Here is an 85378-nt window from a genome sequence, read left to right as displayed (position 1 = left end):
TCCACGGGCTTTCGCCCACAACGACCTCAACGTTGCGCGTCTACCAATTCCGCCATGACCGCACTGCCCTGACAGGTAGGAGCGGGCCCCTAGCAAATGGCTTTGGGCGACGCAACCGCAATTGCACGATAATATCTGCCACATGACCTGTACCGTTCCGGGGCGGTTTGCCTCTCCAAAAGTCTAAATCGCCAATTAACCATGTTGCCGACCGCTATTAACCCTCTTTGCAGCTTGCCCCTGAAGGTTAACAGATCGTTAAAGCTGCTGGATGTCGATGTGGTTACTCGCTCTTTCATCTGCCGCCAGCACCCCGGCCCTGCCGCCCGCCCGCGCGCAGACTGTAGGAACCGCAACGGTAACCATAGTGCAACTGGAACGTATCGATATTTCGAAGCCTGCAAACCGCAGAGAGGAAGTCTCCGCCCGCCAGTCAGGAACGCGCGATGGCGCGCCGCACATCGATTTCTACTGAAAGCTGGTTTAGCTGCCCAACGCCCAGCCAACGCTGATACGTGACGCGGCAAGCGGGACGTCACGGCGCAGCTGGCTGAAATCGGATTTTGCCCCTGGTGCCAAGGTGCGCACTGGTGCCTTCATCGTCCAGCTATAGACTGGCCGCCCGCTTGCATCTTTAAGCGTTACCAGCATTTCTGGAACCTTCTGCGTTTGCGCTGTCGGGTTCACAATCGAACCGCTGGCAATGAAGTAGGGTGAGCCATCGGCATCACGACCCAATTCGAGATTGTCGTGTAGGACGATTTTCAGATCAGGCTCGGCAACCGCCGCACCGAAACTGTTGTCCAGCCAGCCATAGTGCCAGGTGGCAGCCCCCAATGCGGCTATCAAGATGGCAAAGCCAACGGCCGCATAGGTCCACAGCTTTGCAGGATTACGGCGCGGCCGGAATGGGGGCTCATGCGCAAACTGGCTGCGCGATCCTGAAATTGGAGCCGGATCGGCATAGACAGCGGGCTCGGGTATCGACGGTGTCACACTGGACTCGAACCGGGGTGGCAGATCGGGCTTTTCCATGACCTGCTCTTCGTCAACCGCCTCGCTTTGTATGTCTTCATCGAAGGCAGCAAAGCCGGGGGCCACAGGCTCATCCAAAGGCTCCTGACGGGCCACTGAAACCTCCGGAGCAGGTCGGCGCTCCACTGGCGCGGGCGCTTCCGGTGGTGCTACTATAGCTGGAGCTGGGGGCGCCGGCGGCAAGCTGATCCCGTCCTGATACCAGCTGTGCCGGCAATTGGCGCAGCGTACCTGGCGGCCATTGGCACCGATCGCACTGTCGGGAACGACATAGCGGGTGCGGCATTCGGGGCAGACAAGCAGCATGTGCCAGTCATAGACACCAGCGATTCGCGTATGCAAGCATATCCGGCGATTATACTGTGGACGGAGCACGTTTTATCGTCGTGCACGGGCATCCTGCCGTGCAACAAGCCTTTGCGAAGCCGTGGGTAATGTGCAATGCGGTTGCGCGATGCAAAGCGTTGCCGAATTCGACAATGTAGGCCTGCGATATGGCACCGGCGCGGAAACGCTGACCGATGTCAGTTTCAAGCTGTTTCCGGGGAGTTTCTACTTCCTCACCGGCGCTTCTGGCGCGGGTAAAACTTCATTGCTCAAGCTGCTTTATCTCGCGCACCGGCCTAGTCGCGGCGCGATCCGCATGTTTGGCGAAGATCTGGTCAACATGCCTCGCAGCCGCCTGCCTGGGTTCCGTCGCCGCATCGGCGTGGTGTTTCAGGATTTCCGGCTGGTGTCGCATCTGAGCGCCTTCGACAATATCGCCCTTCCCTTGCGCATCGCCGGGATTTCGGAACGCGACCTTGCCGGACCGGTCAATGAAATGCTCGACTGGATCGGTTTGACCGAGCGCGCGTCTGCCCGCCCGGCAACACTTTCGGGCGGAGAGCAGCAGCGCGTCGCCATAGCGCGCGCGGTAATCGGCAGGCCGGAAATGCTGGTTGCAGACGAGCCCACGGGCAATGTCGATCCCGATATGGCGCTTCGTTTGCTGAAGCTGTTCGCCGCGCTGAATCGTTTGGGCACTACCGTGGTCGTCGCCACCCACGATATCCACTTGCTGCAGGAAATTGACGGCGCGCAGATGATGCGGCTCGACAAAGGCAAGCTGTCGGACCCCACCGGTTCGCTGAAGCATCCGCCGCAACCGCTTGTGCTCCGAAACTAGGTGGCAGACATGCAACTGCCCTTCACCGCCAATCCGCACGAACGCCAATTAATTCCCGACGGACGCTTTACCGGGCCGATGCCTTGGGTGATGGCAATCATGCTGTTCCTGTCGCTGCTCGCGGCGGCAGCAGCCTTGGCGCTGGTACACGCCGCGAGCCAAGGTAGCGAATCGCTTTCGCGGCAAGCGACTGTTCAGATATTGGAAAATGACCCAGGCGCTCGCCTTTCACAGCAGCAGCAAGTTGCCGCGCGCTTGCGGGACCAGCCCGGCATAAGCGCCGTGACGATTGTCCCCGAAAGTGAGGCGCGAGCGCTTCTGGAGCCTTGGCTGGGCGATGTCGCCGAGGACAGCGACATCCCCGTACCGGCATTGATTGACCTTGAATTCAGCGCCACGCCAAACGCCACCCGCCTTGCATCCTTGCGCAAGGACGCTGCCCGGATCGCACCTTCGGTTCGTATTGACAGCAATGCCCAATGGCTCAAGCCCTGGTTTGATCTGGTCTATTCGATGCTGTGGGTGGCACTGGCAATCGTGCTGCTCCTTCTGTTTGCAACTGCCGCCACCGTTGCCTTGGCAGTACGCGGCGCGCTCAACACGCATAAGGGTACAATCGAGATCATGCATATGATGGGCGGAACCGACCTGCAGGTCGCCCGTCTGTTCCAGCGTCGGGTTGCGCTGGATGCGCTGTTTGGTGGTGCTTTAGGGCTGGTGTTGGCGGTTGTCGTGATCCTGCTGCTCGGCGAGAGATTGGCTGCGCTCGAACCCGGATTGCTCTCGGGGGCATCGGTGCCGCTTTATGGTTGGCCGCTCTTGCTGTTAATACCTCTGGCGGTTACTGCATTGTCGATGGCGATGGCCCGTTGGACGGTGCTGTCGACGCTCAAGAAAATGCTATGATAAGACGCCTCCTCTCTTCGATCCTGCTCATATGGATGCTTGGCTTCATGTGGTTTGCGATCTTTCTGCCACAACCGGCCGGGCTGGAGGCGACAGACGGTGTGGTGGTTTTGACCGGCGGCCCAAAACGAATAGACCGCGGACTTGAAATTATCGAGAAGAAGCAAGCACGCCGGATGCTGATTTCTGGCGTCGATCTGGACGTCAAACCGGCAGAGCTAGCCGCCGAATATAAGCGCCCGATGAAGCTGTTCAATTGCTGCATCGACCTTGGCTTCCGCGCGGTCGACACGCGGTCCAACGCGCTGGAAACTGCCCGCTGGGTCGCGCGCAACAAGGTTAAGACACTGCGCGTGGTAACCCACGACTGGCACATGCGCAGGGGGTTGCTGGAATTGAAGATCGCCTTGCCGGACGATGTCGAAATTCTGGCAGATGCCGTTCCGACAAAGCCTAGTTTTTACGTGCTGTTCCGCGAATATAACAAATATTGGCTGAGAGGCGCTGCTGCGCTGATCGGTGTTTGATCCCATGTTCCTGCTGCGATCCCTGCTTTTCGGCATAATATTCTATATCGGCTCGGTCCCCTATGTCCTTGCAGCGCTGCTGGGTGCCCATATCTCCCAGCCATTGTTGCGGGCATCCGTCCATGGCTGGAGCCGCTTCCACTACGACTGCGCAAAATGGCTGCTCGGTATTAAAGTGGTCGTGGACGGCAAATTGTCAGAAGAGCCTGTGCTTTACGCAATCAAGCATGAAGCAATGTTCGAGACGATCGATATGCCGCGCCTGTTCCATCTGCCTGCGGTAATCACCAAACGCGAATTGTTCGATATTCCGGGATGGGGTCCCGCAGCGAAAGCCTATGGCATGATTCCTGTCGACCGAGAGGCCGGCGCCAGCGCGCTGCGTGCAATGATCACGCTCGCGCGTAAGATGCAAGCCGATGGCCGCCCTATCGTCATCTTTCCCGAGGGCACCCGAGTACCGCATGGGGAGAGACCACCGCTGCAGTCAGGCTTTGCCGGGCTCTACAAGCTACTCGGCCTGCCCGTGGTGCCGATAGCTGTGAACAGCGGCGTGCTGACGCCCAAAGGCAAGCCCTGGTGGCATAGCGGAACGATGACGTACAAGGTGGGCGAAACCATCCCGCCCGGCCTTCCGCGTGATGAAGTCGAGGCGCGGGTGCATGCGGCCATTAACGCTTTGAACGACCCAGCTTAGTGCTTGCGCCCGAAGTCGGGTGCATCATCATCCTGACCCTGTTCAACGATCGAACGGCGAATGTCGCGGGTGCGGGCAAACAGCGCCTCCAGATCATCACCCTTGCCATAGCGGATGGCGCGTTGCAGCGCGGTCAGGTCTTCGCTGAACCGCTGGAGCATTTCGAGCACCGCGTCCTTATTGTTCAGAAAGACATCGCGCCACATCACCGGATCGGAGGCTGCGATGCGGGTGAAATCGCGGAAACCGCCCGCCGAATATTTGATGACCTCGCTTTGCGTGACTTCCTCCAGATCATCGGCGGTGCCGACAATCGTATAGGCGATAAGGTGCGGTAAATGGCTGGTGACGGCGAGCACCAGATCGTGATGCCGTGCATCCATGATCTCGACATCGGCGCCCAACCGCTGCCAGAAGCTGGACAATGCCTCAACCGCCGCTTCGGGCGCGTCCGCAGGCGGGGTGAGGATACACCAGCGGCCTTTGAACAGCGTCGCAAAGCCCGCATCGGGGCCGCTCTTTTCGGTGCCCGCCACCGGATGGGCGGGAATGATTGTCGCCTGCGGAAGAGCCGCTGCCAATGCTTCAGCAACGCTCTGTTTGCAGCTGCCAACATCGCTGACAATGGCATCGGAAGGTAAGTCCGCTGCCATCAATTCGGCCACCGGACCCATCGCTCCTACCGGAACGCAGAGAATGACCAGCCCCGCATCTATCACAGCCGTTCCGGCCGTGTCGGCAACATCGTCGCAAAAGCCCAAATCGCGTGCGCGGTCGCGCACTTCAGGGTCAGCGTCAAAACCCGTAACCCGCACCTCGGGCATGTTGGCCTTGACCGCGCGCGCTACCGAAGAGCCGATAAGGCCCAGTCCGATAATCGAGACACGCGCAAAGGGCAGCATCAGTTGTGCGCTTCCAGAATCTTGCGCAGTGCGGCCATAACCCCAAGATTTTCCTCTTCACTGCCGATGGTGATGCGCAGGCCATTGGCCAGTCCCTGCCCGGGCAACCAGCGGACGATATAGCCTTCGTCCATAAGGTCTTTGTAAACCGTCTCGGCGCTCGTCTTGCCTTCGAAAATGACCATCAGGAAGTTGGCCCAGCTGGGGATCGCCTTCAGGCCGTGATTGGACAGCGAAGCGATTTCGCCCGCCATCCACTCACGCCATTCGAGGTTATGTTTGCGGCTGTGCGCGACAAATTCGGTGTCAGCAAGCGCGGCAATCGCAGCTGCTTGCCCCGCGCTGGTGACATTGAACGGCGCGCGGATGCGGTTCAGCGTCGCGATCAACCCCGGCTGGCCATAGGCCCAGCCGATGCGTTCCGCAGCCAACCCGTAAATCTTCGAAAAGGTGCGGGTGATGAGGACATTGGCATGCTTGCGCGCCAGATCGAACGCCGCCGGGCCGTCATCCTCCAGATATTCGCCATAGGCCTGATCGAGTACGAGCACGCAATCGGTAGGCAATCCGGCATGCAGCTGCGCGATTTCTGCATCGGCGCTAAAGGTGCCTGTGGGATTGTTCGGGTTGGCGATGAAAACCACCCGGGTCTTTTCATTCACCAGCGCCAGCAGCGCATCAACATCGGTACCATAATCCTTGTCTGGCGCGACAACCACGGTCGCAGCACATTTGCGCGCGGCAATATCGTAAACCGAAAAGCCGTAGCGGACGTAGATGATCTCATCCCCCGCCCCGGCATAGCCCATCGCGATAAGGTTCAGCAGTTCGTCCGAGCCGGTACCGCAAACGATCTGGTCGGCTTCCAGATCATAGGCGTTGCCCAGCGCTTCGCGCAGCGCGTTCGATGCCGGATCGGGATAGCGTGCCAGCGTAGCGCGCGCCTCGACCAGCGCCGCCGTCGCCTGCTCGCTGCACCCCAGCGGATTCTCGTTCGCCGACAATTTGATCAGCACGCGCCCGTCATCGCTCTTCGCCTTGCCGGGCGTATAGGCGTGAATGGCGTTGATCCAGGGCTTGGCTTCAGGCTGTGTCATGCAGCGCGCCATAGCGGCGGGGGGGATAGTGTGCAACTGGACCATTACGCATGCCCGCTCTGACGGTGCCATGATATTTCACGCGAAGAACACGAAGATTTTGAAGAGGGTAGTTCTCGGAGAATTCGCCTTTCGCGCGGCGACATTGATCATTTTACGCGCTGTGCGCGGTCGGTTTGAATTGCTACTGACCTCTTGAAAATCTTCGTGTTCTTCGCGTGAAACAAAAAATATCGGCGCTTGCCTCGCATGAAGAGGCTGATATGTCGCAAAGCCATGAGCGAAGACGGTCGATTTGGCCTCGACAGGCGGACGAAACTGCTGGGGCCGGTAAGGCTCGACAGCGGGGTGCAATTTGCGCCCGTCGAATTCGCCTATGAAACCTATGGCGAGCTGAACGCCGACAAGTCGAACGCGATCCTGATCTGCCACGCCCTGACCGGCGACCAATATGTCGCGTCGACCCATCCGCGTACCGGCAAGCCCGGATGGTGGACAAGACTGGTGGGTGAAGGAAAGCCTGTCGATCCCGCGCGCCACTGCATCATCTGCATCAATGTGCTCGGCAGTTGCATGGGTTCATCAGGCCCTGCAAGTTTCGACCCCGGTACGGGCGAGCCCTATGCCATGGACTTCCCCGTGATAACCATCGCCGACATGGTGCGTGCACAGGCGATCCTGCTCGATCACCTGGGGATCGAACGCCTCGCTTGCGTCATCGGCGGATCGATGGGGGGGATGCAGGCGCTGACCTGGGCGTCGCTTTTCCCTGACCGCGTCCAATCCGCCATCGTGATCGCCTCGACCGCGCGGCACAGCGCGCAGAATATCGCCTTCCACGAAGTCGGGCGGCAGGCGATTATGGCCGATCCCCATTGGCAAGGCGGCAATTATTATGGTTCCGTCGACCTGCCCGATGCCGGCTTAGCAGTCGCGCGGATGGCGGCACATATCACTTACCTTTCCGAAGAAGGCCTGACGCAGAAATTCGGGCGGCAGTTGCAAGACCGCGAAACCAAGACCTTCGGTTTCGACGCCGATTTCCAAGTTGAAAGCTATTTGCGGCATCAGGGACTGAGTTTCGTCGAACGGTTCGACGCCAATAGCTATCTCTATATCACCCGCGCGATGGACTATTATGACCTCGCCGAAGAGCATAGCGGCGTTCTCGCCAAGGCCTTTTCGGGAACCCGCACCCGTTTCTGCCTGGTCAGCTTCGACAGCGACTGGTTGTACCCAACCATCGAATCAAAGCGCGTCGTGCAGGCGCTCAATGCCGCCGGGGCTGCAGCAAGCTTCGTCGAACTGTCGAGCCCCTTCGGCCATGACGCCTTCCTGCTAGACGCACCCGAGATGAACCGGATTATCGACGGATTCCTGAAAGCAGGCGGACTATGATCGACCTTGGCAATGGCTACCACCTTTCAACCGATCCGGAAGCGATGCAGCTTGATGCCATTCACGCCTATCTGACACGCAGCTATTGGTCGACGGGGATTCCGCTCGCCACCGTCCGCACAGCTGTTGCAAACTCGATCAGCGTTGGTGTTTTTCAACAGGGGGCACAGGTCGGCTTTGGCCGTGTCACGACCGACCGGGCAACATTTGCCTATCTGGCCGATGTCTATGTCCTGGAAGAGCATCAGGGGCAGGGTCTGGCGCAAGCGATGGTCAAAGCCCTACACGATCATCCCGATCTGCAAGGGCTGCGCCGCTGGATGCTGGCGACAAGCGACGCGCACGGCGTCTATGCCCGACTGGGGTGGATGCAAGTTACCGATCCCGCCCCATTCATGCAACGCCATTTTCCGGATGTGTATAAATGAACGGATTACGCCCCGATCTTGCCGCCATCGCTGCGCATGTTCGGGAAGGTGCGCGCGTGCTTGATGTCGGCTGCGGTGACGGTGCGCTGATGGCGGCGTTGCGCGACGAAAAAGGGATCGATGCGCGGGGCATGGAGCTGGACGCGACCAATGTCGCCAATGCCGTGACGCGCGGGCTGGCAGTGGTTCAAGGCGATGCCGATACCGACTTGGCCGACTATCCGGACAATTCGTTCGACTATGCCATATTGAGCCAGACCTTGCAGACTACAAGGCGCCCCGATCTGGTGCTCGACCAGTTGCTGCGCATCGGCAAGCAGGCCTTTGTCTCATTCCCCAATTTCGCCCAGTGGAAAATCCGGTTCGCGCATATGTTTGGCGGGCGGATGCCCGTGACCAAGCAATTGCCGCACCGCTGGTACGACACGCCCAATATCCACCATGTCACCATCGACGATTTCAAAAGCTTCGTGAAAGAACGCGGCTACACGATCGAGGGCGAGTGGTATCTGACGGGCGAGAAGCAACGTGGGCCCGGAATGGCCAACTTGCTTGCCGAACATGCAGTATTTTTGCTGAGGCGATGAAGCCTCAGTTGAGCGTCATCCGGTCGCCTTCGATCTGCACATTATCGACCCGCGACAGGAAGGACTGACCAAGCAGCGAAACGTCAAGGCCTTCCGGAATGATCACTGCCTCAACATTGTCTGCCTGAAGGTCGCCGACCGTCACGCTGTCGAGCATTACGGGCTTCCCCATCACGTCCCCATTCACCCCGCGACCGACATGCTGCAGCTCGCTCAGGCTCCAGTCGAAACCGAGCGTGCGTGCATCGGCGGCACTGAGCGCGATCATGCTCGCGCCAGTATCAACCATCAGGCGGATCGGCGTACCATCGACATCGGCTGCGGCATAAAAATGCCCGTCGGGCTGGCGTTCAAGTTCAACCGCGTCAAAACTGCCAGAGCCGACATTCCGGGTGCCAGACTTTTCCTCAATGACATAATGATGCGCTGTGTCCGCTGGCTCCGCCGCCGGCAGCACAAGGTTACGCGGAAAGGACCAGCCAATCGCGACGGCAAGCACAACAACAGGAGCAAGCAGCTTCCACATAGCGCTTGTCTAATCGAACAGGTTTAAGCGGGGGTAAATTCCGCAAAATAGCGGTAAACATCGTCCTCGTCCCGGCTCGCGGCGTTGCGCCAGCTGGCGGCGTCTTTCTTGCTGTTGAGCAGTTTGCCTTGGGGAGAAACGACCAGCAGCGTAGGGGTTCCCTTGATCTTTTTGATGCCAAAACGTTTGGCAATATCGAGATTGCGGCCATTGCCCGTTTGCGGGACGCCGACATCGACAAACAATACCTCATATTTCTGCGTAATCATCCCAACGAAGCGGGGGGAGTCGATCAGATTGGCCAGTGCCGCACTGTCGTGACACCAGTTGCCACCCATGATGATGAGCAGATTTTTGCCAGAAGTCGCAACGTCTTTGAGCCTGAATTCAAGTTCCGACGCCGCATCTTCGGTCGGATCATAGGCGATGGTGGAAAAGCGGTCTTCGGGAGAGGCTTCGCGTATAGGTGGCGGCACGGGTTCAGGTGTTGGGACCGCTCCAGGAGCGGGCGCCAAAAGCGCCAAGGCAAACAACAGATCGTGCATCAACCGCCCTTTGCCAGATCGATCAGGGCAGCCCCGTCGGCACGGTAGATGGTCCATTCGTCCATCGGCTTCGCGCCCAAGGATTTGTAGAACTGGATCGCTGGGTCATTCCAGTCGAGCACCGACCATTCGAGCCGCGCGCAATCGCGCTCAACCGCCAACGCGGCGAGCCGCTTGAGCAGCGCCTTGCCAAGGCCCGATCCGCGCGCCTCTGGCCGGACGAACAGATCCTCCAGATAAATCCCCGGCTTTCCCTCAAAAGTCGAGAAATTGTGGAAGAAGAGCGCAAAGCCCTGGGGGGCACCGTCAATTTCACCGATCAACACCTCGGCATAGGGGCGCGGGCCAAACAGCTTGGCCTCCAGCACCGCCTCATCAAAGCGCACCTCATGCGCGAGGCGTTCATACTCCGCCAGATCGCGGATGAATTGCGCTATCAGAGACAGATCGGCCAAGGTTGCAAAACGGATGGAAAGGGACATTTTAGCGATCTTCTCTGTCTGGCCGCACATAACGCCCGCGCGGGATGAGATCGGGCAGCAAATCCGGGCCATCAATACGTAACCGCATATATGTAAAGGGCGGTCGATACAGACCCGAAGAGGGGATCAGCACATTTTGTACGCCTGCCTCCATCGACGGCATCGGCAGGACGACATCGTCGCCCTCCGGCAGCCAGTCGGCCGAAATACGGACTTCATCCGCAAGCCTTCCGGCACGGTAAGGAAACACCGCTGAGGCATCTTCATCGGTAATGGCGTTGTCCTCGCTGCCATCGGCATAACGCAGCGTGATTTTGACATAGCGGTAGCGGGCATTTTCGTCGGGATCGGTCAGCTTTATCGCAATGCCCTTTTGCCATTGGCTTTCTATCTCTGCCGCCTCGTCGGGCTTTTGCGGCCATTGGCAAACCATGGGTAGCGCGGGTCCTGCCATCTTATTGGCACCGAGACCCGCTTCCTCCACTAACTGTGAAAGATTCCAATTTTCTTCATTCCATTTCATCATCGCATCGATTGCTGCGTCATCAAGCGCCAGGTCATTGGGCGCTTGCGAAGCAGCGAGCGCCATTGCAATTTCCGCTTTCTTGCGGGCGTCTGCAGCGGCGCCGGTCGCGGCCTCAATTTGTGAAGGAGAGATGTTGGGTTTAGGCGTTTCCGTGCCCGCTAAAAACGGCACTGCCGGGGTCGCTGCAATGTCAACGACGTTGAAAAGCGCATAAGGGCAGCGCTCTTCGGCGCGAACCCTTGCCTGCCATTGCAGATGGGCCATCAATCTGCGCTCGGCATCGAGATCCCAAGGTCGCCTTTCGGCAAGACTGGCTATCGGTGCATTGGAGATTTGCGTGGGCACATGGAGCAACAGGAAATCACCGTCGCGAACCCACTGTCCATCCGCTGTCTGGTCCAGCGCGCCGACAGCAAGATACCAGATAAAACTGCCATCCTTTTTCAGCAGCAATTCCGATCCGGTTTCCATCACGCCATGAAGATAGTAATGGCCCGCAAATTTTTGATCGACCACGCCTGCTGCCAACGCAGCGCTGTTGCGTTCGGCTTCCAGACCGGGATCGTCATCGCGGGGAAATGAAGACACTTCCACAGAGCCAGCACCCTCCTGGCCAACAGCGCCAGTCGCGCAGGCTCCGGCAACCAATAAAAGTGACAGAAAGGTCCTCAAGCAGCCTTCCCGTGCAGCGTATCCATGCTGACTGCGGTACCGGCTTCGATCTCGGCCGCCTTGGCCTCGACCAGCTTGACGATATGGCCGATCATGTCGGCATCTTCGACATGGTGGTCGGTGACGCCGGAGAGATAGACCATATGCTTGCCATTGCCGCCGCCGGTGATGCCGATATCGGTCTCGCGCGCTTCGCCCGGGCCATTGACGACACAGCCGAGCACCGAAAGCGACATCGGCGTCTTGATATGCTGGAGCGCGTCTTCGAGTTTCTGCACGGTGCGGATCACATCAAAGCCCTGCCGTGCGCAGCTGGGGCAGCTGACCACGCGGACACCGCGGGTGCGCAGGCCCAACGTCTTCAGGATTTCATAGCCAACTCGGACTTCCTCTTCGGGTTCTGCCGACAACGAGACGCGGATGGTGTCGCCGATCCCCGCCCAGAGCAGATTGCCGATACCGAGCGCCGACTTCACCGTACCGCCGATCAGACCGCCCGCCTCGGTAATGCCGAGGTGCAGCGGACAATCGACGGCATCGGCAAGGCCCATATAGGCCGATACCGCGAGGAACACGTCGGATGCTTTCACCGCGACCTTATATTCGTGGAAATCCCGATCCTGCAGCAGCTTGATATGGTCGAGCGCGGATTCGATCAGCGCCTCGGGGCAAGGCTCGCCATATTTTTCGAGAAGGTCTTTTTCGAGGCTGCCCGCATTGACGCCGATGCGGATCGCGCAACCATTGGCCTTCGCCGCATTGACCACCTCATTCACCCGCTCTGCACTGCCGATATTGCCGGGGTTGATACGCAGGCACGCTGCCCCCGCATCCGCCGCCTCAAGCGCGCGCTTATAGTGGAAATGGATGTCGGCGACGACCGGCACATGTGCCGCGCGGACAATCTGCTTGAGCGCTGTGGTGCTCTCGACATCGGGGCAGGAGACGCGGATGATATCGACGCCCGCATCTTCGCAGCGGCGGATCTGGTCGATCGTCGCCTTGGCATCGCTGGTCAAAGTGTTGGTCATCGTCTGCACCGCAATCGGCGCATCACCGCCAATGGGGACCGAACCGACCATGATTTGGCGGGATTGACGACGCGCGATATCGCGCCAGGGGCGTATGGAAGACATGGGGGGTGATATAGGGTTGCTTGGCGTGCGGGGCAATCTTTGCAATCACACCACGCGAAACAGCCTTCTCGCGCCCTGCCTTTCGGCATAGACCATTGTTAATAGGGAATATTTACATTTGACTCTCGGTTACAAGAGGCGCAGCCTCCGCGCTCCTTGTCCTCAACCGGATATCTGGGTCGCCCGAACTGGCGGCAAGGTGGGGTGCTCCACAAACTGGAGCCGATAAGAGGAGGAAAGTCATGCGTAAGTCTATGCTTGCGGCGTTGCTCGCCGTGCCCTTTCTGCTGTCTGTTACAACACCCGCAGCCGGGCAAAACTCACCCTTTACGCCGGGGGACTATGAAGATGTCGGTATGATCGACGTCAGCGATGGTGGCGGATATGAATATGCGATGTTCCTGGCCAATACATGGCGCAAGAATCAGGAGTTTGCCAAGTCCAAGGGCTGGATTACCGGCTATCAGGTGCTGGCCAATGTGAACGCGCGTCCGGGCGAACCGGACCTGTATCTTGTCACATCCTATTCGACGATGCCAGACGCTGCCGAGGAAGAAAAGCGGGCAGCGGCCTATCGTGAGTTCATGAAGCAGACCGATGCGCAAATGGAAGCTGCATCAGGCGACCGCGCCAAATACCGCACGGTGATGGGATCCTTCCTGCTCCGCCAACTCAAGTTCAAATGATGTAGATTGGCGGGCGCGCTTGCAGCGCCCGCCTTTTACCAGCTATGCGAATCGCATGAGCTGGAAGAGAGAGATCGAGCATCTGCGGGCACGTGAAGCGCTGGCGGAGAAAATGGGAGGCGAGGAAAAGCTCGCACGGCAGCACGGGCAGGGAAAGCTCGATGCGCGCGAACGGTTGAAGCGCCTGCTCGATCCGGACAGTTTCCGCGAGATCGGAAAGATTGCAGGGCGCGGCACCTATGACGAGGCGGGCGAACTCACCGACTTCGCGCCATCCAATTTCATCTTTGGACGCGGCCAGATCGATGGTCGCCCGGTGGTGGCCTCAGCTGATGACTTCACCGTACGCGGCGGGGCAGCCGATGCCGCGCTGCATCGCAAGTTCGTCCAATGCGAGAAGATGGCGCACACCATGGGCCTGCCGCTGATCCGCATGATCGACGGCACCGGTGGCGGGGGCTCGGTCAAGACGCTGGAAGATACCGGCTACACCTATGTGCCCGTCACCCCCAGCTGGGAAGATATCATCAAGAATCTGGAGACGGTGCCGGTGGTAGCCCTGGCACTCGGTCCGACAGCGGGGATGGGCGCAGCACGCACCGTTGCCAGCCACTATTCGATCATGGTCAAGGGGCTCAGTCAGCTGTTCGCTGCCGGCCCTGTGGTGGCCGCCCAGATTGGTGACGAGCTATCGAAGGAGCAACTCGGCGGCAGCGAGATCCATGCGCGCAACGGCGTGGTCGACGAAGAGGTGGCGAGCGAAGACGAAGCTTTTGCCTATGCCCGGCGCTTCCTATCCTATCTCCCCCCTTCAGTAGGCAAACTAGCCGCACGCACCGCCTGCACCGATCCTGTCGACCGGCGCGACGAGAAATTGCTGTCGATTGTCCCGCGTGAAGACAAGCAGGTCTATTCGATGCGCGCGGTGATGACCTCGGTTTTCGACAAGGGATCGGTGTTTGAAATGGGCAAGCGCTGGGGCCGAGCGGCGATCACCGCCTTTGCGCGGCTCGATGGCTGGCCGGTCGCGGTGCTCGCCAGCGACCCGACCTTTCTGGGCGGATCGTGGGAGGCGTTGACCAGCCAGAAGGTGAAGCGCTTTGTCGAATTTGCCGAGCAGTTCAAACTGCCCGTCGTGCATCTGGTCGACAATCCCGGCTTCATGGTCGGGCTGGAGGCCGAACGCACCGGCACGATTCGTTACGGGGTCGAGGCTATGAACGCAGTGTACAAGGCGACCGTACCCTGGGCCTCAGTGATCGTGCGCCGTGCCTATGGCATCGCCGGCAGCGCGATGTCGAATGGCGAACGTTTCCAGTATCGCTTTGCCTGGCCGTCGGGTGATTGGGGCAGCCTGCCGATCGCGGGCGGGCTGGAGGCTGCGTATAAATCGGAGATCGCGGCAGCCGACGATCCGGCGGCGAAGCTGGAGGAGATCAAGGCGCGATTGAACGCCGTCACTTCCCCCTTCCGCACTGCCGAGAAGTTCAATGTCGAGGACATCATCGACCCACGCGATACGCGACCGTTGCTGTGCGAATATGCCAATCTGGCATGGGCGAAACTGGGCGCGGCTTAGCTACCCCAGCGCCACTTCCATCCGCCCTCGGTGCGCGCAGCATAAATCGGCAGTGGAGCAATGCCTGCGAGCAGGATCAATGGGAAGGCCAGCGCAGGGCGGTCTCCGAGGCCAATTGCCAGCCCGATGATCAGCGCCATATGCGACACCAGAAACACCCAGCCCTGCCATTTGAAGGGCAACCCGGCGCCATAGCCATAGCGCTTGGCCCGGAACCAGGGGCCTTTATCGAAAAACAGATGCAACATGGATTTTCTCCTTTGTTGTACTTTCAGACTTATTCGCACCCAGAACCTTCTTTGGCAGGCGGACGACCACGGCGCGGTCCTTCGGTTACGCCAACCTTCACGCCGCGCCGCTCGAGCGCCTCGCGGAGCAAAACCTCCACCTGCGCATTCACACTGCGAAAGTCGCACGCCGCCGCCCGCTCGATCGCGGCATAAAGCGCCGGATCGAGACGGAGTGGAAAGGCTTTTTTGGCAGGCGGCGGCATCGTCAGGTTATTGGTAAAGCGAGCCTGTATTGACGACCGGCTGGGTATCCCGTTCGCCGCACAGCACAACCATCAGGTTCGAGACCATCGCTGCCTTGCGTTCGTCATCCAGATGCACCACATCCTTTTCCGAAAGCTGGTGCAGTGCCATTTCAACCATGGTGACAGCACCTTCGACCAGTTTCTTGCGTGCGGCGATGACGGCTTCGGCCTGCTGGCGACGCAGCATGGCACCGGCAATTTCCTGCGCATAAGCAAGGTGGGTGAAGCCGCATTCGTCAACGGTGATGCCAGCAACGGCGAGCCGTTCCATCAGCACGGTTCGCAATTCGGCACCCACTTCATCATGGTTGCCGCGCAGCGTGACTTCCTTGTGCTCGATATCGTCATAGGGATAGCGCGAGCCGATGGTGCGGACCGCAGCCTCGATCTGCGCGAGGACAAACGCTTTGTAATCATCGACATCAAACAGCGCCTGTGCGGTATCGGTGACCCTCCAGACAACCTGTGCTGCAATCTCGATCGGGTTGCCGCGCAAGTCGTTCACCTTGATCTTTTCCGAAATCAGGTTGTTTGCGCGAACCGAAATCTTGGTCGAGGTCATCCACGGCCAGACCCAGCGCAGGCCTTCCTTACGGTCAGTGCCTTGATAGGAACCGAACATCGTGATCGACGCAGCCTGGTTGGGCTGCAACATATAGAAGCCTGAAGAGGCGATGGTAAAGGCAACGAACCAGCCAATGCTCGCTCCGATGCGACCCATACCACCCTGCATTTCGATGGCGTTGAAGATCGACCAGATAAAAACACCCAGAAGAAGCATGGCCACCGCAAACATCAGATAGCCGCTATATGTGCGTGCGCCGCGTTCCTTGCTGGCGTTCAATGAAACCGAATCAGACATGATGCCCTCCAATAAATTATGATATCATATTTATATCAATCGCAGCGGGACGCAAGCCAAATCGGATTTGAGCGGTGACGGTTTTCACATCGCTTGTTTTCCACGCCGTCCAACGGCACAGTCGCACCCGAGAAAGGGGCACTACCATGCAAGATTTGAAGACAACGACCACCCGTCGGGGCTTGATTCGCGGAGGCGCAATGCTGACAGGCGGGGCGATGCTAATGCGGCCCACCACTGTGCTTGCTGCCGATTCAAATATGGATGCGATTCGCAAAGCCGCTGAGGCAGGGCGCGATGCCTCGCTGAAACGCATCCGTGACTGGATTGCGCTGCCGTCCATAGCGGCCGAGAACCGCAACATGAAGGAGGGGGCCGAATATATGGCCGAACTCGCGCGCGATGCCGGATTCCAGCATGTCGAGATTGTGCCGACCGATGGCCACCCCGGCGTGTTCGCCACGCTAGATACCGGGTCGAAGCGCACGCTCGGCATCTATTTCATGTACGACGTAAAGCAATATGACCCAGCCGAATGGAGCTCGCCACCGCTCGAAAGCCGGATGGTCGACAAGCCCGGCCTTGGTAAGGCGATTGTCGGGCGCGGGGCGGTGAACCAGAAAGGGCCGGAGGCGACTTTCCTTGCGGCGCTCCATGCCATCCGTGCGGCGGGACGCAAATTGCCGGTAAACATCGTCCTTATTTGTGAGGGCGAGGAAGAAGTAGGCTCGCCGCATTTCAAACAAGTCGCAACCAAGCCCAATGTCCTTGCTGCCTTGCGGAAATGCGAAGGCATCTTCATCCCGGCCAGTTGGCAGGACGGGCAGGGCAATGTGCAGGTCAATCTGGGCTCCAAAGGCATCATCGAGCTCGAGCTGGTCGCCTCGGGCGAGAAATGGGGCAAGGGGCCAAAGGGCGATATCCATAGCAGCCTGAAGGCCATGGTCGATTCGCCGAGCTGGCGGCTGGTGCAGGCATTGCAAACGCTGGTGACGCCTGATGGCAACACCCCCGTTATCGAAGGCTGGTTCGAAAATGTCCGTCCGCTGACCGAGCGCGAAAAGGCGCTGATCGGCGAGATCGCTCGATCAGCCGATGAAGCCCAGCAGAAGAAGCTGCTTGGCGTTACCCATTGGATCGATGGCCTGCCTTACGACAAGGCACTGATGCGCTTGGCGCAGGAGCCTACGGTCAATATCGAAGGGCTGGTTGCCGGCTATACCGGCCCGGGCGGAAAGACCGTGCTGCCGGGCAAGGCCGTTGCCAAACTCGACTTGCGACTGGTGCCCAACCAGACCCGGGCCGAAGCCGAGCGCAAATTACGCGCGCATCTCGACAAGCACGGTTTTCCCGATGTCGAGGTCAATGTCAGCGGCGGCTATGACCCGACCGAGGTTTCGGAAGACAGCCGCCTGATCAAGACCATGCTCGCCACTTATGCCCGTGCAGGCGTGAAGGCGACGCTCAACCCGCGCATTGCGGGAAGCTGGCCAGGAGCTACCTTTACCGCACCTCCGGTATCGATACCCGCCGGGCATTTCGGCATGGGCCATGGATCAGGGGCACATGCACCCGATGAATATTATCTGATCGAATCGACCAACCCCAAAGTTGCAGGACTGGTCGAGGCAACAATGGGTTATGCCGATTTCCTCTATCAGCTGGCAGCCATCAAATAGGTCAAACGAGAAAGGGCGGGGAAATCCCCCGCCCCTTGCATCTTATTTGGTCGTTTCCGCGGGAAGCGGGAAGCCCCGCTTCTGCATGATATATTTCACATCCGGATCACGCCCACGGAAAGCGCGATAGGCTTCGATGCGATCCGACTCGTTGCCGGTTGAGAGCAACATCGACCGGAAGCGCTCTGCGGTTTCCTTGTCCCAGACATCACCCTTTTCGGTGAAGGCCGCCCAGGTATCGGCATCCATCGTTTCGGACCAAAGATAGCTGTAATAGCCCGCCGAATATCCGTCGGAAGAGAAGAGATGGTTGAACTGCGGCAGGCGGTGTCGCATCACCATTTCCTTCGGCATGCCGATCTTGGCAAGCGCTTCTTTCTCGAACGCGCGCGGATCGGTGACCGGATCCTTGCGGTGGTGCAGCATCATGTCGAGGATCGCGCTCGACAGATATTCGACCGTGGCAAAACCCTGCATGAAGGTGTCGCTCGCCTTGATCTTTTCGACCAATGCCTGCGGGATCGGCTCGCCGGTTTCCGCATGCTTGGCATAGGTATTGAGAATATAAGGCGTCAGCAGCCAATTCTCGTTCACCTGGCTGGGATATTCCACGAAGTCGCGCGGCGTGTTGCCAAGACCCGGCCATGTGATGTCGTAGTTCAGATAATGAATCGCATGACCGAATTCGTGGAACAGTGTCGACGCGTCGTCGATGCTGATCAGGGTCGGCTTGCCACCCGCACCCTTCACGAAATTATTGTTGTTCGAAGCCAGCGTGATGTTGTTCTTGCCCGAAAGCTTGAACTGGTCGCGATAGGTCGTCATCCACGCGCCCGAGCGTTTGCCCGGACGAGCGAAGTTATCGAGATAGAACAGCCCTATCAGCTTGCCGTCGCGCTTCACCTCGAAAGTGCGCACTTCGGGTTCGAACACCGGAACCGTGCCGGTATTCTCGGTGAAGCTCATGCCATAAAGCTTGTTCGCAGCATCGAACATCGCCGCTACCATGTTGTCGAGCTGGAAATAGGGTTTCAGCTCATTCTGGTCGAGATCGTACTTCGCCTTGCGAACCTTTTCGGCATAGTAACGATAATCCCAAGGCTCGATTGTGATGCCGGCTTTTTCCTTGTCGGCAATCGCCTGCATGTCGGCGACTTCTTCCTTCACGCGCGCGACCGCGGCAGGCCAGACCTTCATCATCAGGTCCATAGCCTTTTCGGGCTGCTTCGCCATGGTATCGGCCATGCGGTAATGCGCATGGGTTTCGAAACCGAGCAGCTCGGCGCGCTGCTGGCGTAGCTTCAGGATTTCGGCAATGGTCGCGTTGGTATCATTGGCATCCTGGTTGTCGCCACGCATGACAAAGGCGCGCCAGATTTTCTCGCGCAGATCGCGCCGCGGTGAATTTTCGAGGAACGGCTGGATCGCCGAGCGGGTGTTGGCCACGGCCCAACCCGTTTTACCCTTGGCTTCCGCCGCAGCTTTCAACGAGGCGACAAAGCTGTCGGGAAGACCGGCAACTTCTGAAGGATCGGTCAACAGGATATAGGTTTCTTCGTCGGCCAAAACCTTGTTCTGGAAGTCGGAAAACTTTTTCGAAATCTCGGTTTCGATTCCGATAAGTTGCGTCTTCTGTTCGGCGTTGAGCAGCGCGCCGTTGCGGACAAGGCCGTCATAGGTGCGTTCGAGCAGGCGCATCTGCGCCTTGTCCAGACCGAGATTCTCCCGCTCCTGATAAAGATATTGCACCCGCTGGAACCAGCGCGCGTCGAGCTGCAGCTCGTTGAAGAAGGCGCTGATCTTGGGCTCCCACTCTGCTTGAATCTTGCGAATCTCGGGATTGGACAGGTTGGAACTGTGCACGCCCCAGATCGAGAATAGTCGGCTGACCGAAGCGCCAGCGAGTTCGTTTGCCTTGATCGTATTATCAAACGTGACCGGCGCGGGGTTGGTGAGGATCGCCTCGAACTCTACCTTGGTCCGCTTCATCGCCTCTTCAAAGGCGGGCGGGAAATCGGCAGGTTTTACCTTATCCCAGGGCGGCACGCCGTCATAGGGGCCGGTCCATGGATCGAGCATCACATTCGCCACAGCGGGCGCCGCGACAGGCTTTGCAGCCTCAGCAAATGCCGGCATCGTCGTTCCTGTCATCAGCAAAATCGATAGGGGCCATGTTTTGATTCCTTTGTTCACATTCGCACTCCTGAAATGGGTGTCGAACCCGGCCCAGCAAAGGCCGATGGCTCGCATATTGCCTGCTTAGCCGCAGTGTGCGGCGAGGCAAAGCTGGATTTGGGATGGACAAATTGCTCCAAATTGGTGAGATGTAAAACGGGTGGTGGGCAATTTGAACTGTTTGAAGTTCGGAGCCCAACTAATGAAGCGCCTTCCGCCAATCTCCAATTTTGTGGTTGATAAATCTCGATTTTCAATCGGTGTAATCGACCCGTTGAAATTTGACTCCGACGAACTCAATCGATTCGCACGCGACTGTGGTGAGCTCATTCAGAAATCATACCCGGAATGTGAGTATATCATAATTGCTCGAACACCCAAAACGGATGCAAATTGCCGTTACCAGTTTGATGTTTCGGGTTACCCCGTTAACCATGATTCTGGAGCAGTCATTTGGAAAAATCCGCCGCTTTGCAGCGAGATTGGTGAAGAACAATCTCACCATTTCTCCAATACTCTTGTTGCAACTGAAAGCTGGAAAGCGATCTCGTCTGTGAGTAGTCTGTCAGATCACTTACCTATGAATCATTTGAGTGATGTATCTTCTGATGATGAGCTCCGAGAACTTAATAGAATTAGCAAAGAGCTTTCTGAGTTCGCTCAGACATTGAACAGCATCACTCAAAAAGAAAACAAAAGTATTCACTATTCGCTCCAAGAGCGCCCGATTGGATACCGGCATTCTTCAACAAACTTGGCCAGAGCGTTTGTTGAGCCAAAACGCACCGATCCACGAATTGGCACCGATTTTGTTCGAAACGTCATCAAACTGCGCCGGATGCGCGAACGTCTATTGGGCGAAGATCTGTTCGCCGATCCCGGCTGGGATATTTTGCTCGACCTCTTTGCGGCGCAAGAGGAAGGGCAGCAGGTTTCAGTTTCCAGCCTGTGCATCGCCGCAGCTGTGCCACCGACCACAGCTTTACGCTGGATTACCAACATGACCGAGGCGGGCTATCTGGTCCGACGGCAGGACCCGTATGATGCCCGCCGAGTCTATATCGAACTGTCCGAAAACATGGCTGAAAGGCTGAAAGAGTATTTTGAGGCGATCGCTGATCGGGTTGCCATGCCGATATGACTTGCCTTGGCGGCAGAGGTTTGGCAAAGGCGGCCCTTGTCCTGCTGGGGCGCTTAGCTCAGTTGGTAGAGCATCTCGTTTACACCGAGAGGGTCAGCGGTTCGAGCCCGTTAGCGCCCACCAGGACAGGACCATGGCCTTGCCGTTCATATTGTAGCAAGCTTCAGGAACGCATTCTGTGCCGATGAGAGGGATCAGCTTCAAAACTGCTGTTGGTGGCGCGCTGCTGGCGTCGGCCCTTTTATGCAGCCCCGCCCATGCAACGGTCAGCGTCTCGCCTTTCACAGCAAAAAAATCGCCTGCAGCCACCCTGTTGAAGAACAAAGGCCAGCGAGACACCGCTAACGATACGCGCCAGCAAAACTGCAAGCCTGCTGTCCGCTCCATGACCGAAGGTCAGCCCAGTCGTAATTGCAATTGCCCCAAACCACGCCCAATCCTGATGTAAGTGTCGCTCAGGCGGCCTCGCCGAGCAGCTTCGCAATCTCGGCATCATCCCATTCGACCCCGCCGACTATGCGCCAGACTTCTTTGCCCTGACTGTCGTATAAGATAGTCGTCGGAAGAGCTATCGTTCCGCCAACCGAAGATGAGAGCGCATTGTCTGTATCGGTAAAAGGTTCGAGATTGACGATTCGCGCCGAATCGAAAAAAGCGCGCACCGGTTTGCGGCCTTGCAGATCCTGCGACACAGCTATCACCGTAATCTCACCTTCTTCCAGTTGAGCCAAGGCATCAAGCGTTGGCATCTCCGCCTTGCACGGCGCGCACCAGGTCGCCCACAGATTCACCAATAATGGCCGCCCGGCATAGTCGCTGAGCGCAACATCACGACCATCCGCTCCGGTAAAGCTGGCATCGGGAGCGGTGCGTCCGGCGAATAGATAGCTGAGTTCGGCTTTCAACCCGCTCTTGCTTTCCAGTCCGAAGCCCGCTTTGGGCGACTCTTGTGCTTTGGCGGGTTCCGCTTGCCCCGATGGCGCAGTTTCCCTATCGCAAGCCGCCAGAAACAGCGGTCCGACGAAGAGAAGGAACAGGATCATTACCCGCGGCACATCAAACTCCAGCAGCATGTGGGGCGGCCGGTTCGGCGCTGGCCCTGCAGACGTGATGCGCGAGATAAACGCCTCCATCCCCGTCGACAAGCGGCTTTGGCAGCAGGATATTTCCGGCAGCAAGGCGCATGCAGCCATGCTGGGGGCGCAGGGGATCCTTTCCGCTACAGATGTTGAAGCGATATTGGGCGGGCTGGACACAATCGAGCGCGAATATGCGGAACAGGGCGTGCCAGAGCATATCGAGCTGGAAGACATCCATATGCAGGTCGAAAGCCGACTGCGCGAGTTGATTGGCGATGCGGCAGGACGGCTGCACACGGCCCGCTCGCGCAACGATCAGGTGGCAACCGATTTCCGCCTCTGGGTACGCGGCGCCTGTACAGAGGTCGACAAAGCGCTTGCCGCGCTGCAGGCGGCACTGGTCGAGCGCGCAGACGAACATGCCGAAAGCATCATGCCCGGTTTCACCCATTTGCAGGTTGCCCAGCCGGTGACGCTCGGCCATCATCTGATGGCCTATTATGAAATGGCGAAACGTGACCGCAGCCGCTTTGCCGATTGCGCGCGCCGGATGAACCAGTCACCCTTGGGATCAGCTGCGCTGGCGGGCACGTCCTTCCCTATTGACCGGCACGCAACCGCACGTGCGCTTGATTTCGACGCACCGACCGCGAACAGCATGGACGGCGTTTCCGACCGCGACTTTGCTGTCGAATATCTGGGCTGCGCCGCACAAGCGGCAATCCATCTGTCGCGCCTTGCCGAGGAAATGATCCTATGGGCTTCACAGCCTTTTGGTTTCGTCAAACTACCCGATGCCTGGTCAACCGGCAGTTCGATCATGCCGCAAAAGCGCAACCCCGACGCTGCCGAATTGGTACGCGGCCATGCGGGTAGGATCATTGGCGCCTTCACCAGCCTGATGGTGACAATGAAGGGCCTGCCGCTGACCTATTCGAAGGACATGCAGAACGACAAAGCCCCACTGTTCGAAGCGAATGACTTGCTCGACCTCTGTCTGGCAGCGATTACCGGCATGGTATCGAGCGTGGAATTTGATACCGCCCGGATGCGCGCCGTCGCTGCGACCGGGTTTTCTACTGCAACCGATCTGGCCGACTGGCTGGTGCGCGAACATGGCATCCCCTTTCGCGAGGCACACCATATCACCGGCAGCGCGGTCAAGCTGTGTGAGGCACGCGGCGGCGAACTCGAACTGCTGACCGCCGATGATCTGGCCGGCATTAATCCACGACTTGCCGGAACCAGCCTGCCCGATCTTTCGGTTGAGGGATCGGTCCGCAGCCGCACCAGCGCTGGCGGCACTGCACCTCTTCGGGTAAAAGAAGCGGTAGCGGCAGCCCGAAAGGAATTGGGACTATGAGAGATAAGCGCAAAATGGTCGGTGGCGCGCTACTTGCGCTGACGCTCGCGGGATGTGGCAAGGTTGGCGATCTGCAGCCCAAGACCGGTCAGGCAATGCCCGCCAAGGCCTATGGGCAGAACGAGATTCCGGGTGCCGAAGAGCTGTCGACCCCCGCGGTCCAGACCCGCCCCGGGCGCAGCGACGAACTAATGCGTCGGTCGGAGCGTCGACGCGACGATCCTTTTGACCTTGCCCCCGGCGCAGAAGCGGATAAGGGCGACACGCCCGCGGAATCCACCGCGGAAGATCCGAAGAATCCGGCCTGAAATCATTCCTATGGACCATTTCCAGATCATCGATGGCGTGATGCACGCCGAAAACGTCCCGCTCACGCGTATTGCCGATGAAGTTGGCTCTCCTGTCTATGTCTATTCGCAAGCGACATTGGTGCGCCATGCCCAGGTGTTTCGTGAAGCCCTGACCAAGGCAGGGATCGAAAATCCGCATATCGCCTTTGCTATCAAGGCCAATCCCAATCTCGCCGTGCTCAAAGTATTGGCGGGCGAAGGCTATGGTGCGGATGTCGTTTCGGCAGGCGAGATGAACCGCGCGCTGGCAGCGGGCGTTCCGGCCAAAGACATCGTTTTTTCCGGTGTCGGCAAAAGCGCAGAGGAAATGGTTGCTGCGCTGAAAGCAGGCATCGGCCAGTTCAACATTGAATCCGAAGAGGAAGGCCGCGAACTGGCTGCAATTGCCGAGACGCTGGGCTATCGCGCAGACGCGGTGCTGCGCATCAATCCCGATGTCGACGCGCAGACCAATGCCAAGATTTCGACCGGCAAGGCGGAAAACAAATTCGGCCTCGGCCTGCATCAGGCGCAAGGCATATATGCGCGGCTGGCGGCTCTACCGGGCCTTAACATGCGCGGTGTTGCCCTGCATATTGGCAGCCAGCTATTGAATCTCGAACCATTGGAAACCGCATTCGGAAAGATCGGGAAGCTGATCACCGACCTGCGTAACGCAGGGCATAGCATCACCCATGTTGATCTCGGCGGCGGGCTGGGAGTCCGTTACAAAGAAGGCGACAATCCTCCACATCCCGATGAATATGGCGAAATGGTTGCGCGCGCCACCAAGGGCTGGAATGTCCAGCTGATGTTCGAACCGGGCCGCGTCATTTGTGGCAATGCCGGTGTACTCGTCACCAAGGTAGTCCGTGTGAAACCGGGTTCAGGCAATGTGCCCTTCGTGATCGTCGATGCCGCCATGAACGATTTGGCCCGTCCAGCTCTTTATGACGCATGGCATGATTTTGAGGCGGTCGAGCCCAAGGGCAATCGCTTCACTGCCAATATCGTCGGCCCGGTTTGTGAGACCGGCGACACCTTTGCGATGGCGCGCGAAGTCGATGTGGTACAAGCGGGCGATCTGGCAATTTTCCGGACATGCGGTGCTTATGGAGCTACAATGGCTAGCACCTATAACAGCCGAGGGCTGGTGCCCGAGGTTCTGGTAAACGGCGATCGCTATGCCGTGGTTGCAGAGCGTATCGTGCCCGCAACCATTCTCGATGCCGAACATGTTCCCGACTGGCTGGCTTGACTAGGCCATGAATCAGTTGCCGCTCTTCGTCTCGATCCGCGGCAAACCCGTCATCCTGCTTGGTGAGGGCGATGCCGCGGACGCCAAGCGCCGCCTGATCGAGCGCGCAGGCGGAATCTGCGTCGGCGAGGACGATGCGAAGGCACGGATTGCTTTTGTCGCCATCGAAGATCGGGGTGCTGCAGTTGATGCCTCTGCACGGCTGAAGTCGCGTGGTCTGCTGGTCAATGTCGTCGATCAGCCGGACCTGTGCGATTTTACCACGCCAGCCATAGTCGACCGCGATCCATTGCTTGTTGCGATAGGGACCGGAGGGGCGTCGGCGGGATTGGCCAAAATGGTGCGGCAGGCAATTGAACGTATCCTGCCTGCCAGACTCGGCGAATTGGCAGTTCGTCTGCAATCGGCCCGCGAAGGCATGCGCACAAGATGGCCCGATGGAGCAGACCGTCGGCGACAACTCGATGCAGCGCTTGCGCCCGGTGGCAGACTCGACCCGATCGACCCGGATAGCGCAGACCGCGTCGAAAGCTGGCTGGATGCAGGCAGTCCTGTTCCTGAACCGAACATTGTGGCTGTTGACCTTCGCTCTGCCGATCCCGAGGAGCTGACGCTGCGTACCGCGCGCCTACTGGGCCAAGCCGACCATATCTTTATCGACGGACCGATAAGCGACGATCTGGTCAATCGCGCACGGGCTGATGCCGTTCGTCACATAGGTGCACCGGGCAACGACCTTCCGCCAGGTCTTGTCATCCATCTGCGGCTGCGCCACGCTTAGTCAGATGACTGAAATTTCGCGCGACAACCCTTTATTGTTCTTTGGCTGCGGCAATATGGGCGGTGCCATGCTCGATGGCTGGATTGCAGGCGGCATGGATCCCGCCGCTTTCATCGTGGTCGATCCCATGGCCCAATCCCTTCCCGATGGTGTTTGGCATTTTGCCGATGCCTCACAAGTTGGACGAAAAGTCGGTGTCGGGCTGATCGCCGTCAAGCCGCAAATTTTTGGACAGATTGCCAGCCAGCTTGAAGCGATATTGTCGGCCGATGCGCTGCTGCTGTCGGTTATGGCAGGGGTTCGTGTTGAAACATTGCAAGCCGCGTTGCCGGGCCGAAGGTTCATGCGCCTGATGCCGAATCTTGCCGCTGCTTTGGGCAAATCACCGCTAGGCCTGTTCGATCCCTCAGGCGACGCTGTGCTGCGGGAAGAAATCGAAGCACTGCTCAACCCCTTGGGCACCCCGGTGTGGATTGCCGAAGAACATTTGATGGACGCAGTCACAGCTCTCGCGGGTTCGGGTCCGGCCTTTGTCTACCGCTTCATCGACGCGCTGGCAAAAGCCGGAGAAGCGCTGGGCCTTGAGCCAGCGGTTTCATCAACATTGGCGAAGGCGATGATCGATGGCGCTGTCGATCTGGCGGTGGGTTCCGATACCAGTGCTGAAGAACTGGCAAGACGCGTCACCAGCCCGGGAGGAACAACAGCTGCTGGTCTCGCTGTCCTGGATACCGGATTACAACAGTTGGTGAATGGCACGCTGAAAGCCGCCCGCGATCGCGGTGTCGAATTGTCAAAGCCAGATTAAGCCAAATAAAAAGGCCGCAACCCCCTAGAGACTGCGGCCTTTAAGATTTTGGCTGCTGGGTATCAGCGATAGAAAATATGGTTGTCGATCGAACCAATGCGCTTCAGGCGCCAGCCGGGCGAAACATGGCGCGCGTGGAAGAACAGGGCGCCTTCAACCGGGCTTTTCCAGCTATCGTTGAGCGCGATCTGGCTGATCGCGACAGCATTGCGCCAGTGCAGACTGCCGGTGTTAATGGCAGGCATCCGTCCACCACGGACAAACGAGAACTGGCTCTTCTGGTAAACGACACCGCACAGCGAAGTGGGGAAACGACCCGACTTGGCGCGGGCCATCACGACGCGGGCCACGGCGAGCTGGCCTTCGAGCGATTCGCCCTTCGATTCGAAATAGACGGCGCCCGCAAGGCAGCGCTCTTCAGCATTCAACTCATCGGGCGCGCCATGTCCGCGGACCAGTTCTGAAAGGCTGTCGGCCTTATTGATTTCGTTGTCCTCGGCGACAGGCTCTGCATCACGCACGTCAGCGTCCGACACGCCCGTGCCCGGGGTGAACATCACATCGCCATTTGGAAGTTTGGTCACCGAAACTGTTCCGGTGGTTGCCGCAGTCAATGCGGCCTGGTCGGCGGCGAGGACAGTGGGATCGATGCTGATCGTCTGCGCCGACAATTTTTCGCCATTTGAAGCGCCGAATGCAAAACCGGCGTCCGAATAAGCAGCTCCGCCAAGTAGCGTGAGCGAAACAACCGCAGCAGGTGCGGTCTTGAGGAGGAATTTCATTATGTCTGTTCGTTGTGCGGCTGTGTCGCCAATGACGCGCGGTTGGTACTTTGCTTATATGTGCGTCAAATCTTCCACGTCCGACTTGCGTGTTTGCCCTGTTCCACCCCAGAACGTGCGGGCAACCTTCGCTATCTGTGCGCGCGCATCTATTGCGCAGCGCAACAATGTCAATTCATCGATGCCAATATGTCGGTGAACCGTTCTGCAGACGGGACGTCCAGTTCCAAAATCCAGATATCCGGGTCCCGTGCTGCCCGACGGTCGAGAATTTCAGATATTTTCTCTTCTTTTTCAATATCTTCTATGGTTACTTCGGACCATTTTCCAGATCCGTCAAGGCTGGGAAACCGTTCAAAAAGGGCTGGATTCCGCCCTTTTTCGCGCCGCAGAAGAAGAACCGCACCTGCTATCCGGTCACCTTTGCGCAACACGGCTGCAAAGCTACCATGGGCCGCGGCTTGCCGGATCAAACCGGACACCAACATGTGCGAAGCGAGCCTTGGCTCGATCATGGGAAAGCCATGCGCATGCCGTCAGGCGGCATCGCGCTCCTCAATCGGGCTGAGCAGCGCGAACAGCGCACCGGCATCCTTGGCACCACGCAACTGGGCGCAGCTCGCCTCGTCGCGGAACATACGCGATACTTCGGCCAGTGCCTTCAGATGCGAAGCACCGTCATGCACGGGAGAAAAGAGCGCAAAGACCAGATCGACCGGCTCATCGTCCACCGCGCCATATTCAACAGGCTTGATCAAGCGTACGAAAACACCCGCCGGTGCCTCGATCCCATCGACCTTGCAATGCGGAATCGCGGTACCACCGCCAAAACCGGTCGGGCCCAAACGTTCGCGCTCCAGCAGTCCTTCATGGACCACAGATGCATCAACACCGTAATTTTCGGCGGCCAGCTTCGAAACGGTGTCGAGCAGGCAATTTTTGTCGGCGCATTCGATGTCAGCGAGTACCGCGCCATCGACCAGCCGGGTCGTTATACGAATCATCATTATACCCCATTGCGCCGGTGAACCTGCACCGAGGCAATATTCAAATCATTGATCCCTAAAGTGAATATGCTTTGATTCAGACCGATGTCAGGGTGTGGATTTCGGTTCAACCCACCCGATCGTGCCGTCTTCGCGGCGGTAAACCATATTATGCCGCCCAGTACCAGCGTTTTTGAAGAGCAGTGCGGGCGTGTTGCGCAAATCCATCAGCATCACGGCATCCGAAACGCTCGATTCGGGGATGTCGACGCTCATCTCGGCGACGATTACCGGGGCTTCAGGCGGCGGGGATTCGGCTTCAACATCACCGGCATCAAAAACGGTATAAGCCGCCTCTTCCTGCCGCTGGGCATGTGCCGTCTGCTCATGACGGTCCTGAAGGCGACGCATATAGCGGCGCAATTGCTTTTCGATTTTATCGGCCGCGCCATCAAATGCCAGATGCGCATCTGATGCTTCGCTCCGTCCTTTAAGGATCAGGCCTTGCATCACATGGACGATGATGTCGCAGGAAAATTTGTCATGCGGTGCGCGGCCAACCGTTACCTGCGCAGAAAGAGCCTTGGAGAAATATTTGTCGGCAATCCCGCCCAAACGGGATTCGACATGGGTTCGCAGCGCTTCGCCGGTTTCCAACTGATGCCCTGAGACCCTTATATCCATGGTTCTTCTCCTTATTTGCGCCGTTCCGAAAGAAACGGCTGTTAATCACTTGGCGAAAATGCGCGTCTTTCCCCTTCGGTCCAGAGCGCGTCCTTGATGGTAGCGACAAAAGCGCGATGGCGCTCCAGCTCGTCAGGGAGAGGTTGGTGTGGTCGCGGGCTGCGAAATGGCCGGTCGGTGCGGACCAGCGAAATCCGCGTAGCTTCGATTTCGATGCTGGTGGTCGCTGAATCGCCAAAACCAAGGCCGATTTGCCGCCCTCCGGTCAGCTCAATGTAAAGCTGGGCGAGCAATTCGGCGTCAAGCAGGGCGCCGTGCTTGGTGCGGTGGCTCCGATCAATGCCGTAACGGGTGCAGAGCGCGTCGAGCGAGAGCTTCGCACCCGGATGCTTTGTTCGCGCAATCGCTATGGTATCGACCATGCGCCCCATATCGATCGGCGCACGACCACACCGCCCCAGCTCCATATTGAGAAAACCGAAGTCGAAGCTTGCATTGTGCGCGACCAGCGGGCTGTCGCCGAGAAATTCGAGCAGGGAGTCGGCCTGACTGGCGAAAAGTGGCTTGTCCGAAAGGAACTTGTCCGAAAGCCCGTGCACCGCTTCAGCGGCAGAGGGCATGCCCCGTTCAGGGTTGAAATAACAGTGGAAGGTTGCGCCGGTCATCACCCGTCCGACCATTTCGATGCAACCGATCTCGACCATCCTGTCTCCGGTCAGCGGGTCGAAACCGGTGGTTTCGGTATCGAAAATAATCTCTCGCATTCTATCGATTCATATCGGCCTATTTGCGTGAGTCTGCAAGGCTAGCCCGCAAATTTTTAATGAGATTTCTCACCTGTTCGCGCGTGTCCGCTATACTGGTGCCGGTATCGATGACGAAATCGGCACGTTTGCGCTTTTCATCGTCAGGCATTTGCAGCGAAAGGATATGTTCGAACTTCTCGATCGTCATGCCTTCACGTGCAAGGGCGCGACGACGCTGCTGATCGGCTGGAGCCGAGACGACCAAAATCTTGTCGACACCCTGATGCCCGCCTTTTTCAAACAGCAGCGGGATGTCGAACAGGACCATCGGTGCATCGCGATGGGCTTCGAGGAAATCGGCACGCAACTTACCCACTGCGGGGTGAATAATGCCTTCAAGCTTTGCCAGCTTTTCTTTATCACCCAGTACGATCGGACCCAGTTTCAGGCGGTCAACGCCTTGCGGGCCGGTGGTGCCTGGAAAGGCCGCCTCGATCTCGGTGACCAACGCCCCACCCGGACCCTGCAGCTTATGCACCGCTGCATCGGCATCAAAATGCGGGACATCTTCATCGACGAACATTTGCGAGACGGTCGATTTCCCCATCGCAATCGAGCCAGTAAGGCCGAGGATAAGCGGACGTTTTCGGGTTTCGGTCATTTGAGCAACAACGTACGCAATTCGTCTTCGCAATCGGCGGGTGGCGCCTGTCCGAAGAACAGTTCAAAAGCAAAAGCTGCCTGTCCGATCAACATGTCGAGCCCGTCAACCGTATCGAGACCAAGGCCGCGCGCTTGCTTCAGCAGACTGGTTTCAAGCGGCGAGTAGACAATGTCATAAACCACCGCATCTTCAGGCAATGGCGACAGGTTGATTTCCAGTGGCGGCTGTCCGGTCATGCCCAGCGGGCTCGAATTCACCAGCAATTCCGCAGGAGGCAAAGGCGCATCCATTTTCAACACCTGGCCCTTCAATCCGAAATGGCTCAGCAAGGCTGCCGCCTTTAATGGACTGCGCGCCAATATCGTCACCGAACCAATATCGGCCTGCGCCAGCGCAAACAGGATCGCGCGGGCTGCTCCACCTGCGCCAATGACAACAGCATCGCGATGCGCCCATTCGTCCTCTGAAATCGGGGCAAAGAAACCTGCTGCATCCGTGTTGGTTCCCACCAACTCACCCTTTTCACCGCGAAAGACCGTGTTGATAGCGCCTATGGATTGCCGCACCCCGCCGGGGTCGGTGACATGATCGAGTGCGGCAATCTTGTGTGGAATGGTTATGTTGCACCCGCGCCAATCGGGATCGCCGCTGCGATTATCGAAATAGGTGGCCAGATCTTCTGCAAGCACATGATGCACCCTGTAATCGGCAACAATACCAAGCTTCTGTAACCAGAATCCGTGGATCAATGGCGATTTGCTGTGCTTGATCGGATCGCCGATCACTTCGGCATAAGCAGTCATGACGGCATTTCCTTTCGCTCGCGCAGATAGGCGAGGAGGGGTAGAAGCGGCAATCCCATGATGTCGAAATAATCCCCCTCTATTCGGGTGAATAGCTGCGCGCCCTCTCCCTCGATCTGGTAACAGCCCACACAATGGCGGATCTCGTTCCAGTTGCGCTCAACATAGGAATCGATGAAAGCCGGACTCAATGGCCGGACATGCATCCGGACAACGCCTATATGCCGCCAGACCGGTTGACCCGATTGGGCAACGACTATTGCGCTGAACAGGCGGTGGCTGCAGTCGGCCATTTGTTCCAATTGCGCCTTGGCCGTGTCCGGGCTGTCCGGCTTGTCGAAAAGCGGACCTTTATCGAGTGCCAGCGTCTGATCTGCACCGATCACCAGCGACTCCGGATATTTTGCCGACAGCTTGGTTGCTTTGGCCTCAGCAAGCGCATCGGCGATATCGCGCGGCCCAAGACCTTCATCCTGCAGGCTTTGCTTGATGGCATCCTCGTCAACCATCGGCGCCATGGCGTCAAATGATAATCCAGCATTATCAAGTATTTGTTTTCGAGAAACGCTCGTCGAAGCCAATATGATCCGGGTCAAACGGGTGCACCCTCTCCACTCGGCACATCACGCACCTGCCGTTCGTTGAACAGGTTGATGATTGCCGCCGCGCTTTCCTCAATCGATCGTCGGGTCACGTCGATTACGGGCCAACCATTGTCGCCAAAGATGCGCCGGGCAAAGGCGATTTCTTCCTTCACCTTGTCTTCAGCAACATAATCGGTGTCAGGTGCCTGGTTTAGCGACAGCAATCTATTACGCCGTACCTGCACCAGCCGGTCTGCACTGGTGACAAGGCCGACAACCATCGGATGTTTGAGAGTGTAGAGCGCGGGAGGCGGCGGCGATTCCGGAACCAACGGAATATTGGCTGTCTTATAGCCGCGATTGGCGAGATAGATGCTGGTTGGAGTCTTTGATGTGCGCGAAACACCCACCAGCACGATATCAGCCTCTTCCCATTCATGATGGTTTAGCCCGTCATCATGCGCAATGGTATATTGGATCGCCTCGACCCGGGCGAAATAGGCGGCATCAAGCGCATGTTGCCGCCCCGGTCGTGCTTTCGCCTGTTGCCCCAATATGCCGGACAATGCATCGGTTACCGCGTCCAAAGCCGCAACGGTCGGCAAACCAAGTGCGCGGCATCGATCTTCAAGCTTTTGCCGCATCGCGAGATTGACCAGCGTGAACAGCACCAGACCGGGATTTGCCGCAACATCGACAAGGATGCGATCAAGATGCGCTTCTGACCGCACCATGGGCCAGAAATGCTTGACGACATCAACCTCGTCGAACTGGGCAAGCGCGGCCTTCGCGATATTTTCCAGCGTTTCGCCAGTGGAGTCCGAAAGAAGATGAAGATGGATGCGGCTTTGCAATGAAATGTCCTTCCCGCACAGCTTTGTGGGCAGCTTGGGGATAAATCAAGGGATGAAAATGGGGAGTAGATTTATGCCCGTCGCATCCTGAATCTCTCTCGGATTCGGGCACAATTCATCCACAGCCGGAAACTGCTGTCCACAGCCTGTGAATAACGGGGAAAGCGGACACCGAATCGTCCGCTTATCAACGACCTCAAGAGTCAATATGTTGGCAAAAGATAGATATGTGCCTAAAGGCCACACTTGCCCACAGCGCATCATATTTCATCATCCTTATATCTATTATTTATTTGTTGGATTCCTGCATGGCGACCGAATTGCCCACCCGAAAATTGCTCGCCGTATTGCGTGGTCAAAAACTCGACGTCCCGCCAGTCTGGCTCATGCGTCAGGCTGGTCGCTATTTACCTGAATATCGCGAACTGCGTGCGCAGAAGGGCGGATTCCTCGAACTCGCTTATGATAGCGATGCAGCATGCGAAATCACCTTGCAGCCGATCCGCCGTTTCGGCTTTGATGGCGCGATCCTCTTTTCCGATATCCTCGTTGTCCCGCACGCGATGGGACAGGATCTCTGGTTTGAGACGGGTGAGGGCCCGCGGTTGGCGCCCAGACTGTCCGAAAATGATTGGCGCGAATTCACTCCAGCCCCAGAACGTCTGGAGCCGGTCTATGAGACGGTACGCAAGGTTCGTGCTGCCTTGCCCGCCGAAACCACCTTTCTCGGCTTTGCAGGCAGCCCCTGGACTGTTGCGACCTATATGGTGGTGGGGCAGGGCAGCAAGGACCATGCGGAGACGCGGGCACTGGCTTATTCGGACCCGCAAAAGTTCGGTGAGCTGATTGACGCCATAACAGCAACCACCATTGATTATCTTTCCAAGCAGATTGCGGCGGGCGTTGATGCGGTGCAGCTGTTTGATAGCTGGGCTGGTTCGCTGAGCCCGGCGCAATTCGAGCGCTGGGTGATAGCGCCTAATGCAAAGATCGTTTCAGAGCTGCGCAAACGCCATCCGGAAACCCCGATCATCGGCTTTCCCAAGGGAGCGGGTGCCAAACTTGTGGCCTATGCTCAGGAGGTAAAGCCTGGCGCGATCGGCCTTGACGAAACAGTCGATCCGGTCTGGGCGAATGCCTCGCTACCCGAAAGCTTGCCGGTGCAGGGAAATCTCGATCCGTTGGCATTGATGGCCGGAGGGGAATCTTTGGAAGACGCAGTCGCGCGGATTTTGGCTGCCTTCGAAAACCGCCCACATATTTTCAACCTCGGCCATGGCATTTTGCAGCATACCCCCATTGCGCATGTCGAAAAGCTGCTTAATTTGGTCCGCGGGGGATAACCAAGGCGGATTCCCGAATGACGGAAACCATCGCATTGCTCTATTTCTGGCTCAAATCGGCGCATATCATCTTCGTCATCTTCTGGATGGCCGGGCTGTTCATGCTACCGCGCTTCTTCGTCTACCATCAGGAAAACCCTGAAGGATCTGAAGAGGCGTCACGCTGGGTCGAACGCGAGCGGCGTCTGGTGCGGATCATCCTCAACCCGTCGATGGTCATCGTCTGGGTCGTCGGCCTGCTGCTCGCCTGGCATATCTCGGCGCTGAGCGAAGGCTGGTTCCATGCCAAGCTGCTCGCGGTGCTGGGGCTCTCGGCCTATCATGGCTGGATGGTCGGCTATGCTAAGAAACTGGCGGCCGGCGAGCGCCCGATTGAGGGGAAGAAATTGCGCATCCTCAACGAAGTGCCGGGGATTGCGGCTGCCATTATCGTGATATTGGTTGTTGCCAAGCCGTTCTGACCAGCATTGACTATTTGGCTTCAATAGCCTAATTAACTCCCAAGCCCGTTCTGGGCGTGAGGCGCATTCCTCTTTTCAACGACAGCGCCATCGACCTTTTCCTATCCCGCCGGCATCTCTTTACGTCGGCCAGCTATTTTCCAGCGGAACACGCACATGCATTTAAAAGACCTCAAGAACAAGAAACCCGCCGAACTCGTCTCGATGGCCGAAGAGCTGGAGATTGAAGGTGCCTCGACGCTGCGCAAGCAGGACCTTATGTTCGCCATCCTCAAGGAAATGGCGGAAGATGGCGAGCAGATCATCGGCGAAGGCACGATCGAGGTACTCCCCGACAGTTTCGGTTTCTTGCGTTCTCCCGAAGCCAATTATCTCGCCGGACCCGACGATATCTATGTCTCGCCCAATATGGTGCGCCAATATGGCCTGCGCACCGGTGACACTGTCGAAGGCGAAATCCGCGCACCCAAGGATGGTGAGCGTTATTTCGCACTGACCAAGGTGCTCAAGGTCAATTTCGATGATCCTGATGCTGTCCGCCACCGGGTCAATTTCGATAACCTGACGCCGCTTTATCCCGACCAGAAACTGACGCTCGATACGCTCGATCCGACCGTCAAGGACAAGTCGGCACGTGTGATCGATATCATCAGCCCGCAGGGCAAAGGCCAGCGCGCGCTGATCGTAGCGCCGCCGCGCACTGGTAAAACCGTGCTGCTGCAGAATATCGCCAAGGCGATCACCGATAACCACCCGGAAGTCTTCCTGATCGTCCTTTTGATCGATGAGCGTCCCGAAGAAGTCACCGACATGCAGCGCAGCGTGAAGGGCGAAGTTGTCAGCTCGACCTTTGACGAACCCGCCACTCGCCACGTTCAGGTCGCTGAAATGGTGATCGAAAAGGCGAAGCGCCTCGTCGAGCACAAGCATGATGTCGTCATCCTGCTCGACTCGATCACCCGCTTGGGCCGCGCCTACAACACCGTGGTTCCCTCTTCGGGCAAGGTGCTGACCGGTGGTGTCGATGCCAACGCCCTGCAGCGCCCGAAACGCTTCTTCGGTGCTGCGCGCAACATTGAGGAAGGTGGTTCGCTCTCCATCATTGCTACCGCGCTGATCGATACTGGTAGCCGTATGGACGAAGTGATCTTCGAAGAATTCAAGGGCACGGGTAACTCCGAAATCGTCCTCGATCGCAAGGTCGCGGACAAGCGCATCTTCCCGGCATTGGATGTCGGCAAATCGGGCACCCGCAAGGAAGAGCTGCTGGTCGAGAAGGACAAGCTCACCAAGATGTGGGTCCTGCGCCGCATATTGATGCAGATGGGCACCGTCGATGCGATGGAGTTCCTGCTCGACAAGATGAAGGATTCGAAGACCAACGAGGACTTCTTCGATTCGATGAACCAGTAAGACTGGACTGCGCATGATAATCGAACATGCGCTTTTACAAGTTCGGCCCGGCGAGGAAGCAGCTTTTGAGTTGGCGATGGCAAATGCCAAGCCACTGATTAACGCTTCGCCGGGCTTTCAGGGAATCGAGGTTCGTCCAGCAGCCGAAAAGCCAGGGCTTTATCTGCTGCTCGTGCGTTGGGATTCGATTGCCGACCATCGCGACGGATTCCGCAATTCGGATCGCTATCAGCAATGGCGGGCCTTGCTCCATCCTTTCTATGACCCTATGCCGAGCGTCGACTATTTTGAGGATCCGTTGTGATTGAATTGATTTTTGCCAGCGCCGCTGCTGTCCCTTCGCTGGGTGGACCCGCCGAAATCTGGGCGGCGATCGTCAAGGATTTTTCGAACATAGGTTCGCCCTCGGCGTTGACCGCATTCCTGCAGGTGTTGATGATCGACATCGTGCTTGCGGGGGACAATGCCATCGTCGTCGGTGCACTTGCAGCCGGTCTACCTGCGGACCAGCGTAAAAAGGTGATCGCCATTGGTGTGATCGCCGCATTGGTGCTGCGCGTTGCCTTTGCGCTGATGGTGACATGGCTGCTGGGAATCGTCGGGCTGATCTTTGCGGGCGGCGTGTTGCTGCTCTGGGTCGCCTGGCGGATGTACCGCGACATTGGCGCAGATCATGGTACCGATTCCCCCGGCTCTCCCGAAATAGCGGGTGACGAGGATTCGGGTATCAAGCCTGCGAAAAGTTTTGTCGGTGCCGCTTGGGCGGTAGCCATAGCTGACGTGTCGATGAGCCTCGACAATGTCCTCGCGGTTGCTGGTGCGGCGAAGGACCATCCCGGCATCATGATCGTCGGCCTCGTCTTTGCTGTCGCCTTGATGGGCGTCGCTGCCAACATCATCGCCAAATATATCGAACGTTATCGGTGGATTGCCTGGATCGGCCTTGCCGTCATCGTCTATGTCGCGATCAAGATGATCTATGACGGCTGGGTTGATCCGCAATTGGGTCTTGGCAAGTTCGTCGCTCCGCTGATTGGTGGCTGAGGAATCCGGATATGGCGAACTCCTGGACCGAACAACCGGTGCTGGAGGGTCGCCATGTCCTGCTGAGGCCGATGGTTCGCGCTGACGGGCCTGCAATCGTTGACGCTGCAAGTGATGGCAAGCTGTGGGAGTTGTTCTATACTGTCGTCCCTGGCCCGGATTCGATACAGGCCTATCTCGACCGAGCCGAGCGCGAGCAGGGCTGGGGCCGGATCATGCCCTTTGTGGTCATAGAGAAGGCCAGCGGCGATATAGTCGGTGCCACACGCTATATGCGGATGAATGCGCCGCATCGCAGGCTTGAAATTGGTACAACCTTTTACGCCAGTCGGGTGCAACGCACACCGATCAACAGTGAAGCCAAGCTACTGCTCCTGACGCACGCTTTTGAAGCGATGGATTGCGTTTGCGTGCAGTTCCGCACCGATCATTTCAATTTCGCCTGGCAGCGCGCGATCGAAAGGCTGGGCGCGAAGCGAGACGGACTGATCCGCAACCACCAGATCCTAGACGGGCGTGTTCGCGATACGGTGCTTTATTCGATTCTGGCCAACGAATGGGAAGGCGTGAAGCGCAATCTGCAGATGCGATTGGCGCGCGGCTGACGCCTAGCCCAGATGCTCGCGGAAGAACGCCAAAGTCCGTGAATCCGCCAGTTGCGCGCCTGCTTCATCACGACGATTGCCCATCTCGGCTGCAAAGCCATGATCGAGCCCTACATAGTCGTGCAAGACGACTTTGGGGTGCCCATCTAGCCCGGAATGGATTGCCGCCTGCGCTTCGGGGCCGACAAAATGGTCTGCCGTCGGGATATGCAGCATCAGCGGGTTGGCGATGGCGTGGCTTTCATTGATCATGGTATCAATCATGACGCCATAATAGCCGACCGAGGCGTCCACATCGGTGCGTGCAGCGGCCATATAGGCGAGGCGACCCCCCAGGCAGTAGCCGACGCAGCCAACCTTCTGCACTGCAGGCGCACCCAGTTCGCCGCGGCGGATAGCGTGGATGGCGGCTTCGATATCCTTGACCCCGTCATTGGGTTCATATTGCCCGAAATAGCCGAAAGCTTCCTGCAACTGCGCCTCCACATCGGGATCGAGCTCGACACCCGGTGCGAAGCGCCAGAAAATGTCGATGGCGACGGCCAGGTAACCAGCCTCTGCCCAATTTTCGCATTTCTGCCGGATTCCGGGATTCACACCGAAGATTTCCGGAATGACGATGATGGCTGCCTTTGCCTCGCCTTCGGGCTTGGCAACATAGGCACCGAACAAGGCATCTTCATCAAATGCGCGAATCTTTGTCATTTCACCCATGGGCTTGCTCCTGAAATCAAAAAATTGCCCCTTTCGCTTATGCGACTATAGTGCGGCCGACAATCGGGTAATATCGCTGTAAGGCAGGGAGGCTAGCCATGAAATTCAACATCGAAGTCGATACCACCCCAGAGGAAGTCCGCCGCCTGATGGGGCTGCCCGATCTTTCCGAAGTGCATGAAGTCTATCTCGACAAGCTGAAAAAGGTCGCCGACAAAGGTCTTACGCCAGACATGGTGCAAGGCATGATCCGCAATTGGGTGCCGATGGGCGATCAGAGCATGGATTTCATCAAAAGCCTGATGGGCGGATTGGCCGGTGGCGGCCTGGGCGGCAAGGACAAGAAGTAGATTTCAGCTATGGACAGCGTCGATACGATCTTCGCGCTGTCCAGCGGCGCGCCACCTGCTGCAATTGCGGTGGTACGCATCAGCGGGGCTCAAGCTTTTAAGGCAGTCAGGCTGCTGACGGGCACATTGCCGCCGCCGCGCAAGGCAGCGCTGCGGAACCTCAAAAGCCCTGCCAGCGGGGAATTGCTTGATCAGGGTCTAGTCTTGATCTTTTCCGGTCCGGCAACGGCGACGGGGGAGGACCTCGCCGAGCTCCATCTTCATGGCGGGCGTGCAGTCGTGCGCGCGGTTGAAACTGCGCTGTCAGAAATCGATGGTCTGCGCCGCGCAGAAGCCGGCGAGTTCACCCGGCGCGCTTTTGCCAATGGCCGAATCGATCTCAACGAAGCCGAGGGGTTGGCGGACCTGCTATCCGCCGAAACCGAATGGCAACGGCGAGCGGCTGCATCAATGGCCGGAGGAGCCTTCAGTCAACAGGTAGAAGCGTGGCGTGAAGCCTTGCTGCGGCTGGCTGCAATGCTCGAGGCAGAACTGGATTTCTCCGACGAGGACAATGTTGGAGATCAAGAATATTCAAAAATATCAAAAAGTTGTACTTTGCTTCATGACGCCATCGCCGATCATCTGAAATTCCCGCCGGTCGAAAAATTGCGCGATGGTTTGCGGATCGTTTTGGCTGGGCCGCCCAATAGCGGCAAGTCCACCTTGCTCAACGCGTTGGTGGCGCGCGAGGCAGCGATCGTTTCAGACATTGCCGGCACAACACGCGATCTGATTGAGGTGCCGGTTGCGTTTGAGGGGATTCCATTCCTGTTCACCGACACTGCCGGTTTGCGTGATGACAGTGGGGATGTCATCGAGGCCATTGGCATAGAAAGGGCTGCACAGGCGATTGCGGAAGCGGACATTGTGCTGTGGCTTGGCGCTGAGGGTGAAGGGCCTAAGCATGCCAATCTGGTCGAGATTGAAGCAAAGTCGGATATGGACGGTCGTGTTCGAAAATCCGCGGCTGTCACTGTTTCCGCCAAAAGCAGCCAAGGAATGGCCGAACTGGTTGCGCTTCTGGTTTCCAAAGGGCGGGAGATGCTGCCTCCGCCTGATGCCTTCGCACTCAACCAGCGGCAGCGGCACTTACTGCGCGATACGGCGTTGTTCTTATCGCATGCGAGCAAGGCCCATGATCCCTTGATCATGGCGGAGGAACTGCGCCAGGCGCGGCTGGCTCTCGATACGCTGACCGGTCGGGCGAGCACCGAAGATATGCTCGATGCCCTTTTTGGACGATTCTGTATCGGCAAATAGCAGTTGTTCCACGTGGAACATCTTCGACTTGCTTTGACCCTTAGCGCGGGGTGCGCTATGCGGCCGGGCGATGAGTAATCGGGCAGACACAGATTTTGACGTTGTCGTTATCGGCGGCGGCCATGCAGGCGTGGAGGCGGCTACCGCTGCTGCACGTATGGGTGTGCGCACAGCCTTGGTCAGTTTTGCTCGTGACACTATTGGCGCGATGTCGTGCAATCCCGCAATTGGGGGGCTGGGCAAAGGCCATCTCGTACGCGAGGTTGATGCCTTTGACGGGTTGATTGCCCGCGCGGCGGATGATGCGGCGATTCATTACCGCATGCTCAATGCCTCGAAAGGTGCGGCAGTGCAGGGCCCGCGTATCCAGGCCGACCGCGCATTGTTCAAGGCCTCCATTCACCGTCAAGTAGCGGCGACACCCAATCTGACAGTGATCGAAGGAGAGGCGGCCGCACTTCGTTTCGCGGTAGGTAGCGATCGCAAGGTGGCAGGCCTCGATCTTTCGGATGGGACGGCATTGGTGGCAAAAGCCGTCATATTGTGCACCGGCACCTTCTTGGGCGGAGCGCTGTTTCGCGGTGAGGAACGGCTGACCGGTGGACGCATCGGTGAGCAGAGCGCGCTGAAACTGGCCGAGCAGGTTCGGGGGGCAGGGCTGCCCATGGCGCGGCTGAAAACCGGTACGCCGCCACGGTTGGATGGCCGGACAATTAATTGGGCGGTTCTCGATGAACAGGCCTCTGATTCCGAAAGCTGGACAATGTCGGCGATGACGGCGCGCCGCCATGTCCCGCAGATCTTCTGCGCAATTACCCGCACCAATTCCCAAACCCACGATATCATTCGCGGCGGCCTCGATCGCTCCCCTTTATTTGGCGGTGCGATCCAAGGGCAGGGCCCCCGCTATTGTCCCTCGATCGAAGACAAGATCTTCCGCTTTGGCGATCGCGAAGGCCATCAGGTTTTTCTCGAACCAGAGGGCCTCGACACCCATCTCATTTACCCCAACGGAATTTCAACTTCGCTGCCCACTGATGTCCAGCTGGCTATGGTACGTTCGATGGCAGGGTTGGAGACCGTGGAAATGGTTGTTCCAGGTTATGCCGTAGAATATGATTATATCGATCCGCGCGCGCTCGACCGAACCTTGAAAGTGCGGGATTTTGAAGGGCTTTATTGCGCTGGACAGATCAATGGCACCACCGGTTATGAAGAAGCGGCAGCGCAAGGTCTGGTTGCCGGGATGGGCGCGGCCAGTGCTATACTGGGCAAAGAAATGCCGGCGCTGGACCGCTCCAACAGCTATATTGCCGTGATGGTGGATGATCTGGTCCTACATGGTGTCACCGAACCTTATCGGATGCTTACTGCGCGTGCCGAGTATCGACTGCGTCTGCGGGCCGATAATGCCACAACTCGGCTCACTCCGCTGGGGATGGAAGCGGGCGTGGTCGGTGTCGAGCGTCAGGCGCAATATCAAGCAAAGGCGGCTGAGAAAGTACGCTTGTCCGCACTTCTTCAAGCCAGCGCCACTGCGGATCAACTCATTGCTGAAGGCATTCCCGTAAAGCGGGATTCCGGCAAGATGCCGCTTATCGATTGGCTTCGTTTTCCCGATGTAATCCTGTCTGAACTTTTGCGTGTCGTGCCATCGGATGAAGTTGTTTCACGTGAAACAGCACTCGACTGGTCTGAGGATGTTATAGCAGAGCTCGAGCAAGACGGTCGTTATGCTCCATATGTCGACCGGCAGGCAGCGGAGTTACGCGATCTTGCCGCGAATGAACGGATCCGCATTCCGGACAATATGAACTATCGGACCATCGCCGGGCTTTCAAATGAAATGGTCGAACGGCTCGACAGTGCGCGGCCAGACACTTTGGCTGCCGCAAGCCGCATACGCGGGATTACACCTGCTGCGCTGGCAGCGATTCTGGTTCATGCGAAACGCGCGCAAGCGAGCGACAAGAAGGCTGCATGACAGAGGATGAAGCCCGGACCTGGCTGGATCAGAATTTCAATGTTTCACGTGAAACATGGGAAAAGCTCGAGGCGTTTATCACTTTTCTCAAGGTAGAGGCTGCAAGGCAGAACCTCATCTCTGCATCGACACTCGACCATATCTGGGCAAGGCACATAGTCGACAGCGCGCAATTACTAATGTTGGCGCCATCCGAACCAGGCCAATGGATAGACCTTGGCTCGGGTGCCGGTTTTCCCGGCATTGTCGTTGCACTGCTCAGCGACTGGCATGTGGTTCTGGTCGAATCACGTGCAAAGCGCATCGAGTATCTCAACCGGGCAGTCGTCTTTCTTGGTCTTGAAGGCCGAACGAGAGTTGCTGGCATGCCTGTCGAGCGTGTCGAAACGCAAAAATATGATGTCATCAGCGCACGTGCATTCGCGCCTCTACCCAAATTGCTCGATTTATCCGCGCGATTTTCCACAGATAAGACGAAATGGCTGCTGCCAAAGGGTCGAAATGCGGTTAATGAACTTGAGGAAGCCCGAAAGGCGTGGGATTTTGACTTTTCGGTCGAACCCAGCGTGACCGACCCCGAAGCAGGGATTTTGGTGGGCACAGTGCGCGGAACCAATATTCAGCCCGCATCCGGGGCTAGAGCCGGTGCTGCGGCGAAAGGACGGCGGAAGAGATGATCCGGATCGCCATTGCGAACCAAAAGGGCGGCGTTGGCAAGACGACGACAGCCATCAACCTTGCAACAGCTTTGGCTGCCTGTGGCCGCCGCTGCCTGCTGATTGATCTTGATCCGCAGGGCAATGCCTCGACCGGTCTCGGCGTGAAATCATCTGATCGTGAATATAGCAGCTATAATCTGTTGATGGGTGAAGCCACGCTGGCCGAAGCGGTAGCTGGAACAATGATTCCGGGCCTTGATATCCTACCAGCGACAGTCGACCTGTCGGGCGTCGAGGTCGAGTTGGTCGATCATCCCGATCGCGCACACAAATTGCAAAGAGCATTGGCAGTCGAGGAAAGCCGCTGGGATGTCTGCCTGATCGATTGCCCGCCTTCGCTGGGCATGTTGACGATCAACGCGTTGGTGGCCGCAGATTCCATCCTGGTACCGCTGCAGTGCGAATTTTTTGCGCTGGAGGGATTAAGTCAGCTTTTACAAACAGTTGAGCGCATCCAAAATCGCTTCAACTCGTCGCTTTCGATCCTGGGTGTGGCGCTCACCATGTTTGATCGGCGCAACCGCCTGACCGATCAGGTGGCCGAAGATGTACGCAGCTGTCTGGGCGATCTGGTGTTCGAAACGGTGATCCCCCGCAATGTCCGTCTGTCTGAAGCGCCCAGCCACGGCCTACCGGCCCTGATTTACGATCATCGCTGCTCAGGCTCGGAAGCCTATATGAGTCTTGCGCGCGAATTGCTGGCGCGCTTGCCCGCACAGGAGATGGCAGCATGAGCGAAGGGGAAAAGCCGCTGCGCAAGAAAATGGGGCTGGGCAGGGGCCTTGATGCGCTTTTGGGCGAAGTATCACTCGATCGCAGCGCAAGCCGGGTCGCCGGCGGCGGAGAGCCTGCCGCTATTGGCACAGCGCAACCGACGGACGGTGTTTCGACGATTGCCGTTGCCGACATCCATCCTAATCCCGCCCAGCCGCGCCGCCATTTCAGTGAGGAATCGCTGCAGGAGCTGGCCGCCAGCCTCAAACGTCACGGCTTGATCCAGCCGATATTGGTGCGTCCGCATGGCGGCGGCTATCAGATTGTCGCAGGCGAACGGCGCTGGCGCGCCGCGCAAAAGGCACAGTTGCACCAAATCAAAGCAGTTGTCCGGGAGCTTTCCGATGAGGAAACGCTCGAAATCGCACTGATCGAGAATATCCAGCGCCAGGATCTCAATCCGATCGAAGAGGCCGATGCCTATCGCAAGCTGTGCGACGATTTCGGCCATAGCCAGAGTGAGCTGGCAGCAATTGTCGAGAAATCGCGCAGCCACGTCGCCAATATGATGCGTTTGCTCGAATTGCCGACGCTGGTCCGCGAGCTGGTGATCGAAGGCAAATTGTCGATGGGTCATGCGCGCGCTTTGCTGGGCAGCGATGATTGCGCCCGTCTGGCGGCGGTGGTCGTCAAGCAAGGTCTGTCGGTTCGCCAGACCGAGGCATTGGTTCGCCGCTCGCGTGTCCAAGAGGGCAAGGCCCCCAAACCGCGTATTCAGCAAGGCTCGAACAACGATGCTGATATCCGCGCCGTCGAACAGCATTTGGGCGACCTTCTAGGACTCAAGGTAAAGATCGCACATAAGGGGCAGGGCGGGGCAGGCGCTGTCACCTTCGAGTATCGCAGCCTCGATCAGCTCGACATGCTGTGCCAGCGTTTGACGGGCGAACAATTTTAGAGATTTACGCGATTTTACGGCGAAGTCTTACCGACAAAACGGCACCGTTAATTCCATATATAATTGTATTATATGCATTTTATAGGCGAATTAACTATAGCGCGTTAACCATGCGCAGAAGCATCATCTTATGATTCGATGTCCATAAGCGACCGTGAATGCAGTGGGGCATTCCGAATTTTTTAGTTTGTCGCAAAAGGGACCAGATAAATGATCAACAAGATGAAGCTTGCGCTTGCTGGCGCAATCGTCGCTACCGGCATGGTATCGAATGCCGCTTATGCTGCCACTGAACAGGCCGATGCCACCGTTCAGGTTCTCGCTGCTGTGGAGCTTTCGGCTGTAACTGACCTTAATTTTGGTGTTGTTGCTGCTTCCGCTGCTGGTGGCACCGTAACGATCGCTGCAGCTTCAGGCGCCACTCCGACGGCCTCGGGTGTTATCGCAATTAGTGGCGGTGCTCCCGCGAGCTTTCAGGTAACGCAGGCAACTGACGGTGAAGTTATTGATCTCACTGTTGGCAATCCCGCTGCACTCGTCGGTCCGTCGGGTTCGACCCCGATCCCGCTGTCGGGCCTGGCGCTGTCGACCAGCAGCATTACCTACAGCTCAACGACACCCGAAACGGTTTACGTTGGTGGTACCATTTCACTTGGGGCCAGCCAGATGGCAGGCACCTACACCGGCACGTTCGACGTGACCGCTGAATATCAATAAGAACTGAAATGCAGCCATAGCGCTGCAACCAGACCTCAAAAACCCCGGCAGGCCCAGTGCTTGCCGGGGTTTTTCCTTGGTTCCCGCCGCATCGTTAGCGGCTTGGTAACCATGTCCTGTTAGTCCGAAATGGAGGGAAACCCGTGTTTCCCATCCGCATTGGACCAGATGAGACAGGTTAAATATATGAAGTTTCTTCGGAATATGGCTGTGGCTACATTGAGCGGGCTGGTTGCGATCGCGGCCTTGTCGGGTGCGCCCGCACAGGCTGCTGGCGATTTGCTCGTCGCGCCGACACGCGTCATTCTCGATGGCAAGCGCGGCACACAAGTGATCCTCAACAATGTCGGCGCCGAAGAAACCACCTATCGCATCTCACTCGAGATCAAACGGATGGGGGAAGACGGCCGTCTGGAGGACATCGATCCGGCTGGAACCAACGAAGCCGAAAAGGCCGCACTGGCGCTGGTCCGCTATGCGCCGCGCCGCGTGACTCTGCCGCCCAACCAGCCACAGTCGATCCGCATTGGCCTCAATCCCGCCGATACCCTGCCCGATGGTGAATATCGCGTGCATATGCTCTTCCGTGCGATTCCGAAGACTCAGGCGGTAACCGATGAGGCAGGGGCGAGCGATCTCAAGATCCAGCTGATCCCGCTCTATGGCATCACCATCCCCATCATTGTCCGCAAAGGCAATCTCTCGGCTACCGCCGCGCTCGCCAACGCCCGTTTGGGCCGCGACGAGGATGGTCCGGTGCTTGAGCTTGATGCGACCCGCAAAGGAACCCGATCGGTCTATGGCGAATTCCGCGTGATGAAGCCTGGTCAGGCGAAACCGATCATCGTGCAAAAGGGTATCGCCATCTATCCCGAAATCGGCAAGCGCAAGGTCGATCTACCGCTCAGCGACGAAGAGGCTGCGGCCATTCGCGGCAGTGAGGTGATCATCGCCTATCATGACACGCCGGAAAATGGCGGCGGGATGATCGCCGAACTGCGGACGGTCGTGCGTTGAACGAACGGAGCTGAGCCAGAACGGCAACGGCCATGACGTCGTTTCTTTCCAGACTATGCCGGGGCTTTATAGCCCTGGCCCTAGCCACCGGAGCCTTATTGGCCCCGGTGGTTCCTGCGTTTGCGGCAGGATGGAAAGCCAATGACGATGACCAGCTGCTGCTTGACGTGCGCGTCGGTCGCTATCGCGTCGGCGATGGCGTGCGTGGCTATCAGACCGACGCCGGCACCTGCATCGATTTTGCCGATCTGATCATTGCATTCGACCTTCCAGTCCGGCTCGACAAAAAGTCGCGCCGCGCGACTGGCTGGTTGTTTGAAGAAAGCCGTACCTTCACCCTCGACCGCGAAGCCAATAGAGTACAAATCATGAACAAAAGTTCGGCGCTTACAGCGTCGGACATTTATGACACCCCCGAAGGCTGGTGTGTTGACAGCAAGGCGCTCAGCCGCTGGCTCGAAGTAACGCTGACACCCGATCTCTCCGATGCGTTGCTGGTGGTCAAGGCGGATCGCAAATTGCCCTTCGAAATGGCCGAAGAACGCAAGGAGCGCGCAGCCAAGGTTCGCCCTGCCGCGACATTTGACCTACGCACCCTGCCGCAGGCCAAGGATGCCTATCGCTTCTGGCGCACGCCCTCGGTCGACGTCGTGGCGTCAACCGGTTTCACCAAGGAAGCGCAGGGTTCGGGCAAGTTCAACGCGCGCTATGATATTTTCGCCAGCGGCGAGGTTGCTGGCGCATCCTTCGATGCGCGACTTTCCTCGAATGAAAAGGGCGTTCCCGAAAGTTTCCGTGTGCGCGCCTATCGCACCAGCGCGGAAGGTGATCTGCTTGGTCCGTTCAAGGCGACGCATTTCGGTGTGGGTGACGTAAATCTGCCCGCTTCTTTCGTCGGTAGCCAGTCGACACCCGGCCGGGGCCTGTTCGTGACCAACCGGCCGCTCTCGCGTCCCGACAATTTTGATCGCACCAGCTTCCGTGGCGAATTGCCCGATGGCTGGGATGCCGAACTGTACCGCAATGATCAGCTGATCGGCTATTTCCAGAGCCGCGGCGACGGGCGCTACGAATTTCTCGATGTGCCTTTGCTCTATGGGCAAAACCGGATGGAAGTCGTGCTCTATGGCCCGCAGGGGCAGATCAAGCGCGACGTCCGGATGATCCCGGTCGGGGCCAATTCGATCCCGCCACGTGAAACTTATTATTGGGCAGGGGTCCAGGACGCCGGGCGTGACCTGTTCAACTTCGGTGACAGCGACGACCGACCCTATAATGGCCTGCGCGCCGGCTTTGGTGTCGAGCGCGGGCTAGATGCGAAGACCTCGATCGGCGCCTCGGCAATCAGCTCGATCTATGAAGGGCGTCGCGACAGCTATGCCGAGGCGATGATCCGGCGTGCGGTCGGCCCCACCCTGATCGAAGTGGCGGGTGCGGCCAATATTGATGGAGGTTATGCCATTCGCGGGCAAATGCTGGGGCAATTCGGCCAGGCGATGGTCGGCGCCCAATCGCTCTGGCTGTTTGGCGGTTTCCGCAGCGAGCAATATCTGCCCGGATTGCGCGCCGAACATATGCTGTCGGTCGACCACAGCCTGAAAATCGGCAACAAATCGATACCTTATGGCGTCAGCGCGACTTATCGCGAATGGCTGAGCGGCAATAGTTCGCTTGAGGCCAAGGCAAGAATATCGTTTAATATCAATAACATAAATGCGTCCACCGATCTCATCTGGGAACAGATGAAATTCGCCTTTGGTACAGACCCGCCGCAGAAACTCGATGCATTGCTGCGTCTCAGCGGTCGTGTCGGCGGGTTGCGCCTGCGCGGCGAGGCGCGCTTTGGCTTGATGGGCGACAGCGGTTTCAAGGAGTCGCGGATCACCGGCGAATGGCGCGCGGACGACAAGGCAAATTGGCGGGCCGAGCTGGGCTATGACGCGCTCAACAAGCGCGGACGGGCGACTTTTGGCTATACGCGGCATTTCGACAAGTTTGCGTTGACCGGCCAGGTCATGGGCGCAACCGATGGTGCGGTTGCCGCACAGCTAAGTGTTGCCTTTAGCATGGGGCCGAACCCGCATGGCAAGGGCTTCCACATCTCGTCGGAGAAACTGGCGTCAAGCGGTCAGGCAGCGGTGCTGGTCTATCAGGATCTGAACGCGGATGGCGCACGCCAATCGAACGAACCCGTTGAAAAAGCGGTAGAAATTACAGCTGGCTTGAATGGCCGCGGAAAAGCTACCGATGACAGAGGCCAAACGATCATTGGTGGGCTGGAGCCGTACAAGCCGATCCTGATCGGGATCGATGCGGGCAGCCTGCCCGATCCCTATGTGCAGCCGGCCAATAGCGGCATGGTGGTCACCCCGCGTCCGGGTGTGCCGATCATTGTCGAACTTCCGCTCGTCTCGGCGGGTGAGATTAGCGGCTATCTGCTCAAGGAGGGCGGCAAGGCGCTGAACGGGGTCGATCTGGAACTGCTCGACAAGGCAGGCCGTGTCGTGAAAACCACGCGCGTCGAATATGACGGCTTCTTCCTTTTTGAAAGCGTGCCTTATGGGCAGTATCGCCTGCGGGTGGGCGCGGTCGCTGCGGGCATTGTTGGCGTTCAGCCCGAGATCAGCGTTGCGGCTGCGCTCGATCGCAAGAGCCCGACGGTCGATCTGGGGCAAATCCTGCTCAAGCCTTCGCAGCGGATCGCAGCAAGCAACTAACTTGACCGGACAGCCGCAACAGGCTTTGGCAGCGACATGACAATCGAAACGCTATCAACCAATCGCAGTTTCGGCGGAACGCAGGGTGTTTATGCCCATGCCTCTGCCGAAACCGGAACTCGCATGACTTTTTCGGTCTATGTGCCCGACCACGACCCTGGCTTGAAACTGCCTGCGATCTGGTATCTGTCAGGCCTCACCTGCACCCATGCCAATGTGACGGAGAAGGGCGAGTATCGCCGTGCCTGTGCTGAACTCGGCCTGATCTTTGTCGCGCCCGACACCTCGCCGCGCGGCGAGGGTGTGGCTGACGATGCCGAAGGCGCTTATGATTTCGGCTTGGGGGCCGGCTTCTATGTCGATGCAACCGAGGCACCTTTCGCCCAACATTACCGGATGCGCAGCTATATCGAGAGCGAATTACCCGAACTCATCGCGAACAACTTTCCGGTCAACATGGCTGCTCAGGGTATCATGGGACATTCGATGGGCGGGCATGGCGCACTGACGATTTCCTTGCGCAATCCGGGGCGTTTTCGTTCAACCTCCGCCTTCGCGCCGATCGTTGCGCCGTCGCAGGTGCCGTGGGGGCATAAGGCGCTGGCTGGCTATCTAGGACAGGATCGCGCAGCATGGTCGGAATATGATGCCTGTGCGCTGATAGACGGCGGCGCACGTTTTCCGGACCTGCTGGTCGATCAGGGCGAAGCCGACAATTTCCTCGCCGAGCAGTTGAAAACACACCTCCTTGAAGAATCATGCGCCAAGGCCGGTCAGAAAGCGACGATCCGGATGCAACCCGGTTATGACCATAGCTATTACTTCATCTCCACTTTCATGGCCGATCATCTCGCCTGGCACGCTGAGCGGCTGAAATGAGGCTGCGCTTTTGAGAGTTTTGGGGGCTATCCTCGCAGGCGGGCAATCGCGCCGCTTTGGATCGGACAAGGCCGAAGCGCTTTTCGAACGACAGGCGCTGCTTGACCATGTTGCCGATGCCTTGCGACCGCAGGTCGCCGGACTGGTTGTTGCGGGGCGCGAATGGCCAGGGCTTCCCAAGGTCGCCGATTTGCCGGAGGTGGGGATTGGCCCGCTTGGCGGCCTTGCAGGCGCCCTGGATCATGCATGGCGTCATGATTTTGATGCAGTGTTGAGTTCAAGCTGTGACGTTATTGGGCTGCCCGACGATCTGGAAAAGTGGCTGGGACCCGGTCCTGCGATAGTAGCTGATTTGCCGATTGTCGGTCTATGGCCGGTATCGGTGCGTGACGAGCTGCTCGACTGGCTTTCGGATTCCGCAAACCGCTCAGTCTATGGGTTCGCGGCCCAGATCGGCGCGCGACGGGTGGAACTTGACACCCCTTTGCGGAACATCAATCGACCGGAAGACCTGTCATAGCAGACTGGCGCGCACCGCTTTCCATGCTTATCTAGGCGAACGAATCGCGGGTGTAGCTCAATGGTAGAGCAGCAGCTTCCCAAGCTGACGACGGGGGTTCGATTCCCCTCACCCGCTCCAGCCCTTTCTTCGAACGCGCCGGGTTCGATTATCCGCGCGATGCGCGTTCGTCTGCGACTCCCCCTCACCCGCTCCAGCCTTTTCCAAATCGTTAAAGCCGTTATAGCGTCCACCATGATTGACGCGACCGTGCCCTTTGTCCTGCTTGATGATGCACGGCGTTGCAATGCGTCGCCTGCCCGGTTGTACACGAGGCCACAAAGAACGATTGTCGCAACCGATGCAGTTGAACTGGAACGTGCTTTTGAAGAGCTAAAGCAGGCTCAACAGGCAGAGAGGCACGTCGCAGGATTTCTGTCCTACGAAGCTGGATTTGTACTTGAACCGAAACTGTCGGGGAAGCTTGCAGGGCGGCAAATGCCAACATCACTCTGCTGGTTCGGCATTTTCGACGGCTGTGAAGAAATCGAGGCGGACACAGTTCCAAGCCTGTTGCCCGAACCCGATGGCAGCTGGTTGGGTGCGATGCGGCCCTCGATCAGTCGCGCCGCCTATGGCGCCGCGTTTGATACGGTCGAAGACTATATAGCGGCAGGGGATATCTACCAGGCAAACCTGACTTTCAGGGCAAGCGCGCGTTATGCGGGCAATCCGCTCGCGCTCTATGCGGCAATTCGACCACGAGCGGCGGCCGGCTATGGTGGCGTGATCTGGACTGGGCAGGACTGGTTTCTCTCCTTCTCACCAGAGTTGTTCTTCGCGCTGCGTGACGGCCGGGTTACGGCAAAGCCGATGAAGGGAACCGCCATACGCGGAGCAGATCCGATTACTGACAAGGCTTTGGCAGACGAATTGCGCACCGATCCCAAGCAGCGTGCCGAGAATTTGATGATCGTCGATCTGCTGCGCAATGATCTGTCGCGTATCGCCAAGGCCGCTTCGGTGGAAGTACCGCACCTTTTTGCGGTGGAAAGCTACCCCACGGTTCACCAGATGACCTCAACGGTTACGGCGGAGTTGGACAATGGCAAGGATGCGTTCGAATTGCTTCGCGCAATTTATCCTTGTGGTTCGATTACCGGTGCACCGAAGATCCGCGCGATGGAGATTATCGACGAGGTAGAGACCAGCCCGCGCGGGATCTATTGCGGCTCAATCGGGCGTATCGATCCCAATGGCGATGCCGCGTTCAACGTTGCCATCCGCACATTTCACTTGAACGAAGCCGACAAGCAGGCAAGCTTGGGACTTGGTTCGGGGGTGGTTGCGGATTCCGAAGTTGCAACCGAATGGGCAGAATGTCTGGCCAAGGGGGAATTTGCGCGGGTGCAGCGACGCGATTTTGATCTGATCGAAACCATGCGGTTCGAACCGGCCGCCGGGATATTGCGGCTGGAGCTGCATCTGGAGCGGATGAAGGCAAGTGCACAAGCACTCGATTTCGAGTTTGACCGGCATGAGGCGCGTAACCGGCTGCATGCGGCGACATTCCATCTCGATCATGACGCCAGGATACGACTGCTTGCCTCGCCCAGCGGCGCATTGGCAATCGAGATTGGAGATGCACCTGCGCCGCTGGCTGGCTGGCAGGTTTCCGTTGTTCCGCTGCCTGTCGACAATCAGGATTTTCGTTTACGGCACAAGACGACCGATCGGGCCTTTTACGATGATGCGCGCAAAGCGGCGGGCACATCCGAAATTCTCTTCCACGACAAGCAAGGCTATTTGACCGAAGGCAGTTTCACCTGCCTGTTTGTGGAACGCGACGGGCGTTTGCTCACGCCGCCCCTTCAACGCGGTCTTTTGCCCTCGGTTTTGCGCCGCGATCTCATCGAAAGCGGAAAGGCATTTGAAGCCGAGTTGACCGTTGCCGACCTTGCAAATGGGTTCCTCCTCGGCAACAGTTTGCGCGGCTTGATTCCGGCCACAAGGGTTGCGTAATTTCCGCGCTCGCTCTAGGGGCAGGCGCGCAATCTTGCTTCGTCCAAACTAGCTTCGGGAATAAGAAATGATCGACAGGCTCTCCGCCGCCCTCGGCCGCATCGCGCCCTCCCCCACGCTCGCCATGTCGGGCCGCGTGCTGGAAATGAAAGCGCGCGGCTTGGACGTGATCGGCCTTTCCGCTGGGGAGCCTGATTTCGATACACCCGACTTCGTCAAGGATGCGGCAATCGAAGCGATCCGTTCGGGCAAGACCAAATATACTGCCGTCGATGGCATCCCTGAACTCAAGCTGGCGATCCAGGCAAAGTTCAAGCGCGACAATGGCATTGACTACACCACTAAGCAGATCACGGTGAATGCGGGCGGCAAGCACACCCTTTTCAACGCGCTGGTGGCGACCGTCGACAAGGGTGATGAGGTGATCATCCCCGCGCCCTATTGGGTCAGCTATCCCGATATCGTCCAGTTTGCAGGGGGAACGCCGGTCGTGCTGCTGGCAGGCGCGGATCAGGGATACAAGATTACGCCCGAACAGCTGGATGCCGCGATCACCCCCAAGACCCGCTGGTTGATCCTCAATTCGCCTTCGAACCCAACAGGCGCTGCCTATACTGCGCTCGAACTGCAGGCACTGGGCGAAGTGTTGCTCAAGCACCCGCATGTCCTGTTGCTGACCGACGATATGTATGAGCATATCTGGTACGCACAGCAGCCTTTCGCGACGATGCTCCAGGTTTGCCCCGATCTGTACGACCGCACGTTGACCATGAATGGCGCGTCCAAGGCCTATGCCATGACCGGTTGGCGCATCGGCTATGCCGGCGGCCCCGAATGGCTGATCAAGGCGATGGGCGATCTGCAGTCGCAATCGACCAGCAACCCTTGCTCGATCAGCCAATATGCTGTGGCTGCCGCGCTCAACGGCCCGCAAGACTTCCTCAAGGAACGCAACGCCAAGTTCAGGGAGCGGCGCGATCTGGTGGTGGCGATGCTCAACGATGCACCTGGCCTGAGCTGCCCGACGCCCGAAGGTGCTTTCTATGTCTATCCGGATGCGAGCGGCGTGATGGGCAAGACAACGCCAAAGGGCAAGAAAATCGAAACCGACGCCGACCTGATCGACTATTTCCTCGAAGACTGGAATGTCGCTGCGGTACACGGCGCGGCTTTCGGCCTCTCGCCGGGTTTCCGCATCAGCTATGCGACATCGAACGAAGCGCTCAAGGAAGCGTGCACCCGAATCCAGTCGGCGTGCGCAGCACTCGTTTGACCGCAAATAGCCAGTTGTTAAGTCGGGCTTAACCAGCGTCATGGTTGAGAAAGCGTCGATGCTGCTCTAGCGGCGGCATCGAAATTTCGACTCCAGACTTGAAGCCCTTCGATGACCCGTATGATCGCCTTTTTCCGTTCTGACCTGTTCCTGAGCCTTGCCGGTGGTTTCGCGCTGGGCCTAGCAGGTATTGCACTGGTTCGTCCGGCAAGTGCCGAGACTAAGAGCTATGAAAGCAAGGCTGTTGTGGTCGAGTCGCCGACTTCGCAATCGATTCGTTAAATTACAATCCTTTGCACGCGTCGGGGTTAAGCATAATCCCGAAGATAATCCCTTTTGATTCCCGCGTGATGGCCTGTCGCGTCAATGCGCGCGCCGGATTCGCTTTGTGGATAAGTTGAGTCGTTGTAAAATTCGAGTCGTTGGGGGTTAGGGCAATTGGTTCCGCCTCAAATTTCCCCAAGCAGTAGGCTTTCTGCGACCCGAAACCTGCTGCTGCTTCGCCCGCGACCGGCATTTCCGGCGCGGGCGTTTCTTTATCTGGATGCCGCCGATTTTCGACGCTGGCGTACAATCAAAAGCCAGAATGCCATCAACAGACTGATCAGTGACAGCCCCGCAAAGCCGATAAGAATCGGATGGCTGCTATCCTCACGTGTTTGCAGGTCCATGATGTGCAACCCCCACATGAAATCGAAAGTACGCCACTGTGGGGTACGCACCGCGAGCAGGCTGCCGCTTTCGGCGTCAACGTAGAGGTTGGTTCCGTCCTTTAGCGCCACCTGCCATGCCGGACGCCCGCGGCGCAGCTCCATCGGCTCCCTGTCGGCAGGAAAGAGCTGGACAGATGCGACCGCTGACTTCCCGCGATAATAGCTTTCGGCGAGCGCCCGCACCTCGCGTGCACCGGGCTTGGGCAGCAACTTACCCGTTGTTGGATCTGCCCGCCGTTCGCCGCCATCGGTATAGCGAATGATCCAGACCGGACCGTCTGCGCGCTGTTCGAGCGTGAGTTTCTCGACAGTACGTCCGCCGAGGAATGGAGCTGTCGCTGCGATTGCAGCTATCGGTGCTGGCTTGGCGCGCAGATGTTCGCCGCGCACTTCCTCGATCGGACGCGCAACCATGAACAGCCCGGACGCAGTCCAAAGAATCAGCGGCACGCCGACCAGCCAGCCAAGCCAGATATGCCATTTGTGCAGCGTGGCATATTTCATGCGCTCATCCTTTATAGGCCGGAATGGCCAATCCCTTGTGGATGGCCGCCGCACGTAATGCGAAGCCTGCGGCCGCACTTATGGCGGCGGCCAATATTATCGGCATACCGAACCAGAAGAGCAGAACATAAAGACCTGCCGCCAATGCCGATGCGGTCACATACAGCTCCGGTCGCAATATGATTGACGGAACGCCCGCCAGCATATCGCGGATGACGCCGCCGACGCAGGCGGTAATCACGCCCATCATCATTGCAGGCAGCGGTCCGATCCCAAGACTGGCCGCCTTCCAGGCACCGAAGACCGAATAGACCGCGAGCCCCACCGCGTCGAACCAGTCAAGCGCGCGCGGGCTCCAGATGCGGACGGGGGTTATCCAGACGAGTAATGCAGTTGCCAGGCAGGTTGCCGGAAAGCGCCAGTCCTGCACCCAGAATACCGGCGCGCCGATCAGCAGATCGCGGACCGTGCCACCGCCGACTCCGGTGAGCAGCGCGAAAAAGGCAAAGGTGACCAGCGTCTGTTTCAACCGGGCAGCGGCGAGCGCACCAGAAGCGGCAAAGACAGCGATACCGAACAGGTCAAGCGCTGCAATCAGCGCCGGTGCGATCTCGGCGACGCCATTTTCCATCACATGTGGATCGGTTTGCCCTGCACCGCCATCGCGGCTTCCTTCAGCGCTTCCGAATGGGTCGGGTGCGCATGGCAGGTGTAGGCGATGTCTTCCGACGTCGCGCCGAATTCCATCGCCAAGGCCGCTTCAGCGATCATCGTGCCCGCGACGCTCGCAATGCACCATACGCCCACGACACGATCGGTCGCGGCATCGGAGATGACCTTCACGAAACCGTCGGGCTCATGGTTGGTCTTGGCGCGGCTGTTCGCCATCATCGGGAATTTGCCGACCTTGATCTCGCCTTTCGCTTTCGCGGCCTCTTCGGTCAGGCCGACGCCTGCTATTTCAGGCCAAGTGTAGACCACGGAGGGGATGACGTCATGATTTATGATGCCGGTCAGTCCAGCGACATTTTCTGCGCAGGCAATGCCCTCATCCTCGGCCTTGTGCGCGAGCATCGGCCCGGGGACGACATCGCCGATAGCCCAGATTCCGGGGACCGCCGTGCGGAAATCATGGTCGATTTCGATTTGACCGCGCGCGTTGACTGAAAGACCGGCTTTGTCGAGCGCGAGGCCATCGGTATTGGGGCGACGACCGATGGAGACAAGCACGCAATCGGCCTCGATGGTTTCGCTGGCGCCACCCGCTGCAGGTTCGACGGTCAGCGTGGCTTTCTTGCCCTTCACCTGTGCACCGGTAACCTTGGTCGAAAGCTTGAATTCAAAACCCTGCTTCTTGAAAATCTTGTTGGCTTCCTTGCGGACGTCGCCGTCCATGCCGGGCAGGATCTGGTCGAGATATTCGACCACCGTGACCTTGGCACCCAAGCGGCGCCAGACCGAGCCTAGCTCGAGCCCGATCACCCCGCCGCCGATGACCACCAGATGGTCGGGCACCTTGGGCAGTTCGAGTGCGCCGGTTGAATCGACGACAATGCCCTTGGCATTATCGACTTCAACGCCGGGCAGCGGCGTAACCGAAGAACCGGTGGCGATGATGAAATTGTCGGCGGTATAGCTTTTGCCCGCAACCTCGATGGCGTTGGCCGAGGTGAAGGCGGCATGGCCCTTGATCCATTCGACCTTGTTCTTCTTGAACAGGAATTCGATCCCGCCGGTCAGCCCCTTCACCGCATCGCGGCGCTGGCCGTGCATGGTGTCGAGGTCGAGGCTCATCTTGTCGATCTTGACGCCGAGCTTGGCGAGCGCGCCGCTGGCGGCCTCGCTGTAAAGCTCGGATGCATGCAACATCGCCTTGGACGGAATACAGCCGACATTGAGGCAGGTGCCGCCCAAAGTCTCGCGACTTTCAACGCACGCCGTCTTCAGCCCCAATTGCGCTGCACGGATGGCCGCAACATAGCCGCCGGGGCCGGCACCGATAACGATCAGGTCAAAATCTGCCATGGTCTGTTCCTTACAGGTCGATCAGCAAGCGGGTGGGGTCTTCAATCGCTTCCTTGATCGTCTTGAGCGCGGTTACCGCTTCGCGGCCGTCGATGATGCGGTGGTCATAGCTGAGTGCCAAATACATCATCGGGCGGATGACGATCTGGCCGTCGCGCACGACCGGGCGATCTTCGATGCGGTGCAGGCCGAGCACGGCGGATTGCGGGGGATTGATGATCGGGGTCGACATCAGGCCGCCGAAAATCCCGCCATTCGAAATGGTGAAGGTGCCGCCGGCCATGTCTTCCATGGTCAATGCACCGTCTTTGGCGCGCTTGCCGAGATCGGCGATCGCCTTCTCGATATCGGCAAAGCCCAGCTGATCGACATTGCGGACGACGGGAACGACCAGGCCATTGGGTGCCGAGACCGCAACCGACATGTCGACATAGTCGTGATAGATGATTTCATCGCCCTGGATCTGCGCGTTGACCGCCGGAAAATCCTTGAGCGCGAGGCACGCTGCCTTGGTGAAGAAGCTCATGAAGCCCAGCTTTACGCCATGCTTCTTTTCAAAGCTGTCCTTATAGCGGTTGCGCGCTTCCATCACCGCCGACATGTCGACATCGTTGAAGGTGGTGAGCAAGGCTGCCGTGTTCTGCGCATCCTTCAGCCTTTTGGCGATGGTCTGGCGCAGGCGGGTCATCTTGACGCGTTCTTCGCGGCGTTCGCCAGCGGTGGCGGTGACAGGTGCCGCTGCAGCGGGCGCGACAGCCGGGGCCGCAGGTGCGCCACCCTTGGCTGCTGCCAGCACATCTTCCTTGGTCAGGCGACCATCCTTGCCGCTGCCTTTGACCTTGGTCGGATCAATACCGAGTTCGAGCACGAGACGGCGCACGGCAGGAGACAGCGTCAGGTCTGCCGAGGCGGCGGGTGCCGCTTCGGCGATGGCTGCCGCCGGTGCAGGCGTTGCCGCAGGGGCAGCCGCAGGAGCCGAAGCGGCAGCGGGCGCGCCGGAACCGGCTTCGATGCTGCCGATGACAGCACCAACATTGACCGTATCACCTTCCTGAACCAGATACTGGCCCATCACACCAGCGGCGGGCGCGGGAACTTCGACCGCAACCTTGTCTGTTTCAAGGCTGGCAATGGGTTCGTCGGCAGCCACAGCCTCGCCGGGCTTTTTCAGCCATTGGCCGAGCGTGGCTTCGGTGATCGATTCACCCAGCGTGGGGACTTTGACTTCGGTGCTCATATCATTCGCTCCTTGGGCGGAGATTATTTCTTTTTAGACGTGCGCTGGCGGCGGATTTCGTCGCGGACGCCATGGCCCAGCGCATGGGCTATCAATGCCGCCTGCTCTGCCTGGTGGCGCTTCATCAGCCCCGTTGCAGGCGAAGCGCTCGCCTTGCGTCCGGCATATCGCGCGCGTGCCGGACCAACCTTGGCTTCGGCCAGACAGGCTTCGATGAACGGTTCCACAAAGAACCAGCTGCCATTATTCTGCGGTTCTTCCTGCGCCCAGACGACCTCTTCGAGATTCGCCATACGCTTCAGGCGGACAATCAGCGGCTCACCGGGGAAGGGATAAAGCTGCTCAAGCCGGACGATTGCGGTGTTCGTGTCACCCGCCGCGTTGCGTGCCTCCATCAGGTCATAGGCGACCTTGCCCGAGCAGAGCACGAGCCGCTTCACATCCTTGTCCGCCGGCGCCCATGGGTCCGAAAGGATTCGCATGAAATGGCTTTCGCCTTGGAAATCCTCGGCTTTTGAAACTGCCAGCTTGTGCCGTAGCAGCGATTTTGGCGTCATGACGACAAGCGGCTTGCGGAAGGTGCGGTGCATCTGGCGCCGCAGCAAGTGAAAGAAATTGGCAGGCGTCGTGCAGTTGGCCACCTGGATATTGTCCTCGGCGCACAGCTGCAGGAAGCGTTCGAGACGTGCCGAACTATGCTCCGGCCCCTGACCTTCAAAGCCGTGCGGCAACAGCATGACAAGGCCATTGGCGCGGAGCCACTTGGATTCCCCGCTCGCAATGAACTGGTCGATGATCGTCTGCGCGCCGTTGACGAAATCGCCGAACTGGCCTTCCCACATCACCAGCGTCTTGGGATCGGCTCCGGCAAAGCCATATTCATAGCCGAGCACGCCGAATTCGGAGAGCGGGCTGTCATAGACTTCAAACCGGCCATGCGGGACGGTCGATAGCGGTATATATTTGGCTTCATTGGTCTGATCGACCCAGACGGCGTGGCGCTGGCTGAACGTGCCGCGACCCGAATCCTGGCCAGAAAGACGCACGCCGAAACCTTCGGATAGCAGTGATCCGAACGCGAGAGCCTCGCCGGTCGCCCAGTCGAAATTTTCACCGCTGGCGAACATGTTCTTCTTGGCCTCCAGCACGCGCCCCAATGTCGGGTGGATGCTGTGGCCTTCCGGAACACTTGTCAGGATGCGGCCAAGGCCGTCCATCAGTTTCTTGGTGATACCCGTCGGCACATTGCGTCGCGAGGTTTCCGGATCGGCAGGCTTGTTGAAGCCCGCCCAACGTCCACCGAACCAGTCAGCATCATTGGCCTTGTAGGTCTGGCCCGCTTCAAATTCCTGCTCGAGGATCTGGGTGAAGCGCATTGTGTGCTCAGCAGCCCAATTGGCGTCGATCACGCCTTCGGCCTGCAGCCGTGCGGCATAGACTTCGCTCACGCCCGGCTTGCCCTTGATCACCTTGTACATCAGCGGCTGGGTGAAACCGGGTTCGTCGCCTTCATTGTGGCCGAAGCGGCGATAGCACCACATGTCGATCACGATGTCGCGGTGGAAACGCTGGCGGAACTCGATTGCCATCTTGCAGGCAAAGGTCACCGCCTCCGGATCGTCGCCATTGACGTGGAAGATCGGCGCCTGCACACCCTTGGCCACATCGCTCGGATAGGGCGAAGAGCGCGCGAATTGCGGGCTGGTGGTAAAGCCGACCTGATTGTTGACGATGAAGTGGATACAGCCACCGGTGTTGTACCCACGGATGCCGGAGAAGCCGAGGCATTCCCAGACGATGCCTTGTCCAGCAAAGGCGGCATCGCCGTGGAGCAGCACCGGCAGCACCTGTTCGTGCTTGCCCAGATCGTCGCGGATCGTCTGGTTGGCGCGGACCTTGCCGAGCACCACCGGATTCACCGCCTCAAGGTGCGACGGGTTGGGAACCAGCGACATATGGACTTTGACGCCGTCAAATTCACGGTCGGTCGAGGTGCCGAGGTGATATTTCACATCACCCGAACCGCCGACATCTTCGGGGTTGGCAGAGCCGCCCGAAAATTCGTGGAAGATGATGCGATAGGGCTTGGCCATCACATTGGCGAGCACGTTGAGGCGGCCGCGATGCGGCATGCCATAGACGATTTCGCGCACGCCCAGATGGCCGCCATATTTGATGATGGCTTCGAGCGCCGGGATCATCGCTTCTCCGCCATCAAGGCCGAAGCGCTTGGTGCCGACATATTTTTTGGCGAGGAATTTCTCATATTGCTCGGCCTCGATCACCTTGGCGAGGATGGCCTTCTTGCCTTCCGGAGTGAAGGAAATCGCGGCGTCGCGGCCTTCCATCCGCTCCTGCAGGAAACGGCGCTCCTCGACATCGGCGATATGCATATATTCAAGGCCAACGGGTCCGCAATAATTTGCACGTAGCGTGGCGACGAGTTCGCGGACACTGACCCATTCAAAGCCCAGCGTGCCGCCGACATAGACCTGGCGGTCGAGGTCCGCGTCGGTGAAACCATGATAGGCAGGGTCAAGGTCCGCCGGGATGTCCTGCTTCGAAAGGCCCAGCGGATCGAGATTGGCGGCCAGATGCCCGCGCACACGATAGGTGCGCACCAGCATCATCGCGCGGATCGAATCGCCAGCAGCGGCGACAGCATCGCCCTGCGCGATCGGCTTGCCCGCTGCCTTTGCCGCCGCCTTGATCTCGACCGCCATTTGCGTGGGGTCGAGCGCACCGGTCAGATCGTCGGTTTCGCCGAAGCGCCAGTTGGGGCGCTGCCAGCTTGGGCCGCGCTCCGCTTCAAATTCGTGATTCTCAAAACCCATTGGCCTTGCCTTTCCCGGGGAGGAGGAAAATGCCGTCCCTTTTTAGCCTTTAAGGGCCTCGACGAGCGTGGTGCCAAGTTCGCTGGGCGAAGCGGCCACGCGGATGCCGGCAGCTTCCATCGCTGCGATCTTCGATTCTGCATCGCCTTTGCCGCCCGAAACGATCGCACCGGCATGGCCCATGCGGCGGCCCGGAGGTGCGGTGCGCCCGGCGATGAAGCCGGCCATCGGTTTCTTGCGACCCTTTTTCGCTTCGTCGATCAGGAACTGTGCTGCCTGCTCTTCGGCGTCGCCGCCGATTTCGCCGATCATGATGATCGATTTGGTTTCGTCATCAGCCAGGAACAGCTCGAGCACGTCGATGAAGTTGGTGCCGTTGACCGGGTCACCGCCAATGCCGACGGCCGTGGTCTGGCCCAGGCCTTCATTTGTGGTCTGGAACACGGCTTCATAGGTCAGCGTGCCTGAACGCGAGACGACGCCGACCGAACCCTTTTTGAAGATGCTGCCCGGCATGATACCGATCTTGCATTCATCGGGGGTCAGGACTCCGGGGCAGTTCGGCCCGATCAGGCGCGATTTCGAACCCGAAAGCGCGCGCTTTACCTTGACCATGTCGAGCACTGGAATGCCTTCGGTGATGCAGACGATCAGTTCCATCTCGGCATCAATCGCTTCGAGGATCGAGTCGGCTGCAAATGGCGGCGGCACATAGATGCAGCTGGCGGTTGCGCCGGTCAAAGCCTTGGCTTCGGCGACAGTATCATAGATGGGGAGGCCAAGAGCCGTTTCGCCGCCCTTGCCGGGGGTGACGCCTGCGACCATCTGCGTGCCATAGGCCAGCGCTGCTTCGGTGTGGAACAGGCCGGTCGCGCCCGTCATGCCCTGGGTGATGACCTTTGTATTCTTGTTGATTAAAATCGACATTCAAAATCCTCCAATCGAAGAGGCGATCATCACGACGCCCGACAAACCAAATTTTTCGTTGAACTCGCCGCCATGTCCGGCGAAATCTACATCCACGCTTACTCCGCTGCGCCAGCCCGGCTCCCATTTGCGGATTACGCCACCATTAGGCAGCTCTTCCTTATGGGTTGGCTCACGCGTCATCCATTTAACCAGCGTTGCGTCCGCAATCGGCGCACCGGCGTCAAAATCATACAGGCGACATCCGCTTGCCCAGATACCGCTCTCGTCAGTCACCCGGCTGGTGACCAGATAGAGTTGTCGGCCCGCAACCGACTTGCGATATTCATGGCCATCAAGTCTCTCGCCATCCTCGAGCGCTGCCCTGCCTTTGGACACCAACTGCGCGATGCGCGGTTCGCTGCCTGCAGGCAAAGCCTCCCAGCCCTTTTTGGGCAGTTGCTTTTCGAGCTTTTCGAACTTCCGCGTATTTGCGCAGGCTGTCCGAAAGGCATCAAGCACCTCTGTAGCCGGATAGGGCTGGCTGGCGGCAGGTGCCGCCAGCATCAGGAGCGCCGCGCCCAGCACCTTATTGCAGTGTGGGATCGATATTCTTGCAGGCGACGAGCAGTTCCTTGACTGCATCGACACTGACCTGCAGATTGCCCTTTGCCTCGTCGTCGAGCGCGATTTCGACTATCTCCTCAATGCCGTCGGCACCGATGATGCAGGGCACGCCGACATAAAGGCCATCAAGGCCATATTTGCCATCCACATAGGCAGCGCAGGGCAGCAGGCGCTTCTGGTCGAACAGATAGGCTTCTGCCATGGCGATACCGCTGGTCGCGGGGGCGTAATAGGCAGAGCCGGTGCCGAGCAGCGCGACGATTTCGCCGCCGCCGCCGCGGGTGCGCTTGACGATGGCGTCGATGCGCTCCTGCGTTGATTTGCCCATCTTGATCAGGTCTGGAACGGGAATACCCGCGACGGTCGAATATTGCACGACAGGCACCATCGTGTCGCCATGGCCGCCGAGGACGAAGGTGGTGACGTCGCGCGCCGAGACGTTGAACTCCTCGGCCAGGAAATGGCTGAAGCGGCCCGAATCGAGCACGCCTGCCATGCCGACAACGCGGTTATGCGGCAGGCCCGAAAATTCGCGCAAGGCCCAGACCATGGCGTCGAGCGGGTTGGTGATGCAAATGACAAAAGCGTTGGGGGCATTGTTCTTGATGCCTTCGCCGACTGCTTTCATGACCTTCAAGTTGATGCCGAGCAAATCGTCACGGCTCATGCCCGGCTTGCGCGCGACCCCGGCGGTGACGATGATGACGTCTGAACCGGCGATGTCCTTATAGTCGTTCGTTCCGATGATCTTTGCGTCGAAGCCCTCGATTGGTCCGCACTGTGAAAGGTCGAGCGCCTTGCCCTGCGGCACGCCTTCAACAACGTCAAACAAGACGATGTCGCCGAGTTCCTTTTGAGCAGCGAGGTGGGCGAGCGTGCCGCCAATATTGCCTGCGCCGATGAGCGCGATCTTCTTGCGGGCCATTATCAATGTCCTTCCTTTGGGCCTGAGGCACGCGCCATCCGCACGGGACGTGCCGTTAAGGGAATTAAGGGCGCGTTAGGCCGATTCGAACCTTACGGCAACCCTATAAAAGGCCTAAGTTAAGGCTTTTTATGATAATAGTTCGCAATAGCTATAAGGGGTGCGACTTGCATGCTCCTTGGTGTCGACTTTGTATATTTTCAGCCCGCTACGCGCTTCAGCATGTCCATCCAAATCGGTATCTGGTCGTGAAAGCCATCAGCATAGACGCGCTCGTCGAGTCCGTGTGCGCCTTCTCGTTCCCCGACGATGCCCCACAGTCCGCCAAAACCATATACCGCTATGCCATTGGCCCGCAGGAACGCCCCATCGGTGGCCCCTGCCGACTGATAGGGAACAACGGGCGCGCCTTTGAACCGGGTTGCAACGGCGGCCTTATAGGCATCGAGCACATCCTGCCGGATCGGGGTGGGTGCAGTTTCAGGAGTTTGCGATCCTTCAACCGCCGCAACTGTCACATCGGGGCCAGCCAGTGCCTGCAATTGTTGCCGCACTTCCTCTACCTTCACGCCCGGGAAGATACGGCAATTGACATTTGCCTCGGCCTTTTGGGGCAGAGCATTGGGGGCATGCCCGCCTGACAGCATCGTCGCTACACAGCGGGTACGCGTACTTCCCGGATCATTCGCCTCGACTAAGTCCGCCGTCTCCCGGTCTGTGGGATCGGCGAGGTAGCGTTTGATCAGTTCGCCATATTGCCCGCCGTCCTTCTCGGCGAGCAAGGCAAAACCTGCACGGGTTGCATCGTTGATCATCGGAGGAAAGCGATGCGCTTCGAGCGCGGTCAACGCATTCGACAACGCGTAGATGGCGTTATCCGGTCGGGGCGCGCTGCTATGGCCACCACGGTTGATGGCTGTCAGCTTGAAATCAGCATAGGTCTTTTCGGCGATCTGCATCGCAAACAGCTCGGGCCGCCCATCCTTGAACACCGAACCACCGCCAGCATCGCTGTTGAGACCATATTCGGCATCGATCAGCGAACGCCATTCGGTCGCTGCCCGCCGTGCGCCATTTCCAGTGGTTTCCTCGTCACCGGTAAAGAGGACAATCAGGTCGCGTGTCGGTTGAAAGCCTTCGGCCTTCAGATATTGCAGCGCAATCAATATGCCGGTCAGCCCCGCTTTGTTATCATTGGCGCCGCGGCCAAGATACCAGCCGCCCTCCTCGCGGAACTTGAAGGGTGGATATTTCCAATCGCTGTCCTTTGCTTCAACCACATCCATATGTGCCATCAGCAGGATCGGCTTCTTCCCGCTCGGCTTGGCGGCGGGCCAGCGCGCGATCAAGGTTTGCGTGCCGTCATGGTCTTTGACGATGACATTGGTGATTCCCACCTTGCGGAATTCGGCATTCAGCAGCGTTGTCAGCTTCTTGAACTCGGCGGTGCGACCTTCGACAGTGGGTATCTCGACGATCTTGGCAAATAGATCGCGCTCCGCCGCCCGTTTTGCATCTTGCGCCTGTGCCGCCGAACACAGGAGCGTTGCCCCCAACAGTGCCGATATGTACCTTTTCATCATTTTCTCCCTGCACGCAGCCTAACGTGCGCCATGCCCTTCGGCCAGATATTCTTCGGACTGCATTTCCATAAGGCGCGACACTGTCCGTTCAAATTCAAATCGGCCGTCGCCTTCCGGATATAACGCATCAGGCGCAGCATCTGCCGCAGCGAGCAGTTTGACCCGATATTCGTACAGGGCGTCAATCAGCGTCACAAAGCGAGCTGCTTCGTTGCGGTTGTGCGGCCCGAGGACCGGAATGCCGACAATGATCACGGTGTGGAAACGACGCGCGATTGCCAGATAGTCGGCTGCTCCCCGCGCCTCGGCACAAAGCCGCTTGAACGAGAAGACCGCAACACCCTTCAGGGCCTTGGGTACATGCATGGTCCGGCCTGCGCCGACATCGATTTCGGCGGACGGGACATGAGACCTGTCCTCAGGCGGATAGTCGGTCAGGTGGAAGAAGGTTTCTGACAGTTCTTTGGTCGCTTCGGGGCCATTGGGAACCAGCCACGTGCGCGCCTGGCCAAGCCGGTCGCGGCGATAATCGGTGGGCCCATCAAGCGCCATGACGTCAAGCCGCACCTTTACCAGATCGATAAAGGGCAGGAAAAGCTGGCGATTCAAGCCATCCTTGTAGAGATCATCGGGATGGCGGTTCGATGTCGTGATGACCGTGACGCCAGCGTCGAACAGCCCGGCAAAGAGCCGCGACATGATCGCGGCGTCGGCCATATTGTTGACCACCATTTCATCGAAGCAGAGCAATCGAGCTTCATCGGCAAGCGATGCCACCACCGGCGGTATCGGATCGCCCTTTTCCTTTTCGCGCTCAACCTTCAGCCGGGCATGGATATCGAGCATGAACTCGTGGAAATGCGCCCGCCGCTTCCGCTTCATCTGCACATTGTCGTAGAACAGGTCCATCAACATCGATTTGCCACGCCCAACGCCACCCCACAGATAAAGACCGCGAACCGGTTCCGGCTTCTTGCCAAGCAGACGCCACAAGGTGCTGCCGCGTGGAGGAACGGCCTGCAGTTGTTGCTGGATATCTGCCAGCTTTGCGGCTGCCCGCGCCTGATCCGGATCAGGTTTCAGCTCGCCTGCCGCAACCAGCGCTTGATAGGCAGCGAGCAGTCCGGTCATTTCTTGTCTTGGGATGCCTTGCGAATCGTGCCGGAAAAGGACGCAACGATATGCTCGTCATTCGGTCCCTGTACCACCATGCCGCGCAGGAAGATCAAGCGGCCGGTTTCGCGTACCTGTTCGACAACTGCATCAAGCGGTTCGCCCAGCCGGCCACCCCCGATGAATTGCGTTCCCAGATCGAGTGTCACAGAAAAGCCGGCATTGAGCGAGCCGAATTGATGCGCGGCGGCGAACAGCGCCACGTCGATCAGCGACAGCGTTACCGCGCCATGCACATTATCGCCCAAATTGCTGTGTTTGCGCGTGGGATGCATCCGGATGCGGGCGCGCGGGCGGCCATCGGGCAGCGGTGCTTCGGGGCGGACCGCCAGAGGCTCGATAAAAGAGTTGAACCGCGTCTTGTCGTTCAGGTTCCAGCTCAGCCAGCCGCCGTCTTGCGCCTGAGCGTCGAAATAGGCGGGTGGCAGCGGCGCCTCTATGCCGTCGTTCAAATCTGGCGCTCCGCCATCATTTTCTTGGTTTCGGCAATCGCCTTGGCCGGATTCAGGCCCTTGGGGCAGGCATTGGCGCAGTTCATGATGGTATGGCAACGATAGAGGCGGAACGGATCTTCGAGGTCGTCAAGGCGCTCGCCGGTCATCTCGTCGCGGCTGTCGGCGAGCCAGCGATAGGCCTGCAAAAGGATTGCGGGGCCCAGAAACTTGTCGCTGTTCCACCAATAGGACGGGCAGCTGGTCGAGCAACAGGCACACAGGATGCACTCATACAGGCCGTCGAGCTTTGCGCGGTCTTCGGGCGATTGCAGGCGCTCCTTGCCTGAAGGGGTCGGCGTAACGGTCTGCAGCCAGGGCTTGATCGAGGCATATTGCGCGTAGAAATGGGTAAGGTCGGGGACGAGGTCCTTGACCACTTCCATATGCGGCAGCGGGGTGATCGTGACTTCGCCCTTGCAGTCTTCGATGGCGGTGGTGCAGGCGAGACCATTCTTGCCGTTCATGTTCATCGCGCACGAACCGCAAATGCCTTCGCGGCACGAACGGCGGAAGGTGAGCGAGCTGTCCTGTTCCGACTTCATCTTGATCAGGGCGTCGAGCACCATTGGACCGCAATTGTCGGTATCGACTTCGAACGTATCGTAACGGGGGTTTTCACCGCTGTCGGGATCGTAGCGATAGACCTTGAATTTGCGCGCAGTACCATTGCTGGTTGCGGCGTGGGTCTTGCCCTTCTGGACCTTGCTGTTCTTGGGCAAAGTGAATTCGGCCATGTTTCTATCCCGATACTGAATCTTCGAACGCCCTAACCAAGCGGGCACTCCCAAGCAAATGCAATTTTTAACCGCGCAGTTGAATGCGGGTTTATATCCTAGGCATCAATCCGCGACGGATGAGGCTTTCGGCGACGATGGTTTCGATCAGGTCTTCCTGCTTCCAGCCCATCAGCACCGCAGATCGGCCATAGACCTTTTCCGACCAGAGGTTGCACTGCAGATTGACCTCGAGAAGATTGATCTCGCCGGTTGCCTCGTTGAAGCGGAATTCGAAGCGGCCGAAATCGAACGGGCGGAAAATCTCGGCGAGCGTCAGCGTCATCGCCTTGATCTTCTCCCAGGCCTCGTCGCCTTCAAATGGCACCAGCGTATATTTATGCTCGCGCTCGACAAGATCGCGCTTTTCGGCGTGGGTGCGCAGGTGAGACGGGTCATTCTGCTTGAACAGCATCGGCGGCATCACGAAGGGGGCGCCGTCCTTGGTAATAACCGGAACCTCTACATCGCTGCCATTCATGAACGGCTCGACAATGGCATCATGGCCCTCGGCATGGATGCGCAGCACAGCCTCTTTGACGCCTTCCCAATCATGCGCGTCACCGATCCCCCAACTGGCCGAGCTGTTATTGGGCTTGATCACGAAACGGCTGCCCTTGGGGCAACGCGCCTCTTCGACCGGAGCACCCGCGCGGTAGACAGCCCAGTCGCAAGTTGGAACGCCGCGCGCCTTGCCTTCCAATTTGGTCAGATGCTTGTCATCGGCAAGGCCACGCAGGATCGGATTGGCGCCGAGATAGGGCACGCCCAAACGTTCGCACAGCAGCGGGCAGAGCATTTCCGAATTGAAGAAACCGCCGCGATTAAGCATCGGCCAGACGAAATCGACGCCGGGATCGGTAAACAGCGATTCATAATTGTTCGCCACGCTCAGCTTTTCGAACAGTCCGGCGAGAATTGTCTTCATCTCATAATGGTAGGGCGAATGATTGCCATCGGTGCCATGCAGGCTGCCATCGCCCAGCGCATGTTTGGCGATGAACAGGATGCGCAAATTCTTGCGGGCTTCGGCTGTGAGGCGGGTGGGTTCGGTCATATCCATAGTCCTTTGACGGGCTTTGCCCCTCTTCGCCGCCGCTCATAGTCGCTTTGCCGAATTTCGCAATTTCCTAATTGCGGCTTGGCGGCTATAGGCCGGGGCCATCAAGGGAAACAAAGGGCCAGTTACGCGCTTATGACCATTTCCGAACTGGCCGACTGGATGACCAGAGGCGGCGACGCGCGCATCGTGATCGATCCTGCCACCGCGCTAAACCGCTATCACAGCTCCCCCTATCCGCGCGATGTTTTGGCCTTCGCTTCCTCGACCGCGAACGATCTGAGCGCTGATGCCATGGCCTTCCTGGAGGCCGAGTTTGCTGAAGGCGCGGGCGTGCTCGAAGCTGGCGATGCTTATACCGCTTATCTGGATAAGATGCGTGGTCGGATATCGACGGCCTACAGCCTGCCAGAGGGAACCGATATTTTCTTCGCGCCTTCGGGCACTGATCTTGAATATGTTGCGTTGTTAGCTGTTGCGGGTCGCAAGCCCAATGGCATCGCCAACCTGTTGCTTGGTGCCGACGAGGTCGGTTCGGGCTGCATCCACAGCGCCGCCGGACGCTATTTCGCCAATGAAACGGCGCTTATCGCCGAAGTAGTTCCTGGCCAGCCGATTGACGGCCTTCCTCCCATCGAGATGGGGGATTTTCCGGTGCGCAATCCGGAAGGCGAGGCCTTCGACAGTGAAACGCTTGCCGCGCAAATGGGTGTCGCGATTGCCAACGCGCTGACAGAAGGTCGTTACCCCCTTGTCCATGTCGTGCATGGTTCGAAAACCGGTCTGGTGCTGCCGCATCTGGATGATATCTACCGTCTGCAAAGCCGATTTGGCGGCGATGTCGCCTTTGTTGTCGATGCCTGCCAGGCGCGGATCACCACACAGGCGATCCATGACTATCTGGCGCGCGATATCATCGTTTTCCTTACCGGATCGAAGTTTATGGGTGGTCCGCCGTTCAGCGGATTTGCCCTGTTGCCAAACGGCATGGCTGGTTCAGCGGCACCGCTCGCTTCCGGCATGGCAACGGTGTTCCGCCGTGCCGAAGTACCAACTGTTTGGGCGGGCGCAGAGTCGCTTACCCAAAGCGGCAATGCAGGCCTTGCCCTCCGCCTTTCGGCCTCGCTGTTCGAACTGGAGCGGTTTCAGAAATTGAGCATCGATCGGGTAACCCGGGTCGTGTCTGCATTCAATCAGGCGGCCGGAGCGATGGCTGATCAGTTGCGTGCGCGCAAGGTGGCTGCCACCCCCGCCGAGGATGTCGACGAAGAAGTTGAACATCCGATAGAGATGCAGACGCTGGTGACGCTAGATCTTTGCCACGACGAAAGTGGAGCCGTAAGCCGTACGCTCGATTTTGACAGCGCGGTTGCAATCCACAAGGCGATGACCGCGGACGGTGTGCGTCTGGGTCAACCGGTGCGCTGCGTCAAACTGGCCGACGGCCGCTGGGGCGCGACTCTGCGCGTCGGCCTGTCGATGCCGCAAGTGGTCAGGCTGGATGGTGTCGGCGATGCCGAAATGATCGAATGGCTGCAAAGCGCGATGGACAGGATTGCTGCGGCATTGGAGCCGCGCTTGGGGTGACTCAGCCGACGCGAAGGCGCTGCAGGAAGGCCGCGCTCGCTTCGCGCAATGAAATAGCCCGTGACTCCATCTCACGCATGACCTGATGCATTTCATCGGCAACTTCGCCGACCCGCAGTGCATCCTGATTCACTTCCTGGCTCTGCGACCGGACTTCTTCGGCATTCCGGGCGGCGTGCTCGGCATTGTCACCGATTTCGCGAGTCGCTGCCTGTTGTTGCGAAATAGCGGCGGCGATGTTCCCGGCACCCTGTTGCACCCGATCAATCTTTTCGACGACCGATTCCACCTTTTCAGCAGTTGTTTCCATCTGCCCGCGAATATTGGCTACGGTCCCTGAAACAGAGGCGATGGCCTGGTGCGTCTGGCTCGCGAGCGATTTGACCTCTTGTGCGACGACAGCAAAGCCGCGACCCGCTTCCCCGGCACGTGCCGCTTCAATCGTGGCATTGAGCGCGAGCAGGTTGGTGCGGCTGGCGACATCCTCGATGATCGCAGCAATCTCTCCGACCTTATCGGCATCCTGCGAGAGTGCACCGATAGCCGTGCTACTCAGGCGGCTGCTACCCGTGGCTGCATTGGCGGCCTCGACCTGATCGTCAACCTGATCGGAAATGGCCTGCGTTGCATCGCCCAGCTGCCGCGCGGCGCCGGCTACCATCTGGATGGCGCTACTCATATTTTCGGCCATGATCGCCATCGCATCGGCCCGGTTGCGCGTCTGCGCGCCGATACCTGCCAGTTGCTCTGCCGATTCGCCGACCGCCCTAATCGCAGTGGTGATGGCATCTGCCGTCATGATAACGGATCGCTCGAATTCATGCGCCAACTGCTCCATCTCCGCCTGTCGCTGCCGATCGGCCTTGGCGCGGATTTCGGCCTCGACTTGCTCTGCACGCTTGCGCTCGGCCTCAATCTCGTCGCGTCGTTCGCGTTCCTGCTCATAGAAATCGGCGCGTGCATGGGCAAAAGCATGGGCATCATCGATCGATTTGAGGAAGGATCGCCATTGGCGCATTGCGATACGGTGCAACGCAAAACCGTAAATCGCGGTGGCGGCGTAGAAGTACCAGGGCAGTTGCTCATTTGACAGCAGGGGCCCGGCGATGCCGCCTGCAGTGACCATTACCAGCCAGACAAACATTGATCGCGGCAGGCACAGAAAGGTCAACGCACCTACGCCGATCAGGCCAAAGGCCGTGCCTCCGGCGATGACATGATTGATTTCGCCTGGGAGCGTCCACAGGTCGCAGATCAACCCTGCCCATGCGATGGAACCGATGCCGACATATTCGACGAAGCGGTTGCGTAGCCTTTTCAGAATGAGACCGTCTTCATCGGCATCGAGATCATAGTCTTTGAGCTTCAAATGCAGGCGAAAAATCAGAAACTGGGACAGCACTACAAAAGGCGCACCGACGATCGAGAAATAGGGAATGATCGACGTCGACATCAGCGCGGCCGTCGAAAGATAGAACAGGATGGCCGTGATCAGAATTGCAACATTGGCCCCAGCCGCGGCCTGCAATTGAGCAAGCAGGAGCGAGCGATTCTCGCCGGTTGCGCTGCGTCGCAACGTTTCCATCTCGTCCCCCAGATCGAGGACAATGGAGAACAGGTCGCGATATTTGCCGAATATGTTCATCGAGCTTCCCGAAATCTATGCCAGTCGGCTATCGCAGGAAGTTCCAAAGGAAATATTAACTATGCGCGGCCGCTTTCCGCATGCTGGTGGTCTCTAAACTGCCGCCCTGCCTATTTTGCTTGTTGCCGTGTGAATGCCAGGACATCGTCGATGACCGGGGCCTTGCTGCGGAATGGGCGGGCGATGGCCATGATTATCCCGCTATGGGTGACCTCGGGATAAAGTCGTAATTCTGCCTTGCCTGTGTCCTCATTGACCTTTTGCGCCAACGCCTTGCTGTTTCGCGGCTTGACCGTCGTATCGGCATCGCCGGTCAGCAACAACAACGGTGGCACCTTTCCATTGGCAAAGTGGATTGGCTGGGTCTCTTCAGGTTTGTGCCAATGTCCCAGTGCGTCGCGCGCGGCATCGCTCGTAAAGGGAAGGAAATCATAGGGTCCTGCTAGGCCGATAATGCCGGCTATTGCAGAAGCGTCGAGACCATGCCGCCGAAGCCATTTTGGATCGAGCGCTGCAAGCATGGCGATATGCGCGCCCGCACTATGCCCCATGACGAACAGGCGCTCCGGGTCACCGCACGCACTTTGATTCAGCTCCCGATTGGCGCTGGCAATGGCTTGCGCCGCATCATCGATAAAATCGGGGAAGCGATGCCCGGGTGCCTTCCGGTAATCGGCGATGAAAGTGATGAAACCACGCGCGGCAAAGGCGCGCCCGACAAAGGCGTAGCTGCTCCTGTCTCCTTCGCGCCATGAACCACCATGGAAGAAGAGCAGCGACGGAAATTTGCGGTCACCACATTCTTTGCCGGCACCAACCGGGTAATAGATGTCATAGCTTTGCTGTAATGACGCAGTCTCGCTGTAATGGGTGCCAAGAACCGCAGAACCGATTGCGTCCGCTTTGCCGGGCCACCAGCGGTCCGCGAGCTCAAGTTGTGCAGGGCCTCCTAAGCGGTAAAACCAGATTCCGGCTCCGGTCAGCAGAAGCGCTATAACAATCAGTGCGGTTTTCAGCATCGCCCGGTGATATCCTATGGCGCGCAAAAGAAAAGGGCGACCCGAGGGCCGCCCTTTCGAAAATCCAGAAAGGATTTGCTTAGCGCTTCGAGAACTGGAAGCTGCGGCGGGCTTTCGCCTTGCCGTACTTCTTACGCTCGACGGTACGGCTGTCGCGGGTCAGGAAGCCTTCGGCTTTGACCGCACCACGCAACGCGGGCTCGAACTTCGACAGTGCCTGGGCGATGCCATGCTTGACTGCACCGGCCTGTCCCGAAAGACCGCCACCCTTGACGGTAGCGACCACGTCATATTGTCCGGTCCGTTCGGTCACGCCGAAGGGCTGGTTGATGACGAGGCGCAGCGAGGGACGTGCAAAATACACTTCCTGGTCGCGGCCATTGACGATGATTTTGCCGGTGCCGGGCTTCAGCCAAACGCGGGCAACGGCATCCTTACGGCGACCGGTCGCATAGCTGCGGCCCTGTGCGTCGACTTCCTTCTCGCGCAGCGGGGCTGCGGGTGCAGCCGGAGCCGAACCTTCGGCACCCAGCGTCTGGAGATCAGCGAGCGATTCTACGGTGTCGGACATTATGCACCCACCTTGTTCTTGCGGTTCAGGGAAGCGACGTCGAGCACCTTGGGCTGCTGGCCGTCATGCGGGTGTTCGGTGCCGTTGTAGAGGTGCAGAGCACGCATCTGCTGGCGACCGAGCGGGCCGCGCGGAACCATGCGCTCGACAGCCTTTTCGAGTACGCGCTCAGGGAAACGGCCTTCGAGAACCTTGGCTGCGGTAACACCCTTGATGCCGCCGGCATAGCCGGTGTGGCGATAGTACACCTTGTCGCCCAGCTTCTTGCCGGTAAACTTCACCTTGTCGGCGTTGATGACGATGACATGGTCACCGCAATCGACGTGCGGGGTAAAGCTCGGCTTGTGCTTGCCGCGCAGGATATTGGCGATAATCGTGGCCACGCGACCGACAACCAGGCCGTCGGCATCAATGATATGCCAATCCTTCTGGACGTCCTGCGGGCGGATCGACTTCGTGACTTTGGACAGCGTTTTCATGGCTGCTGTTCGAACCTCCGATAGGGATAGGGTGCTGAAGAGAATCGAATCCTCATCAGCGGACGGGCGCTATTGGCGCGTAGGTGTGCAATAGTCAAGCAAATGCACGCATTTCGAGGCGGGTATAATAATACCCTAGGCAAGGGTCTCCGCCTTGACCCACATGGCATAGGCCGGATGGGCGGCATCTACCCGCCATGCCAAGATGGCCGGGACCTTGTGTCGATGCATCTGCGCAATCCGGTCGATAACTTCCTGTTGGCGCGATGCGGTGGTTTTGAGGATGACCGGATGTTCTTCGACAGTCTCGATCTCGCCTTCCCACCGATAATGCGAGATAATCGGTGTCAGCCGGTTGGCGCAGGCCACAAGATTTTGTTCCAACAGAGCGCGGCAGCAGTCATGCGCCTCACCCGCAGTTGGAAAAACGGCATAGACAATCGCCAGATCGGACACTTTTACCTGTAATCCCCTATTCGGCCCAGCCGGTGTGCGCCCCAGACCGTCGTTGCGACCACCAAGGCACCGACGGCCTGATGCAGCACCGCCAGTGTGATGTTCATGCCGGTCATTACAGTAGCAATTCCTAACAATATCTGCGTTCCGAATGCTGAATGGATGGCTATCGAAACCGGACGTGCGCCAAGCTTTTTGAGGTGCCGTGCCATAACCACCAGCGCGGCCACGGTAACCCAGGCCCACCAGCGGTGAATGAAGTGTGTCAGGAACGGGTCGTGGGTCAGCGCAAACCACGCTCCGTGGCCCCAATCCACGCCATCGGGATACAACCTGCCATTCATTAGAGGCCAGCTGTTGGAGACATAGCCGGCATTCAATCCGGCCACCCAGGCGCCGAAAAGCAGCTGGAGGAAAAGGATCAATATTATGGTTAAGCTGAAGCCGGTCAGCCGCGCTGGACGGTGTGCCCCGCTTCTGGCAAGTTCATGGAGATCAAGCGCAGTCCAGATCAGTCCACCCATGATGAAAAGCGCGGTCAACAGGTGCACCGCGAGGCGGAAATGGCTGACGTCGGTGCGCTCGCTGAGGCCCGACGATACCATCCACCAGCCTATCGTCCCCTGTAGCGCTCCAAGTGCCAGCAACGCCAGCAAGCGCCCCTTATAGCCATTTGGAATCTGGCGCCTGATCCAGAACCAGGCAAGCGGAATGGCAAATGCCAACCCGATTACGCGTCCCAACAGGCGATGCACCCACTCCCAGAAATAAATGAATTTGAATTCGGCGAGGGTCATTCCAGCCGGACCATTAATTTCAAGATATTCAGGAATTTGCTTATATTTCTCGAACTCTTGCGCCCATTGCGCTTCGTTCAGCGGCGGAATGGCACCGGTAACGGGCTTCCATTCGGTGATGGACAGCCCCGATTCGGTCAGGCGGGTGATGCCGCCGACGATGACCATCAGGAAAACCAAAAAGGCTACTGACATCAACCAGTTGACTAGTTTCTGCGGAGAACCGCCCGCGCTCGGCATTGAAGAGGATGCATTTGGCATGCGGGCGATATGATTGGCAGCAACCTGCATGGCAAGGCTTGGTTTCGCATAGCTATGCGTAAATTTTTTCGAACCGAAGAACAGCCGCTTAAGAGGATCGACCCGATGTTGCGTGGTCAAATCATGGCTTTCCGCCATAAAATATGCAATATGGCTAATTATATTACGCATGTTGGGGCATTTATTGCTCTTCTGCGGAAGCAAATTACGATTTGTTTGGAATGACTTATGAGCGGCATTGCTGGCGGCTCGCTTTCGAGCGTGCCCAACGGGAAAATTATCGATTTTGATCGCGCGGAATTGCGCCGGGTTCCGTTCCAGGATTCACTGTATCTATGGGTTTCGGCACGGACGCCCGGGACCAGCCTCGAACTGCGCCTCGCACCGCGCATTTATCATGATCGCCCAGACTATTGGGGAATAGAGGTTGTCGCCATCAGCGCCCCACAGGCCGATAATGATACTGGTGTCGATACACCGCTAAATGTCGTTGAGCGATCGGTTCCTCTGGTTGGCATCATCGGGACCAAGGGCATTTCGGTCATCGGAGCAAACCAGACCAAATTTATCAAGATCGACAGCGGGGCCTTTTAGGGTCGCACCCTGTTGTCATGGGGCGGGGGCTGGCCGCGATGCCTTTTTTGGAAGGCAACACCTCAACAACGGCCTGCCCTCAAACCCTCACAGTATGTCAGCTTTCAATTGCTTCGGCTATAATGTCCGGTGTCAGTATCTGCGGTAGTTCCTTGGCTTCCCCCCGCCGTGGGTAGAACAGATAAAGTGGAACACCCGACCGGCCATGTTCGGTTAGGAAGCGCGCTATTGCGGCGTCCCGCCGCGTGAAATCGCACACCATCACCTTGATGCCCTTCGCTTCAAACAGCCTGATTGTCTCATCGCGATTGATGGCAGCCGCTTCATTCACTTTACAGGTCACACACCAGTCAGCCGTGAAGTAGAGGAAGACGGGTGTGCCCTGCGCGCGGAGCTCCGCCAGCTTTCCGGCATCGAAAGGCAGTGCGCCCGGAATCGCAGGCTCGCCTTTCGCATCTGCATTGCGGCTTTCCGGAATGAACTGCGCACCGACTGCGACCATCGCTATGCCCGCAATCAAAAGCAGAAGCGGCGCTTTAGGCAATCTGGCTTGCACGATGCGGTAGCCGATCAGCATCGCCAGAAGCAAAACGATTGCGACGACGCCGGCCAATAGACCTTCCGTCCCGGTTAAACGCCACATTAGCCAGAGCAATGCCAGCGCAGTCAGACCCATCGGGATAGCCATCAGTCTGCGGAACCGCCCCAACCAAGGCCCCGGCTTGGGCAGAATGGCCCGCATCCGCGGCACATAGGCGATCATAAGGAACGGCAGGGCGATCCCGATGCCCAGGCTGGCAAACAGCAACATTGCCTCAACAGCGGGGAGCAAAAGCGCAGCGCCCATGGCGGCTGCCATAAAGGGTCCCGTGCAGGGTGTAGCAACCACCGCCGCCAATACCCCCGTCCAGAATGAACCGGACATTCCGGATTTTCGTGTCAGACCATCGCCGACAGCGAAACCCGGTAGCTCGAAAAGACCGGCAAGATTGGCCGTTACCACAACCATAAGCGCGAGCAGCGCGAATATAACGACAGGTTCCTGCAACTGGAATGCCCAGCCAATTTCCTCCCCCGCCGCTCGTAGCGACAGCATGGTCACACCCAAGGCCAGACAGCTCAAAACCACGCCTGCTGTGTAGGCCAGCGCATCTTGTCGCGCTTCACGCTGGTCACCTCCCGCTTTGGCCAGCGTGAGTGCCTTGAGACCAAGGATCGGAAAGACGCATGGCATCAGGTTCAGCAGCAGCCCTCCGACCAGCGCCCCCAGAAGCAGCCATGGCAATGCGGGCAATGCGGGAACGGCGGGTGTCAGCTTGTCGCTCGCGCCCAAAGCCGCCACTTCATCACCACCTTTGGGAATGGGGCCAGCGACCGTGCGGATCAAAAGCCCCTGGCCGTCACCAATCCGCAACAGACCGTCAACCGGCGCCGCCTGGCCCTGCGCTTCGGTTGTGATGATCAACCAGTCACCGGCCCTGCGCGCGGCTTGCGGCGCTGCATAACGGATGCGATCGGTCGTCAGTGCAAAAAAATAGGGGCGGTCGAGCGGGGCACTGGCCGGATAGGGAATGGCGATTGCATAGGTTTTGCCGCTGATGGCATAACGCGCATTTTGATCCAGCGGTACAGGGATTGCACTTCGCCATTGGTCGAATTGTTTGCGCTTGTTAAATTCGACCGTGCCGCCACCTGCCCGCAACTGCAGCGTGAAGCGGTCCTGTTGCGGGACGCATATTGTATCAGTGCAAGCCAGCCAGTTGGCGGCTACCTCCAATGGCACCGAAGTGCCGGACTGCACAGAACTGTCAATCGCCAGATCAACCAGTATCGCGTGCGGCTCTTCATATACATGGTTCATCAATCCGCCGATCAGCAGCGGCTTGGGAACCGGAAAGCGGGGCTTGCCAGGCGTGATTCCGGCGGGCAGCTTCCATTCCAGCTGCAGCCCCAAACCGGCATCGCCGGGATTCTCCCAATAGCCATGCCAACCCGCTTTGGGTTCAAAGACGAAGGCGAGAGTGAGGGAGGAACCGGGTGCTGGAGCATCGGTTTCGGCAACCAGACGGCCGGGAACATTCAGCTGTTGGGCCGATGCGACTTGTGCACCCAGCAGCGCCAAAGCGACCAGCAGCCACCTAAAGAGCCAATGCATCAGCCGGTAATCGCTTTCACGGCACCCAGGAACTGAACCATTCCGACAGGCTTCGACAGATAGGCGCGTGCGCCCGCGCCCAATATGCGTTCCTCGTCGCCCTTCCCGGCATAAGCGGTCACGGCAAGCACGGGGATCGGTTTGAGGTCGTCTTCGCTCTGCATCGCTTCAATCAGGTCGAGGCCGCTGACATGCGGCATTTGGATATCCATGATGATCAAGTCGGGCCCAAACTCGCGCATCCGCGAAAAAGCTTCGCGTCCATCACGCAGGCCTGCGACCTCAAACTGGTGCGCGCGCAGCAGGTCGGTGAACAGTTTGAGGTTCAGCTCATTATCCTCGACGATCAGAACCTTCTTGCCCACAACATTCCCTTTAGCATTGGCTATTTTGCTGCCTAGGCAGCGCCGTTGCTTTCGCTTAAGCGAAAGCCATGCTCGAAACAAATGCGAAAAGCGTGGGCCAAATTCAACTCGACCCGGCAACGCTTGCCCTCAGTGCGCTTGGCTGGATTCTATCGGATTCCGAACGCGCCTCACGAATGCTTGCGCTCACCGGGCTGACGCCGGATATATTGCGCCACGACATATCCCAAAAATCGACACAGGCGGCGATCCTGTCTTTCCTTGAAGCCCATGAACCCGACCTGGTTGCCGCTGCCGACCATATGAATGTGAAACCTGAGGCGCTGGTACGTGCCCGAATGGAGCTTGAAGCATGAGCCGCCCCTTGTTGATTTCCGATTGTGACGAGGTGCTGCTGCACATGGTCGTGCCCTTCCGTGACTGGCTGGACGAAGCGCATCACATCCATTTTGATCTTGTCCATGGCGACTGGGGAGAGGCGCTGCGTCACAAGCATGATGGCACGCAGGTCGAGCGCGGCCATGTCTGGAACCTGTTGAACGGCTTCTTCCTGACCGAGATGCACCGGCAGCAGCCGATCGACGGCGCGGTTGAAGCCGTCAACCGGATAGCCGAGCATGCCGATGTCGTGATCCTGACCAATTTGATGGATCACCATAATGAATCGCGTGTCGAACAATTACGCGCAGTCGGTATCGATGCTCCGGTCTATACCAACCAGGGCGGCAAGGGCGAGGCGCTTGCACGGATTGTCGAACGCTACAATCCCAGCGTCACTGTTTTCGTCGACGATCTTGGCCATCAGCATGAATCGGTGGCTGAAACCCTGCCCGATGTCTGGCGGCTGCAATTTGTTGGCGAGCCGATATTGTGGCAGCGCGTCCAGTCATCGCAATTGGCGCATGCCCGTATCGATCTGTGGCATGAGGCCGAGCATTGGATTACCGATAAACTGCTCGCGGGGAGCCCCGCGCCCAATATTCAGAAAGAACCCGTATGATCGAAGACCGCCTCGCCGAACTCGGCATCACCCTCCCCGAACCCGCTGCGCCGGTCGCGTCCTATGTGCCGACGGTCGAAGTCGGCGGACTGCTCTACATTTCGGGTCAGGTCTCGTTCGTTGATGGCAAGCTGATGACCGGTAAGGTCGGCGACAGCCGCAGCGAGGAAGCGGGCATATTGGCGGCGCAAGGTTGTGGCCTGATGCTTATCGCGCAGATGAAAAAAGCGCTCGGCTCGCTCGATCGCGTCGAGCGTATCGTCAAACTGGGCGCTTTCGTCGCGTCCACCCCCGATTTCACCGGCCAACCCAAGGTTGCCAATGGCGCTTCGGACCTGATGGAGGCGGTGTTTGGCGATGCCGGCAAACATGCACGCAGTGCCGTGGGCGTTCCCGTCCTGCCGCTCGATTCGACGGTGGAGATTGACGCCATAGTGGCGGTAAAGCCCGCCTGAGGAAAAGGACATGGCGGAAGGCGATACGCCCGACGACCCGATCATAGCCCAAATTGCCGAGGGCGTGTCCGCGCTGGATGCAGCGCAATGGGATGCGTTGAATGCATCCGCCAACCCTTTTGTCTGCCATGCCTTCCTTGCAGCCCTTGAGGATTCGGGAAGTGTTGGCTCGGGAACCGGCTGGTCACCAACGCCGATTTCTATTCGCGATGCAGGCGGGAACATTTGCGGTGCGTTACCTGCCTATTTGAAATCGCACAGCCAGGGCGAATATGTCTTCGATCATGCCTGGGCCGATGCTTATGAAAGGGCAGGCGGGCGCTATTATCCGAAGCTGCAGATAGCCGCACCCTTTTCACCGGTGCCGGGTCCGCGTCTGCTCGCGCGCGATGATGATATAGCGCTCAAACTTCTTCGAGCTACTGAAAGCGTTGTACTGCAAAACGGCCTTTCGTCCGCGCACGCAACCTTTGTCGACGAGGACCAGTTGTATCTGTTTCGAAAGGCCGGATGGCTGATCCGTTCGGGTACGCAATTCCATTGGGCGAATGACGGCTATTCCGGCTTCGATGATTTTATGGCGACGCTTGCTTCGCGTAAACGTCGCGCGATTCGCAAGGAACGGACCGCTGCGCAATCGGCGGTCGACATTCAGATATTGCGCGGTGACCAGATCTTGCCCGCCCATTGGGACATGTTCTGGGTCTTCTATCAGGACACCGGCGCGCGCAAATGGGGGCGGCCCTATCTGACGCGTACGTTTTTTGATCAGATTGTCCAGAGCATGGGCGATAGCATCGTTCTGTTCCTGGCATATCGGGGCGGACAGCCAGTGGCGGGCGCGCTCAACCTGCTCGGGCCCGATTGCCTCTATGGCCGCTATTGGGGTTGTGTCGAAGACATCCCCTTCCTGCATTTCGAGCTTTGTTACTATCAGGCAATCGACTTCGCGATTGCCCATGGCTTGGCGCGGGTCGAGGCGGGCGCACAGGGTGAGCATAAACTGGCGCGCGGCTATCTGCCGGTCACGACCTGGTCGGCGCATTTCATCGCCGATCCGGGCTTCCGCGCGGCCATCGAGGATTTTCTGGTGCGCGAACGCCGCGCGGTGGATCGAGAACAGGAGTTTCTGGCCGAACTCGGTCCGTTCAAACGCGGTTAGCGGATAAGCTCGCCGCCCTTCATCACATGGTCGATCGCTTCCAGAGCGACAATGTCGGCCAGCGGATCGTCTTTGACCGCGACAAGATCGGCAAAGCGTCCGGGTGCGATGCTGCCCAGTTCATGCTCCTTGCCCAGTAATTTCGCCGCGCGGATGGTGGCGGACTGGATCGCCTGCATCGGCGTCATCCCGTACCGCACCATATAGGCGAACTGTCGCCCGTTGACCCCGTGCGGATAGACGCCGCTGTCGGTGCCATAGGCGATCTTGACGCCCATCTTCACCGCCTTGGCAAAGCCCGCGCGCTGGACGTCAGTGGTCTCGCGGTTCTTGCGCAGATATTCCTCGGGCCAACCCTCTTTGGTGCCGATATCGTCGATATAGTCGCCATTATAGATATCCATCACCAGCCAGGTGCCATTGGCCTTGGCAAGCTTGAGCGCTTCGTCGTCGATCAGGCTGGCATGTTCGATTGAGCGCACGCCTGCGGCAATCGCATTTTTGATACCCTGCGCGCCATGCGCATGAGCGGTCACATAGACGCCGCGTTTGGAGGCGGTATCGACCGCCGCCTTCATTTCCTCGACGCTCAATTCGGGTTCACCCGGTTCGGTGCCGATGGCAAGGACCGCGCCGGTCGCAATCAGCTTCAGGAAATCGGCGCCTTCTTCAATGAAATATTCGGCATTGGTCGCCGCCTGCTCGGGCCCGACCGAAACGCCATAGCGCATATCCTCGGGCAGCTTTTCATTGTCGGTGACGCCGTTGAGTTCGCCGCCACCACCCGGCTTGGTGATATAGCCACCTGCGACAAACATGCGCGGCCCGGGCACGCGGCCCATGTTGATCGCGTCTTTCAACGCAACATCGGTAAGCCCGCGATAAGTGCCGACATCGCGGACTGTGGTGAACCCCGCCATCAGCGTATCACGCGCATTTTTTGCGCCGATCAGCGCGGTGGCAGCAGGCGAGGTTTTCAGTGGCAGCGCGAGGTCTGCACTCTGCCCTGCATCGGCAAGGTGGGTGTGCAGGTCCATCAGGCCGGGCAACACGGTGTAGGTGGACCAGTCGATCGTCCGGATGCTATCGGGCTGCGCCTTGCACGGCTCGACGGCAGCAATCTTCTCCCCCGCAATCGTGATGCAGTGACCGGTCAGTACTTTGCCAGCTGCAACATCGACGATGCGACCAGCTTTCAAGTAAACTGTTTCGGCAAGGGCAGGCTTTGCGAATAGCAGTACTACAAACAAAAACCGTAGTGTTGAGCTTGTCGAAGCACGTCTCACAGCCATAGCATAAACCTTGAAGCGCCCTTCGACAGGCTCAGGGCTACGGTGATGGATAAACCGGCAATCGGGGCCCTAGCCCTTCTTGGTGATGCGTTCGATTTCGCGCGCAACCATCGCCTCGACAATGCCGGGCAGGTTGGTGTCGAGCCATTCCTTGAGCATCGGCTTCATCAATTCGCGGGTCAGGCCTTCAAGCGAAGTCTCGCCCGAGCGGACGATCTGCGGCGCTACGCCGGGTTCGGAGAGCGTCTGCAGCACCGAAAAGCTCTGGCGCAGGCTCTGCGCCTTGCCGGTGTCGAGCAATTCTTCTTCGCGCTCATCGGCAGCGGCTTCGGTCAGTTCGAGGACATCCTCGTTTTCGCTGTCATCGCGGAGTGTTTCGCGGGCAGGCCGACGCGAGTTGATGGCGCGCGAGCGGTCTTCATCAGCGATGATCTTCTTGATCGAAGACAGGATCGCTTCCATCGATGGTTCGTTCCGATCAGTCGCCATGTGCCAACGCCCCTAAATGCCCCACTGATTCCCTTAATATTTGGGAAGCGGCTCTATTTCTGCCTTTTGGGCTTGTGTGTCAACCGTGCGGGTGGCTTTGGCGGTGGGGTCGGGTTGGGACGACCAATCGAACCAGCTGCCTTTGACGGCATCATATTCGGCAACCGGATCGTAAAGCGGGCCGCCTTCAAGTCCCAGATCGCGGGCCTCGGCCCGGCCCATCGCAGCGAGCAAGGAGAAACCAGCGACATAGGCGTTGCGCCGTGCGGTGACGAGCTGGACTTTGCTGTTGAGCAGTTCCTGCTCGGCATTCAAAATGTCGAGAATGGTGCGGTTTCCGACGCTGTTCTCGGCGCGGGTGCCTTCGAGCGAGAGTTCGTTTGCCGACACCGCGCGTTCGGACGCGGCGATCACATCCTGTGAAGCCTTCCAGCTGGCATAAGCGGCGCGGGTCTGCGCGATCGCTTCGCGCTCGGCGGCGATTTCCTGCTCGATCGCTTGACCCATCCGCGCCTGCGCCTGACGGATCTGGGCCGCCGGTTGTCCACCCTGATACAGCGGCAAGGTTGCGCGCACACCGACCTGCGCCGAGGTCGAGGTCTTGTCAAACGGGGCAAGTGTCCCCGAATCGATGCTACCGAAATTGTTCGAATAACTGCCCGAGCCAAAGCCGGCGACCTGCGGCAGGCGGCTGGCCTCGGCACCCTTGCGGTCAAAGCGCGCAGCTTCGCGCAGTTCCTTCGATGCAATCAGGTCGGGATTATTCTCCAGCGCAACGCTAACCGCCGCATCGGGCGATTCAGGAAGGTTGGGCAACGGTGGCGGGGCTTCGAGATTTTCCGGTGCCTTGCCGACCAGCTGGATATAGATTTCTTTCGAACGAATAAGGTTCGCGCGCGCCGCCTCCATGCTGCTCGTTGCAAGCGCTAGCCTTGCTTCGGACTGCGCCACATCGGTGCGGGTCAGATCGCCGATTTCAAACCGGTCGCGCGTGGCTTCCAGATTGACCTGCAATACACCGACCTGCGCACGATTGAGCTCGACAATCGCCTCGTCGCGGATCACGTCCATATAGGCGCCGACCACGGCGGAGAAAATCGCGCTCTCGGTTGCGCGCAATCCGGCAATTCCAGCCTCGACCCTATTCTCGGCCGCCCGAACCGCATTTTTGACTGCTCCACCGAGATAGAGCGGCACCGTCACATCGGCGCGCCCGTTCAGTGTCCGGTCGGGTGTGAAGTTGGTGCCGTCCGACCTCGGGAACAATTCGGTATAGGTGGCGCTGGTGCTGACATCGGGGCGGCCATTGGCCTTGGCGATCGGAACCGCCTCGTTCACCACCTTCTGTCCCTCACGTGCACCTGTCAGCACCGGGTTGGTCTGATAGGCTTCAGCCAATGCCTCACGCAGCGTGTCTGCCGACGCAGGCGCGGCTATTGCCAGCGCAGCCGTCGCAGCGAGCAGAATCGCTCTAACTGTCCCCCGATTGTTGCTCAAAACACGAATTCCTTCGCGCGTTCAAAGCCCGGCAACGGGGCAATTTCGATGTCAGCCAAAGCGCGCAATGCGACATGGCCTCCATATTTGGTGCCGCTTGCCAGCCTGCACACTGGCCCTTCGACAATCCCCGTAACGATCCGGCCACCCTCGGCCAGTTGCTCTTCGATTGCTGCGGGAAGCTGTTCAACGGCACCGTCTATAAGGATCAGGCTATACGGAGCGCTTTTCTTGGTGCCTTCGTTAAGCGCGGTTTCGACGATGTCGAGCCCTGGAACATTGGCGCGAGCTGCCGGAGCCAATTCCGCGTCGTCTTCAACGGCAACCAGCTTTGCGACCCGCCCGGCCAGCAACGCAGCCATATATCCTGTGCCAGCCCCAATCAGCAGCACATTGTCCTTCTCTATTATGCTGGCAGCCTGCAACATTTCGGCAGTCGCCAATGGTGGATTGAGCATACGGCCATTGCCGAGCGGAACCGACCGATCAAGATAGGCAAACGCCTCCTTACCCGCAGGCAGGAACTTTTCGCGGGGCAGTTCGCCCATCGCTTTTACGATCCATGCTTCGGTGATGCCGTTGGTTCTTAGCTGGCTGTCGATCATGTGCCGACGGTTGGTTTCCGATTGCGCTGACTGCATAAGACTTTCCGCTGCCGCTATTTTATGGCTCGATTGTTACTGACACAACTGTATTGTAGATGCAATACAGCCTTTCGATTCTCTTCTAGTGAGCGCAGGCGCAAAGTCCAAGCCGCTTTCGGACAAACGCACGAATTTGCCATGCAAGCGGCGTCGCTTTGTTTCCTGCCTGTTGCCAAATCGTCGCGAATCGGATTGCAAAGCGCAAATCCAGCCGCTAGGGACGCGCTCCTGCACCACATGTGACGCTTTTCTGTCGCAGCGCGAGGCCCGATGGCGGAGTGGTGACGCAGAGGACTGCAAATCCTTGCACGCCGG

General features: G+C 58.5%; 93 protein-coding genes and 2 tRNA genes. 46 read left to right on the top strand and 49 right to left on the bottom strand.

All coding sequences use genetic code 11. From position 1 onward, the window contains the following. The first annotated feature begins 271 nt into the window (after window positions 1-271). Window positions 272-475 carry a hypothetical protein gene (locus PKC81_RS02455; protein ID WP_324333051.1) on the top strand — a complete coding sequence of 68 codons (204 nt, stop codon included), beginning with the start codon at window positions 272-274 and terminating at the stop codon, window positions 473-475. Window positions 476-483: 8 nt separating this feature from the next. Here the strand turns inward: PKC81_RS02455 and PKC81_RS02450 are convergent, their stop codons facing one another. Next, entirely contained in the window at window positions 484-1341 is an 858-nt protein-coding gene (locus tag PKC81_RS02450) for an MJ0042-type zinc finger domain-containing protein (protein ID WP_324333050.1), read from the bottom strand. A 148-nt stretch (window positions 1342-1489) separates the two neighbouring features. Between PKC81_RS02450 and ftsE the strand changes: the two genes are divergently transcribed. Genes ftsE through PKC81_RS02430 form a run of 4 tightly spaced genes read left to right on the top strand, consistent with a single transcriptional unit; the run spans window position 1490 to window position 4333 of the window. Further along, the gene (ftsE, locus tag PKC81_RS02445) at window positions 1490-2203 is read left to right on the top strand and encodes a cell division ATP-binding protein FtsE (protein WP_324333049.1); all 714 of its coding nucleotides are present in this window, start codon (window positions 1490-1492) and stop codon (window positions 2201-2203) included. Window positions 2204-2212: 9 nt separating this feature from the next. Continuing rightward, a complete protein-coding gene (locus tag PKC81_RS02440; protein WP_324333048.1) occupies window positions 2213-3109 on the top strand; it encodes a cell division protein in 897 nt (298 codons plus the stop codon). Then, a complete protein-coding gene (locus tag PKC81_RS02435) occupies window positions 3106-3636 on the top strand; it encodes a YdcF family protein (RefSeq protein WP_324333047.1) in 531 nt (176 codons plus the stop codon). The genes PKC81_RS02440 and PKC81_RS02435 overlap by 4 nt, the downstream gene beginning before the upstream one ends. Before the next feature lie 4 nt (window positions 3637-3640). Beyond that, a complete protein-coding gene (locus PKC81_RS02430) occupies window positions 3641-4333 on the top strand; it encodes a lysophospholipid acyltransferase family protein (RefSeq protein ID WP_324333055.1) in 693 nt (230 codons plus the stop codon). Here PKC81_RS02430 and PKC81_RS02425 read toward each other — a convergent pair. Together PKC81_RS02425 and hisC are read right to left on the bottom strand one after the other, a co-directional pair. Next, window positions 4330-5235 (bottom strand): prephenate/arogenate dehydrogenase family protein, encoded by a 906-nt coding sequence (locus PKC81_RS02425; RefSeq protein ID WP_324333046.1) that lies wholly within the window; start codon window positions 5233-5235, stop codon window positions 4330-4332. The two genes, PKC81_RS02430 and PKC81_RS02425, sit on opposite strands and share 4 nt — an antisense overlap. After that, window positions 5235-6332, bottom strand: a complete 1098-nt coding sequence (hisC, locus tag PKC81_RS02420) for a histidinol-phosphate transaminase (protein WP_324333045.1) — start codon at window positions 6330-6332, stop codon at window positions 5235-5237. The genes PKC81_RS02425 and hisC overlap by 1 nt, the downstream gene beginning before the upstream one ends. A 276-nt stretch (window positions 6333-6608) precedes the next feature. Between hisC and PKC81_RS02415 the strand changes: the two genes are divergently transcribed. The 3 genes from PKC81_RS02415 to metW are packed head-to-tail and all read left to right on the top strand — an operon-like array spanning window position 6609 to window position 8745. Beyond that, complete coding sequence (locus PKC81_RS02415; protein WP_324333044.1) at window positions 6609-7730, top strand: homoserine O-acetyltransferase; 1122 nt, start codon at window positions 6609-6611, stop codon at window positions 7728-7730. After that, complete coding sequence (locus tag PKC81_RS02410; protein ID WP_324333043.1) at window positions 7727-8158, top strand: GNAT family N-acetyltransferase; 432 nt, start codon at window positions 7727-7729, stop codon at window positions 8156-8158. Before PKC81_RS02415 ends, PKC81_RS02410 begins: the two co-directional genes overlap by 4 nt. Then, window positions 8155-8745 (top strand): methionine biosynthesis protein MetW, encoded by a 591-nt coding sequence (gene metW / locus PKC81_RS02405; protein ID WP_324333042.1) that lies wholly within the window; start codon window positions 8155-8157, stop codon window positions 8743-8745. Before PKC81_RS02410 ends, metW begins: the two co-directional genes overlap by 4 nt. Window positions 8746-8749: 4 nt before the next feature. Here metW and PKC81_RS02400 read toward each other — a convergent pair whose 3' ends face one another. The 5 genes from PKC81_RS02400 to ispG all read right to left on the bottom strand — a co-directional run bounded on the left by PKC81_RS02400 (window position 8750) and on the right by ispG (window position 12632). Next, entirely contained in the window at window positions 8750-9271 is a 522-nt protein-coding gene (locus tag PKC81_RS02400) for a TIGR02281 family clan AA aspartic protease (protein WP_324333041.1), read from the bottom strand. 23 nt (window positions 9272-9294) lie between these two features. Further along, the gene (locus tag PKC81_RS02395) at window positions 9295-9816 is read right to left on the bottom strand and encodes a thioredoxin family protein (RefSeq protein WP_324333040.1); all 522 of its coding nucleotides are present in this window, start codon (window positions 9814-9816) and stop codon (window positions 9295-9297) included. Next, window positions 9816-10298, bottom strand: a complete 483-nt coding sequence (locus PKC81_RS02390) for a GNAT family N-acetyltransferase (RefSeq protein WP_324333039.1) — start codon at window positions 10296-10298, stop codon at window positions 9816-9818. The genes PKC81_RS02395 and PKC81_RS02390 overlap by 1 nt, the downstream gene beginning before the upstream one ends. 1 nt (window position 10299) lies before the next feature. Further along, a complete protein-coding gene (locus PKC81_RS02385) occupies window positions 10300-11412 on the bottom strand; it encodes a hypothetical protein (protein WP_324333038.1) in 1113 nt (370 codons plus the stop codon). A gap of 80 nt (window positions 11413-11492) precedes the next feature. After that, window positions 11493-12632, bottom strand: a complete 1140-nt coding sequence (gene ispG, locus PKC81_RS02380; RefSeq protein WP_324333037.1) for a flavodoxin-dependent (E)-4-hydroxy-3-methylbut-2-enyl-diphosphate synthase — start codon at window positions 12630-12632, stop codon at window positions 11493-11495. A 242-nt stretch (window positions 12633-12874) separates the two neighbouring features. Here ispG and PKC81_RS02375 point away from each other — a divergent pair, with 242 nt between their 5' ends. Then, window positions 12875-13318, top strand: a complete 444-nt coding sequence (locus PKC81_RS02375) for a hypothetical protein (protein ID WP_324333036.1) — start codon at window positions 12875-12877, stop codon at window positions 13316-13318. Window positions 13319-13373: 55 nt separating this feature from the next. Beyond that, on the top strand, window positions 13374-14897 hold the full coding sequence (locus PKC81_RS02370) for a carboxyl transferase domain-containing protein (RefSeq protein WP_324333035.1): 1524 nt from the start codon (window positions 13374-13376) through the stop codon (window positions 14895-14897). On the opposite strand, the gene PKC81_RS02365 is transcribed toward PKC81_RS02370, so the two are convergent. From PKC81_RS02365 to PKC81_RS02355, 3 genes are read right to left on the bottom strand one after another with little or no spacing between them, the layout of a single operon-like run. Next, on the bottom strand, window positions 14894-15145 hold the full coding sequence (locus PKC81_RS02365) for a hypothetical protein (RefSeq protein ID WP_324333034.1): 252 nt from the start codon (window positions 15143-15145) through the stop codon (window positions 14894-14896). The two genes, PKC81_RS02370 and PKC81_RS02365, sit on opposite strands and share 4 nt — an antisense overlap. Before the next feature lie 29 nt (window positions 15146-15174). Continuing rightward, window positions 15175-15390 carry a toxin-antitoxin system HicB family antitoxin gene (locus tag PKC81_RS02360; protein WP_324333033.1) on the bottom strand — a complete coding sequence of 72 codons (216 nt, stop codon included), beginning with the start codon at window positions 15388-15390 and terminating at the stop codon, window positions 15175-15177. 7 nt (window positions 15391-15397) lie between these two features. Next, complete coding sequence (locus tag PKC81_RS02355) at window positions 15398-16294, bottom strand: SPFH domain-containing protein (protein ID WP_324333032.1); 897 nt, start codon at window positions 16292-16294, stop codon at window positions 15398-15400. Between the two features lie 146 nt (window positions 16295-16440). On the opposite strand from PKC81_RS02355, the gene PKC81_RS02350 reads away from it, so the two are divergent. Further along, window positions 16441-17973 carry a M20/M25/M40 family metallo-hydrolase gene (locus tag PKC81_RS02350; RefSeq protein WP_324333031.1) on the top strand — a complete coding sequence of 511 codons (1533 nt, stop codon included), beginning with the start codon at window positions 16441-16443 and terminating at the stop codon, window positions 17971-17973. 42 nt (window positions 17974-18015) lie between these two features. On the opposite strand, the gene PKC81_RS02345 is transcribed toward PKC81_RS02350, so the two are convergent. Beyond that, a complete protein-coding gene (locus PKC81_RS02345; protein ID WP_324333030.1) occupies window positions 18016-20166 on the bottom strand; it encodes a M3 family metallopeptidase in 2151 nt (716 codons plus the stop codon). A 184-nt stretch (window positions 20167-20350) separates the two neighbouring features. Between PKC81_RS02345 and PKC81_RS02340 the strand changes: the two genes are divergently transcribed. Both PKC81_RS02340 and PKC81_RS02335 read left to right on the top strand, forming a co-directional pair. Continuing rightward, window positions 20351-21289, top strand: a complete 939-nt coding sequence (locus PKC81_RS02340; protein ID WP_324333029.1) for a MarR family winged helix-turn-helix transcriptional regulator — start codon at window positions 20351-20353, stop codon at window positions 21287-21289. A 47-nt stretch (window positions 21290-21336) separates the two neighbouring features. After that, window positions 21337-21412, top strand: a tRNA-Val gene (locus PKC81_RS02335). Here PKC81_RS02335 and PKC81_RS02330 read toward each other — a convergent pair. After that, complete coding sequence (locus PKC81_RS02330) at window positions 21383-21598, bottom strand: hypothetical protein (protein WP_324333028.1); 216 nt, start codon at window positions 21596-21598, stop codon at window positions 21383-21385. The genes PKC81_RS02335 and PKC81_RS02330 overlap by 30 nt on opposite strands. Before the next feature lie 146 nt (window positions 21599-21744). Then, window positions 21745-22362: a TlpA disulfide reductase family protein gene (locus tag PKC81_RS02325; protein WP_324333027.1), complete on the bottom strand. Its 618-nt coding sequence runs from the start codon at window positions 22360-22362 to the stop codon at window positions 21745-21747. Between PKC81_RS02325 and argH the strand changes: the two genes are divergently transcribed. From argH to proC, 5 genes are read left to right on the top strand one after another with little or no spacing between them, the layout of a single operon-like run. Next, complete coding sequence (gene argH / locus PKC81_RS02320) at window positions 22361-23731, top strand: argininosuccinate lyase (protein ID WP_324333026.1); 1371 nt, start codon at window positions 22361-22363, stop codon at window positions 23729-23731. The two genes, PKC81_RS02325 and argH, sit on opposite strands and share 2 nt — an antisense overlap. Further along, entirely contained in the window at window positions 23728-24039 is a 312-nt protein-coding gene (locus tag PKC81_RS02315) for a hypothetical protein (protein WP_324333025.1), read from the top strand. Before argH ends, PKC81_RS02315 begins: the two co-directional genes overlap by 4 nt. A 10-nt stretch (window positions 24040-24049) precedes the next feature. Then, window positions 24050-25318 carry a diaminopimelate decarboxylase gene (gene lysA, locus PKC81_RS02310; protein WP_324333024.1) on the top strand — a complete coding sequence of 423 codons (1269 nt, stop codon included), beginning with the start codon at window positions 24050-24052 and terminating at the stop codon, window positions 25316-25318. A gap of 7 nt (window positions 25319-25325) precedes the next feature. Then, window positions 25326-26099 carry an NAD(P)-dependent oxidoreductase gene (locus tag PKC81_RS02305; protein ID WP_324333023.1) on the top strand — a complete coding sequence of 258 codons (774 nt, stop codon included), beginning with the start codon at window positions 25326-25328 and terminating at the stop codon, window positions 26097-26099. Between the two features lie 4 nt (window positions 26100-26103). After that, window positions 26104-26907 carry a pyrroline-5-carboxylate reductase gene (gene proC, locus PKC81_RS02300; protein WP_324333022.1) on the top strand — a complete coding sequence of 268 codons (804 nt, stop codon included), beginning with the start codon at window positions 26104-26106 and terminating at the stop codon, window positions 26905-26907. A gap of 62 nt (window positions 26908-26969) precedes the next feature. On the opposite strand, the gene PKC81_RS02295 is transcribed toward proC, so the two are convergent. The 9 genes from PKC81_RS02295 to PKC81_RS02255 all read right to left on the bottom strand — a co-directional run bounded on the left by PKC81_RS02295 (window position 26970) and on the right by PKC81_RS02255 (window position 33016). Then, window positions 26970-27689 (bottom strand): cell wall hydrolase, encoded by a 720-nt coding sequence (locus PKC81_RS02295; RefSeq protein WP_324333021.1) that lies wholly within the window; start codon window positions 27687-27689, stop codon window positions 26970-26972. A 170-nt stretch (window positions 27690-27859) separates the two neighbouring features. Beyond that, on the bottom strand, window positions 27860-28204 hold the full coding sequence (locus PKC81_RS02290; RefSeq protein ID WP_324333020.1) for a DUF1491 family protein: 345 nt from the start codon (window positions 28202-28204) through the stop codon (window positions 27860-27862). A 21-nt stretch (window positions 28205-28225) separates the two neighbouring features. Further along, window positions 28226-28696 carry a PTS sugar transporter subunit IIA gene (locus PKC81_RS02285; RefSeq protein WP_324333019.1) on the bottom strand — a complete coding sequence of 157 codons (471 nt, stop codon included), beginning with the start codon at window positions 28694-28696 and terminating at the stop codon, window positions 28226-28228. Window positions 28697-28783: 87 nt separating this feature from the next. Beyond that, entirely contained in the window at window positions 28784-29359 is a 576-nt protein-coding gene (gene raiA / locus PKC81_RS02280) for a ribosome-associated translation inhibitor RaiA (protein ID WP_324333018.1), read from the bottom strand. Between the two features lie 41 nt (window positions 29360-29400). Then, entirely contained in the window at window positions 29401-30123 is a 723-nt protein-coding gene (gene dnaQ / locus PKC81_RS02275) for a DNA polymerase III subunit epsilon (protein ID WP_324333017.1), read from the bottom strand. 19 nt (window positions 30124-30142) lie between these two features. Continuing rightward, a complete protein-coding gene (gene coaE, locus PKC81_RS02270; RefSeq protein WP_324333016.1) occupies window positions 30143-30766 on the bottom strand; it encodes a dephospho-CoA kinase in 624 nt (207 codons plus the stop codon). Beyond that, on the bottom strand, window positions 30763-31572 hold the full coding sequence (gene aroE, locus PKC81_RS02265) for a shikimate dehydrogenase (RefSeq protein WP_324333015.1): 810 nt from the start codon (window positions 31570-31572) through the stop codon (window positions 30763-30765). The genes coaE and aroE overlap by 4 nt, the downstream gene beginning before the upstream one ends. Continuing rightward, the gene (locus PKC81_RS02260) at window positions 31569-32153 is read right to left on the bottom strand and encodes a Maf family protein (protein WP_324333054.1); all 585 of its coding nucleotides are present in this window, start codon (window positions 32151-32153) and stop codon (window positions 31569-31571) included. The genes aroE and PKC81_RS02260 overlap by 4 nt, the downstream gene beginning before the upstream one ends. A gap of 11 nt (window positions 32154-32164) precedes the next feature. Next, window positions 32165-33016, bottom strand: coding sequence for a pyruvate, water dikinase regulatory protein (locus tag PKC81_RS02255; protein WP_324333053.1), 852 nt, complete (start codon window positions 33014-33016; stop codon window positions 32165-32167). A gap of 302 nt (window positions 33017-33318) precedes the next feature. Between PKC81_RS02255 and hemE the strand changes: the two genes are divergently transcribed. From hemE to PKC81_RS02225, 6 genes are all read left to right on the top strand, one after another. Continuing rightward, complete coding sequence (hemE, locus tag PKC81_RS02250; RefSeq protein WP_324333014.1) at window positions 33319-34353, top strand: uroporphyrinogen decarboxylase; 1035 nt, start codon at window positions 33319-33321, stop codon at window positions 34351-34353. Window positions 34354-34370: 17 nt separating this feature from the next. Beyond that, a complete protein-coding gene (locus PKC81_RS02245; RefSeq protein WP_324333013.1) occupies window positions 34371-34814 on the top strand; it encodes a CopD family protein in 444 nt (147 codons plus the stop codon). 156 nt (window positions 34815-34970) lie between these two features. Then, a complete protein-coding gene (rho, locus tag PKC81_RS02240) occupies window positions 34971-36227 on the top strand; it encodes a transcription termination factor Rho (RefSeq protein WP_324333012.1) in 1257 nt (418 codons plus the stop codon). Window positions 36228-36240: 13 nt separating this feature from the next. After that, window positions 36241-36531, top strand: a complete 291-nt coding sequence (locus PKC81_RS02235) for an antibiotic biosynthesis monooxygenase (RefSeq protein WP_324333011.1) — start codon at window positions 36241-36243, stop codon at window positions 36529-36531. Next, window positions 36528-37271: a TerC family protein gene (locus tag PKC81_RS02230; protein ID WP_324333010.1), complete on the top strand. Its 744-nt coding sequence runs from the start codon at window positions 36528-36530 to the stop codon at window positions 37269-37271. The genes PKC81_RS02235 and PKC81_RS02230 overlap by 4 nt, the downstream gene beginning before the upstream one ends. Before the next feature lie 11 nt (window positions 37272-37282). Continuing rightward, window positions 37283-37876, top strand: coding sequence for a GNAT family protein (locus PKC81_RS02225; protein WP_324333009.1), 594 nt, complete (start codon window positions 37283-37285; stop codon window positions 37874-37876). A 3-nt stretch (window positions 37877-37879) separates the two neighbouring features. Here the strand turns inward: PKC81_RS02225 and PKC81_RS02220 are convergent, their stop codons facing one another. Beyond that, window positions 37880-38590 carry a dienelactone hydrolase family protein gene (locus PKC81_RS02220; RefSeq protein WP_324333008.1) on the bottom strand — a complete coding sequence of 237 codons (711 nt, stop codon included), beginning with the start codon at window positions 38588-38590 and terminating at the stop codon, window positions 37880-37882. Between the two features lie 98 nt (window positions 38591-38688). On the opposite strand from PKC81_RS02220, the gene PKC81_RS02215 reads away from it, so the two are divergent. The 15 genes from PKC81_RS02215 (at window position 38689) to PKC81_RS02145 (ending at window position 54023) form a co-directional block, all read left to right on the top strand. Continuing rightward, window positions 38689-38940, top strand: a complete 252-nt coding sequence (locus PKC81_RS02215; protein ID WP_298604969.1) for a DUF6489 family protein — start codon at window positions 38689-38691, stop codon at window positions 38938-38940. Window positions 38941-38949: 9 nt separating this feature from the next. Then, entirely contained in the window at window positions 38950-40242 is a 1293-nt protein-coding gene (gene mnmE / locus PKC81_RS02210; protein ID WP_324333007.1) for a tRNA uridine-5-carboxymethylaminomethyl(34) synthesis GTPase MnmE, read from the top strand. A gap of 70 nt (window positions 40243-40312) precedes the next feature. Then, a complete protein-coding gene (gene mnmG / locus PKC81_RS02205; RefSeq protein WP_324333006.1) occupies window positions 40313-42226 on the top strand; it encodes a tRNA uridine-5-carboxymethylaminomethyl(34) synthesis enzyme MnmG in 1914 nt (637 codons plus the stop codon). Next, window positions 42223-42903, top strand: coding sequence for a 16S rRNA (guanine(527)-N(7))-methyltransferase RsmG (gene rsmG / locus PKC81_RS02200; RefSeq protein WP_324333005.1), 681 nt, complete (start codon window positions 42223-42225; stop codon window positions 42901-42903). Before mnmG ends, rsmG begins: the two co-directional genes overlap by 4 nt. Further along, window positions 42900-43679 carry a ParA family protein gene (locus PKC81_RS02195; RefSeq protein WP_298604980.1) on the top strand — a complete coding sequence of 260 codons (780 nt, stop codon included), beginning with the start codon at window positions 42900-42902 and terminating at the stop codon, window positions 43677-43679. The genes rsmG and PKC81_RS02195 overlap by 4 nt, the downstream gene beginning before the upstream one ends. Then, the gene (locus PKC81_RS02190) at window positions 43676-44617 is read left to right on the top strand and encodes a ParB/RepB/Spo0J family partition protein (RefSeq protein ID WP_324333004.1); all 942 of its coding nucleotides are present in this window, start codon (window positions 43676-43678) and stop codon (window positions 44615-44617) included. Before PKC81_RS02195 ends, PKC81_RS02190 begins: the two co-directional genes overlap by 4 nt. Before the next feature lie 210 nt (window positions 44618-44827). Then, window positions 44828-45334, top strand: a complete 507-nt coding sequence (locus PKC81_RS02185; protein WP_324333003.1) for a DUF4402 domain-containing protein — start codon at window positions 44828-44830, stop codon at window positions 45332-45334. Between the two features lie 186 nt (window positions 45335-45520). Next, window positions 45521-46351, top strand: coding sequence for a molecular chaperone (locus tag PKC81_RS02180; RefSeq protein ID WP_324333002.1), 831 nt, complete (start codon window positions 45521-45523; stop codon window positions 46349-46351). 32 nt (window positions 46352-46383) lie between these two features. Then, window positions 46384-49068 (top strand): carboxypeptidase-like regulatory domain-containing protein, encoded by a 2685-nt coding sequence (locus tag PKC81_RS02175; protein WP_324333001.1) that lies wholly within the window; start codon window positions 46384-46386, stop codon window positions 49066-49068. Window positions 49069-49104: 36 nt separating this feature from the next. Next, window positions 49105-49947: an S-formylglutathione hydrolase gene (fghA, locus tag PKC81_RS02170; protein ID WP_324333000.1), complete on the top strand. Its 843-nt coding sequence runs from the start codon at window positions 49105-49107 to the stop codon at window positions 49945-49947. 10 nt (window positions 49948-49957) lie between these two features. After that, entirely contained in the window at window positions 49958-50467 is a 510-nt protein-coding gene (locus PKC81_RS02165; protein WP_324332999.1) for a molybdenum cofactor guanylyltransferase, read from the top strand. A gap of 46 nt (window positions 50468-50513) precedes the next feature. Beyond that, a tRNA-Gly gene (locus PKC81_RS02160) sits at window positions 50514-50587 on the top strand. A gap of 114 nt (window positions 50588-50701) precedes the next feature. After that, window positions 50702-52468, top strand: coding sequence for an aminodeoxychorismate synthase component I (gene pabB, locus PKC81_RS02155; RefSeq protein WP_324332998.1), 1767 nt, complete (start codon window positions 50702-50704; stop codon window positions 52466-52468). Between the two features lie 70 nt (window positions 52469-52538). Beyond that, complete coding sequence (locus tag PKC81_RS02150; RefSeq protein WP_324333052.1) at window positions 52539-53741, top strand: pyridoxal phosphate-dependent aminotransferase; 1203 nt, start codon at window positions 52539-52541, stop codon at window positions 53739-53741. 111 nt (window positions 53742-53852) lie between these two features. Continuing rightward, window positions 53853-54023: a hypothetical protein gene (locus PKC81_RS02145; protein ID WP_324332997.1), complete on the top strand. Its 171-nt coding sequence runs from the start codon at window positions 53853-53855 to the stop codon at window positions 54021-54023. 254 nt (window positions 54024-54277) lie between these two features. Here the strand turns inward: PKC81_RS02145 and PKC81_RS02140 are convergent, their stop codons facing one another. The 13 genes from PKC81_RS02140 to PKC81_RS02080 form a co-directional block, all read right to left on the bottom strand. Beyond that, on the bottom strand, window positions 54278-54958 hold the full coding sequence (locus PKC81_RS02140; RefSeq protein ID WP_324332996.1) for a PepSY domain-containing protein: 681 nt from the start codon (window positions 54956-54958) through the stop codon (window positions 54278-54280). 4 nt (window positions 54959-54962) lie between these two features. Next, window positions 54963-55589 carry a trimeric intracellular cation channel family protein gene (locus PKC81_RS02135; RefSeq protein WP_324332995.1) on the bottom strand — a complete coding sequence of 209 codons (627 nt, stop codon included), beginning with the start codon at window positions 55587-55589 and terminating at the stop codon, window positions 54963-54965. After that, entirely contained in the window at window positions 55589-56983 is a 1395-nt protein-coding gene (gene lpdA / locus PKC81_RS02130; RefSeq protein WP_324332994.1) for a dihydrolipoyl dehydrogenase, read from the bottom strand. The genes PKC81_RS02135 and lpdA overlap by 1 nt, the downstream gene beginning before the upstream one ends. Window positions 56984-56993: 10 nt before the next feature. After that, window positions 56994-58220, bottom strand: a complete 1227-nt coding sequence (odhB, locus tag PKC81_RS02125; RefSeq protein ID WP_324332993.1) for a 2-oxoglutarate dehydrogenase complex dihydrolipoyllysine-residue succinyltransferase — start codon at window positions 58218-58220, stop codon at window positions 56994-56996. Between the two features lie 23 nt (window positions 58221-58243). Then, a complete protein-coding gene (locus PKC81_RS02120; protein WP_324332992.1) occupies window positions 58244-61054 on the bottom strand; it encodes a 2-oxoglutarate dehydrogenase E1 component in 2811 nt (936 codons plus the stop codon). A 42-nt stretch (window positions 61055-61096) separates the two neighbouring features. Beyond that, window positions 61097-61981: a succinate--CoA ligase subunit alpha gene (sucD, locus tag PKC81_RS02115; RefSeq protein ID WP_298605008.1), complete on the bottom strand. Its 885-nt coding sequence runs from the start codon at window positions 61979-61981 to the stop codon at window positions 61097-61099. Then, on the bottom strand, window positions 61982-62527 hold the full coding sequence (locus tag PKC81_RS02110; protein ID WP_324332991.1) for a hypothetical protein: 546 nt from the start codon (window positions 62525-62527) through the stop codon (window positions 61982-61984). 22 nt (window positions 62528-62549) lie between these two features. Next, window positions 62550-63512 (bottom strand): malate dehydrogenase, encoded by a 963-nt coding sequence (gene mdh, locus PKC81_RS02105; protein WP_324332990.1) that lies wholly within the window; start codon window positions 63510-63512, stop codon window positions 62550-62552. Between the two features lie 200 nt (window positions 63513-63712). Beyond that, window positions 63713-65095: a M20/M25/M40 family metallo-hydrolase gene (locus tag PKC81_RS02100; protein WP_324332989.1), complete on the bottom strand. Its 1383-nt coding sequence runs from the start codon at window positions 65093-65095 to the stop codon at window positions 63713-63715. An 18-nt stretch (window positions 65096-65113) separates the two neighbouring features. After that, window positions 65114-66226 (bottom strand): cell division protein ZapE, encoded by a 1113-nt coding sequence (zapE, locus tag PKC81_RS02095; RefSeq protein ID WP_324332988.1) that lies wholly within the window; start codon window positions 66224-66226, stop codon window positions 65114-65116. Then, window positions 66223-66720: a PaaI family thioesterase gene (locus PKC81_RS02090; protein ID WP_324332987.1), complete on the bottom strand. Its 498-nt coding sequence runs from the start codon at window positions 66718-66720 to the stop codon at window positions 66223-66225. Before PKC81_RS02090 ends, zapE begins: the two co-directional genes overlap by 4 nt. After that, entirely contained in the window at window positions 66717-67496 is a 780-nt protein-coding gene (locus tag PKC81_RS02085; protein WP_324332986.1) for a succinate dehydrogenase iron-sulfur subunit, read from the bottom strand. The genes PKC81_RS02090 and PKC81_RS02085 overlap by 4 nt, the downstream gene beginning before the upstream one ends. 91 nt (window positions 67497-67587) lie before the next feature. Next, complete coding sequence (locus PKC81_RS02080) at window positions 67588-68592, bottom strand: phosphoribosylglycinamide synthetase (RefSeq protein ID WP_324332985.1); 1005 nt, start codon at window positions 68590-68592, stop codon at window positions 67588-67590. Window positions 68593-68730: 138 nt separating this feature from the next. On the opposite strand from PKC81_RS02080, the gene PKC81_RS02075 reads away from it, so the two are divergent. Continuing rightward, the gene (locus tag PKC81_RS02075; RefSeq protein ID WP_324332984.1) at window positions 68731-70182 is read left to right on the top strand and encodes a hypothetical protein; all 1452 of its coding nucleotides are present in this window, start codon (window positions 68731-68733) and stop codon (window positions 70180-70182) included. 1 nt (window position 70183) lies between these two features. On the opposite strand, the gene PKC81_RS02070 is transcribed toward PKC81_RS02075, so the two are convergent. From PKC81_RS02070 to PKC81_RS02045, 6 genes are all read right to left on the bottom strand, one after another. After that, a complete protein-coding gene (locus PKC81_RS02070; RefSeq protein ID WP_324332983.1) occupies window positions 70184-71827 on the bottom strand; it encodes a methyl-accepting chemotaxis protein in 1644 nt (547 codons plus the stop codon). A gap of 110 nt (window positions 71828-71937) precedes the next feature. After that, window positions 71938-72846, bottom strand: coding sequence for an alpha/beta hydrolase (locus PKC81_RS02065; RefSeq protein ID WP_324332982.1), 909 nt, complete (start codon window positions 72844-72846; stop codon window positions 71938-71940). 79 nt (window positions 72847-72925) lie between these two features. Then, window positions 72926-73417 carry a 30S ribosomal protein S9 gene (rpsI, locus tag PKC81_RS02060; RefSeq protein WP_298605030.1) on the bottom strand — a complete coding sequence of 164 codons (492 nt, stop codon included), beginning with the start codon at window positions 73415-73417 and terminating at the stop codon, window positions 72926-72928. Next, on the bottom strand, window positions 73417-73896 hold the full coding sequence (gene rplM / locus PKC81_RS02055) for a 50S ribosomal protein L13 (protein WP_324332981.1): 480 nt from the start codon (window positions 73894-73896) through the stop codon (window positions 73417-73419). Before rplM ends, rpsI begins: the two co-directional genes overlap by 1 nt. Window positions 73897-74031: 135 nt before the next feature. After that, the gene (cutA, locus tag PKC81_RS02050) at window positions 74032-74352 is read right to left on the bottom strand and encodes a divalent-cation tolerance protein CutA (protein WP_324332980.1); all 321 of its coding nucleotides are present in this window, start codon (window positions 74350-74352) and stop codon (window positions 74032-74034) included. Between the two features lie 2 nt (window positions 74353-74354). Next, a complete protein-coding gene (locus tag PKC81_RS02045) occupies window positions 74355-75410 on the bottom strand; it encodes a COX15/CtaA family protein (protein WP_324332979.1) in 1056 nt (351 codons plus the stop codon). A 9-nt stretch (window positions 75411-75419) separates the two neighbouring features. Here PKC81_RS02045 and PKC81_RS02040 point away from each other — a divergent pair, with 9 nt between their 5' ends. Together PKC81_RS02040 and PKC81_RS02035 are read left to right on the top strand one after the other, a co-directional pair. Further along, complete coding sequence (locus PKC81_RS02040) at window positions 75420-75635, top strand: hypothetical protein (RefSeq protein WP_324332978.1); 216 nt, start codon at window positions 75420-75422, stop codon at window positions 75633-75635. A gap of 3 nt (window positions 75636-75638) precedes the next feature. After that, window positions 75639-76004, top strand: a complete 366-nt coding sequence (locus PKC81_RS02035) for a hypothetical protein (RefSeq protein ID WP_324332977.1) — start codon at window positions 75639-75641, stop codon at window positions 76002-76004. Window positions 76005-76101: 97 nt separating this feature from the next. On the opposite strand, the gene PKC81_RS02030 is transcribed toward PKC81_RS02035, so the two are convergent. Both PKC81_RS02030 and PKC81_RS02025 read right to left on the bottom strand, forming a co-directional pair. Continuing rightward, window positions 76102-78159, bottom strand: a complete 2058-nt coding sequence (locus tag PKC81_RS02030) for a protein-disulfide reductase DsbD domain-containing protein (RefSeq protein ID WP_324332976.1) — start codon at window positions 78157-78159, stop codon at window positions 76102-76104. Further along, entirely contained in the window at window positions 78159-78524 is a 366-nt protein-coding gene (locus PKC81_RS02025) for a response regulator (protein ID WP_324332975.1), read from the bottom strand. The genes PKC81_RS02030 and PKC81_RS02025 overlap by 1 nt, the downstream gene beginning before the upstream one ends. Before the next feature lie 68 nt (window positions 78525-78592). Between PKC81_RS02025 and PKC81_RS02020 the strand changes: the two genes are divergently transcribed. From PKC81_RS02020 to PKC81_RS02005, 4 genes are read left to right on the top strand one after another with little or no spacing between them, the layout of a single operon-like run. Beyond that, window positions 78593-78880, top strand: coding sequence for a DUF3572 domain-containing protein (locus tag PKC81_RS02020; protein WP_324332974.1), 288 nt, complete (start codon window positions 78593-78595; stop codon window positions 78878-78880). After that, window positions 78877-79524, top strand: coding sequence for an HAD family hydrolase (locus PKC81_RS02015; protein ID WP_324332973.1), 648 nt, complete (start codon window positions 78877-78879; stop codon window positions 79522-79524). The genes PKC81_RS02020 and PKC81_RS02015 overlap by 4 nt, the downstream gene beginning before the upstream one ends. Next, entirely contained in the window at window positions 79521-79979 is a 459-nt protein-coding gene (locus PKC81_RS02010) for a RidA family protein (RefSeq protein ID WP_324332972.1), read from the top strand. Before PKC81_RS02015 ends, PKC81_RS02010 begins: the two co-directional genes overlap by 4 nt. A gap of 10 nt (window positions 79980-79989) precedes the next feature. Continuing rightward, window positions 79990-81141 carry a GNAT family N-acetyltransferase gene (locus PKC81_RS02005; RefSeq protein ID WP_324332971.1) on the top strand — a complete coding sequence of 384 codons (1152 nt, stop codon included), beginning with the start codon at window positions 79990-79992 and terminating at the stop codon, window positions 81139-81141. On the opposite strand, the gene PKC81_RS02000 is transcribed toward PKC81_RS02005, so the two are convergent. From PKC81_RS02000 to PKC81_RS01985, 4 genes are all read right to left on the bottom strand, one after another. Then, complete coding sequence (locus PKC81_RS02000) at window positions 81138-82340, bottom strand: amidohydrolase family protein (RefSeq protein ID WP_324332970.1); 1203 nt, start codon at window positions 82338-82340, stop codon at window positions 81138-81140. The genes PKC81_RS02005 and PKC81_RS02000 overlap by 4 nt on opposite strands. A 162-nt stretch (window positions 82341-82502) precedes the next feature. Next, window positions 82503-82922, bottom strand: coding sequence for a DUF2497 domain-containing protein (locus tag PKC81_RS01995; protein ID WP_324332969.1), 420 nt, complete (start codon window positions 82920-82922; stop codon window positions 82503-82505). A gap of 33 nt (window positions 82923-82955) precedes the next feature. After that, entirely contained in the window at window positions 82956-84419 is a 1464-nt protein-coding gene (locus PKC81_RS01990; protein WP_324332968.1) for a TolC family outer membrane protein, read from the bottom strand. After that, window positions 84416-85060, bottom strand: coding sequence for an rRNA adenine N-6-methyltransferase family protein (locus tag PKC81_RS01985; RefSeq protein ID WP_324332967.1), 645 nt, complete (start codon window positions 85058-85060; stop codon window positions 84416-84418). The genes PKC81_RS01990 and PKC81_RS01985 overlap by 4 nt, the downstream gene beginning before the upstream one ends. Window positions 85061-85378: the final 318 nt, after the last annotated feature.

The organism is Sphingorhabdus sp., from assembly GCF_035329025.1.
Taxonomy (GTDB): Bacteria; Pseudomonadota; Alphaproteobacteria; order Sphingomonadales; family Sphingomonadaceae; genus Sphingorhabdus_B.
Note: the sequence above shows the minus strand (reverse complement) of the source record. Positions and strands in the feature narration are given on the sequence as shown.

Coding starts and splice junctions, on each gene's coding strand:
- PKC81_RS02455 (WP_324333051.1), top strand. CDS start 272: ATGTCGATGTGGTTACTCGCTCTTTCATCTGCCGCCAGCACCCCGGCC.
- PKC81_RS02450 (WP_324333050.1), bottom strand. CDS start 1,341: ATGCTGCTTGTCTGCCCCGAATGCCGCACCCGCTATGTCGTTCCCGAC.
- ftsE (WP_324333049.1), top strand. CDS start 1,490: ATGCAAAGCGTTGCCGAATTCGACAATGTAGGCCTGCGATATGGCACC.
- PKC81_RS02440 (WP_324333048.1), top strand. CDS start 2,213: ATGCAACTGCCCTTCACCGCCAATCCGCACGAACGCCAATTAATTCCC.
- PKC81_RS02435 (WP_324333047.1), top strand. CDS start 3,106: ATGATAAGACGCCTCCTCTCTTCGATCCTGCTCATATGGATGCTTGGC.
- PKC81_RS02430 (WP_324333055.1), top strand. CDS start 3,641: ATGTTCCTGCTGCGATCCCTGCTTTTCGGCATAATATTCTATATCGGC.
- PKC81_RS02425 (WP_324333046.1), bottom strand. CDS start 5,235: ATGCTGCCCTTTGCGCGTGTCTCGATTATCGGACTGGGCCTTATCGGC.
- hisC (WP_324333045.1), bottom strand. CDS start 6,332: ATGACACAGCCTGAAGCCAAGCCCTGGATCAACGCCATTCACGCCTAT.
- PKC81_RS02415 (WP_324333044.1), top strand. CDS start 6,609: ATGAGCGAAGACGGTCGATTTGGCCTCGACAGGCGGACGAAACTGCTG.
- PKC81_RS02410 (WP_324333043.1), top strand. CDS start 7,727: ATGATCGACCTTGGCAATGGCTACCACCTTTCAACCGATCCGGAAGCG.
- metW (WP_324333042.1), top strand. CDS start 8,155: ATGAACGGATTACGCCCCGATCTTGCCGCCATCGCTGCGCATGTTCGG.
- PKC81_RS02400 (WP_324333041.1), bottom strand. CDS start 9,271: ATGTGGAAGCTGCTTGCTCCTGTTGTTGTGCTTGCCGTCGCGATTGGC.
- PKC81_RS02395 (WP_324333040.1), bottom strand. CDS start 9,816: ATGCACGATCTGTTGTTTGCCTTGGCGCTTTTGGCGCCCGCTCCTGGA.
- PKC81_RS02390 (WP_324333039.1), bottom strand. CDS start 10,298: ATGTCCCTTTCCATCCGTTTTGCAACCTTGGCCGATCTGTCTCTGATA.
- ispG (WP_324333037.1), bottom strand. CDS start 12,632: ATGTCTTCCATACGCCCCTGGCGCGATATCGCGCGTCGTCAATCCCGC.
- PKC81_RS02375 (WP_324333036.1), top strand. CDS start 12,875: ATGCGTAAGTCTATGCTTGCGGCGTTGCTCGCCGTGCCCTTTCTGCTG.
- PKC81_RS02370 (WP_324333035.1), top strand. CDS start 13,374: ATGAGCTGGAAGAGAGAGATCGAGCATCTGCGGGCACGTGAAGCGCTG.
- PKC81_RS02365 (WP_324333034.1), bottom strand. CDS start 15,145: ATGTTGCATCTGTTTTTCGATAAAGGCCCCTGGTTCCGGGCCAAGCGC.
- PKC81_RS02360 (WP_324333033.1), bottom strand. CDS start 15,390: ATGCCGCCGCCTGCCAAAAAAGCCTTTCCACTCCGTCTCGATCCGGCG.
- PKC81_RS02355 (WP_324333032.1), bottom strand. CDS start 16,294: ATGTCTGATTCGGTTTCATTGAACGCCAGCAAGGAACGCGGCGCACGC.
- PKC81_RS02350 (WP_324333031.1), top strand. CDS start 16,441: ATGCAAGATTTGAAGACAACGACCACCCGTCGGGGCTTGATTCGCGGA.
- PKC81_RS02340 (WP_324333029.1), top strand. CDS start 20,351: ATGAAGCGCCTTCCGCCAATCTCCAATTTTGTGGTTGATAAATCTCGA.
- argH (WP_324333026.1), top strand. CDS start 22,361: ATGTGGGGCGGCCGGTTCGGCGCTGGCCCTGCAGACGTGATGCGCGAG.
- PKC81_RS02325 (WP_324333027.1), bottom strand. CDS start 22,362: ATGCTGCTGGAGTTTGATGTGCCGCGGGTAATGATCCTGTTCCTTCTC.
- PKC81_RS02315 (WP_324333025.1), top strand. CDS start 23,728: ATGAGAGATAAGCGCAAAATGGTCGGTGGCGCGCTACTTGCGCTGACG.
- lysA (WP_324333024.1), top strand. CDS start 24,050: ATGGACCATTTCCAGATCATCGATGGCGTGATGCACGCCGAAAACGTC.
- PKC81_RS02305 (WP_324333023.1), top strand. CDS start 25,326: ATGAATCAGTTGCCGCTCTTCGTCTCGATCCGCGGCAAACCCGTCATC.
- proC (WP_324333022.1), top strand. CDS start 26,104: ATGACTGAAATTTCGCGCGACAACCCTTTATTGTTCTTTGGCTGCGGC.
- PKC81_RS02295 (WP_324333021.1), bottom strand. CDS start 27,689: ATGAAATTCCTCCTCAAGACCGCACCTGCTGCGGTTGTTTCGCTCACG.
- PKC81_RS02290 (WP_324333020.1), bottom strand. CDS start 28,204: ATGATCGAGCCAAGGCTCGCTTCGCACATGTTGGTGTCCGGTTTGATC.
- PKC81_RS02285 (WP_324333019.1), bottom strand. CDS start 28,696: ATGATGATTCGTATAACGACCCGGCTGGTCGATGGCGCGGTACTCGCT.
- raiA (WP_324333018.1), bottom strand. CDS start 29,359: ATGGATATAAGGGTCTCAGGGCATCAGTTGGAAACCGGCGAAGCGCTG.
- dnaQ (WP_324333017.1), bottom strand. CDS start 30,123: ATGCGAGAGATTATTTTCGATACCGAAACCACCGGTTTCGACCCGCTG.
- coaE (WP_324333016.1), bottom strand. CDS start 30,766: ATGACCGAAACCCGAAAACGTCCGCTTATCCTCGGCCTTACTGGCTCG.
- aroE (WP_324333015.1), bottom strand. CDS start 31,572: ATGACTGCTTATGCCGAAGTGATCGGCGATCCGATCAAGCACAGCAAA.
- hemE (WP_324333014.1), top strand. CDS start 33,319: ATGGCGACCGAATTGCCCACCCGAAAATTGCTCGCCGTATTGCGTGGT.
- PKC81_RS02245 (WP_324333013.1), top strand. CDS start 34,371: ATGACGGAAACCATCGCATTGCTCTATTTCTGGCTCAAATCGGCGCAT.
- rho (WP_324333012.1), top strand. CDS start 34,971: ATGCATTTAAAAGACCTCAAGAACAAGAAACCCGCCGAACTCGTCTCG.
- PKC81_RS02235 (WP_324333011.1), top strand. CDS start 36,241: ATGATAATCGAACATGCGCTTTTACAAGTTCGGCCCGGCGAGGAAGCA.
- PKC81_RS02225 (WP_324333009.1), top strand. CDS start 37,283: ATGGCGAACTCCTGGACCGAACAACCGGTGCTGGAGGGTCGCCATGTC.
- PKC81_RS02220 (WP_324333008.1), bottom strand. CDS start 38,590: ATGGGTGAAATGACAAAGATTCGCGCATTTGATGAAGATGCCTTGTTC.
- PKC81_RS02215 (WP_298604969.1), top strand. CDS start 38,689: ATGAAATTCAACATCGAAGTCGATACCACCCCAGAGGAAGTCCGCCGC.
- mnmE (WP_324333007.1), top strand. CDS start 38,950: ATGGACAGCGTCGATACGATCTTCGCGCTGTCCAGCGGCGCGCCACCT.
- mnmG (WP_324333006.1), top strand. CDS start 40,313: ATGAGTAATCGGGCAGACACAGATTTTGACGTTGTCGTTATCGGCGGC.
- rsmG (WP_324333005.1), top strand. CDS start 42,223: ATGACAGAGGATGAAGCCCGGACCTGGCTGGATCAGAATTTCAATGTT.
- PKC81_RS02195 (WP_298604980.1), top strand. CDS start 42,900: ATGATCCGGATCGCCATTGCGAACCAAAAGGGCGGCGTTGGCAAGACG.
- PKC81_RS02190 (WP_324333004.1), top strand. CDS start 43,676: ATGAGCGAAGGGGAAAAGCCGCTGCGCAAGAAAATGGGGCTGGGCAGG.
- PKC81_RS02185 (WP_324333003.1), top strand. CDS start 44,828: ATGATCAACAAGATGAAGCTTGCGCTTGCTGGCGCAATCGTCGCTACC.
- PKC81_RS02180 (WP_324333002.1), top strand. CDS start 45,521: ATGAAGTTTCTTCGGAATATGGCTGTGGCTACATTGAGCGGGCTGGTT.
- PKC81_RS02175 (WP_324333001.1), top strand. CDS start 46,384: ATGACGTCGTTTCTTTCCAGACTATGCCGGGGCTTTATAGCCCTGGCC.
- fghA (WP_324333000.1), top strand. CDS start 49,105: ATGACAATCGAAACGCTATCAACCAATCGCAGTTTCGGCGGAACGCAG.
- pabB (WP_324332998.1), top strand. CDS start 50,702: ATGATTGACGCGACCGTGCCCTTTGTCCTGCTTGATGATGCACGGCGT.
- PKC81_RS02145 (WP_324332997.1), top strand. CDS start 53,853: ATGACCCGTATGATCGCCTTTTTCCGTTCTGACCTGTTCCTGAGCCTT.
- PKC81_RS02140 (WP_324332996.1), bottom strand. CDS start 54,958: ATGAAATATGCCACGCTGCACAAATGGCATATCTGGCTTGGCTGGCTG.
- PKC81_RS02135 (WP_324332995.1), bottom strand. CDS start 55,589: ATGGAAAATGGCGTCGCCGAGATCGCACCGGCGCTGATTGCAGCGCTT.
- lpdA (WP_324332994.1), bottom strand. CDS start 56,983: ATGGCAGATTTTGACCTGATCGTTATCGGTGCCGGCCCCGGCGGCTAT.
- odhB (WP_324332993.1), bottom strand. CDS start 58,220: ATGAGCACCGAAGTCAAAGTCCCCACGCTGGGTGAATCGATCACCGAA.
- PKC81_RS02120 (WP_324332992.1), bottom strand. CDS start 61,054: ATGGGTTTTGAGAATCACGAATTTGAAGCGGAGCGCGGCCCAAGCTGG.
- sucD (WP_298605008.1), bottom strand. CDS start 61,981: ATGTCGATTTTAATCAACAAGAATACAAAGGTCATCACCCAGGGCATG.
- PKC81_RS02110 (WP_324332991.1), bottom strand. CDS start 62,527: ATGCTGGCGGCACCTGCCGCCAGCCAGCCCTATCCGGCTACAGAGGTG.
- mdh (WP_324332990.1), bottom strand. CDS start 63,512: ATGGCCCGCAAGAAGATCGCGCTCATCGGCGCAGGCAATATTGGCGGC.
- PKC81_RS02100 (WP_324332989.1), bottom strand. CDS start 65,095: ATGATGAAAAGGTACATATCGGCACTGTTGGGGGCAACGCTCCTGTGT.
- zapE (WP_324332988.1), bottom strand. CDS start 66,226: ATGACCGGACTGCTCGCTGCCTATCAAGCGCTGGTTGCGGCAGGCGAG.
- PKC81_RS02085 (WP_324332986.1), bottom strand. CDS start 67,496: ATGGCCGAATTCACTTTGCCCAAGAACAGCAAGGTCCAGAAGGGCAAG.
- PKC81_RS02080 (WP_324332985.1), bottom strand. CDS start 68,592: ATGACCGAACCCACCCGCCTCACAGCCGAAGCCCGCAAGAATTTGCGC.
- PKC81_RS02075 (WP_324332984.1), top strand. CDS start 68,731: ATGACCATTTCCGAACTGGCCGACTGGATGACCAGAGGCGGCGACGCG.
- PKC81_RS02070 (WP_324332983.1), bottom strand. CDS start 71,827: ATGAACATATTCGGCAAATATCGCGACCTGTTCTCCATTGTCCTCGAT.
- PKC81_RS02065 (WP_324332982.1), bottom strand. CDS start 72,846: ATGCTGAAAACCGCACTGATTGTTATAGCGCTTCTGCTGACCGGAGCC.
- rpsI (WP_298605030.1), bottom strand. CDS start 73,417: ATGTCCGACACCGTAGAATCGCTCGCTGATCTCCAGACGCTGGGTGCC.
- rplM (WP_324332981.1), bottom strand. CDS start 73,896: ATGAAAACGCTGTCCAAAGTCACGAAGTCGATCCGCCCGCAGGACGTC.
- PKC81_RS02045 (WP_324332979.1), bottom strand. CDS start 75,410: ATGCCAAATGCATCCTCTTCAATGCCGAGCGCGGGCGGTTCTCCGCAG.
- PKC81_RS02040 (WP_324332978.1), top strand. CDS start 75,420: ATGATTGGCAGCAACCTGCATGGCAAGGCTTGGTTTCGCATAGCTATG.
- PKC81_RS02035 (WP_324332977.1), top strand. CDS start 75,639: ATGAGCGGCATTGCTGGCGGCTCGCTTTCGAGCGTGCCCAACGGGAAA.
- PKC81_RS02030 (WP_324332976.1), bottom strand. CDS start 78,159: ATGCATTGGCTCTTTAGGTGGCTGCTGGTCGCTTTGGCGCTGCTGGGT.
- PKC81_RS02020 (WP_324332974.1), top strand. CDS start 78,593: ATGCTCGAAACAAATGCGAAAAGCGTGGGCCAAATTCAACTCGACCCG.
- PKC81_RS02015 (WP_324332973.1), top strand. CDS start 78,877: ATGAGCCGCCCCTTGTTGATTTCCGATTGTGACGAGGTGCTGCTGCAC.
- PKC81_RS02010 (WP_324332972.1), top strand. CDS start 79,521: ATGATCGAAGACCGCCTCGCCGAACTCGGCATCACCCTCCCCGAACCC.
- PKC81_RS02005 (WP_324332971.1), top strand. CDS start 79,990: ATGGCGGAAGGCGATACGCCCGACGACCCGATCATAGCCCAAATTGCC.
- PKC81_RS01995 (WP_324332969.1), bottom strand. CDS start 82,922: ATGGCGACTGATCGGAACGAACCATCGATGGAAGCGATCCTGTCTTCG.
- PKC81_RS01985 (WP_324332967.1), bottom strand. CDS start 85,060: ATGCAGTCAGCGCAATCGGAAACCAACCGTCGGCACATGATCGACAGC.